General features: G+C 58.4%; 101 protein-coding genes, 2 tRNA genes, 3 rRNA genes, 1 other RNA gene and 4 pseudogenes (2 of these 111 running past the window's edge). 46 read left to right on the top strand and 65 right to left on the bottom strand.

The genetic code is table 11. The annotated features are described in order from the left end of the window. The 4 genes in view from I6I72_RS02925 to I6I72_RS02940 are tightly spaced (at most 51 nt apart) and all read left to right on the top strand, a layout consistent with a single transcriptional unit that may run on beyond the window. Window positions 1-690 carry the 3' portion of a 3'(2'),5'-bisphosphate nucleotidase CysQ gene (locus tag I6I72_RS02925; RefSeq protein ID WP_034657244.1) on the top strand. The gene continues 69 nt to the left of window position 1, outside the view, so 690 of the gene's 759 nt are visible here — the last part of the coding sequence; its start codon lies beyond the left edge, outside the window; the stop codon is at window positions 688-690. A gap of 51 nt (window positions 691-741) precedes the next feature. Then, window positions 742-1,539: a thymidylate synthase gene (locus I6I72_RS02930; RefSeq protein ID WP_005530247.1), complete on the top strand. Its 798-nt coding sequence runs from the start codon at window positions 742-744 to the stop codon at window positions 1,537-1,539. Then, window positions 1,539-2,081 (top strand): dihydrofolate reductase, encoded by a 543-nt coding sequence (locus I6I72_RS02935; protein WP_005530249.1) that lies wholly within the window; start codon window positions 1,539-1,541, stop codon window positions 2,079-2,081. The genes I6I72_RS02930 and I6I72_RS02935 overlap by 1 nt, the downstream gene beginning before the upstream one ends. After that, the gene (locus I6I72_RS02940) at window positions 2,082-2,369 is read left to right on the top strand and encodes a glutaredoxin domain-containing protein (RefSeq protein WP_005530251.1); all 288 of its coding nucleotides are present in this window, start codon (window positions 2,082-2,084) and stop codon (window positions 2,367-2,369) included. Between the two features lie 35 nt (window positions 2,370-2,404). Here I6I72_RS02940 and I6I72_RS02945 read toward each other — a convergent pair whose 3' ends face one another. Beyond that, window positions 2,405-2,689, bottom strand: coding sequence for a hypothetical protein (locus I6I72_RS02945; RefSeq protein WP_049062779.1), 285 nt, complete (start codon window positions 2,687-2,689; stop codon window positions 2,405-2,407). 74 nt (window positions 2,690-2,763) lie between these two features. On the opposite strand from I6I72_RS02945, the gene I6I72_RS02950 reads away from it, so the two are divergent. The 6 genes from I6I72_RS02950 to I6I72_RS02975 all read left to right on the top strand — a co-directional run bounded on the left by I6I72_RS02950 (window position 2,764) and on the right by I6I72_RS02975 (window position 8,127). Further along, window positions 2,764-2,836 (top strand) — tRNA-Arg (locus tag I6I72_RS02950). A gap of 407 nt (window positions 2,837-3,243) precedes the next feature. After that, complete coding sequence (locus I6I72_RS02955) at window positions 3,244-3,450, top strand: hypothetical protein (RefSeq protein ID WP_046645055.1); 207 nt, start codon at window positions 3,244-3,246, stop codon at window positions 3,448-3,450. 1,246 nt (window positions 3,451-4,696) lie between these two features. Continuing rightward, window positions 4,697-4,996, top strand: coding sequence for a type II toxin-antitoxin system RelE/ParE family toxin (locus I6I72_RS02960; RefSeq protein ID WP_065420415.1), 300 nt, complete (start codon window positions 4,697-4,699; stop codon window positions 4,994-4,996). Between the two features lie 14 nt (window positions 4,997-5,010). Next, window positions 5,011-6,105 carry a HigA family addiction module antitoxin gene (locus I6I72_RS02965; RefSeq protein WP_005530258.1) on the top strand — a complete coding sequence of 365 codons (1,095 nt, stop codon included), beginning with the start codon at window positions 5,011-5,013 and terminating at the stop codon, window positions 6,103-6,105. 321 nt (window positions 6,106-6,426) lie between these two features. Then, the gene (locus I6I72_RS02970) at window positions 6,427-6,876 is read left to right on the top strand and encodes an OsmC family protein (RefSeq protein ID WP_049147514.1); all 450 of its coding nucleotides are present in this window, start codon (window positions 6,427-6,429) and stop codon (window positions 6,874-6,876) included. Window positions 6,877-7,146: 270 nt separating this feature from the next. Then, complete coding sequence (locus tag I6I72_RS02975; RefSeq protein ID WP_034657208.1) at window positions 7,147-8,127, top strand: DUF1906 domain-containing protein; 981 nt, start codon at window positions 7,147-7,149, stop codon at window positions 8,125-8,127. Here I6I72_RS02975 and I6I72_RS02980 read toward each other — a convergent pair. The 6 genes from I6I72_RS02980 to I6I72_RS03005 form a co-directional block, all read right to left on the bottom strand. Then, window positions 8,102-9,157, bottom strand: coding sequence for a hypothetical protein (locus I6I72_RS02980; RefSeq protein ID WP_049147511.1), 1,056 nt, complete (start codon window positions 9,155-9,157; stop codon window positions 8,102-8,104). The genes I6I72_RS02975 and I6I72_RS02980 overlap by 26 nt on opposite strands. 68 nt (window positions 9,158-9,225) lie before the next feature. After that, window positions 9,226-10,878, bottom strand: a complete 1,653-nt coding sequence (locus I6I72_RS02985; RefSeq protein ID WP_005530262.1) for a solute symporter family protein — start codon at window positions 10,876-10,878, stop codon at window positions 9,226-9,228. 2 nt (window positions 10,879-10,880) lie between these two features. Next, window positions 10,881-11,225: a DUF485 domain-containing protein gene (locus I6I72_RS02990; protein ID WP_005530263.1), complete on the bottom strand. Its 345-nt coding sequence runs from the start codon at window positions 11,223-11,225 to the stop codon at window positions 10,881-10,883. A 385-nt stretch (window positions 11,226-11,610) separates the two neighbouring features. Continuing rightward, window positions 11,611-12,459: an aldo/keto reductase gene (locus tag I6I72_RS02995; protein ID WP_049063627.1), complete on the bottom strand. Its 849-nt coding sequence runs from the start codon at window positions 12,457-12,459 to the stop codon at window positions 11,611-11,613. Window positions 12,460-12,572: 113 nt separating this feature from the next. After that, window positions 12,573-12,929, bottom strand: a complete 357-nt coding sequence (locus I6I72_RS03000; protein ID WP_005530265.1) for an FKBP-type peptidyl-prolyl cis-trans isomerase — start codon at window positions 12,927-12,929, stop codon at window positions 12,573-12,575. A 246-nt stretch (window positions 12,930-13,175) separates the two neighbouring features. Then, window positions 13,176-14,471, bottom strand: a complete 1,296-nt coding sequence (locus I6I72_RS03005; protein WP_080548627.1) for a citrate synthase — start codon at window positions 14,469-14,471, stop codon at window positions 13,176-13,178. A 152-nt stretch (window positions 14,472-14,623) separates the two neighbouring features. On the opposite strand from I6I72_RS03005, the gene serC reads away from it, so the two are divergent. From serC to I6I72_RS03020, 3 genes are all read left to right on the top strand, one after another. After that, window positions 14,624-15,754, top strand: a complete 1,131-nt coding sequence (gene serC / locus I6I72_RS03010) for a phosphoserine transaminase (protein WP_046645063.1) — start codon at window positions 14,624-14,626, stop codon at window positions 15,752-15,754. A gap of 236 nt (window positions 15,755-15,990) precedes the next feature. Beyond that, window positions 15,991-17,241: a septation protein SepH gene (gene sepH, locus I6I72_RS03015; RefSeq protein WP_049147509.1), complete on the top strand. Its 1,251-nt coding sequence runs from the start codon at window positions 15,991-15,993 to the stop codon at window positions 17,239-17,241. A gap of 58 nt (window positions 17,242-17,299) precedes the next feature. Beyond that, entirely contained in the window at window positions 17,300-18,127 is an 828-nt protein-coding gene (locus I6I72_RS03020) for a DUF6928 family protein (RefSeq protein WP_005530269.1), read from the top strand. Here the strand turns inward: I6I72_RS03020 and I6I72_RS03025 are convergent. From I6I72_RS03025 to I6I72_RS03035, 3 genes are all read right to left on the bottom strand, one after another. Further along, complete coding sequence (locus tag I6I72_RS03025) at window positions 18,088-18,900, bottom strand: TrmH family RNA methyltransferase (RefSeq protein ID WP_049147507.1); 813 nt, start codon at window positions 18,898-18,900, stop codon at window positions 18,088-18,090. The two genes, I6I72_RS03020 and I6I72_RS03025, sit on opposite strands and share 40 nt — an antisense overlap. A gap of 5 nt (window positions 18,901-18,905) precedes the next feature. Continuing rightward, window positions 18,906-20,309, bottom strand: a complete 1,404-nt coding sequence (locus I6I72_RS03030) for an NCS2 family permease (RefSeq protein WP_049147505.1) — start codon at window positions 20,307-20,309, stop codon at window positions 18,906-18,908. 94 nt (window positions 20,310-20,403) lie between these two features. Beyond that, window positions 20,404-21,012 (bottom strand): DUF3027 domain-containing protein, encoded by a 609-nt coding sequence (locus tag I6I72_RS03035; protein WP_049063626.1) that lies wholly within the window; start codon window positions 21,010-21,012, stop codon window positions 20,404-20,406. An 80-nt stretch (window positions 21,013-21,092) separates the two neighbouring features. Between I6I72_RS03035 and I6I72_RS03040 the strand changes: the two genes are divergently transcribed. Together I6I72_RS03040 and I6I72_RS03045 are read left to right on the top strand one after the other, a co-directional pair. Beyond that, window positions 21,093-21,962, top strand: coding sequence for a glutaminyl-peptide cyclotransferase (locus tag I6I72_RS03040; protein ID WP_053085024.1), 870 nt, complete (start codon window positions 21,093-21,095; stop codon window positions 21,960-21,962). Between the two features lie 11 nt (window positions 21,963-21,973). Further along, the gene (locus I6I72_RS03045) at window positions 21,974-22,591 is read left to right on the top strand and encodes a DUF2771 domain-containing protein (RefSeq protein WP_046645069.1); all 618 of its coding nucleotides are present in this window, start codon (window positions 21,974-21,976) and stop codon (window positions 22,589-22,591) included. A gap of 123 nt (window positions 22,592-22,714) precedes the next feature. Here the strand turns inward: I6I72_RS03045 and I6I72_RS03050 are convergent, their stop codons facing one another. Then, on the bottom strand, window positions 22,715-23,095 hold the full coding sequence (locus tag I6I72_RS03050; protein ID WP_005530281.1) for a cold-shock protein: 381 nt from the start codon (window positions 23,093-23,095) through the stop codon (window positions 22,715-22,717). Between the two features lie 375 nt (window positions 23,096-23,470). Between I6I72_RS03050 and I6I72_RS03055 the strand changes: the two genes are divergently transcribed. Then, window positions 23,471-24,094 carry a resuscitation-promoting factor Rpf1 domain-containing protein gene (locus I6I72_RS03055; RefSeq protein WP_005530283.1) on the top strand — a complete coding sequence of 208 codons (624 nt, stop codon included), beginning with the start codon at window positions 23,471-23,473 and terminating at the stop codon, window positions 24,092-24,094. 123 nt (window positions 24,095-24,217) lie between these two features. Here I6I72_RS03055 and I6I72_RS03060 read toward each other — a convergent pair whose 3' ends face one another. Then, the gene (locus I6I72_RS03060) at window positions 24,218-24,403 is read right to left on the bottom strand and encodes a hypothetical protein (protein ID WP_005530285.1); all 186 of its coding nucleotides are present in this window, start codon (window positions 24,401-24,403) and stop codon (window positions 24,218-24,220) included. Window positions 24,404-24,469: 66 nt separating this feature from the next. On the opposite strand from I6I72_RS03060, the gene I6I72_RS03065 reads away from it, so the two are divergent. The 4 genes from I6I72_RS03065 to I6I72_RS03080 are packed head-to-tail and all read left to right on the top strand — an operon-like array spanning window position 24,470 to window position 30,029. Further along, the gene (locus tag I6I72_RS03065) at window positions 24,470-26,569 is read left to right on the top strand and encodes a helicase-associated domain-containing protein (RefSeq protein WP_049152348.1); all 2,100 of its coding nucleotides are present in this window, start codon (window positions 24,470-24,472) and stop codon (window positions 26,567-26,569) included. Window positions 26,570-26,629: 60 nt separating this feature from the next. Then, window positions 26,630-28,261, top strand: coding sequence for a DNA repair helicase XPB (locus I6I72_RS03070; protein ID WP_049152351.1), 1,632 nt, complete (start codon window positions 26,630-26,632; stop codon window positions 28,259-28,261). 5 nt (window positions 28,262-28,266) lie between these two features. Next, window positions 28,267-28,905 carry a DUF3239 domain-containing protein gene (locus I6I72_RS03075; RefSeq protein WP_005530291.1) on the top strand — a complete coding sequence of 213 codons (639 nt, stop codon included), beginning with the start codon at window positions 28,267-28,269 and terminating at the stop codon, window positions 28,903-28,905. Beyond that, window positions 28,905-30,029, top strand: a complete 1,125-nt coding sequence (locus I6I72_RS03080; RefSeq protein WP_201807452.1) for an aminotransferase class I/II-fold pyridoxal phosphate-dependent enzyme — start codon at window positions 28,905-28,907, stop codon at window positions 30,027-30,029. The genes I6I72_RS03075 and I6I72_RS03080 overlap by 1 nt, the downstream gene beginning before the upstream one ends. Here the strand turns inward: I6I72_RS03080 and I6I72_RS03085 are convergent. From I6I72_RS03085 to I6I72_RS03130, 10 genes and pseudogenes are all read right to left on the bottom strand, one after another. Then, window positions 30,010-30,369: a DUF2200 domain-containing protein gene (locus I6I72_RS03085; RefSeq protein WP_201807455.1), complete on the bottom strand. Its 360-nt coding sequence runs from the start codon at window positions 30,367-30,369 to the stop codon at window positions 30,010-30,012. The genes I6I72_RS03080 and I6I72_RS03085 overlap by 20 nt on opposite strands. A 216-nt stretch (window positions 30,370-30,585) precedes the next feature. Further along, window positions 30,586-30,703: ribosomal RNA gene (gene rrf / locus I6I72_RS03090) — 5S ribosomal RNA — on the bottom strand. 116 nt (window positions 30,704-30,819) lie between these two features. Further along, window positions 30,820-33,884, bottom strand: a 23S ribosomal RNA gene (locus I6I72_RS03095). A gap of 452 nt (window positions 33,885-34,336) precedes the next feature. Then, window positions 34,337-35,854: ribosomal RNA gene (locus tag I6I72_RS03100) — 16S ribosomal RNA — on the bottom strand. Together the 16S, 23S and 5S rRNA genes form the textbook arrangement of a ribosomal RNA operon. Before the next feature lie 654 nt (window positions 35,855-36,508). Continuing rightward, complete coding sequence (locus I6I72_RS03105) at window positions 36,509-37,264, bottom strand: iron ABC transporter ATP-binding protein (RefSeq protein ID WP_049062485.1); 756 nt, start codon at window positions 37,262-37,264, stop codon at window positions 36,509-36,511. After that, on the bottom strand, window positions 37,261-38,304 hold the full coding sequence (locus I6I72_RS03110) for an iron chelate uptake ABC transporter family permease subunit (protein WP_049062486.1): 1,044 nt from the start codon (window positions 38,302-38,304) through the stop codon (window positions 37,261-37,263). The genes I6I72_RS03105 and I6I72_RS03110 overlap by 4 nt, the downstream gene beginning before the upstream one ends. Beyond that, on the bottom strand, window positions 38,294-39,298 hold the full coding sequence (locus I6I72_RS03115; protein ID WP_223197962.1) for an ABC transporter permease: 1,005 nt from the start codon (window positions 39,296-39,298) through the stop codon (window positions 38,294-38,296). The genes I6I72_RS03110 and I6I72_RS03115 overlap by 11 nt, the downstream gene beginning before the upstream one ends. A gap of 69 nt (window positions 39,299-39,367) precedes the next feature. Beyond that, on the bottom strand, window positions 39,368-40,381 hold the full coding sequence (locus tag I6I72_RS03120) for a siderophore ABC transporter substrate-binding protein (protein WP_201807461.1): 1,014 nt from the start codon (window positions 40,379-40,381) through the stop codon (window positions 39,368-39,370). Between the two features lie 183 nt (window positions 40,382-40,564). Then, complete coding sequence (locus I6I72_RS03125) at window positions 40,565-41,950, bottom strand: M20 family metallopeptidase (protein WP_049062489.1); 1,386 nt, start codon at window positions 41,948-41,950, stop codon at window positions 40,565-40,567. Between the two features lies 1 nt (window position 41,951). Continuing rightward, a pseudogene (locus I6I72_RS03130) lies at window positions 41,952-42,728 on the bottom strand (AbgT family transporter); the annotation flags it as partial. Between the two features lie 43 nt (window positions 42,729-42,771). Between I6I72_RS03130 and I6I72_RS03135 the strand changes: the two are divergent. Then, window positions 42,772-43,997, top strand: a protein-coding gene (locus I6I72_RS03135) for an IS3 family transposase (protein ID WP_201806497.1) whose coding sequence is annotated in 2 segments (ribosomal slippage) — window positions 42,772-43,051 and window positions 43,051-43,997 — 1,227 coding nt in all. Because the reading frame shifts where the segments join, the coding sequence is not laid out codon by codon here. Window positions 43,998-44,027: 30 nt separating this feature from the next. On the opposite strand, the pseudogene I6I72_RS03140 reads toward I6I72_RS03135, so the two are convergent. After that, window positions 44,028-44,909 (bottom strand): annotated as a pseudogene (locus tag I6I72_RS03140) (AbgT family transporter); the annotation flags it as partial. Window positions 44,910-45,124: 215 nt separating this feature from the next. Here I6I72_RS03140 and I6I72_RS03145 point away from each other — a divergent pair. Further along, window positions 45,125-46,462, top strand: a complete 1,338-nt coding sequence (locus I6I72_RS03145) for a M20/M25/M40 family metallo-hydrolase (protein ID WP_049062491.1) — start codon at window positions 45,125-45,127, stop codon at window positions 46,460-46,462. A gap of 26 nt (window positions 46,463-46,488) precedes the next feature. On the opposite strand, the pseudogene I6I72_RS03150 reads toward I6I72_RS03145, so the two are convergent. The 3 genes and pseudogenes from I6I72_RS03150 to ssrA form a co-directional block, all read right to left on the bottom strand. Continuing rightward, window positions 46,489-46,572: pseudogene (locus I6I72_RS03150) on the bottom strand (organic hydroperoxide resistance protein); the annotation flags it as partial. Window positions 46,573-46,668: 96 nt separating this feature from the next. Beyond that, window positions 46,669-47,811 carry a YihY/virulence factor BrkB family protein gene (locus I6I72_RS03155; protein WP_049062492.1) on the bottom strand — a complete coding sequence of 381 codons (1,143 nt, stop codon included), beginning with the start codon at window positions 47,809-47,811 and terminating at the stop codon, window positions 46,669-46,671. A gap of 185 nt (window positions 47,812-47,996) precedes the next feature. Next, window positions 47,997-48,375, bottom strand: a transfer-messenger RNA (tmRNA) gene (gene ssrA, locus I6I72_RS03160). Between the two features lie 198 nt (window positions 48,376-48,573). Between ssrA and I6I72_RS03165 the strand changes: the two genes are divergently transcribed. Then, window positions 48,574-49,890 carry an SLC5/6 family protein gene (locus I6I72_RS03165; RefSeq protein WP_201807462.1) on the top strand — a complete coding sequence of 439 codons (1,317 nt, stop codon included), beginning with the start codon at window positions 48,574-48,576 and terminating at the stop codon, window positions 49,888-49,890. Window positions 49,891-49,941: 51 nt separating this feature from the next. Here I6I72_RS03165 and I6I72_RS03170 read toward each other — a convergent pair whose 3' ends face one another. Genes I6I72_RS03170 through prfB form a run of 5 tightly spaced genes read right to left on the bottom strand, consistent with a single transcriptional unit; the run spans window position 49,942 to window position 53,624 of the window. After that, a complete protein-coding gene (locus tag I6I72_RS03170) occupies window positions 49,942-50,313 on the bottom strand; it encodes a DUF488 domain-containing protein (RefSeq protein WP_005528261.1) in 372 nt (123 codons plus the stop codon). 35 nt (window positions 50,314-50,348) lie between these two features. Continuing rightward, a complete protein-coding gene (gene smpB, locus I6I72_RS03175; protein WP_005528259.1) occupies window positions 50,349-50,849 on the bottom strand; it encodes an SsrA-binding protein SmpB in 501 nt (166 codons plus the stop codon). A 24-nt stretch (window positions 50,850-50,873) separates the two neighbouring features. Then, entirely contained in the window at window positions 50,874-51,776 is a 903-nt protein-coding gene (gene ftsX / locus I6I72_RS03180; RefSeq protein WP_201807465.1) for a permease-like cell division protein FtsX, read from the bottom strand. Further along, window positions 51,777-52,466 (bottom strand): cell division ATP-binding protein FtsE, encoded by a 690-nt coding sequence (gene ftsE / locus I6I72_RS03185; protein WP_005528255.1) that lies wholly within the window; start codon window positions 52,464-52,466, stop codon window positions 51,777-51,779. 45 nt (window positions 52,467-52,511) lie between these two features. Continuing rightward, window positions 52,512-53,624 carry a peptide chain release factor 2 gene (gene prfB, locus I6I72_RS03190; RefSeq protein ID WP_049062495.1) on the bottom strand — a complete coding sequence of 371 codons (1,113 nt, stop codon included), beginning with the start codon at window positions 53,622-53,624 and terminating at the stop codon, window positions 52,512-52,514. 68 nt (window positions 53,625-53,692) lie between these two features. On the opposite strand from prfB, the gene I6I72_RS03195 reads away from it, so the two are divergent. Together I6I72_RS03195 and hisN are read left to right on the top strand one after the other, a co-directional pair. Next, window positions 53,693-54,520: an inositol monophosphatase family protein gene (locus I6I72_RS03195; protein ID WP_049062496.1), complete on the top strand. Its 828-nt coding sequence runs from the start codon at window positions 53,693-53,695 to the stop codon at window positions 54,518-54,520. Then, complete coding sequence (hisN, locus tag I6I72_RS03200; RefSeq protein WP_049062497.1) at window positions 54,513-55,292, top strand: histidinol-phosphatase; 780 nt, start codon at window positions 54,513-54,515, stop codon at window positions 55,290-55,292. Before I6I72_RS03195 ends, hisN begins: the two co-directional genes overlap by 8 nt. Before the next feature lie 94 nt (window positions 55,293-55,386). Here hisN and I6I72_RS03205 read toward each other — a convergent pair whose 3' ends face one another. Beyond that, a complete protein-coding gene (locus tag I6I72_RS03205) occupies window positions 55,387-56,529 on the bottom strand; it encodes a S1 family peptidase (RefSeq protein ID WP_049151692.1) in 1,143 nt (380 codons plus the stop codon). A 237-nt stretch (window positions 56,530-56,766) separates the two neighbouring features. On the opposite strand from I6I72_RS03205, the gene I6I72_RS03210 reads away from it, so the two are divergent. The 3 genes from I6I72_RS03210 to I6I72_RS03220 all read left to right on the top strand — a co-directional run bounded on the left by I6I72_RS03210 (window position 56,767) and on the right by I6I72_RS03220 (window position 60,712). Then, entirely contained in the window at window positions 56,767-58,371 is a 1,605-nt protein-coding gene (locus tag I6I72_RS03210) for an aspartate:alanine exchanger family transporter (RefSeq protein ID WP_049062499.1), read from the top strand. Window positions 58,372-58,448: 77 nt separating this feature from the next. Continuing rightward, window positions 58,449-59,636: an alpha-amylase family protein gene (locus I6I72_RS03215; RefSeq protein WP_049062500.1), complete on the top strand. Its 1,188-nt coding sequence runs from the start codon at window positions 58,449-58,451 to the stop codon at window positions 59,634-59,636. A 146-nt stretch (window positions 59,637-59,782) separates the two neighbouring features. Further along, on the top strand, window positions 59,783-60,712 hold the full coding sequence (locus I6I72_RS03220) for a type IIL restriction-modification enzyme MmeI (protein ID WP_201807467.1): 930 nt from the start codon (window positions 59,783-59,785) through the stop codon (window positions 60,710-60,712). A gap of 25 nt (window positions 60,713-60,737) precedes the next feature. On the opposite strand, the gene I6I72_RS03225 is transcribed toward I6I72_RS03220, so the two are convergent. Then, window positions 60,738-61,202, bottom strand: coding sequence for a hypothetical protein (locus tag I6I72_RS03225; protein ID WP_005528239.1), 465 nt, complete (start codon window positions 61,200-61,202; stop codon window positions 60,738-60,740). Window positions 61,203-61,585: 383 nt separating this feature from the next. On the opposite strand from I6I72_RS03225, the gene I6I72_RS13955 reads away from it, so the two are divergent. The 3 genes from I6I72_RS13955 to I6I72_RS03235 all read left to right on the top strand — a co-directional run bounded on the left by I6I72_RS13955 (window position 61,586) and on the right by I6I72_RS03235 (window position 62,469). Continuing rightward, window positions 61,586-61,933, top strand: a complete 348-nt coding sequence (locus I6I72_RS13955; RefSeq protein WP_248630680.1) for a DDE-type integrase/transposase/recombinase — start codon at window positions 61,586-61,588, stop codon at window positions 61,931-61,933. 18 nt (window positions 61,934-61,951) lie between these two features. Further along, window positions 61,952-62,068 carry a hypothetical protein gene (locus tag I6I72_RS13960; protein ID WP_366556958.1) on the top strand — a complete coding sequence of 39 codons (117 nt, stop codon included), beginning with the start codon at window positions 61,952-61,954 and terminating at the stop codon, window positions 62,066-62,068. Window positions 62,069-62,265: 197 nt separating this feature from the next. Next, complete coding sequence (locus tag I6I72_RS03235) at window positions 62,266-62,469, top strand: sodium/glutamate symporter (protein ID WP_034656582.1); 204 nt, start codon at window positions 62,266-62,268, stop codon at window positions 62,467-62,469. Between the two features lie 50 nt (window positions 62,470-62,519). Here the strand turns inward: I6I72_RS03235 and I6I72_RS03240 are convergent, their stop codons facing one another. Both I6I72_RS03240 and I6I72_RS03245 read right to left on the bottom strand, forming a co-directional pair. Next, complete coding sequence (locus I6I72_RS03240) at window positions 62,520-64,256, bottom strand: ABC transporter ATP-binding protein (RefSeq protein ID WP_005528232.1); 1,737 nt, start codon at window positions 64,254-64,256, stop codon at window positions 62,520-62,522. Beyond that, window positions 64,256-66,868, bottom strand: coding sequence for an ABC transporter ATP-binding protein/permease (locus I6I72_RS03245; RefSeq protein WP_100619423.1), 2,613 nt, complete (start codon window positions 66,866-66,868; stop codon window positions 64,256-64,258). The genes I6I72_RS03240 and I6I72_RS03245 overlap by 1 nt, the downstream gene beginning before the upstream one ends. 538 nt (window positions 66,869-67,406) lie before the next feature. Here I6I72_RS03245 and I6I72_RS03250 point away from each other — a divergent pair. Beyond that, window positions 67,407-67,967, top strand: a pseudogene (locus I6I72_RS03250) (IS110 family transposase); the annotation flags it as partial. Between the two features lie 359 nt (window positions 67,968-68,326). Here the strand turns inward: I6I72_RS03250 and I6I72_RS03255 are convergent. Both I6I72_RS03255 and I6I72_RS03260 read right to left on the bottom strand, forming a co-directional pair. Beyond that, window positions 68,327-68,403 (bottom strand) — tRNA-Met (locus I6I72_RS03255). A gap of 154 nt (window positions 68,404-68,557) precedes the next feature. Beyond that, a complete protein-coding gene (locus tag I6I72_RS03260) occupies window positions 68,558-71,524 on the bottom strand; it encodes a UPF0182 family protein (protein WP_201807470.1) in 2,967 nt (988 codons plus the stop codon). Between the two features lie 121 nt (window positions 71,525-71,645). On the opposite strand from I6I72_RS03260, the gene I6I72_RS03265 reads away from it, so the two are divergent. Then, window positions 71,646-72,191, top strand: coding sequence for a PPA1309 family protein (locus tag I6I72_RS03265; RefSeq protein ID WP_005528215.1), 546 nt, complete (start codon window positions 71,646-71,648; stop codon window positions 72,189-72,191). Between the two features lie 42 nt (window positions 72,192-72,233). Next, window positions 72,234-72,914, top strand: a complete 681-nt coding sequence (locus tag I6I72_RS03270; protein ID WP_049158711.1) for a hypothetical protein — start codon at window positions 72,234-72,236, stop codon at window positions 72,912-72,914. 18 nt (window positions 72,915-72,932) lie between these two features. On the opposite strand, the gene I6I72_RS03275 is transcribed toward I6I72_RS03270, so the two are convergent. Beyond that, complete coding sequence (locus tag I6I72_RS03275) at window positions 72,933-74,036, bottom strand: YlbL family protein (RefSeq protein WP_236592659.1); 1,104 nt, start codon at window positions 74,034-74,036, stop codon at window positions 72,933-72,935. 67 nt (window positions 74,037-74,103) lie between these two features. Here I6I72_RS03275 and I6I72_RS03280 point away from each other — a divergent pair, with 67 nt between their 5' ends. After that, window positions 74,104-75,504: a zinc-dependent metalloprotease gene (locus tag I6I72_RS03280; RefSeq protein ID WP_049062972.1), complete on the top strand. Its 1,401-nt coding sequence runs from the start codon at window positions 74,104-74,106 to the stop codon at window positions 75,502-75,504. Between the two features lie 32 nt (window positions 75,505-75,536). Here I6I72_RS03280 and I6I72_RS03285 read toward each other — a convergent pair whose 3' ends face one another. Next, window positions 75,537-76,055, bottom strand: a complete 519-nt coding sequence (locus I6I72_RS03285; RefSeq protein WP_049062973.1) for a M48 metallopeptidase family protein — start codon at window positions 76,053-76,055, stop codon at window positions 75,537-75,539. Window positions 76,056-76,143: 88 nt separating this feature from the next. Here I6I72_RS03285 and I6I72_RS03290 point away from each other — a divergent pair, with 88 nt between their 5' ends. Then, on the top strand, window positions 76,144-76,980 hold the full coding sequence (locus I6I72_RS03290; RefSeq protein WP_065429164.1) for a hypothetical protein: 837 nt from the start codon (window positions 76,144-76,146) through the stop codon (window positions 76,978-76,980). Window positions 76,981-77,174: 194 nt separating this feature from the next. On the opposite strand, the gene I6I72_RS03295 is transcribed toward I6I72_RS03290, so the two are convergent. The 8 genes from I6I72_RS03295 to I6I72_RS03330 all read right to left on the bottom strand — a co-directional run bounded on the left by I6I72_RS03295 (window position 77,175) and on the right by I6I72_RS03330 (window position 89,709). Next, window positions 77,175-79,229, bottom strand: a complete 2,055-nt coding sequence (locus I6I72_RS03295; RefSeq protein WP_049062976.1) for an ATP-dependent DNA helicase UvrD2 — start codon at window positions 79,227-79,229, stop codon at window positions 77,175-77,177. Further along, window positions 79,222-79,941 carry an NAD(+) diphosphatase gene (locus tag I6I72_RS03300; RefSeq protein ID WP_049062977.1) on the bottom strand — a complete coding sequence of 240 codons (720 nt, stop codon included), beginning with the start codon at window positions 79,939-79,941 and terminating at the stop codon, window positions 79,222-79,224. The genes I6I72_RS03295 and I6I72_RS03300 overlap by 8 nt, the downstream gene beginning before the upstream one ends. Next, entirely contained in the window at window positions 79,941-81,002 is a 1,062-nt protein-coding gene (locus tag I6I72_RS03305; RefSeq protein WP_005528197.1) for a potassium channel family protein, read from the bottom strand. Before I6I72_RS03305 ends, I6I72_RS03300 begins: the two co-directional genes overlap by 1 nt. Window positions 81,003-81,189: 187 nt before the next feature. Further along, window positions 81,190-84,399, bottom strand: a complete 3,210-nt coding sequence (locus tag I6I72_RS03310) for an ATP-dependent helicase (protein WP_201807472.1) — start codon at window positions 84,397-84,399, stop codon at window positions 81,190-81,192. Next, window positions 84,383-87,586: an ATP-dependent DNA helicase gene (locus tag I6I72_RS03315; RefSeq protein ID WP_236592660.1), complete on the bottom strand. Its 3,204-nt coding sequence runs from the start codon at window positions 87,584-87,586 to the stop codon at window positions 84,383-84,385. The genes I6I72_RS03310 and I6I72_RS03315 overlap by 17 nt, the downstream gene beginning before the upstream one ends. Beyond that, window positions 87,583-88,362 carry a hypothetical protein gene (locus tag I6I72_RS03320; RefSeq protein WP_049062982.1) on the bottom strand — a complete coding sequence of 260 codons (780 nt, stop codon included), beginning with the start codon at window positions 88,360-88,362 and terminating at the stop codon, window positions 87,583-87,585. The genes I6I72_RS03315 and I6I72_RS03320 overlap by 4 nt, the downstream gene beginning before the upstream one ends. Before the next feature lie 9 nt (window positions 88,363-88,371). Next, on the bottom strand, window positions 88,372-89,349 hold the full coding sequence (locus I6I72_RS03325; protein WP_172453834.1) for a DUF3152 domain-containing protein: 978 nt from the start codon (window positions 89,347-89,349) through the stop codon (window positions 88,372-88,374). Between the two features lie 135 nt (window positions 89,350-89,484). Then, window positions 89,485-89,709, bottom strand: coding sequence for a DUF3107 domain-containing protein (locus I6I72_RS03330; protein WP_049062983.1), 225 nt, complete (start codon window positions 89,707-89,709; stop codon window positions 89,485-89,487). 86 nt (window positions 89,710-89,795) lie between these two features. Here I6I72_RS03330 and I6I72_RS03335 point away from each other — a divergent pair, with 86 nt between their 5' ends. Next, the gene (locus I6I72_RS03335) at window positions 89,796-91,124 is read left to right on the top strand and encodes a DEAD/DEAH box helicase (protein WP_005528186.1); all 1,329 of its coding nucleotides are present in this window, start codon (window positions 89,796-89,798) and stop codon (window positions 91,122-91,124) included. Continuing rightward, window positions 91,121-92,359: an Rv3212 family protein gene (locus I6I72_RS03340; protein ID WP_049062985.1), complete on the top strand. Its 1,239-nt coding sequence runs from the start codon at window positions 91,121-91,123 to the stop codon at window positions 92,357-92,359. The genes I6I72_RS03335 and I6I72_RS03340 overlap by 4 nt, the downstream gene beginning before the upstream one ends. Window positions 92,360-92,373: 14 nt before the next feature. Here the strand turns inward: I6I72_RS03340 and I6I72_RS03345 are convergent, their stop codons facing one another. Next, window positions 92,374-92,850 (bottom strand): hypothetical protein, encoded by a 477-nt coding sequence (locus tag I6I72_RS03345; protein WP_005528183.1) that lies wholly within the window; start codon window positions 92,848-92,850, stop codon window positions 92,374-92,376. 572 nt (window positions 92,851-93,422) lie between these two features. On the opposite strand from I6I72_RS03345, the gene I6I72_RS03350 reads away from it, so the two are divergent. Both I6I72_RS03350 and I6I72_RS13965 read left to right on the top strand, forming a co-directional pair. After that, window positions 93,423-93,683, top strand: a complete 261-nt coding sequence (locus I6I72_RS03350) for a WhiB family transcriptional regulator (RefSeq protein ID WP_005528182.1) — start codon at window positions 93,423-93,425, stop codon at window positions 93,681-93,683. A 110-nt stretch (window positions 93,684-93,793) separates the two neighbouring features. Continuing rightward, entirely contained in the window at window positions 93,794-93,868 is a 75-nt protein-coding gene (locus I6I72_RS13965; protein WP_096030696.1) for a 50S ribosomal protein bL37, read from the top strand. Window positions 93,869-93,966: 98 nt separating this feature from the next. On the opposite strand, the gene rsrA is transcribed toward I6I72_RS13965, so the two are convergent. Together rsrA and I6I72_RS03360 are read right to left on the bottom strand one after the other, a co-directional pair. Continuing rightward, on the bottom strand, window positions 93,967-94,239 hold the full coding sequence (gene rsrA / locus I6I72_RS03355) for a mycothiol system anti-sigma-R factor (RefSeq protein WP_005528181.1): 273 nt from the start codon (window positions 94,237-94,239) through the stop codon (window positions 93,967-93,969). Continuing rightward, window positions 94,239-94,850 (bottom strand): sigma-70 family RNA polymerase sigma factor, encoded by a 612-nt coding sequence (locus tag I6I72_RS03360; RefSeq protein WP_005528180.1) that lies wholly within the window; start codon window positions 94,848-94,850, stop codon window positions 94,239-94,241. Before I6I72_RS03360 ends, rsrA begins: the two co-directional genes overlap by 1 nt. A 31-nt stretch (window positions 94,851-94,881) precedes the next feature. Here I6I72_RS03360 and ybaK point away from each other — a divergent pair, with 31 nt between their 5' ends. Next, a complete protein-coding gene (gene ybaK, locus I6I72_RS03365; RefSeq protein WP_005528179.1) occupies window positions 94,882-95,403 on the top strand; it encodes a Cys-tRNA(Pro) deacylase in 522 nt (173 codons plus the stop codon). Here ybaK and I6I72_RS03370 read toward each other — a convergent pair. Next, complete coding sequence (locus I6I72_RS03370) at window positions 95,400-96,083, bottom strand: SOS response-associated peptidase (protein ID WP_005528178.1); 684 nt, start codon at window positions 96,081-96,083, stop codon at window positions 95,400-95,402. The two genes, ybaK and I6I72_RS03370, sit on opposite strands and share 4 nt — an antisense overlap. On the opposite strand from I6I72_RS03370, the gene aroA reads away from it, so the two are divergent. Both aroA and rsgA read left to right on the top strand, forming a co-directional pair. Beyond that, on the top strand, window positions 96,082-97,371 hold the full coding sequence (gene aroA / locus I6I72_RS03375; RefSeq protein WP_049151888.1) for a 3-phosphoshikimate 1-carboxyvinyltransferase: 1,290 nt from the start codon (window positions 96,082-96,084) through the stop codon (window positions 97,369-97,371). The genes I6I72_RS03370 and aroA overlap by 2 nt on opposite strands. Beyond that, the gene (rsgA, locus tag I6I72_RS03380; protein WP_049151889.1) at window positions 97,364-98,383 is read left to right on the top strand and encodes a ribosome small subunit-dependent GTPase A; all 1,020 of its coding nucleotides are present in this window, start codon (window positions 97,364-97,366) and stop codon (window positions 98,381-98,383) included. The genes aroA and rsgA overlap by 8 nt, the downstream gene beginning before the upstream one ends. A 92-nt stretch (window positions 98,384-98,475) precedes the next feature. Here rsgA and I6I72_RS03385 read toward each other — a convergent pair whose 3' ends face one another. The 12 genes from I6I72_RS03385 to I6I72_RS03435 all read right to left on the bottom strand — a co-directional run bounded on the left by I6I72_RS03385 (window position 98,476) and on the right by I6I72_RS03435 (window position 110,092). Further along, complete coding sequence (locus I6I72_RS03385) at window positions 98,476-98,952, bottom strand: DUF6912 family protein (protein ID WP_005528175.1); 477 nt, start codon at window positions 98,950-98,952, stop codon at window positions 98,476-98,478. Between the two features lie 39 nt (window positions 98,953-98,991). Then, on the bottom strand, window positions 98,992-99,402 hold the full coding sequence (locus I6I72_RS03390) for an HAD-IA family hydrolase (protein WP_005528174.1): 411 nt from the start codon (window positions 99,400-99,402) through the stop codon (window positions 98,992-98,994). Window positions 99,403-99,787: 385 nt separating this feature from the next. Beyond that, window positions 99,788-99,910: a hypothetical protein gene (locus I6I72_RS13795; protein WP_265342601.1), complete on the bottom strand. Its 123-nt coding sequence runs from the start codon at window positions 99,908-99,910 to the stop codon at window positions 99,788-99,790. A gap of 78 nt (window positions 99,911-99,988) precedes the next feature. Next, window positions 99,989-100,339 (bottom strand): hypothetical protein, encoded by a 351-nt coding sequence (locus I6I72_RS03395; protein WP_100619417.1) that lies wholly within the window; start codon window positions 100,337-100,339, stop codon window positions 99,989-99,991. A gap of 153 nt (window positions 100,340-100,492) precedes the next feature. After that, window positions 100,493-103,057, bottom strand: coding sequence for a preprotein translocase subunit SecA (gene secA, locus I6I72_RS03400; protein ID WP_049062990.1), 2,565 nt, complete (start codon window positions 103,055-103,057; stop codon window positions 100,493-100,495). Window positions 103,058-103,281: 224 nt separating this feature from the next. Beyond that, the gene (gene hpf, locus I6I72_RS03405; protein ID WP_005528170.1) at window positions 103,282-103,929 is read right to left on the bottom strand and encodes a ribosome hibernation-promoting factor, HPF/YfiA family; all 648 of its coding nucleotides are present in this window, start codon (window positions 103,927-103,929) and stop codon (window positions 103,282-103,284) included. Window positions 103,930-104,131: 202 nt separating this feature from the next. Next, window positions 104,132-104,380 carry a ComF family protein gene (locus tag I6I72_RS13600; RefSeq protein WP_223197292.1) on the bottom strand — a complete coding sequence of 83 codons (249 nt, stop codon included), beginning with the start codon at window positions 104,378-104,380 and terminating at the stop codon, window positions 104,132-104,134. Window positions 104,381-104,873: 493 nt separating this feature from the next. Next, on the bottom strand, window positions 104,874-106,619 hold the full coding sequence (lpqB, locus tag I6I72_RS03415) for an MtrAB system accessory lipoprotein LpqB (protein WP_049151890.1): 1,746 nt from the start codon (window positions 106,617-106,619) through the stop codon (window positions 104,874-104,876). Continuing rightward, on the bottom strand, window positions 106,616-108,289 hold the full coding sequence (gene mtrB, locus I6I72_RS03420) for an MtrAB system histidine kinase MtrB (RefSeq protein WP_046645112.1): 1,674 nt from the start codon (window positions 108,287-108,289) through the stop codon (window positions 106,616-106,618). Before mtrB ends, lpqB begins: the two co-directional genes overlap by 4 nt. A gap of 92 nt (window positions 108,290-108,381) precedes the next feature. Next, window positions 108,382-109,077, bottom strand: a complete 696-nt coding sequence (gene mtrA, locus I6I72_RS03425; protein WP_005528165.1) for an MtrAB system response regulator MtrA — start codon at window positions 109,075-109,077, stop codon at window positions 108,382-108,384. A 4-nt stretch (window positions 109,078-109,081) separates the two neighbouring features. Continuing rightward, entirely contained in the window at window positions 109,082-109,696 is a 615-nt protein-coding gene (locus I6I72_RS03430) for a dTMP kinase (protein WP_049146842.1), read from the bottom strand. Between the two features lie 42 nt (window positions 109,697-109,738). Next, window positions 109,739-110,092 carry a DUF4259 domain-containing protein gene (locus I6I72_RS03435; RefSeq protein ID WP_049062996.1) on the bottom strand — a complete coding sequence of 118 codons (354 nt, stop codon included), beginning with the start codon at window positions 110,090-110,092 and terminating at the stop codon, window positions 109,739-109,741. 522 nt (window positions 110,093-110,614) lie between these two features. Between I6I72_RS03435 and I6I72_RS03440 the strand changes: the two genes are divergently transcribed. Together I6I72_RS03440 and I6I72_RS03445 are read left to right on the top strand one after the other, a co-directional pair. Continuing rightward, on the top strand, window positions 110,615-111,391 hold the full coding sequence (locus tag I6I72_RS03440; protein ID WP_049062997.1) for a hypothetical protein: 777 nt from the start codon (window positions 110,615-110,617) through the stop codon (window positions 111,389-111,391). Window positions 111,392-111,480: 89 nt separating this feature from the next. Then, complete coding sequence (locus I6I72_RS03445; protein WP_049146844.1) at window positions 111,481-112,437, top strand: ornithine cyclodeaminase family protein; 957 nt, start codon at window positions 111,481-111,483, stop codon at window positions 112,435-112,437. A gap of 10 nt (window positions 112,438-112,447) precedes the next feature. Here the strand turns inward: I6I72_RS03445 and manA are convergent, their stop codons facing one another. Continuing rightward, entirely contained in the window at window positions 112,448-113,686 is a 1,239-nt protein-coding gene (gene manA, locus I6I72_RS03450; RefSeq protein ID WP_049146846.1) for a mannose-6-phosphate isomerase, class I, read from the bottom strand. A gap of 15 nt (window positions 113,687-113,701) precedes the next feature. Continuing rightward, window positions 113,702-114,739 (bottom strand): MurR/RpiR family transcriptional regulator, encoded by a 1,038-nt coding sequence (locus I6I72_RS03455; RefSeq protein WP_049146886.1) that lies wholly within the window; start codon window positions 114,737-114,739, stop codon window positions 113,702-113,704. Between the two features lie 135 nt (window positions 114,740-114,874). Here I6I72_RS03455 and cobA point away from each other — a divergent pair, with 135 nt between their 5' ends. Then, a protein-coding gene (cobA, locus tag I6I72_RS03460; protein WP_053093403.1) for a uroporphyrinogen-III C-methyltransferase crosses the window boundary here: on the top strand, window positions 114,875-115,343 show its 5' portion. The gene runs 290 nt beyond the window's last position; the window shows 469 of its 759 coding nt (coding positions 1-469); it begins with the start codon at window positions 114,875-114,877; its stop codon lies off the right edge, out of view.

Here is a 115,343-nt window from a genome sequence, read left to right on the forward strand (position 1 = left end):
GGCGTGCGCAATGGTGGCCTGTTGCGCGGGCTTGCGCTTGGCGACGCCGGCGATGAAGCCGCCCAAGAATGGATCACCCGCGTCATCGCCCAGCACCGTCCGGCTGATGGCGTCCTCTCCGAAGAAGCGGCTGATGACCTCAGCCGCTTGAAGAAGGACCGCGTGTGGATCGTTGACCCACTCGACGGCACCAAGGAGTTCGCCACCGGCCGCCAGGACTGGGCCGTGCACATTGCGCTCGTCATCAACGGCATTCCGGAGCACGCCGCCGTGGCGATGCCGGACTTGGGCGTTACCTTCCGTTCGTCCGACGCCCGCGCGGTGACCGGCCCGCTGGCCAAGAAGTTCGTGGTCTCCCGTAACCGTCCGCCGCAGGTGGCCTCCCACATCGCTGAGAAGATGGGCTTTGAGACCGTCGGCATCGGCTCCGCTGGTGCGAAGGCCATGCACGTCCTTCTTGGCGACTTCGATGGCTACATTCACTCTGGTGGCCAGTACGAGTGGGACCAGGCTGCACCAGTAGGCGTGGCGATGGCAGCAGGCCTGCACTGCTCCCGCCTGGACGGCTCTCCGATCCGCTTCAACAACGAGGACACCTTCATCCCCGACCTTCTCATCTGCCGCCCTGAGCTGGCCGATGAGATCTTGGAGCACGCTAATGCCTACGCGGAGGCAAACGGCAGCTTCTAGCCTGCCAGCAGAAGTTAGAAACTTCGCGCGAGAGTAGCTACACTCGACACCATGATCCAGACCCCATATGAGGACCTCCTCCGCAAAGTTTTGGAAGAAGGCGCAGAAAAAGGTGACCGTACTGGCACCGGCACGCGCTCCATTTTCGGAGCGCAGCTGCGCTATAACCTGGCCGATTCATTCCCGCTGCTGACTACCAAGAAGGTCTACTTCCACGGTGTTATCGGCGAGCTGCTGTGGTTCCTCAAGGGCGACTCCAACGTGAAGTGGCTGCAGGACAACAACGTCCGTATCTGGAATGAGTGGGCTGACGCCGATGGCGAGCTGGGCCCTGTCTACGGCGTCCAGTGGCGCTCGTGGCCTACCCCGGATGGCACGCATGTTGACCAGATCCAGCAGGCTCTGGACACACTGCAGAATAATCCGGATTCTCGTCGCAACTTGGTCTCCGCCTGGAACGTGGCAGAACTAGACAAGATGGCGCTTATGCCCTGCCACCTGCTATTCCAGCTTTACGTGGCAGACGGCAAGCTCTCCCTGCAGGTCTATCAGCGTTCGGCGGACATGTTCCTAGGCGTGCCTTTCAACTTGGCTTCCTATGCCGCGTTGGCCCACATGTTTGCCCAACAGGCTGGTCTGGAGGTCGGCGAGCTCATCTGGACTGGCGGCGACTGCCACATCTACAACGACCACATTGAGCAGGTCAAGGAGCAGCTCTCCCGCGAGCCACGCCCCTACCCGCAGCTCAAGCTGCACAAGGCTGACTCATTGTTCGACTACACCTTCGACGATTTCGAGGTCGTAGGCTACGATCCCCACCCCACCATCAAAGCGCAGGTTTCCGTCTAATGCTGGGGGCTATTTGGGCGCAGTCCTTGGACGGCGTCATCGGCGATGGCGTGGCGATGCCGTGGCATGTTCCGGAGGATCTCAAGCACTTCAAAGAGGTCACCATCGGCTCGCCGGTGGTGATGGGCCGGCGCACGTGGGAGTCGCTGAACCCGAAGTTCCGCCCGTTGCCGGGCCGCGATAACTACGTTTTGTCCCGCAAGGCACCTGGCGCTTGGTCCGCTGGCGCCCAGGTCACCGCTAACATTTCACAACTTACGCACACGCTTGACGACGCCTGGTTCATCGGCGGCGGGCAGATCTATTCCTCCACTATCGATGATGTGGACATCATTGAGATAACCCTCATGGGAGTCAACATTGGGAATATTTACGGCGACGCCGCCGTTTATGCTCCTGAAGTGCCTGATTCTTTTGGATTGTCGGCAAGCACCGACTGGCTGACATCTGAGAAGGGCCACTTGACAATTCCGGGCCAACCGCCGAGTGAGTTGCCTATGAAGTACCGATTCTTAACCTACGAGCGAAAGGACGCCGCTTAAATGACCGTGGCAGCACCTGAGACTACCGAGCACGTCACCATCTTCTACGCCGACTGGTGCCCATTCTGCGCCAAGCTGCTCAAGGGCTTGAACCGCACTGAGACGCCTTATGCGCTTGTCGACGCCGAGGCCGAAGGCACCGAGGACATCAACGAGTGGATCAAGTCGGTTAACGACGGCAACCGCATCGTGCCCACGGTCCTCTACTCTGACGGCACCTACGAGACCAACCCGCCTGCTTCCGCAGTACGCGCCAAGCTCGCTGAGCTCGACGGCTCCACCAAGTAGAAGCCAGCTAGTCGCTATCGGCGAGCGACCCCGGATTAGTCGTCGTCCTCGCCGAAAAGCTCAACCATGTCCGCTGGTGACAACGTGCCACCCATCCCGGAGATTTCCTTCGAGTAGATGGTGTTGAGGTACTCGTCCAACGCTGCTTTAAGCTTCTGCGCATCGTACTTGTTGAGCAGCAGCAAGCGCTTGGAGGCCCCACCCGGGACGGCCTTCTCGATGGCAAGTGTTTCCACCCCGTCTTTGCTAATGGTCTCGGCGAATACCTCGCGTCGCTGCACGTCAGTGAAATGGACGATATTGTCATGATGATTTCCCATGGCTAACAAGTTATCCGATTTAACGCCAACTCGGGCGGTACTGGTAACCTAGTTTCGTTGCGTTAAGCACCCCCGCCCCAGTAGCTCAGGGGATAGAGCACGGCTCTCCTAAAGCCGGTGTCGGAGGTTCGAATCCTCTCTGGGGCACAATGTGAAGTCTCGAGACATCGTTCCTACGGTGTCTCGAGTTTTTCGTTTTGCTACTTAGCCCCCGGCTGATCTGCGTAACTGACGAGGAAGCCGCGTCCAGAGCAGAACCGGTGGGCTTCGTTGTCAGTTGTGCACGTTTCAGCTTCTGCCGTCGGTCCTCGGCGCGATACGCAAGGCCTTGCGTCGTGTTTGTGGTCGGTGCCGGTTCCGCGGCGTCCTGCTTTGCCCGCTGGATCTACGTAACTGACGAGGAAGCCGCGTCCAGAGCGTGTCTGATGGTTTGTGTGTGGGAGGATAGAATCAAATTTTTATGGAGGTTCGAGCATGGGACCCTTTACGGGAGCATCGAAAATTCATCTGTAGACTACTGAACCAGTGATAAATGCATTTCTTCAGCAAGGACTATGCTTTTACAAAACCCCGTCGGCCCATCTCCCGAATCTGAGTACATTGATGCAGATCAGCTTGCAGCCGAATGGAACCCAGACGAGTTTCCGCTGGTTGATTTGAATGACCCAGTTTCCCTAGAGGGCATTCCAGAAACTGTGCTTCTTCAGCTGCAACAAGAACAAGCTAATCGAGATTCATCTACCCCCCTGGAAAACCAGTGATACTAGTAGCCGTTCCCGCCTTGGCGGCAGGACTCATTTGGGGCCTAATTACAGGAATTATTTTCACCATAATAAACCACCGTCGCTACTTTAGAGGAAATGAAAAGACTCTGGACTCCAAAGTGAAGCTTGGCGCTTTTAGTTTATTCTGTTCCATTGTTTTCTTTATATGGATTAGGCCGGGAGGGTTTGAAAACTACCTATTAAGCGCAGCGCTTGTATCCCTCACTTTCGGCGTGGGAACATTCATTTCAGCAAAAACTATAATGTCAATATGGGGCCCGGAAAAATTTCCACGACCAGGCACTGATAAACCCTCCACTTGAGCAAATTAAAAATAAGAAGGACTCTTCCCGAACCCAGTTGATAAATTCAGCATATGATTAGCCAAATTGGCGAGCTTCTCGAAGAGGCACAGAGGTCTGGCTTAGCTACAAGCGAATTAGGGCTATGTACACAATCACGCTTTTCGAAACCAGTCTGCTGAGTTGGCTTGAACAACATAGCTTTTCAGCCGCTGAAAAATCGGTCAAATGAGGGGCCGATTTTTGAACTAACACCTCAAACAGGCGAAATTGCCAGTCCACTCTCACTAAGTATCGCCACCGGCCTTAACCAACAGCCGATGCATGCAGACGGAGCTCATCTGCGGACCACACCAGACTTTGTGCAGCTACTTGCCACGACGCTTCGACGCTTGAGGCAGTGCGCTGCCGGCGGCCTTCTTCGCAGCCGCACTATAACTCTTGCCGCGCAGCACCTTACTGGACGCCTTCGCTGTAGACCTGCTGGTCTGCTTGGGGTTGCGAGCCACTCTCCCCTCCCTCCCTAACAGGCGGATGATTCCCAGGACGAGGCAGCTAGCGACCCAGCTTGTGCAACTTGATCGTAGCGGTCCAGATCTTGACGGTGGTGGTGGCCTTGACGGTCACTGACCCCTTGCGGACCGTGTGCACCTAGCATCGAATGGTTGCCATTCCCTCTCCTTTCGAGTCAATCAGCCCGAGGGGAGAGATACTCCGCTACTACATCAGACGATGCATGGATTCTGACAGCTCTCAGGACTTGCAGGCGGGTCACCTCGCCGCAACGAGGCGCACCCTCTTTCATACCTAGCCCCATCTTGCGGAAACAGAATATCTAAGATAATATACTTCACACGATGGGTGATGAGCACTAGACGAGTAGAGAAGAATGAGTCACGTCAGATGGGCGCGGCGCTAGCGAACTGGACGAGGTGGACTTGGTGCGCATCCCCTTCGAGGACGACGAACTTCAACGAATGGCCGAGGATGCCTCCTACATCCCCAAACGATGGGGTTCGGACATCATTAAGGCATATCGCAAGAAAATCCAGATCCTGAAGGGAGCCGTGGACGAACGTGACCTGCGGGCCATGCGGTCGTTACATCTGGAACAACTGAAAGGCGACCGAGCCGGGTCCTCTTCAATCCGCCTGAACAAGCAGTTTCGGCTCATCCTCAAATTCACAACCAACAGCGATGGCCGCGTGGTCATCGTTATTGAAATGGTGGATTACCACTGAGAGAAGGTGAACTCATGAATACTCCAATTGCGGCGGAGCTATTCCCAGCCGGAGAGATCCTCGCTGACGAGCTAGACGCACGCGGCTGGACCCAAGCCGACTTTGCCGAGGTGCTCGGACGTCCAGCACAGTTTGTCTCGGAGATTATTTCCGGAAAGAAGGAGATCACGCGCGAATCCGCAGCCCAGATCGGCGCCGCCCTGGGCACCTCTGCAGAATTCTGGCTTAACCTCCAGGACTCCTATCTGCTATGGAAGCAGTCCCAGGACGACCGGATACAGGACAACCTCAGCGCCGTGAAAACCCGCGCCCAATTACGAGAGCTGGCCCCCGTCCCCCTGCTCGTCAAGCGGGGATACATCACAGCCACCGACGTGCAGAGTCAGGCATACGAGGTGCTGAATTTATTTGGCAAAAGATCCTTTGAAGATCCCTCGGGAATAAGCTTCGCCGCCCGCCGCAGTAACCACGAGGAAAATGTCACCGTTCTGCAGGAAGCGTGGGCGGCTTGCGTCAGGGCAACTGCCAGCGCCCTCGACGCTGCCCCCTACTCCCGTAAGGCACTAGAAGACCTCGCCCGGACGCTGTCGAGTAGAGCGCGTGACCCGCAGGCGTTTGCTGAGTTCCAGACTCTGTTCGCCGAGGTGGGGGTGAGACTTGTTTATGTGGAGGCTTTTCCGGGAGGAAAACTCGACGGCTGCGCTATGATGGTCGACGGGCACCCCGTGATTGGCATATCAGGACGAGGGAATCGGCTCGATAAGATACTATTTACCATCCTGCATGAAACAGCCCATATATTATTGGGTCACCTTGTCGATAATGGCGAGGTCATCCTCGATGACCTATCAGATGACAGTGCCAATAATGAAGCCGAGGCAGACCAGCTGGCCAGCGAACTCGCAATCTCTAGCCCTTTACCGGCAGTTCCTGATCGTGTGCACTCATCTTGGATTAAAGAACAAGCCAGCAACCTAGGGGTTCATCCCATCACTCTGATTGGAAGGCTTCAAAAAAAGGGTGACCTGTCGTGGAAAACTACTCTCGTACGCAACGCTCCCACCGTCATCGCTCAGCTTGAAAGCTGGAAATCACCCATCCCATCTTAACTGGGAATATTAGCTTCGTTCATCATCAGCAAAATGAAGTGTCCTAGGTTTTGAACCTAGGCATGTGCCTTGTTTTTCCATCTACTCAAACGGAACAAAACCTGGGGCACTTCACTTCAGATTGTTTGCTCGCGGCCAATGTCAATGCCCTGGCGGCGCTCCCATCGCTTGGAACCGCCACGCTCCTGAAAATGCTCCCCTATCGACAAAACGCTCAGACTTGTTAGGAGCCGTCTGAGCATTCCTGTGAGAGCAGACAACCGCAGAGAGCATTCGGGTTACCCACCTTGACCTGCACTAATATGGGCTAAGATTGCGCATATGACTAACGCAGCAAACAACCAAGAAACAAAGATTATTCGCACCTACGGCGTCGATGTCACCCGCATCGGCCCCACCCATTACCGCGCCACCAACGAGGAAGGGGCAAGCCTGGACTTCGGTCGCGGCGAGGGGCTGTTGACCCCGGTCGAACTCCTTCTTGCCGCCGTGGCAGGCTGCTCCGCCGTGGACGTCGACGTGGTCACATCCCGGCGCGCCGAACCTGAGGCGTTTGACGTACACGTCGAGGGAACGCGCGTCGACGAGGGCGGTGCCGCACGGCTTAGCGACGTCGAGGTCGGCTTCACCCTTCGCTTCCCCGACACCCCCGAAGGCCGCCAAGCGCAGTCGATGGTGGACAACCTAATTCGCATCTCCCATGAAAAGGACTGCACGGTATCCCGCACGGTTGAGCACCCGACGAATGTTAGGTTTCTCAATCAGTCCTAATCAGGTCACGCCTTGATTCCACGCCAAATCCTTAAACCCCCTACCCGAACGGCTTCTCGTCGTTTCAGTCGCGGACGACCTCAAGCGGTATTGCTTAATCCTAGATCTCTAATCTGCTGTGCGCTGCGGATCTGCATGCATCCATGCACGAGACACGCCACATACTACGGTACATTTGTTAACTAAAGTGATAAAAGTTAATTAGCTTGCGTAATCTCGCGCTCAACTTCGCTCTCGCTTTCAAAGTTCATGTACAAGGAGTAAGTCACCGTGTCTGCAACCTTCAACCGCCGTTCCCTGTTTAAGGCAGGCGCTGTGGTCCTTACCGCGGGCGTCGTCAGTGCCCAAGCCCCCTCCGCGCTCGCGTTGGGCCCGGTTCTCGGCACCATCATCGACTTCGCCGTGGGTGTTCCTTCCCCACAGGCAATCAAGAACGCCGGCCACCTGGGCGCCATTCGTTACGTGTCCCAGCGCCGCCCTGGCACTGAGACCTGGATGACCGGCAAGCCTGTGACATTGAAGGAAACCAAGGCCAACGCCGCCCTTGGCTTGGCCACGGCCTCCATCTATCAGTTCGGCCGCGCAGAAACCGCCGACTGGAAGCAAGGCGCTGCGGGCGCTGCTGTGCACGCACCGCAGGCAATCGCCATCCACAAAGCTGCGGGCGGCCCAACCAACCGCCCGATCTACATCGCCATCGATGACAACCCCACCCGCGCGCAGTACGACCAGCAGATCAAGCCCTACCTGCAGGCTTTCTCCAAGCTGCTTTCCGCGGCGGGCTACCAGACCGGCGTTTACGGAAACTACAACACCATCGAGTGGTGCGTGCAGGACCGCATCGGCTCCTTCTACTGGATGCACGATTGGGGTTCAGGTGGAAAGATCCACCCACGCACCACCATCCACCAGCTGCCGGGCTCCGCGCAGCGCGTGGTAGATGGCGTGACCGTGGATATCAACCACGTCTACGCACGCGACTGGGGTCAGTGGACGCCCGGCCAGGCAGCGCCAGCACCGGCTGCGCCATCCAAGCCAGGAACTGCTACCCCGGCACCCGCACCGTCGATTCCGGCAGGCTCCTCAGATGCACTAGGTGCGTTAAGCTCCCAGGTGGAGTCGATGGCCCCGGGCGTTACGATGCCGCGCGTTGACGCCAACGGCATCCGCATTGGAGGCTCGTCCGTATCCCAAGAACAGGTCAAGGGAGCCGTTGACCTGATTGCTACTTTGCAGAACGCGATGAAGTAGAAGTCTGCGAGGTTGACGACGTCGCTTTAGCCCGTGCCGATGGCGCGGGCTTTTTCTTATCAACCCCACTTTGCTTTGCAGAGGTTTCCTTCTTCGATTCGGAAGGCTCCTGCTTAGCGCTCGAGGACTTATCCGCTTTGTCAGAGTCCTTCTTCGCGGTGGAGGTTACGGTGATCGTCGTCTTCGATGCCGTGGTCGTCTCCACTTCTTCCCCACTCAGGGACTTATGGAAACGGGTGGTGCCCTCGCGAAGGTTTTCCGCGGTGACCTCAGACTTCACAAACTTGGTGAGATCATCGGCGCTGCCGGTGACAGAGGCCGCCACCACGAAGTTCCTGCCGAAGGAAACTGAGGAGTGCAGAGTCTTATCATTCGACCAGCCCCACTTTGTTCCCACCACGTTCTGCAGCTTGGCGGTGCCGTAGTCTTGCTCGTAACCGTCCTCCGAGACGGGATCGGCGTGGGCCATCGCCACAAGAACAGGGTGTGTAGGGTCGTCTTCCAACAGCTGCACAACAAAGCGCACGACGTCATAGGTCGACGTCACCGAGGTACCCCACTTATCCCCGGCCTTGGTGTTCAAAAGGCCGTATTCCTTGGCAATGGCATCAATGGACTTCGGGTACTTGTTAAAGAGGTCTTCCGCGCTGGTATCGGAAGAGTTCGCAATCATGTCCAGGGCTTCGTACTTGTCATTGAAGGAGCCCTCTTCCAACACATAGGTAGCGATGTAGAGCTTGATGAGGCTGAGGGCAGGACGCGGCTCATGCTCGTTCTTGGTGGCCATCCGCATGCCGTCCCCCACGCGGTAGTAGCTCAGTTGCTGGTGGTCTTCGCCACCTAGGAATTGGCTCACCGAATCAGGCTGCCCATTCAGGTCCGCGTCGCCCTTCTCGTGCTCGGCGGCACGGGCTGCAGCAGCGCTTGACGACGCCCCCTTCTCCTGCGCTGCGCGCTCATCTGCGGGTGTGCAGGCGACGAGCAGCGAGCCGGCGACTGAAAACGCGGCGAGGGCGGCCCCGAACCTCATCGGAGCCGCCTTCGTTTCTAGAAAAGAACTAAGCACGGTCTAGATAGTACTGCAGTCCCTTGTGTGCTTTAGTGGTCGACTGGCGCCTCAACGCCAACGCCGGTCAGGGAGCGAACTTCCATCTCAGCGGAGAGCTCTTCGAAGTTGTCCGGCGGGGTCATCAGGGAGACAATCCAGCCAGCCAGGAAGGACAGCGGGATGGAGACGATGCCTGGCGAGGACAGCGGGAACAGTGCCCAATCTGCGTTCGGGAACATCGAGGTCTCGGTACCGGATACTGCCGGGGAGAAGAAGATGAGGAGCAAGCAGGAGATAACACCGGTGTACATGGAGGCCACAGCACCTGCGGTGTTGAAGCGGCGCCAGTACAGGGAGTACAGGATGGTCGGCAAGTTTGCAGACGCAGCCACTGCGAAGGCAAGGGAGACCAGGAAGGCGACGTTCTGAGTCATGGCGAGGATGCCCAGGATGATAGACACGATGCCGAGGACCACAACGGTGATCTGGGAGACGCGAACCTGCTCAGCCTCGGTGGACTCGCCGTTACGGATGACGGAGTGGTAGACGTCGTGTGCAATGGACGCGGAAGCGGTGATGGCAAGACCTGCAACGACGGCCAGAACGGTAGCGAAGGCCACTGCGGAGATGACTGCCATGAATACAGAGCCACCCAGCTCCAGCGCCAGCAGCGGTGCCGCGGCGTTTGCGCCGCCCGGTGCGGCGAGGATGCGGTCCGGACCAACCAGTGCAGCAGCGCCGTAGCCCAGGATGAGGGTCATCAGGTAGAAAGCACCGATGATGACGATGGCCCAGGTAACGGAACGACGAGCCTCAGTTGCGGTAGGCACGGTGTAGAAGCGCATCAGAACGTGTGGCAGGCCGCCAACGCCGAGGACCAGAGCGATACCCAGGGAGATGAAGTCAAGCTTGGTGGTGAGGGACTTGCCATACTTCAGGCCTGGCTCCATGATCTGGGAGGCCTCGTAGCCCTTCTCCTTGATGTAGTCAGAGCCAGCGTGCATGTCGATAGCGTCAGAGAACAGGGTGCTGAAGCCGCCCTTGATGGCGAAGAAGGTCATGGCGCACATTGCCACGACGCCGGTAACCAGCAGGACAGCCTTGATCATCTGGACGTAGGTGGTGCCCTTCATACCGCCAACGAGAACGTAGACGATCATGAGGATGCCGACGATGCCGACGACGACTGCCTGCCAGGTGAAGTCATGAATGTCCAGCAGAACGGAAACCAGGGAGCCTGCACCGGCCATCTGAGCGATGAGGTAGAACAAAGAAACAAACAGCGTGGAGATAGCCGCAGCCACGCGAACTGGGCGCTGCTTCAGGCGGAAGGACAAAACGTCCGCCATGGTGAAGCGGCCAACGTTACGCATTGGCTCGGCCACGAGCATCAGCGCGACCAGCCAGGCCACGAAGAAGCCTACGGAGTAGAGGAATCCGTCGTAACCGGTCAGCGCCACAGCGCCGACGATGCCGAGGAAGGAAGCCGCGGAGAGGTAGTCACCGGAGATTGCCAGGCCGTTCTGGCGTCCGGAGAAGGAACCACCGCCGGTGTAGAAGTCAGAGGCTTCCTTAGTGGACTTGCCTGCTCGCAGAACCACCCACATGGTGATAACGAGGAAGGCACCGAACACAGCGATGTTGAGTACCGGGTTGCCGGCAGCCGAGTCTGCAGTTTCTGCAGCGAGGTTGTAAGTCAGCATCTTTAGCCCTCCAATGCTTCACGGATAGCGGCCGAACGCGGCTCGATGTTCTTGTTTGCGTATTTAACGTAAATCCAGGTAATCGCGAAGGTGGTCACGAACTGGGCGATACCGAAGACGAGGCCTACGTTCCAGCCGCCGCCGAGCTCGGTGCCCATAAGGTCTGGGGCGAAGACTGCAGCGAGGACGTAGACGACGTACCACACGAAAAAGGCGATGGTCATCGGGAAGGTGAAGTTGCGGTAAGCTCCGCGCAACTCTTTAAACTGCGCACTGTCGCGCATCTCGATGAACTCCTGCGCCGTCGGCTCGCGACGGGTAGGAATCGAGGCAGGTGAGTTACTCATGGCGCTCTCCTTGTGGGTTGTCCTATTTCACAAAATGTCATTCACGAGCGTGACCCTGCCCTCGCGAAACCACCCAGGATTGAAGAGAATCCTTGAATGGACGCGGTGGCATTCATCACGTTTCGTCTGGAAAGTAAGTTACCCAACTCACATTGCAAGGTTGTAAACCTTGCCAAGAAAATTTGAATTCGCAAGACTTAGCCACCCCCTTTAAGCGCCCTTACCTGCAGAGTTAACAATTAGCAAAGTACCCCCAAAATCGAAAGAACTGCACATTGCAAATTTTGTGAATCAAGGTGTGGCAAAGATCGCAGTCCCATAAAAGCAAAAGTGGCAGCGCGAGGCGCTACCACCTCACACTGCCACTGCAGGTCTATCGTGCGCTTTAGCCAGGGAACTCGCGTGGGTCCTTGTACAAGCGTCCGCTACCGTCTCCCCCGACCTCAAGGCCATCGAGGACAGCAATATCATCACGGCTAAGTTCGAGCTCCGCAGCAGCGAGGTTTTCAACCAAACGCTCGCGCTTACGCGACTTAGGGATAACGGAGATTCCCTTGGCCAGCAGGTAGGCAATGGCGACCTGACCTGCCGTTGCCTCATGCTTCGCGGCAACAGCCTTAACGTCAGGGTTGTTGATTACCTCTCCCCTAGCAAGCGGCGACCAAGCCTCGGTGACAATGTCATGTTCGTTGTGGAACTCACGCAGTTCCGGCTGCGTGAAGCCTGGGTGCAGCTCCACCTGGTTGAGGACTGGCACGATGCCAGTCCGGGCGATGAGTTCCTGCAGGGTCTCTTCGTAGAAGTTCGCAACACCAATGGATGCGATCTGCCCCATGCCCTGCAAACGAGCCATCTCTTCGAAGGTCTCTACGTACAGCCCACCTTGCGGCCATGGCCAATGAATAAGGTAGAGGTCCAGGTAATCCAGCTGCAGCTTCTTGAGGGATTCACTGAAGGCCGCATCAACTTTGTTGGCACCGTGGCTATCGTGCCAGACCTTGGAGGTGATGAAGAGCTCGTCGCGCGTGACGTCGCCGGCCCGCATGGCGTCGTTAAGCGCCTGCCCCAGCTCAGCTTCGTTCTCATAGAGGGTCGCGGTGTCAAAGTGACGGTAGCCGAGGTCAATTGCCTCGCGTACGGCGTTGATGCACTCATCGCCGGTCATCTTGTAGGTTCCGAGACCCAGCTGCGGCATCTCGCGGTCATCATTAAAAGGGATAAATGGGACACTCATGTCTCCATTGTGCACGAGATTCCCATGCAATGGGCCAAGAAGGCTTAGGTGATTAGAAAACCCCGCAAGCTATCATCTTGCGATGATGACAGACGGGGTAAAAGAGAACTGTCTTAGGCGCGAATAAGGTCAATAACGAAGACCAAGGTGCGACCAGCGAGTGGGTGCGCACCGCCGGCTGGGCCATAAGCCTTCTCCGGCGGGATGATGAGCTTGCGGCGACCGCCGACCTTCATCCCGGGGATACCTTCCTGCCAGCCGGCGATGAGACCGGTCAGCGGGAACTCGATGGACTGGCCACGACCCCAGGAAGAGTCGAACTCCTGGTTATCCTCGTACGAGACGCCCACGTAGTGAACCTCTACGAAGCCACCCGGCTGTGCCTCTGCGCCATCGCCAACAACGATGTCCTCGATAACCAGCTCAGTCGGGGCCGGCTCAGTATGAGCCTCAATTACGGGCTTATCCATTGGGGAAAATCCTCCTTGGGAAACGTTTGTTTTATAGGTTCGACACCCAACCTTCTTCCCGCCTCACGGTGAGAATCGGGTTAGTCAGAACGATAAAAGCCGAACCACAGTGTTCCCAGTATACGGGTTCAACTGCAATTCGGCTTCATTTGTGCACCCTAGGACGATTTACGGGCCTCGTCGTCTAGCTCAAGCTAGACAGCGCAAGCTCTCAATCGCACTACTAGCGTGCAGAAAGTGGAGTGCTTATGCACGCTCCGCGCGCGGGGTAACCTTGCGCAGGGTCTCACCGGTGTAGATCTGACGCGGACGGTTGATCTTGGTGTTGAATTCCAGCTGCTCACGGTACTGCGCAATCCAGCCTGGGAGACGGCCGATTGCGAACAGTACGGTGAAGAAGTCGGTTGGGAAGCCCATCGCACGGTAGATAAGACCGGTGTAGAAGTCGACGTTCGGGTACAGCTTGCGGGACACGAAGTAATCGTCCTCGAGAGCGATCTTCTCGAGGTCCATTGCCAGATCCAGCATTGGGTCGCCACCGAGGTGCTCGAGAATCTCGTGTGCAGTCTCCTTGACGATGGCAGCACGTGGGTCGTAGTTCTTGTACACGCGGTGGCCGAAGCCCATCAGGCGAACGCCCTTTTCCTTGTTCTTCACGCGGTTCATGAAGTCAGTTGCGTCGCCACCGTTGTTCTTCTGGATATCATCCAGCATCTCCAGAACGGCCTGGTTTGCACCACCGTGCAGAGGGCCGGACAGAGCGTTGATGCCACCAGCAATGGCAACGAAGAGGTTTGCCTGAGCAGAACCAATCATGCGGACGGTGGAAGTGGAGCAGTTCTGCTCGTGGTCAGCGTGCAGGATGAGCAGCTTATCGAGGGCCTTGGAGACAACTGGGTCAACCTCGTACTCCTCAGTTGGGTAACCAAACATCATGCGCAGGAAGTTCTCGCGAGCGTTCAGCTTGTTATCCGGGTACATGTAAGGCTTACCCTGCGATGCACGGTATGCGTATGCAGCCAGCATTGGCACCTTAGCCAGGAGGCGAACGGTAGCCTTATCGAGCTGCTCCTCATCCAGCGGATCGAGCTGGTCCTGGTAGTAGGTGGAAAGAATGTTAACCGAGGAAGCCAGAACGGCCATCGGGTGCGCGTTACGCGGGAAGATGTTGAACTGTGCCTTAAAGTCCTCATCCAGCAAGGTGTGGTGACGGATCTCGTTATTAAACTCGGCCAGCTGCTCCTGGTTTGGCAGCTCACCCTTGATCAAGAGGTAAGAGACCTCGTTGAAGGTGGCGTTGTTTGCCAGGTCAGCGATGTCATAACCGCGGTGGCGAAGAATGCCCTCCTCACCATTGATGAAGGTGATCTTGGACTCGGTGGAACCGGTGGCTGCGTAGCCCGGGTCAAAGGTAACGAGACCCGTCTCATTGCGAAGCTTGCCAATATCAAAACCAGAGTCGCCTTCGGTGGACTGCTTAATGTCCATCTCGTACTCGCCACCTGGGTAGTGGAGAACAACCTTGTTGTCTTCAGAAGCCACTTGTTGATCCTTTCTCAACATTTAACGCCGGATTCATGCCGGCAAGATCCTTTAAATCTCTTCACACTTTATCAAAAGTTGTGACGCTGCCAACATCAGGTATTTTCAACTTCCACCAATAGGCCAATCGAAATTGGGCTACACTATCCCGCATGACCAACACAGAACTCGTCCTGCCTGCAGATCTACTCCCCTCCGACGGCCGTTTTGGATGCGGACCGTCCAAGGTTCGCCCCGCCCAAATTGAGGCAATTTCCAATGCCGCGGAGACCATTATCGGCACTTCTCACCGCCAGCCCGCCGTTAAAAATGTGGTCGGTTCCATCCGCGAGGGCTTGAGCAATTTCTACTCTTTGCCTGACGGTTACGAGATCATTTTATCCCTCGGTGGCGCCACTGCTTTTTGGGACGCAGCAACATTTGGTCTAATCGAGAAGAAGTCCGCCCACCTGACTTATGGCGAGTTCTCTTCAAAGTTTGCCAAGGCAAGTTCCAAAGCCCCATGGCTCGATGAGCCCATCATTAACGATTACCTGGCTGGCACCGCCCCAGATCCTCGTGAGGCCAACTCTGAAGGCGCCGACGTTTTCGCTTGGGCTCACAACGAGACTTCTACCGGCGCCATGGTCAACGTCGTGCGCCCCAATCCGGACAACGCCGATCAGCTGGTCGTCATCGACGCCACCTCCGGTGCAGGCGGCCTGCCAGTGAACATGGCCGATGCTGACGTCTACTACTTCTCCCCTCAGAAATGCTTCGCTTCGGACGGCGGCATCTGGCTCGCTGCAGTCTCCCCTGTCGCACTGGAGCGTATCGAGAAGATCAACGCCTCCGATCGTTTCATCCCGGCCTTCCTCAACCTGCAGACCGCCGTGGATAACTCCCGCAAGAACCAGACCTACAACACCCCGGCAGTCTCTACCTTGCTGATGCTGGAGAACCAGGTTCAGTGGATGAACGAGCAGGGCGGCTTGGACGCGATGGTTGCCCGCACCACGCAATCCTCGAGCATCCTCTACAACTGGGCCGAAGGCCGCAGCGAAGCAACCCCATTCGTTGCTGATCCTGCAGGTCGCTCGCTGGTAGTTGGCACCATCGACTTCGATGATTCGGTCGATGCAGCAGCCGTGGCAAAGACGCTGCGTGCGAATGGAATCTTGGACGTTGAACCGTACCGCAAGTTGGGCCGCAACCAGCTGCGCATCGGAATGTTCCCGGCGATCGACCCGGCGGACGTCGCCAAGCTCACTCAGGCCATCGACTACGTGCTGGACAACCGCTAAATACAGCCTGCACTAGAGCCAACATGCCCCGCGTTCCTCCCCGAGCACGGGGCATTTCTGGGTTAAAGTGGATTCCATCACACGTACTCTTTGGGGTACGCCTGACTGCCTTAATAACAATGCATTGGCCATTGATGTCCGTCCCACAAACCGCTAAGGCTTATGCTTCGGCTTCAATCTAATAACTGTTATGAGGTATCGATCGAATCCGTCGACAAGCAAAAGGAGCGCCCTCAATGCGCGAGCTCTTCCTCGCAAAAAGCGACTCAACCACTACTTCTTTGGTCATGCAGACTGAGGAAGGCGAAGAGTTCTTCCTCGCAGTAACGGATGACCTCCGCGAGATTCTGCACGCTCCACAGCCCGAAGAAGATTCCTGGGGCAGCATTTCCAGCCTTCCTTCCTCCTCTTCCGTAGCCGCAGAGTCGCATCCCGACGACACCGCGGATACCGCTGAGACCGAGTCCGCGGATTCTGCTGATGCAGACTCCACTGCAGGAAGCGCAGCTGGTTCTTCCGATTCCCAGCCCGCTGTTGACATGGGTCGCCCGTCGCTTTCCGCGGCTTCGTCGCACACTTCTGGCGGCTCCTCTCGCGACCACAACGAGTCGCGTCCGCACGCAATTAGCCTGCGCCCCGCAGAGATTCAGACCCGTATCCGCGCTGGTGCCTCCGCAGCCGAGATCGCTGAGGAAATCGGTGCTCCGGAATCCCGCATCGAGCCTTTTGCACACCCTGTCCTATTGGAGCGCGCACGCATCGCCGAGATTGCCAAGCAGGCTCACCCAGTACGCGAAGATGGCCCAGCCAAGCTCACTTTGTGGGAGATTCTGGCCACCGCCTTCGCAGCCCGCGGCCACTCACTTTCTGAAGCTACTTGGGATGCCTACCGCCACCAGGGCGAACCCTGGGTAGTTCGCATCACCTGGAAAGCTGGCTTGTCTGAGAACGAGGCAGAGTGGACCTTCAAGCAGACTATGTCTTCCCCTGCCACAGTTGAGGCACGCAACTCTGTCGCCGCAGATCTCACCGACCCGGACTTCGTGCAGCCGGTTCGCTCCTTGACGTCCGTGGGACGCGGCGAGCGCTACGACAAGGCGATCGACGGCGACACCCCAATCGGAGTCACCAACATCACCAACATCACCGACTTCACCGCGCCGACCGTAGTCTCCACCGCATCTACACCTGACCTAGATTCAGCAGCCGACGCAGACGAAGACACAGCTTCCGAGATCACGCGCGACGACATCCCGGCAGTACCGGATAGCAACAAGGACGCTGGCACCACCGCTGGTTCCGATGCCGATACCAACGCTTCCCATAGCACCGCAAAGTCCGACGATGCCGATGCCGCTGACGAGGATTTCCTACAGAACCCATCAGCCGAGCCCAAGCCAAAGAGCCGTCGCCGCCGCGCTGTGACGCCGCGTTGGGAGGACGTCCTGCTGGGAGTGCGTTCCAACGCCAAGCGCCCGCGCGAGTAAGCCGCACGGGAATCGAGTGCTTAAACCTCATCGTTAGAAGTTAAGCGAGTAGTTTGTCGTGAACCATAAACCTGTTCTCACTCTCTGGTACGTCACCGCGGAAGACCCTGCCGCAATCTTGCGCACCGAACCCAAAGCTGACCGCGGCTTTGGGCGAAAGTTTTTGGCACAGCTCAACCCCAAGCTGCCCGTGACCCCCATCGGCCAGTTCCCGCTAAACCGCTCTGCCCAAGCTGGCGATAGCGAGTATTACATCGGCGGATACCCTGGCGTGACTGTGGTGCAGACCGTAATCGAAGAGGACCAGCTGGTGCTCTCCCAGCTTCCGGACAGCCTCCTCAACGCGGTACCTGCCCTGGAAATCTATGCCTTCGCTACTCAAGAAGGCACCGGCTACGCCGGCTTCGCCCACTGGACCGCCGGCAGCCTAAAGCGCTGCCTGTGCGGCACTCGCTTCAACGTCATGGAAGATACGGGCCTACCCGAGCCTTTCGAGGCGCCGTACTGGGCTGGCGAGAAATACGAGCCCGTGGGCGGCATCTCCTTGCCATTTGAGCCACGCGGCATCATGGAGGCAGCGCAATCTTATTGGCTCGGCATCGACGTCAACACCGATGGCCCTGACCTGGACGTGGTGGGCTATGCCACCGACGGGCGCCCAGAACCCAAAGTAGCCAAGCCGCAACACAAGCGCAGCCTTGGCGACCTAGCATCGGCTTCCGTGTCGAAGCTTGGGTTCAATGACTACGACGATTACGAAGACCACGACCTCGAGCCGGAATCCACCGGCGAGGAGATCCTCAAGACTGCCAAGCGTTTGGGTCGCCTCGTGAGCGACTACGTCCGTCAGACCTCGAAGTCGATTCGGGACCGCTGGCGTTCGTAGAACGCAATGGCCGCAGAGGTGGCCACATTCAAAGAATCGGTTCCAGGGGCCATCGGTATGCGGGCACGCACATCGGTGGCCTTCATTGCATGTTCGGTAAGGCCCGGGCCCTCCGCACCGACCAGGAGAGCCACCTTCTCAGCGCCGTGCAGCGCCTGCGCCAGGTGCACCGCCTCCGGGTGAGGGGTCAGCGAAACAAGGCGAAAATTGGCGTCTCGAAGCACCTGCAAGGATCGCTGCCACGTGGTGTAACCGCCATCCAGGTGAGCGAAGGGGAGACGCAGAACATGCCCCATGGACACGCGCACGGAACGGCGGTATAGCGGGTCCGCAGCGCCCGATCCTAAGAGCACGGCGTCGACGTCCATTCCCGCCGCATTGCGGAAAATGGCACCGATATTCTCGTGGTCTCCCACCCCTTCGAGCACCACCACTGTCTTCGCAGTGCGCAGGATTTCCTCCAGAGTCGGCTCCGCCGCGCGGTCAGCTGCCGCTACCAAGCCACGGTGCATGTCAAAGCCCGCCACCTGCGCGAGCGTCTCCCTAGTCACCTCGTACATAGGGCAGCCTGGATCGCCGTACTCCTCGACGTAAGCGTCGAGCTTGGAACCAAACCCTACGATGCAGCGCAGAGGGAAACGAGACTCCGCGAGACGGGAGACCACGAGGTGACCCTCGGCAATGACTAGACCCTCGCCTGACTTGTCCGACTTATTTAAGTCGCGGACGTCGTCAAGACGAGGGTCTAAAGGGCCAGAAATTACTTCACGCATGCACGCTAGCTTAGCGCGTTAGTAATTGGAGTCATTCCGAAGTAGACAACAAAGAGCGCGGCAATCAGCCACATAATCCAGTGCACCTGCTTTGCCTTACCGGCAAAAGCGGACATCAAAGCGAAGGCGATGAAGCCTACACCGATGCCGTTAGCGATGGAGTAGGTAAACGGCATGACCACGATGGTCAGGAATGCCGGGATGGCGACCTCCATCTTGGTCCACTCGATGTCTTTGAGCTGGCTGGCCATCATCACACCGACGATAACCAGAACCGGGGCGGCAGCCTCGATTGGGACGATCTCGTAGAGCGGGGTCAGGAACATGGCAAGCAAGAAGATGACGCCCGTGGTGATGTTGGCAAGACCGGTCTTGGCACCATCACCGATGCCCGCCGCGGAGTCGGCAAAGACTGTGTTCGAGGAAACCGAACCCAAACCACCGGCAACTGCACCGGCACCCTCCACGACCAGCGCGGTGCGCATGTCCGGAAGATTATCGTTCTCATCGACCAAACCAGCCTGCTTGCCCAGACCGTTCATGGTGCCCATGGCGTCGAAGAAGTTGGTCAGCAACAGGGTAAAGATAAGCAGCACAGTCGCCACAACGCCCAGCTTGGTAAAGGCACCCACCAGGCTGACTTCTCCAACAATGGATAGGTCTGGTGCGCCGCCCAAGGAGCCGGGCATCTCAGGCGTTGCCATGCCCCAATCCTCAGAACCAAAAATAGCCTGCAGAATCATGGCGATGATGGTGGTGATCACGATGCCCAAGAACAGTCCTCCGCGGACCTTGCGGATAACCATGAAGGCACAGATGATAAGACCTACTACGAAGACAAATGCAGGCCAGGTAGCAATCGAGCCGTTAATGCCCAAGCCCACCGGAACGGTGGTGTGCGCTGCGTCAGGAACACGGGTGACAAAGCCACCGTCCACAAAGCCGATGATGGCGATGAACATGCCGATACCCACGCCCATGGCAGCCTTCATCGAAGCCGGGATGGCATCGAAGACAGCCTGGCGGAAGCCGGAGATGGCCAGCAAGACGATGATGATACCCTCGATGACCACGAGGCCCATGGCTTCTTTCCACTCCAGGCCCTTGGTAGAGACCATGGTGACGGCCACGAAGGTGTTCATGCCCAAGCCCGCAGCCATGCCGAACGGGTAGCGAGCGATGGCACCAAAAGCGATGGTCATGATACCCGCGATCAGCGCGGTAGCTGCGGCCACCTGTGGGACGCCGAGCGTGTGTCCGGCGGAGTCCGGTGCGGTGCCCAGAATCAGCGGGTTGAGGAGGATGATGTAGGCCATCGCGAAGAAGGAGACCACGCCAGCGCGGATCTCAGTCCCCACGGTGGAACCGCGTTCAGAGATTTTGAAATATCGATCGAGAGCTGCGTTCATCGCTTAAGAGAGCCCCTTTACCTAGTGCCAGGAGGATTAAATTTTACTGGCCTAGTCTTACCTTTAGAGCTAAAGAAAGCAAACCATGAATGCGCTAGTAAATAGGTCTTTCGTCATCGAAAGCAATTTCCGTGATGGATCCCTCTTCCCGAACTTTCGTTTCTGAGTGCGCACCACATCCATAGGTGGCGTGCACCACACGACCATCGGCAGAGTATTCATTGGCACACACGCCAAAATTCGGCATCAATTCGAGATAAAACGCGCACGTTTTACACTGCAGCGGAGCCTGCGAAGCCATATCCGTATTAGGGCCAAAGGCTCCGGTGCGCCACCTATTCTTAGCGCGCTCCAGGCCCGTAGCGGAGAGCTTTCCATCAGCTAGGCGGTCGTCGTCAAGCGCGGGCGGCATGAGGTCACCCGGCCCTAGGTCGCCTGGCCGCACGCGGTCGGTGTAAGGAACCCATTCCGGCGCCTGCAGGGCCTGTTGTCCAGGCACCAGCGCAACCTCATTGACCGTGACAAATCGAGATCCCTCTGCACACGCCACGACGGCCTGCCACTCCCACCCTGGGTAGCCGGGCATGTCAGCCTCGAAGCGGTGGGTAGCAACGTTGCGGCCGACTCCGGCGACGCCACGGTGCTTTCCGACGCCGCCCTCGCCTACCTCGTCCACGGCTGCGCGGGCGATGCGTACTGCCATATCGGTGAGAAGAGGGTTCGTTGGCTGATTTTGCTTAGTCACGCACTACATTATCCACGACATCAGGCACAATAACGTGCATGGGTTCTTTCATTACGTCTTTTCCATCCCGCATTACGGCCCTCACAGCAGCGCTCGGCACCGTGGGGGCTCTGGCCGCTTGCTCAAACGATGCACCCGCAAACCCCGATGAAGCAACCAGCGCCTCCCCTGCCTCCAGTGAAAAAGGTGAGGAGGCTGGTGAGGCCGTAGAGCACCTCAAGGTCTCCGTGAAAGAACACACCAAGATGATCCCGAACACGTTTACCCAAGGACTCGAAGTCGACCCAGACGGCAACCTCTTGGTGGGCACTGGACTATACGGCCAGTCCCGATTGATGCGTGTGAAACCCGGCGCGGAAGAAGCCACACAAGAGGTTTCGCTGCCCGCCGAATACTTTGGTGAAGGCATCGCGCAGACTTCCGATGCCATCTGGCAATTGACCTGGAAGGCTGGCCAGGCGGTCAAGCGCGACCCGGTAACTCTCGAGGAGGTCGGCCGCGCGACCTACGAAGGTGAGGGCTGGGGACTATGTGCTTTGGGCGCAGACAAGACGCAGCTCATCATGTCCGATGGCTCCTCGCAGCTGCGCCACCTCGATCCGGAGACCTTCGAGGAAGTAGCACCACGCACCGACGTGACGCTGGAAGGCCAGCCGGTGGAGAAGATCAACGAGCTGGAATGCGTGGACGGCAATGTCTACGCCAACGTCTGGATGAGCGAGGATATTCTGCGCATCGACCCACAGTCTGGCGCGGTTACGGCAGTGATTGATGCCTCCGGGCTCAACGAAAATGGCCCCACATCCATCAATGATGTGCTCAACGGAATCGCCCATATACCTGGGACGAATGAGTACTGGATCACCGGCAAGCGGTGGGTTGATCTGTATCGCGTGACGTTCGAGTAGGATTTTTTGCCATGGCAACCCGTAAGGAAGCAAGGAAGAAGTCACTGCTGCAGCTGTTGGCGCTCATCATCGCGGTGGCAGTAATTGTGGTGTCCGTAGTTCTGTTCCAGAACTGGTGGAACAGCCGCCCCGGCCCGGATCCCAAGGACGTGAAGATTAAGGCCAGCGTGGGCGATCAATCCCTCGAGGTGGCGCCGTACATGGTCTGCGAGATTGGCACGGACTGCCCGGAGGGCGAGACCCCTAACCTCACCGTCGGTGAAAACGACACCCTTCACCTGGAGATCCCCGAAGCGGTCTCAGCAAACGAGTGGCGCATTCTGACAATTTATGATGATCCTGCCGCGAACGATGAGACCATCCACGGCGCTAATGAGACGAGCACTGTCGACGTCATGGGTTCCGTCGACCCAATTGCCGCTTCCAAGGGCAAACGCCCACGCCTGATGGTCGTTGAAATCTCTGCACTGATGCTGGGCACCGACGCCAAGGGCGAAGAAGCACCGTTTAGCACGGTGTGGTCCCTGTCCACGATGTCCGAGGAAGACCTCGCGGAAGCCACCAAGACCGCTGCTCCTGCAAGCGAATCCACCGCTCCCACAAGCAAGCCCACTGCTGCCAAAAAGTAGCGCCACATAACGCCCCAGCGCACAAAAAAGTGCGGGCCCTTCCTACCCTCAACTATCTCGTCGAGGGGTTTAAGGGAGGGCCCGCACTCTTTGTTGCTGACGTCCTTAGTGTTCCTTATACGCTTAGCTATCGAGGTCCTTGGCAATAGCACGCAGGATCTCTGCGACCTGGCGGCCGGTCTTGCGCTCCGGGTAACGGCCCTGAGCCAGCACTGGCTGGACCTGGGTCTCCAGGAGAGTCATAACATCAGAGAGCATGCTGGATAGTTCTTCTGGCTTGCGGGAAGGAGTACGGCGACGCGGGGAATCCAGAACCTTGACGCGCAAGGCTTGGGGGCCGCGACGGCCGGCTGCGAAGTCGAACTCGATGCGCTGGCCCTGGACCAGTTCATCGACGCCTTCGGGCAGTACGTTACGACCGACGTAGACGTCCTCATCGCCAGGGTTGCTCACAAAGCCGAAGCCCTTGTCAGCATCAAACCACTTAACTTTGCCGATTGGCACGTGCCCTACTCGCTTTCTTTCTCGGGGGCAATAAAGAGATATATATTAACCCTTTCGACACAACTTTTGAAGTTGCTGCCACATAAACAACACACGTTACACGGGTGATCTAATTCACATTTTCGCCGCGACCTGCGAAAATAGAGCGATATTTCTGCACCTGCCCGCCATTCCGGGCTGATTACGTGACTATTTCGTTATAAACCGTTACTGTTTGACGCAGGCACTTGGTCGCCAGCGAGGAAGTCTCGCCCCACACACAGTCCGGGCTTACTCGCGGCGGCCGATATTTGTGCACAACGCTTTCAAAAACATTTTATTTGCCGGACTGGGCACAACGTGGGCGCGAGAAATCTAGAGAAGAGGAATACTTTCATGGGACGCCACTCCGCTAAGAACAACTCGTTCGCTACCAAGTTCGCAGCTTCCACCGTCGCTTTCGGTGCAGCTGCCGCCATCATGGCACCGACCGCATCCGCAGCGCCGGATTCTGACTGGGACCGCCTCGCAGGTTGCGAGTCCGGCGGTAACTGGGCAATCAACACCGGCAACGGCTACTACGGCGGCCTGCAGTTCTCCGGCCAGACCTGGTCCGCATTCGGTGGCGGCCAGTACGCACCGACCGCAAACCAGGCAACCCGCGAGCAGCAGATCGCAATTGCAGAGAAGGTCCTCGCATCCCAGGGTTGGGGCGCATGGCCAGCTTGCTCCGCTTCCCTCGGCCTGAACTCCGCTGCTACCCCGCGTAACCTAGACGCAGCTCCTGCTGCTCCGGCAGCCGCACCGGCTGCAGTAAAGCAGGCTGCAGCACAGCCATCCGACGAGCTCGCTGTTGATGCTCTCTACGCATTTGTTGAGGACACCGCCGCTAAGTACGGACTGTCCATCCCGGTTGAGTTCGCTAACCAGTACAAGGCAAACCGCCACGACTTCAACGCGTTCTACTCCGCAAACCGCAACTTTATTGACCCGATTGCCCAGCTGGTCGGCAACCTCTAAGGAGTAACACGAAGCGCCAACACACCGCGTTTCATACAAAGACTCCCTGCCAGTCCTCGTCATTCGAGGTGGCAGGGAGTCTTTTGCGTTTTAGCCTTGTTAGGCACGCGGCTAGTGCTTTGTTTAGCGGTTGATGCGGGTGTATGGGTGCACGTAGTTGAGCTTCTCCGCCGGCATCGGCAGGACAAGATCGTCACCGTATGGGCTGGATGCACCAGCGAACGGCGCGTAGATTTCAGTGATTGCGTGCTCGCGATTTTCGTTCTTCGGCCAAGCCGGGGACACGAAGCCATTCTTCTGATTCGACATAGCCCTTATTATTCCAAACCCCGGCGCAAAAAGTAACTCAATTACCCACTAAACTTGTGTGCCACCATGACCCCTCCTCAGCAGCATCCATCAGCAGCGCTCAATTTCCGCACCTGGCTGGCAGATCTTGACCAAACACAGCTCGCCACGTTGCTCGCCCACCGCAGCGATGTTCTGCATCCACTACCCCCGACTATTGCCCCGTTGGCCACGCGTTTGACTCTGCGCACCTCCCTCGCGCTCGCGTTATCGCACTGCGACGCTGCGCTGCTGGCAGCCGCTGAGGACATCGCCGAGCGCGGCGGTGAGCTCGAGGAAGTCGCTGTCACCAAGCCCGCAGCTACGTCCCAGCTGCTCGAGCGGGGTCTTGCCTTCACAACCAGTGCAGACGCCACCAATCCAGATACTGTGGGCCTTGCACCAGGTCTCATGCAGGCCCTTCCCACTGAATGGTCCCTGCTGCACCAAAGCACCACTGCACCCGAGGAAATTGCTGCGCTTCCTGAGGACGAGGCACGCATCCTCCAAACGCTTGTCACTTCCGGCGGAGTGGGCACTACTCGCGACGCCGCTCCTGACGCCGACCCCGCGCGGCCCATCCCGCGCCTGCTCGCCAAAGGAATCCTCACGCGTGTGGACTCCCGTACGGTGCGTCTTCCCCGCGCCGCACGCCGTGCCCTCGAGGGCCGCACCCCCGAACTCATTCCGCTGGAACCCAGCGGCCGAGCCGGCACGCCAAATCCGAATTCTAAGACTAACGACGCCGGTACCGCAGCAGGACTCCAAGTTGTTCGCGAACTAGAGCAGCTTATCGATGCCCTCGGCGCGCACCCCATCGAACTCCTCAAGGACAAAACCGTCGGTGTGCGTCCCCAAGCACACCTGGCCAAGGAGTTGTCCATCACCGAGACCGAGTTACGCCGCTTGGTCTGCCTCGGCTTTGCGGCGCGACTGCTGAGCCGCGGTGAGCCCAAAGGTTTGGAAGGAAACTTCCTCGCGCCAACCCAAGGCGCCCAAGAGTGGCTGGATGCCATGCTTGCGGACAAGTGGAGCGTGCTTATCGACGCCTGGCAGCACTCCACCTGGCAGCCCTGGGAGGAAGGCCGACTGCTCGATCCCGAGTCCTCAAAAGACCGCCTCCCCCGCCATCGCGCAACCGTCATGGATATCTACGCGCACTCCGCCACGCCTCTAAGCAAAGAGGAATTCTGGGAGGATCTGCGTTTCCGCTTCCCGTTGTTTGCCACCCACACCAAGTCCGTCACCATCGACGCCTTGGTCGACGAAGCCGAATGGCTCGGCCTCATCGCGCTCGGACAAGCCACCCAAGCGCTGTTAGACCCAGCAGCCACCCATTCGCTCACGCCTGACACCGTGGATTACTTCATCATCCAAGGCGACCTCACGGTCTTGGTCCCCGGACCGCTCGAGGCCGCCTCCCATCACCGGCTAAGTGATCTAGCGGACCTCGAATCACCGGGGCTGGCCAGCCTGTACCGCATCACGGAGTCAACTCTTCGTCGCGGCCTCGACGTCGGCATGACGGCGGAGGACATCACTGCCTTCTTCGCCGCCCACTCGGAGGTGCCACAAGCCCTCGAGTTCCTCATCAATGATGTCTCCCGCCGACACGGCACGCTGCGCTCCGGCCCCGCACTGGCGTATCTACGCAGCGAGGATCCTGCTTTGCTAGAGATGGCAGTGCGCGTCGTCCCCGAGCTGCGCCTAATCGCTCCCACGGTCGCCATCTCTCAGCTGCGCGTAGGACCTTTGCTAGAAAAGCTACGCGAGCATGGCATGGCGCCTGCCGCCGAGGACGAGAACGGGGCGTCGCTCAGCGTGGCCCTCGAGCCCTACGCCCTGCCCACGCCTGCAGCTCGCAAAGCCGCGAAGCCAAGCGCCGATCCTGTTTCCGTCGCCGCGGCGCTTCTCGCAAGTGGTGAGACAGCACCCGCAGCCGCGGATGAGACCAGCCTGGACATCCTGCATGCCGCGGCCCGTAGCGGCCGCCGGGTCACCATCGTCTATGCGGATAAGAACGGCAACCCAAAGAACAGAACAGTCAAACCTTTGTCCGTGGCAGGCGGCCAGGTGGACGCGGCAGGTTCCGATGGTTCAATGATTCGTTTCCCGCTACACCGCATCACCTCAGTGCACCTTGTCTAAGTTCCCTTCCAAAGTCAGCAAAATATTTTCGAGTCTTAAGTCAAAAAGTAAGGATCCCGTATGCCAGGCCCACTCATCGTGCAGTCAGATAAGACCGTGCTTCTCGAGGTCGATCACGCGGACGCCGCGGCCGCTCGCATCGCGCTCGCTCCCTTCGCGGAGCTCGAGCGCGCGCCTGAGCACGTGCACACCTACCGCATCACTCCCCTGGCTCTCTGGAACGCCCGCGCGGCCGGCCACGATGCCGAGCAGGTTGTCGACGTCCTCGAGCGTTACTCCCGGTTCCCGGTGCCGCAGGCGCTGCTTATTGACGTCGCGGAGACCATGTCACGCTACGGCCGCGTGCGTCTCCACGCCCACCCGGCCCACGGCCTCATCCTGGAATCCGAAGAAGTCCCCATCCTCGAGGAGCTCTCCCGCCACAAGAAGGTCAGCGCACTACTCGGCGCCCGCATCGACGATCACACTTTTGCCGTACCGCCCTCCGAGCGCGGACGCCTGAAACAAGAACTGCTCAAGGCCAATTGGCCGGTCGAAGATCTCGCGGGCTACGTCGATGGCGAGTCGCACCCGGTCTCCCTCGTGGAGGAAGGCTGGGCGTTGCGCGACTACCAGTCCTACGCCGCAGATTCTTTCTGGTCCGGCGGTTCCGGCGTCGTCGTCCTACCCTGTGGCGCAGGCAAGACCATCGTGGGCGCGGCCGCCATGGCCAAGACCCAGGCCACCACGCTCATCCTCGTGACCAACACCGTGGCCGGCCGCCAGTGGCGTGACGAGCTGTTGCGGCGAACCTCGCTCACCGAGTCCGAGATCGGCGAGTACTCCGGCGAGAAGAAAGAGATCAAGCCGATTACTATCGCCACCTACCAGGTGGTCACCCGCAAGACCAAGGGCGAATACCGCGCCTTGGAGCTCTTCGACTCCCGCGACTGGGGGCTCATCATCTACGACGAAGTCCACCTGCTGCCTGCCCCGGTGTTCCGTATGACCTCGGACCTCCAGTCCCGCCGTCGCCTCGGGCTCACGGCCACGCTTATCCGCGAGGACGGCATGGAAGGAGACGTCTTCTCGCTCATCGGGCCCAAGCGTTACGACGCCCCTTGGAAGGAGCTGGAGGCAGCCGGCTACATCGCCACCGCAGACTGCATTGAGGTCCGCGTAGACATGGACCCCGAAGAGCGGATGCTCTACGCCACGGCGCAGCCGCGCGAGCGCTACAGAATCGCGGCGTCGTCAAGCACAAAGCACCGGGCGGTAGACAAGATCCTGGCCCAGCACGCGGGCCAGCAAGCCCTCATCATCGGTGGCTACGTGGATCAGCTCGAGGAGCTGGGCAAGCATCTCAACGCCCCTGTGATTGATGGCAAGACCTCGAACGCCAAGCGCGAGAAACTCTTCCAGCAATTCCGCGAAGGCGCGCTGCAGATCCTCGTGGTATCCAAGGTGGCTAACTTCTCCATCGATCTGCCAGAGGCCGCCCTTGCCATTCAGGTCTCGGGTACCTTTGGCTCCCGACAGGAAGAGGCCCAGCGCCTCGGACGCCTACTACGCCCCAAGGCTGACGGCAAGGAAGCAACGTTCTATACCCTCGTGACCCGCGATTCCATCGATGCGGAATATGCGCTGCACCGTCAACGATTTTTGGCGGAGCAAGGTTACGCATATCGCCTCGTTGACGAAGTAGACTTGTGATTCTTATGAAGATTTTTAGATTCGAGGTCGATGAGACCTACGCCAAGAAGAACAACGAACTCCTCCGCGATTCTTCGCGCCTGCGCAACTCGGGCCTCATCATGGGCCTGCTGCTCATCGTCGGCGCCGTAGCGGTCTACCTCGGTGTCGCGGCCGCCTGGGGCTTTACCGTGGCTTTGGGCCTTGCGCTGTTTGGAATCCTCGTCGCTGTCGTGGGCGTTGCTGCCGCTAGCAAGGTAGGAAGCGCCCAAAAGCTTTATGATTCCTATCCTTTAGCACCGGCTGTGGTGGCTGAGGTTAACGAGCGCGACATGGTGCTCATGGCCCTGGTGAACACCAACGTCGATCCAAAGCTGCCGCCGCGCTGGGGGGCATGCCTGCGCACCGTGACATCGGTGCCGGGTGTCAAGCGCACGGTAGGCACCAAGATTCCAGTCGCCGCCGTCTCTGGTCAGCGCACCAGCAGCGACAAGGACCACTGGCAGCAGATCACCCCAATGCCTATTGCGTGGGGTACTCCTGATGCTGAGGTAGTTACCATGGCACGCAAGTCCATCCCGGAAGACCAGTGGCAACGCCTTGACCGCGCTCGCAAGCGCCTCAACGACGTAAAGGCCACCCGTTACGACCTCTTGGTGCTGTAATGACTGTTCAACGTCTTCAACAGTTCGGCGAGACTATCTTCGCCACCATGACGCAGCTCGCTGTGGACAATGATGCCGTCAACTTGGGTCAAGGCTTCCCTGACTCCGACGGGCCGGCACGCATGCTGGAGATCGCGCAAGAACAGATTGCCTCGGGCAACAATCAGTACGCACCGTTGCGGGGACGCCCTGAGCTTATCGACGCCTTGGCATACCACTACAGCGTTGCACGCAAAGCCATCGCGGTCACCGCGGGCGCAACGGAAGCCATCACGGCGACCGTGCTGGGACTCGTTGAGCCAGGCCAAGAGGTCATTGTGCTGGAGCCTTACTACGACGCATATGCCGCCGCCATTGCGCTTGCCGACGCCACCCGTGTCCCCGTCCCGCTCAAGCCTTCCGGAGGAAGCTGGGACCTCGACGTCGATGCTGTGCGCGCCGCTGTGACGGATAAGACCGCGATGGTGATCGTCAATTCTCCGCATAACCCCACCGGTTCAGTATTTAGCCGCGCAGCACTAGAAGGCCTGCGCGATATCTGCGTGGAGCATGACCTGCTCGTGCTTTCCGACGAGGTCTACGAGGACCTCACCTTCGATGATGCCGAGCACGTTGAGGTACTACGTATTCCCGGTATGGAGACCCGTACCGTGAAGGTTGGTTCTGCTGCCAAATCCTATAATGCGACTGGGTGGAAGACCGGCTGGGCCATTGCCCACCCAGACCTCCTCGATGGCGTCATCAAGGCAAAGCAGTTCATGACCTTTGTATCCACCACTCCGTTCCAGCCGGCCGTGGCTCACGCATTGGTGGAAGAGCGCGAGTGGTTGAGCAATATGGTCGACGAGCTCTCCGAATGCCGCGGCATTCTTGCGCAAGGTTTAAAGGATGCGGGCTTTAAGCTCCACGCCACCCGCGGCACCTACTACTTGGTAGCTGATATCTCTCACACGGGGATGGACGGGATCGAGTTCTGCAAACAACTCCCGGTAACCAAGGGCATTGCGGCTATTCCGCTCGCGGCTTTCACGGACAACCCTGAGCCGTGGCGCTACAAGGTACGCTTCGCATTCTGCAAGCGCCCCGAAGTCATTCGTGAGGCAGTTAAGCGCCTGAACGCTTAATCTTCTCCAAGGCCTTGCCCTTCGCCAGCTCCTCAATCAAATTGTCGAGCTGGCGAATCTTTTGCATCAAAGGGTCCTCTACTTCTTGCACCTTAACACCGCACACGCTGCCGGTAATCAAGAAACGGTCGGGGTTAAGCGCTGGTGCTTCATCAAAGAACTCACGCACACTTCGCTCTCCCGCCGAGATAATACCCTCTGCATCGTAACCAGTAAGCCACGAAATAAGCTCATCTACTTCTTCCCTAGTACGGGACTTCCGCTCCGCCTTAGCGATGTAGGCATTATGAATCTCTTTCCACTCCATGCGGAAGATGCGTGGTTCCTTGGGTTGAGTCATAGGAACTACCGTACAGGCAAACAAGCAGAGAACAGGCACGAAGCGGTTCCAACCACATCGCCTACATGAACCACACCACCTACATGAACTACACGAACTACAGAGACCACACTGCCAAACGCTATAGGGGAAAACGAAGAGTAGCGCATGTGCTGTTCCGTTGTTTCGGATAGCTCAGGCGCTACTTTCTGTATTGAGTTGTTGTTTGTTGTTTTATGTCGGCGGTAACTTACTCTCCCACAACCTCCCGGTTGCAGTACCATCAGCGCGGGCAGGCTTAGCTTCCGGGTTCGGAATGGGTCCGGGCGTTTCCCTGTCGCTATTGACCACCGACAAACTTTCGGGGCAGCAGAACTTTTGTGTTCTGGTGTACTCCGGTGTTGTGTCAGATACTGCATAGTGGACGCGAACACGTGTGTGTGTTTTCTTGTTTGTGCACGGTAGTGTCGTGTGTGTTTGTTTTGGTCTATTAGTACCAGTAGACTCCACACCTTGCGGTGCTTCCATGTCTGGCCTATCAACCCCATAGTCTTTAGGGGACCTCAAATGAAACCTCATCTTAAAACAGGCTTCCCGCTTAGATGCTTTCAGCGGTTATCCCTTCCGTACGTAGCCAACCAGCGATGCCCCTGGCGGAACAACTGGCACACTAGAGGTACGTCCGTCCCGGTCCTCTCGTACTAGGGACAGCCTTCTTCAAGTTTCAACGCGCGCGGCGGATAGAGACCGAACTGTCTCACGACGTTCTGAACCCAGCTCGCGTGCCGCTTTAATGGGCGAACAGCCCAACCCTTGGGACCTACTCCAGCCCCAGGATGCGACGAGCCGACATCGAGGTGCCAAACCATCCCGTCGATATGGACTCTTGGGGAAGATCAGCCTGTTATCCCCGGGGTACCTTTTATCCGTTGAGCGACACCACATCCACAAGTAGGTGCCGGATCACTAGTCCCGACTTTCGTCCCTGTTCGAGCTGTCACTCTCACAGTCAAGCTCCCTTGTGCACTTACACTCACCACCTGATTGCCAACCAGGCTGAGGGAACCTTTGGGCGCCTCCGTTACATTTTGGGAGGCAACCGCCCCAGTTAAACTACCCACCAGGCACTGTCCCCAACCCAGATCATGGGCCAAGGTTAAGGTATCCAATCCGATCAGAGTGGTATTTCAACAACGACTCCACGCGTGCTGGCGCACACGCCTCATAGTCTCCCACCTATCCTACACAAACCGAACCGAACACCAATACCAAGCTATAGTGAAGGTCCCGGGGTCTTTTCGTCCTGCCGCGCGTAACGAGCATCTTTACTCGTAGTGCAATTTCACCGGGCCTGTGGTTGAGACAGCAGGGAAGTCGTTACGCCATTCGTGCAGGTCGGAACTTACCCGACAAGGAATTTCGCTACCTTAGGATGGTTATAGTTACCACCGCCGTTTACTGGGGCTTAAATTCTCAGCTTCACCAAGCAAAGCTTGATTAACCGGTCCTCTTAACCTTCCAGCACCGGGCAGGCGTCAGTCCATATACATCAACTTAACGTCTTCGCATGGACCTGTGTTTTTGATAAACAGTCGCTTCCCTCTATTCTCTGCGACCCCACAACGCTTCCCACCGCAAAGAGTGTTCACGCCATAGGGTCCCCCTTCTCCCGAAGTTACGGGGGCATTTTGCCGAGTTCCTTAACCACAGTTCACCCGAACGCCTTAGTATTTTCAACCTGACTACCTGTGTCGGTTTGGGGTACGGGCCGAGTATATACATCGCTAGAGGCTTTTCTCGACAGTACGGGATCACCAACTTCACCAATTAAGGCTACGCATCACGTCTGAGCTAACAAGTGCGGATTTACCTACACCATCACCTACACGCTTACACCAACAATCCACTAAGCGGCATGGCTACCCCACTGTGTCACCCCATCGCTTGAACCACACATCAGGCCCCACGGCTTGCCACCATGTTAACCCCAAAGGGTCAACCACAGTAACGCACGGTGGTTAGTATCAGTGCTTTATCAGGGGCGCATATACTCGGGTACCAGAATATCAACTGGTTATCCATCGACTACGCCTGTCGGCCTCGCCTTAGGTCCCGACTCACCCTGGGAAGACGAACTTGACCCAGGAACCCTTAGTCATCCGGCGGGAAGGATTCTCACCTTCCAATTCGTTACTCATGCCTGCATTCTCACTCGCACACACTCCACGCCTCCTCACGGTAACGCTTCAACACGTGCACGACGCTCCCCTACCCAATAACAAAATATTATTGCCGCGGCTTCGGCGGTGTGCTTGAGCCCCACTACATTGTCGGCGCAGAACCACTCGACCAGTGAGCTATTACGCACTCTTTCAAGGATGGCTGCTTCTAAGCCAACCTCCTGGCTGTCTTCGCGATCCCACATCCTTTTCCACTTAGCACACCCTTAGGGGCCTTAACCGGCGATCTGGGCTGTTTCCCTCTCGACTATGAAGCTTATCCCCCACAGTCTCACTGCCGCACAACACATTAATGGCATTCGGAGTTTGGCTGACATTGCTAAGATTGTAGTCCCGCTCAACCAACCAGTAGCTCTACCTCCACCAAGCTAATGCGACGCTGCACCTAAATGCATTTCGGGGAGAACCAGCTATCACGGAGTTTGATTGGCCTTTCACCCCTACCCACAGCTCATCCCCGCAGTTTTCAACCTACGTGGGTTCGCGCCTCCACAGCATCTTACTGCTGCTTCACACTGGCCATGGGTAGATCACCCCGCTTCGGGTCCAGGACATGCCACTAAACACCCCATTAGGATTCGGTTTCCCTACGGCTACCCCACACGGGTTAACCTCGCGACATGCCGCTGACTCGCAGGCTCATTCTTCAAAAGGCACGCCATCACACACAAAAAGTGCTCTGACGGATTGTAAGCACATGGTTTCAGGAACTATTTCACTCCCCTCCCGGGGTACTTTTCACCATTCCCTCACGGTACTATCCACTATCGGTCACACTGAGTATTTAGGCTTACCGGGTGGTCCCGGCAGATTCACAGCAGATTCCACGAGCCCGCTGCTACTCGGGCAACCCAACAACCCACACACCATCATCTTCAGCTACAGGACTATCACCTTCTACGGCAGGCGTTTCCACACCACTTCACCTAACAACAATGCGCGGGCAGGACGTCAGTAGCCATCCTCATCAGGGCCCACAACACCGCACACACAACCCCTACCAGGTATCACATGCACACGGTTTAGCCTCATCCACGTTCGTTCGCCACTACTAGCAGAATCATTATTATTTTCTTCTCCTACGGGTACTGAGATGTTTCACTTCCCCGCGTAACCCCCACAACAGCTATGAATTCACTGCAAGGTAACACCCCATAACAGGTGCCAGGTTTCCCCATTCGGACATCCTCGGATCAACGCTCAATTGACAACTCCCCGAGGCTTAACGCAGCCTTTCACGTCCTTCATCGGCTCAGCATGCCAAGGCATCCACCATGCGCCCTAAATAACGAACACACAACCAACACAACAAACAAACAACATAGGGCACAAACCCCAACGCTGCTACCCATCGTGCCGGCGTGAACTACACAAAACACAAAGAATATAAGAAATTACACATCCCAAACAACAACACACAAAGCATCATTGCTTGGGGATGCTCGCGTCCACTATACAGTTCTCACACAACACCCCAACCACCAACAACAACCACACATCAAAGAATCCATGACCGTATCAATGACTGGGCAACACCAGGACAATAATGCCCCAGACACCCAACAATGCACCAACATACACACCACCACACAACACACACAGTGCCATGCGGCTGGCCTACCACTTTGAAAATAACCAGACTGTTTAAGGTATGTCTCCACCCGATTAAAAAAAATTGCTGGCAGTACAACACGCGTGTACTCAACCAACACACCCACAACTGTGGGCACAAAAATAATGCTCCTTAGAAAGGAGGTGATCCAGCCGCACCTTCCGGTACGGCTACCTTGTTACGACTTCGTCCCAATCGCCGATCCCACCTTCGACAGCTCCCTAACGAGTTTGAGCCACTGGCTTCGGGTGTTACCAACTTTCATGACGTGACGGGCGGTGTGTACAAGGCCCGGGAACGTATTCACCGCAGCGTTGCTGATCTGCGATTACTAGCGACTCCGACTTCATGGGGTCGAGTTGCAGACCCCAATCCGAACTAAGGCCGGCTTTCAGCGATTCGCTCCACCTCACAGTGTCGCTGCGCGTTGTACCGACCATTGTAGCATGTGTGAAGCCCTGGACATAAGGGGCATGATGATTTGACGTCATCCCCACCTTCCTCCGAGTTGACCCCGGCAGTCTCTCATGAGTCCCCAACCAAATGCTGGCAACATAAGACAAGGGTTGCGCTCGTTGCGGGACTTAACCCAACATCTCACGACACGAGCTGACGACAACCATGCACCACCTGTATACAAACCACAAGGGAGGACGTATCTCTACGCCTGTCTTGTATATGTCAAGCCCAGGTAAGGTTCTTCGCGTTGCATCGAATTAATCCACATGCTCCGCCGCTTGTGCGGGCCCCCGTCAATTCCTTTGAGTTTTAGCCTTGCGGCCGTACTCCCCAGGCGGGGCGCTTAATGCGTTAGCTACGGCACAGAAGACGTGGAAGCCCCCTACACCTAGCGCCCACCGTTTACGGCATGGACTACCAGGGTATCTAATCCTGTTCGCTACCCATGCTTTCGCTCCTCAGCGTCAGTTACTGCCCAGAGACCTGCCTTCGCCATCGGTGTTCCTCCTGATATCTGCGCATTTCACCGCTACACCAGGAATTCCAGTCTCCCCTACAGCACTCAAGTCAGCCCGTATCGCCTGCACGCCCGGAGTTAAGCCCCGGAATTTCACAGACGACGCGACAAACCACCTACGAGCTCTTTACGCCCAGTAATTCCGGACAACGCTCGCACCCTACGTATTACCGCGGCTGCTGGCACGTAGTTAGCCGGTGCTTCTTATACAGGTACCGTCACTTACGCTTCGTCCCTGTCGAAAGGAGTTTACAACCCGAAGGCCTTCATCCCCCACGCGGCGTCGCTGCATCAGGCTTCCGCCCATTGTGCAATATTCCCCACTGCTGCCTCCCGTAGGAGTCTGGGCCGTATCTCAGTCCCAATGTGGCCGTACACCCTCTCAGGCCGGCTACCCGTCGACGCCTTGGTAGGCCATTACCCCACCAACAAGCTGATAGGCCGCGAGCTCATCTTGCACCGAAAAAACTTTCCACAACTGACACTAAACAGCTGTCCTATCCGGTATTAGACCCAGTTTCCCAAGCTTATCCCGAAGTGCAAGGCAGATCACCCACGTGTTACTCACCCGTTCGCCACTCGAGTACCCGCAGCAAGCTGCAGGCCTTTCCGTTCGACTTGCATGTGTTAAGCACGCCGCCAGCGTTCGTCCTGAGCCAGGATCAAACTCTCCACAAAAAAATTTCAGCACAAAAGCCAAAAAATCAGGCCGTGAAAAGCCCAAACCTAACAAAAAGACAAACCAACCAAAAACCAACACCATCGAAAAAACAACAACATTGATCCTTAATAAGGCTGGCAAATCCAAAAATTACTATACAAAGAAAAACCACAACCACCCCCAACCCGACGGGGCAAAATAAAGGGGGCAGTCAAACCACAAAAAATGATTCACGCAATCTCAATGCATACCAAATAAACAAACTTAATTATTTACAATCGCGCCCTCATCAAAAAAGGCCCGATCCGGCACACACCACACCAACCAAACACCTAGCCCGGTCAGCACAATCACGATCACCACAAAGTAGTAAAAAGTACATTGGCACACTATTGAGTTCTCAGACATCATCGCGACTTCGTTTGCTCGGAATTTCAGTTCCTAACTCTTGAAGCGACTCGGATTAACTTACTCACTTATTTGATTTGTGTCAAATCCGTGAAGAAGAATTCATCCTCATCTCAACTTGTTAACCTTGCGGCCACCTCGTTGCGACTCGGAATAATTTAGCGCGCACTAGTGTAAGTACACAAATCGCCAGGTAAATCCCCATTTCGGAGACAAACCTGGCGTATCAAGCAGCGCCCAGAAGGCGCGACGTCGTCAAGCAGCTAGTGATAGCACGCCAACAGACCGTCGGGGCCGTCGATAACCGTGATGGGCGTATTGAAGATTGGGGTCAGCACCTCGTCGCGCATGACCTCCTCCGGATTACCGAAGGCCACCACTTCCCCATTCTTCACCGCACAAATGTGATCGGCATAGCGGGCAGCGAAGTTGATGTCATGCAAAACAATGATGATCGTGCGCCCGAAGTTCTGCGCGGCCTCCTTGAGGTGCTTCATCATTTCCACGGAGTGCGCGATATCAAGGTTGTTGAGAGGCTCGTCCAGCAAAACGTAATCAGTCTCCTGGCACAGGACCATCGCCACATACGCGCGCTGACGCTGGCCGCCCGAGAGCTGATCCAGGTAGCGGTTCTCCAAATCGCTGAGGTGAAGGAAGTCAATGTACTTGGAGATGATCTCCTCGTCCTCAGCCGTCAGGCGGCCATGCGAGTACGGGAAGCGGCCAAACCCCACGAGCTGACGCACCGTCAGCTTCGTGATGAAGTGGTTCTCCTGCCGCAGGATGGACAAAATCTTGGCCAAGTCCTGGGATTTGGTAGAGGCGATATCCAATCCAGCGACCTCAATGGTGCCTTCGTCGATATCGAGCAAACGCCCCACCATCGTCAACAGCGTGGACTTGCCGGCACCGTTGGGACCCACAAGCGCGGTGATACCGCCGGCCGGAATGTCGAGAGACACTGGGCCAATGTTCGTCTCGTGGGAATAGGTCTTCGCAACGTTATTGAGTGTGATCACAGTCTGCCCTTTCGCAAAATGACGATGAGGAATACCGAGCCGCCGACGAGCTCAATGATGATGGATACAACGCCCTGTGCGTAGAAGACGTGCTGCATGAGGAAGTACGCACCCGTCAGCACAGCAAAGGCGGTGGCGATGGCCATGGGGAACAAGTATCGGTGATCGTAGGTTTCCGCGAACTGGTAGGCCAAGGTTGCCACCAAGAATCCGAGGAAAGTCATGGGACCTACGAGCGAGGTCGTGGTGGCCATGAGAACTGATACCAGGATCAGAGTAAAGATCGCGTTGAACTTGTGATTCACGCCGAGGTTGGTGGCAGCGTCGCGACCAAGCGAGAGCACGTTGAGGCGGCGGGAATTAAAGAAGAGCAACGCCGTCGCCGCAATCACCAGCGGAATTGCGATGGGATAATACTCAGTCTCAGCATTGTTGACCGAGCCAAACAGTCGTGCCGTCAGCACGTCGAACTCGCTGGGTGTCAGCATGCGCTGCATCAGAGTGGACAGCGATCCAAGTCCGCCACCAATGACCACGCCGACCAATAGCATCGCATGCATGTTGTTGCTGCGGTTGGTCAGCAGCCACGAGTACAGGATGAGCGAGAGCACAATCATCACTGCCATCTGGAACAGGAAGGTGCCTATATTGCGGGCTTCCGTCAGGCCCGTGGCGCCTAGGAAGAAGACGGTCGCAGTATTAATCGCCACGTAGAGCGATTCAAAGCCCATGATGGACGGGGTCAGGATGCGGTTGTTGGTGACTGTATGAAAGGCCACGGTCGCAACGGCTTGGCACACAGCCACGATAGCCATGGCGGTCACGGCGTCGGCGCGGCGTTGCGCGATGAGCCACCACTTACGCGTTCCGAAGTCCATGGGATTGCCATACGCCAGCAGGCCAAACGCGAAGAGTGCGCCCGCCACGATGAGCGCCACCAAGATGATCCAATACTTGCGCGCTGCTTTGGCCGACTGGAAGGAGCCTACATAGCGCTGCTTGGCGACGTCGCCTGTGCGCTGCTCTGTCTTAACGCTCACGGGTGGACCTCACAATCAGGAATACGAAGACGGCCGCGCCAATCACGCCCAGGATGACGGATACGGGCAGCTCAAACGGCGAAATGACGGTTCGGCCGATGAGGTCACACAAGGTGACCGTGGCAATACCGAGCAGGCATACCCAAGGAAGGTTTGAGCGCAGGTCATCGCCGCGGAACATGCTCACCACGTTGGGAACGATAAGTCCCAAGAAAGGCAGGGAGCCCACGACCACGGTGACCACGCCAGTGGCCACAGCGATGAGCCCGGTGCCGATGAGGATCATTCGGTTGTAATTCAGGCCCACGTTGGTGGCGATTTCTTGGCCCAAGCCGGCGACTGTGAGTTTGTCCGCGTAGAAGAACACCGCGAGCAGCACCAGCAACACGATCCACAGTACCTCGTACTGGCCCTCGTACACGGAGGTGAACGAGCCCATGAACCAGATACCCAGCTGCTGCAGTTTGTCGGTGGTCAGTGCCACGAAAGAGGACACCGCGCTGACGACGGCGCCCAGCATGATGCCGATGATCGGCACGATGAGCGAGGAGCGCAACGTGACTCGGCGCAAGAAAGCGAAGAAGACCATCGTGCCGATGAAAGAAAACACAACAGAGATGACCATGCGGCCAAGCACCGACGCGTGCGGGAGCACGATCATCGAAAAGAGAAGGCCGAGGCCTGCCCATTCCGTGGTACCCGTGGTCGTGGGTTCAACGAAGCGATTCTGGGTGAGCAGCTGCATCACCAATCCACTCATCGCCATCGCCGCGCCCGCGAGCACCAGGGCGATGGTGCGCGGAATGCGCGTGGTCATAAACATGTCGCGGCCGTCGTCGTGCTCAAGGATCGAATACTCCCCCACCATGAGCGAAAGGAGGAGCAACGCCGCTACAGCCACGACGCCGAGCAACAGCTTCCAAGTGAAAAGCTTGCCGCGGGAACGGCGCGCGGGTGGTGCTTCTTGAACCGCGGTTATCTCTGCTGAAGTCAAAATCTATCTCTTTCACACCAAAAACCGGAAAGCCTTTCGGCGTTCCGGTTTCGGTTCTATTGGTGCAGGTTAGGACTGTTTCTCAAAGGCATCGGCCAGAGCGTTGAGAATCTCAGTGTAGGTAATGATGCTCTCGTTGACGTAGGTATCAGCCGGGGCAACGTAGACGTTGCCTTCCTTGACTGCGGTCACGTTCTTCAGCGCAGCATTCTCGTTAACGAGTTTGTCGCCTGGAACGTGCTCTTTGCCTTCCTTACTGATGGCTGCGTCGCGGTCCATAACGAGGATCCAGTCCGGGTTGGACTCAGCGATTGCCTCGACGGAGATGTCGTCGCCCTCGTGGTCATCGGTTCCTTCCGGAACCTCAAGAGCCGGGGTCATACCGATGAGGTCGAAAACCGGGCCGTAGGTGCGGCCGATCTTCGGCGCGATATAGCCGATCTCGCCACCGGAGGTGTTCACTGCCATGACCTTCTTGGAAGGATCATAAGCTTCCTTGGCGCGCTTTGCGGCTGCGTCGAAGTCCTTGATGAGCTTGGCTGCGTCCTCTTCGTGTCCGAAGGTCTGGCCCAGCGCCTTGGTGTGGCGCTTGAGTTCTTCGAAGAAGTCCTTGTCATCGCGCGGCTCAAAGTCAACGACCGGAACGTCCTCGACCAGCTTCTCAATGTCTTCCTGGTACTGCTCGAAGCGCTGGCCGTTCCAGATCACGTCTGGCTCAGCGGCAACGAGTGCCTCGAGGTCCGGCTCGCGGTGGGAACCGAGGTCAGCTGCAACGGTGTCCTTGTTGTAGACATCGCGCACGGCGGAAGGAACCAGCTTCAGCGGTGCGGCGGCGATCTTGACATCCCAGTTAGCAAGAATCTCGAAAGCGCGGTTATCCGTAACGGCCGGGACGGTAACCGGGGTAGCAATCTTCTTCTCACCAAAGTTGTCCTCGAGAGTGATCTCCGTGGTCTCGGAGGAGGAAGCTGCGGAGGTGTCAGAAGAACCGGAGGTGGACTCTTCTGCAGAAGAGCAAGCGGCCAGAGCCATCGACAGGGCTGCGACGGACGCGACGAGAGAACGACGAATCTTGGCGGTCATGATGTCCTTTTCGAGAGGTTTTCAATTACTCGCCTAGCCTAACTGACGTAAGCCTTACCTTTCAACCAACTTTTTGCTAGGCAAGCCTACAAATGCAATATATTGTAGGTTGCACTGCACAAAGAGGTGGTTGCCCCCACCCTTGCACAATGCAAGAAAACCTACTCCGCGGCTACTCGGCACCTAGTCCGCGGCCGACTTGGCCAAGAGATCCGCCACCGAAACAGCGCCCTGTTCAGCAAACTCCGCGTTCGCTGCCGCGCGCATTTTCATGTCCGCCAAGTAGTCGATTGCTACTTGGGCCAAGCCTGCTGCCGAGTCCACTGCGGCGTCGACAGCCGCATCCGTTGCGGCCCAGCGAGCGAAGTCCTCGGTATGCAAGGCAACGTCGGACGGAGAGACCTTGACCATCGGGTGAATGCCCGGCACAAGGTGCGAGACGTTACCGAAGTCCGTGGACGCGGCAAGGGTCTCCGGCACGGTTCCCGCGGGAAGCGCCGTCCTTCCGCGCAGCGTTTGCGTGCGCGTCCACCGCTCCACCAGCGCCTCGTTGTTGCGTACCGGCAGCGTCATCGGGTGCTCGTCCCATTCGACATCGACCTGGACGCCGGCCATTAGCGCAGCCCCCTCAACGATTTCGTTAACGCGTTGGGACAAATCCATGAGGGTCTGGTTGCCCAAGGAACGCACATAGATGAGCATCGAGGCTTCACGCGGAATCACCGAAGGTCGCGCTCCCCCGCCCATGATGGCGTGGACGCGATCACTCGGAGGCATCTGCTGACGCATCAGGCCAATGCCCTGGTAGGCCAAGGATGCTGCGTCGAGGGCGTTGCGCCCCATGAAAGGTTGCGAACTCGCGTGCGCCGCCACGCCGCGGAAGCTCACGTTGACGCTGCGGCGCCCGACCCACGCGTGCGAGCCAATGTCATAGCCAAAGCCGTGGATCATCATCGCTGCATCCACAGAGTCAAGGCTGCCGCCACGGATCATGTACTCCTTGCCCGAATGCCCCTCCTCGGCCGGGGTACCCTGCAGCAGCAGGCGCCCCTCGACGCCGCCGTTCTTACGCAGCGCCTCGACCGCGGATAGGAATCCGCCCACGCCCGCGGCAGCGATGACGTTATGACCACAGCCGTGTCCGATGCCGGGCAGCGCGTCATACTCGGCCATGATTGCCACGGTGGGATGAGATGACGCATCGAAATTCGGGCTCCTCCACTCCGCCTCGAAAGCGGTTTCCACCCCGTAAACACCGCACCGGACGGGGAAACCGCGTTGCTCCACGACGCCGGCAAGCATGCCCATCGAGCGGTGTTCCTCGAAGGCCGTCTCTGGGTGAGCATGCAAATCCTGCACGATGTGGGCGGCAAGCTCGCGGTGGGCGTCAGCACTTTCCGACGCCGCCTTCCACAGCACGTCCTGCCCCGCATAAGCCTCCGCCAAGGATGCTTGCGCTCCCGCGTTGGCCGTTTGGACGGCCGCCACGCGCTGCGCAATGAGCTGCTCCGTGGCCTCCAGATATGCCGTTGATGGATTGTTTCTTGCGTGATTGTCGCTATCGCACACGTTATCCCTCGATGAAAATGTTGTTGCCCGGACCCAGCGGCAGGTCTGCGTAGAACCAGATGGCCAGCAGGATTGCCCACGCGGTGAAGAACGGAACCACGTATGGCATCAGGCGCGACATCAGGGTGCCCAGGCCTGCCTTCGGCTCGTAGCGCTGCAGGAATCCCAGCATCACAATCATGTACGGGTTCAGCGGAGTGATGATCTGAGTTGCAGAGTCACCCACGCGGAAGGCGCCCTGAATGAAGGCCGGCTCATAGCCCAGCAATGCGAACATCGGAACGAACACTGCCGCCATCAGGGTCCACATCGAAGAACCGGAGATGATGAGCAGGTTCAGGCACGAGGCCAGGACGATGAACGCGAGGACCGCGCCGAAGCCGGTGAGACCGATGGATTCCAGGAACGCCGCGCCCTTGACCGCAGTAAAAGTACCGATGCCGGTCCACGCAAACAGCGCCACGAACTGGCCCAAGATGAAGGCCAAGATGAGGAAGCTCATCATGTCTTTCAGCGAGCCAATCATCATGTCGACGACGTCCTTGATGCCATTGACGGTGCCCACGACCTTGCCATAGACCACACCGAGCACAAGGAAGTACAGGAAGACGATGAAGACGATGGAGCTCATCAGCGGCGACTTCGGCAGGAAGCCGCCGGTCTCGTTACGCCACGGGGATTCTGGCAGAAGAATGGCGAACAACAGTGCCGCGGTAACGATGACGGTGGCAACTGCAGACCACACCAGGCCTTTGCTTTCAGTCGGGGAAAGTGAAGCGTCCTGGGTTTAGTTCCTACCTCAGCTAAGGAAGGATTGAACTATGCCTAGAAAGTATTCCGTCGAGTTCAAGGACAAGGCGGTCCATCAGATCATCGAAATGGTCCGCCTGGAATCTTGCTCACTGCAACGCGCCTACACGGAGGTCGGCGAGCTCCTTGGAGTATCTCACCACACGTTGCGGGCTTGGTACCGTGACAGCGCTTCAGTACGCGATAATTCTGACGCTTCAGGCGGCGAAACAATGGAAGAAGAGCTCAAGCGTCTGCGCCGCGAAAACCGCGAACTGAAACGAGCAAACGGGATTCTTAAGACAGCTTCGGCTTTTTTCGCAGCGGAACTCGACCGACCCACGACCAAATGATCTCCTACATCGACACGTATAAAGATCAGTTTGGGGTCGAGGCCATCTGTCGAGTCCTTAAACAAGCAGATCGTGGATTCATTACTTCACGCGGCTACCGCAAAGCTACCACACGTGTTCCCAGTGCAAGAGCCTTAAGCGATAGCCTGCTCATCCCAGAGATACAGCGTGTGCATGCGGAGAATTTCTCGGTCTACGGTATCCGCAAAATGTGGCACGCGATGAACCGTGAAGGCTTTCATATTGGTCGCGACAAGACTGCACGACTAATGAAACTTGCAGGTGTTTCTGGCCGCAGACGTGGGCGAACCCCTGTGACAACGATTAGCCCGAAGACACCGGATCATCGCCCGGACCTAGTGCGCCGAAACTTCCGTGCGCAGGCACCAGGCAGGCTTTGGGTTGCCGACATTACCTACGTTCGCACCCTGTCAGGATTCGCCTACACCGCGTTTGTCGTGGATGTCTTCAGCCGAAAAATTGTTGGTGTTGCTACACGCTCGACAATGCGCACCGATGCGCTGCCCATGGAGGCATTGGAACATGCGTTAACGACTGCAGGACGAATCCATGGAAACCAACTAATTCACCACAGCGATCGGGGCAGCCAGTACGTGTCACTGAAGTATTCCACCGCGCTAGCTGAGTCAGGAATCCGCCCGAGTGTGGGAACAATCGGCGATTCTTATGACAATGCTCTAGCCGAAACAGTCAACGGTCTCTACAAGGCGGAACTGATTCATGCCCAGGGCCCGTGGACGTCGGTCGGAGAAGTCGAACTGGCCACCTTGCGGTGGGTGCATTGGTGGAACACTAAGCGACTTCACGAAGCATTGGACTACGCCACCCCACAGGAAGTAGAAACCGAGTACTATCTCACCCAGCCCATCAACACAGGGCCGTAAAAGAAGCGGAACTAAACCCAGGACGCTTCAAAGCTCTGCGGAGAGCTCCTCGCCGTTCTCGTCGCGGTCGCCACGGTGCGCGGCCTCTTCCGGATCGATGTCCTCTTCAGTAGGCACTTCCTGCTTCCACATGCGCGGCTCGATGACGCGATCAGTGATGAAACCAGCCAAGACACCGAGAACAATGGAAGATGCCACATTGAAGAAGTAGTTGGACATTGCGTTCACGTCAGTGAACTCCATGCCCGGGAGGGTCTCCATAACCGCGGTGGTAATACCTGCGAACAGCGCATCCAGGGAGGTCGGGACCAGCGCGGTGGAGTAGCCGGCGCCAACGGCAGCGAAGCCACCGATGAGGCCTGCGACAGGGTGACGGCCGGCTGCCTTGAACACCATCGCCGCCAGTGGCGGAACGATAACGAAGGCAGCGTCAGCCATGACCGATGCGGTCACGCCAATGACGCCGACTGCGTAAGGCAAAAGCCATGGCTTCGCAGAGCCGAAGAGCTTGCGAATGAGGGCGGAGAGCATTCCGGAGCGCTCGGCCACGCCGACTGCCAGCATGATGGGCAGCACCGTAACCAGCGGCGGGAAGTTGATGTAATTCTCGCCCATCGTGGTGGTAAACCACGACATGCCTTCGCCGGTGAATAAGCCTTTGACGGGCTGGATTTCATCAGATCCAGGTACCTGCACCTTGATGCCCATCCACGCCATGATGGAAGAAGCAACGCCGGTGATGAGGAACAGGATCAGAAAGATGGTGAACGGCTCTGGCAGCTTGTTGCCTACGTATTCAACGCCGTTGAGAAACTTATCGAGCCAACCGTTACTGGCTGGCTGAGTTTTCGCATCCTTTGCAGGACCTGCGCTCCCCTGCGGGTCACTCGTGGTCTCTTTTGTGATGGCCATGGTGGTTCTCCTCGTGCTTTAAGGGGATTGGTCTTTTATTTTTGGTCATCTTGCCCATTTGCCGAGGGGTTATCCCCGCAATACTTTCTAGACAATGTAACTTACATTACATGCAACGGTGATGCACATCTCAAGTTTTTATTTATCGGTTGAGATATAGAAACCTTGGAACGTGGGACACTCAACGGCAAAACCAGAAAGGCGACTTCCTCAGAATGGGTTTATTCAACGACACTCTTGAACTCTTGCAGGGGTTAATTCGCAATCGTTGCATCAACGACGGCACCCCGGGAAGTGGCCACGAGTACCGCAACGCGGACCTGTTGGAGGAGTTCTTCGAGGGCTCGGGAGCCCAGGTGGAGCGCTTCGAGCCAGAACCCGGCCGCGTGTCGATCGCGTTTACAGTGCCCGGCAGCAACCCCACAGCGGAACCACTGACGATGCTCGGCCACCTTGACGTAGTCCCCGTTGACGAAGACAAATGGACTCACGATCCCTTCGGCGCCGAGGTAGTAGACGGCGTTTTGTACGGCCGCGGAGTATTCGACATGCTCTTCATCACGGCGTCGCAAGCCGCAGTCACGCGCGAAACAGCCCGGCGCGCACAGGCAGGCAACCCGCCAAAGGGAACAGTGGCCTTCGTGGGGCTCGCCGACGAAGAATCCGGCGGAAGGTTGGGCGCGCGCTGGATTTCTGAGAACCGCCCCGACGCATTTTCCTGGAAGAACTGCCTCTCCGAGACTGGCGGCTCGCATCTGCCGGTGCGTGATGGCAGCGATGCTCTGGTTATCAACGTCGGTGAGAAGGGCATCTTCCAGCGTCGCCTCCATGCCACGGGGGATACGGGGCACGGCTCCCTTCCCTATGGAAAGTCTTCATCCATCCTCACACTGGCGGAGGCCGCCCGGCGCGTGGGAGCATTGGCGATGCCGCCCGCCTATGACCACGTGTGGTCTTGGTTCGTGGAGGCGTTCCACTTCGATCCGGATACCACCGCCGCGCTTGTCGACGGATCCGCAGGGGACGCTACTTATGAGACTTTCGGTGAGCTAGCGGCGTTCGCACACTCGTTTAGTCACACCAACATCGCTTTCACGGGGATTCATGGCGGTAGCGCCATCAATGTCATCCCTTCGAAGGCTTATCTCAACCTCGACATCCGGGCGCATCCGACGGATACCGCGGATTCTGTCGACGCCGCCCTCATTGCGGCGCTGGGTGACATGGCTGATGAGATAAGGATCGAGCATCTCAACAATGAGACCCCCTCGGCATCGCCTGCAGAGGGTCCGCTCTGGGATGCGATGGCTGCGACATTTGGCGAGTTCTTCCCAGAGGCATCAGTTGTGCCCATCTACGCCTCGGGCGGCTCAGATCTGCGATTCGCCCGCCGCATGGGTGGTGTGGGCTATGGTTTCGCCCTGCATGCTCGCGCACGGGACTTAGCGAGCGCCAACAACGAGCTACATTCCCATGACGAATGCCTCCACCTGGAAGACCTAGATCTCACGGTGAAGGCATACGATGCGCTGGTTCAGCGCTTTTGTGGTTAAGAAACGGTGCTCCAGCACCGCGCCGATTAATCCTCGACGACAGAAACCTTGACGTCAATGTTGCCGCGGGTGGCGTTGCTATAAGGGCAGACCTCATGCGCCTTGTCGGCGGGGCCTGCGGAATCGGGGCCCGAGAGAAAGTGACGGGGCAGTTTTGTTTCCGCATGCCATCCGGGTGTACCGATATGCCACACTCTCATTCATGCTCAATCTTCAAGTCGGATCTCCTTGCCCAACCCCTCCAGTTCTCTCACAGCGGCGGACTGCGCCACCGCCGAGCCCGTCGCGCGCGGCGGCGCCTGGATAACGCGCTCCGACTCGAGCCCCCGCTCCAACTCCATCGCGCGCGTAATCTCCGCGTCGATCTTCACGCCGAGGATAAACAGTGTGTTCATGATCCACAACACAAACAGCGCGATGATGACCGTACCCAGCGCGCCGTACGCGCTGCGCGCACCCACCACCGTGAGATAGACCCGCACCAGTCCCCACGCCACGACAGCGCCCAGTAACGCGATAGTTGAGCCCACCGTGAGCCACTGGAATTTCCGCGTCCGCACATTCGGCGCGAAGCGATACAACAACGCCAACAGTGTCACGCTCATCACCGCCACGACCGGCCAGCGCAGCCATTGCCACACCGGCAGGAAGGAATCGACGAGGAAAGAACGCACCGAAGAAACACCCGCGACCCCACCAAAAGGCCGCAACAGCCCCACTACGATGTCGCGCTGCAGCATGAGCGCCACAAAGATCACCACGGCGCCCAGCACCATTGCGATGGTAAGAAGCCACATCACTGTCCACGTGCGCACGAGCCCGCGGCCTTCCACTCGCCCATACATCGCATTGGCACTGCGCGCGAACGCCCGCACATACGCCGAGGATGAAGACAGTGCAAGGACCACCGATAACACCAGCATGAGCGTCGACTGTTGCGTCGACCCCACCACCGCATCCACGATCCGCTGTGCGGCATCCGCCCATTCCGGCGGCAGGTACGTCCCGATGAAATCAGCCGTGAGTTTCTGCACCTGTTCCTCATTGCGCGCGAGCACCAGCGTCGCAATGGAGTACACGCCCAACACCATGGGCAGCGCCGTGAGCACCGTAAAGAACGTGAGCGTCGCCGCGCGGTCCATCATCGCGTTCATGAAGAACTCATAGCGCACCCGGCGCACAACTAACCCCCACGCCCGGCGCGACAAATGCCACGCGCCCTCCCCCGCCGAGCCATACGCCCAGGGCACCGACGTGCGCACGAGCTCCCCACTATTGGGCGCAGCGACGGCAGGGCTTGCCGATGCCCCCTTCTTCTCACCTTCGTCCGGCGTAGCGTTGCGTGTCATACCTGCAGCTTACCGGGCCTTGCCGTTCCCAACGCAGAAACTACGACGGCAAGGATCGTGCCAACAATGAAAAGAACGACCGCGGTTATTGCAGTCCCTTTCTTTTTGTTCTTAACAACCAGGCTCACGCGATTCGTCTAAAAATTGAAAAGCCCCAGCTAGGACGTAATCTAGCTGGGACTTTGCGGTGGAGCCGCCGGGAATTGAACCCGGGTCCTTCGTCACCTCGCCAGGGCTTCTCCGTGCGCAGTCTGCACAGGATCTCTACTCGGCCCTCCGGCACGGGCAAACACGTTCCGGATGATGGGCCCAGTCGCTCTGAAAGTCCCCCACCGACCGAACGACAAGCCGGTGGAGCAAGTTCCTTAGTCGATGCCAGGAACCAGGTCAGGAACTAAACCTGGGCTGACAGACACGCGTCGCTGAAATTAGGCAGCGAGGGCGTAGTCACGCTGAGAGTTCTTCTCTGCGTTTATTGGTTGCTGCGACGCTTACGGTGGTCTCCAGCCTGCACCGGCACGCTTCCCCTGGCTCAATGTACGAAGTCGAAACCAAGTCGACCCCTTACATCCGTAGAGCGGGCATGTGCTTTCTCTACAGTTCGTACAACACTACTCCACCCAAGACTATTCCCTCAAGTCTCAAATTCCAGACATACGGGAGACTATTAATTAGCTGGAACGCATTCGTGACGTGCACTACAGCTGCTAGCCTATTTTCACACTGCTCTCAAAAATGTAAACCGATAACCAAAGGCAAACAGTGACTTCATCATCAGCAGAGAACGTGAACAACGCCAGCGCCAGCGAAGCTGCCGCACTTTCGGATGCCCACCCCGCATCAGATAACGCCCACCACGCAACCAACACGGAATGGGCCATCTCACTCTTCGGCACCGCAGTCGGTGCAGGAATCTTGTTCCTGCCCATCAACGCCGGCAGCTTCGGCTTCTGGCCGCTCGTCATCGCCACCCTCCTCATTGGCCCCATGACGTACTTCTCACACCGCGGCCTCGCGCGCATGATCTGTGCATCCCCACGTCAAGGCGATGACATCACCGAAGTCGTGACCGACTACTTCGGTAAGACCGCAGGTTTTGTCATCTCTATCCTGTACTTCCTGGCCATCTTCCCGATCGTCTTGATCTACGGTGTCTCCATCACCAACACGGTTAATAGCTTCATCGTCAACCAGCTCAACGGCCCGGAAATCCCCCGTCCGCTCCTATCATTCCTGCTCGTCGGAATCATGACCGTAGTCTTCGGCTTCGGCCAGAAGATGGTCCTGAAGGTCACCCAGTTCTTGGTTTACCCGCTAATCTTCTGTCTCGGCGCGCTCTCCCTCTACCTCATTCCCCGTTGGGACTTCGACTCTTTCGCAAGCACAGGAAATGCTGACTGGAGCATCGTCGGCAGCGTCGCGCTCATCATCCCCGTCCTTGTCTTCGCTTTCAACCACTCCCCCGCCATTTCCCAGTTCTCCTTGGCTATGGTCGCAGCGCACGGCAAGGAGAAGAGCTCTGGGAACGCCTCCCGTGCACTCGCGCTTACCGCGATCTTGCTGACTGTATTCACAATGTTCTTCGTGTGGTCGTGCACCCTCGCGCTGGGTGCAGATGGCCTCGCGGAGGCACGCGAGCAAAACCTGCCAGTCCTGTCCTACCTCGCTAACGTGACGGGCGTTCCAGTGCTTGCTTTCGTGTCCCCATTCATCGCCATCGTGGCCATCGTTTCTTCCTACTTCGGCCACGTCCTCGGTGCCACCGAAGGCGGCAACTACCTGCTGCGCCGTATCGCACCAGGTGCCACGCAGAATCTCTCGCAGGCCAAGCTCAACGGAATCATGCATTTCTTCATCTTCGTGTGCGCGTGGATTGTCGCCATCATCGACCCGTCCATCCTCGGGCTCATCGAGGCCATCGGCGGCCCCTTCATCGCAGCAATCCTCTACCTACTGCCGATGTACGCCATCCACAAGATTCCGGGCCTGGCCCGCTTCCGCAACCGCTTCAGCAACTACTTCGTTGTCATCACCGGCCTGGTGGCCGTGGGCGCGGCAATCTGGGGCATCTTTAACTAACAGCTGAGCTGGCCTCACCCACCCCAGCTCAACCACCCCAGCCCAGAGGGCTTAGTTCTTCTTGTTTAACTGGGATTCCAGCCAGTCTTTTAGCACGACGGCATGGTTGACCTCCCGGTCCTTAGCGGCAAAGAGCAGCGTGACAGCTCCTTTGTCCGCAAGGGATCGCAAGGTCTCCATGTCGTCGCTGTCGTTTTCCTCAAGCTCCGCGCGATAGCGCTTCGCGAACTCATCAAAGGAATCCGGATCGTGGTTCCACCACTTGCGCAGCTGCGGCGTGGGTGCCACGTCCTTGAGCCACTCGTCCGCGCGCAGGTCCTCTTTGCTGATGCCGCGGGGCCAGAGCCTGTCCACCAACACCGTGGTGCCCTTGGTTGAGGTCTTCCCCTTGGCCATATCATGCGCCTTCGCCGTATGAATCATGCACCCAGGCTACGCCCCCGGGCGTCGCCAAGCACTTAAGCGTTGATGCCTTTCACGCGGCGTCCCAGCTCGCGAGTGATTTCGCGATCCTGATCGCGGCGCTTGATAGCCTCACGCTTGTCGTAATCCTGCTTACCTTGCGCAAGCCCCAGCTCGCACTTGGCACGGCCATCCTTGAGGTAGACCTTGAGCGGAATCAAGGTCTTGTTTCCGTCGCGCACCTGGCCCATGAGCTTGTCGATTTCGCGGCGGTGCAAAAGCAGTTTGCGGGTGCGCTTTGGCGAGTGGTTCGTCCACGTTCCCTGCGAGTACTCGGGGATGTGGAGATTGCGGATGTAGACCTCACCGTCGTCGATGGTTGCGAACGCATCGACGAGGGAAATCTTGCCCTCACGCATAGATTTGATTTCGGTTCCCACCAGGACCATGCCGCATTCAAGGGTATCGAGAATCTTGTAATCGTGACGGGCACGGCGATTGGTGGCTAGGGTCGTGTTGTTGTCGACCGCTGCTTTCTTCTTTGCCTTCTTCGCCATAATTTCTACAACTATACGCGGTGCTTACTTGCGCACATAAGCGCGCAGCGTAATTTGCGCGGTAAGCGCCGCGAAGAAGAGCGCGAGGACGCCCACGATCGGTAGAGCCACCCAGATGTCGCTGGTCTTGATTGGGGTCAAGAGCTGGGACTCGTAGAGGTTTTTCAGCGAAGGATCCAGCACGGCAGACTTGCCCACGACCACGCCAATACCGGCAAGGACAACGCCGATGAACGTACCAAGGAGTGCCTCCAACACGAACGGCGCCTGGGTAATCCAGCGGGAGGCGCCCACCATACGCATGATAGACATCTCGCGGGAGCGGTTAAAGGCGGCAATCTGGACCATGTTGGCGATAAGGAAGATCGCTGCAATGGCCATCACCGCTGCCAACAGGAAGGTGGCGTTACGGATGGAGTCGAGGTTGTTCGCAGCACCGCGCACCTCCTCCTGCTGGTCGATGACCTCACTGACCGCAGAGCTGTCCTTAATTGCGTCGATAGGCGCGGTGTTCGTCGGATCAACGAGGCGGAGGTGGAACGCCGCCGGCAGCGCATCTGGAGAGGTCTCCTCCACCATAACCGGATCGGTTTCCTGGAAAAGCTCCACGAAGCGGTCGTAGGAAGCCTGACGGTCGCGGTAGGTCACCGACTCAATGCCATCATCTTCCTCGAGCTGCTTTTTCAGGTCGGCACAGGCTGGCGAGGTACAGCTCGGGTCATTAGCGGAGATGTCCTCGTTGAGCTGGATCATTACCTCAACGCGCTCCAAGTAGAGGTCCTTGGTGTCGTTGGTCATGTTAGTCACCAGCACGCCGGCCACCACGAGGGCTACAGAAATGGCGGTGGTGATGACCATAGCGATGGTCATAGTCAGGTTTCGGCCCAGTCCTTTGAAGGCCTCGCGCGTTACTAGTCCCAGTTGCATTTAGAGCGCCTCCCCGTACAGTGCGTTGGCTTCGTCGCGCACGAGCTTGCCGTTGTGAAGCTCGAGGACCCTTTGGCGGGCGTCGTTAACCGCGCGGGCGTTGTGCGTCGACATAACCACGGTGGTACCACGGCGATTGATCTGAGTGAGCAGGCTCAAAATTTCAGTGGCCGTACCCGGATCCAGGTTGCCGGTGGGCTCGTCGGCCAGCACCAGCTTCGGACGGTTGACGAACGCACGGGCCACAGCCACGCGCTGCTGCTCACCACCGGACAGCTCGTGCGGCATGCGGTGCTGCTTCGAACCCAGCCCCACCATCTCGAGGACCTCCGGCACGGCCTTGTCGATCTTCGACTTCTTCTTGCCAATTACCTCGAGCGCAAAGGCTACGTTTTGATAGACGTTGAGCTTCGGCAGCAGGCGGAAGTCTTGGAAGACGTAACCGATGGACTGGCGCAGCTGATTGATCTGGCGCCCCTTCAAGGCATTGACGTGGAAGTTGTCAAAGTGAATGTCGCCAGAGCTGACGTTCGTTTCACGCACCATCAGCTGAAGGAACGTGGACTTACCGGAGCCAGAAGGGCCGATAAGGAACACGAACTCGCCGTCTTCGATTTCAAAGGAGACATCGTCAAGCGCTGGCCTGGTCGACGTCTTATAGACCTTGGACACATTTTCAAAGGTGATCACTCAAGCCACATTAGCAACACGAGTTAACAACAGAAAGTATAAAAACTAACTTTCCTTCTCTTCCTTCTGTGCCTCGGCCATTCGCCACCGAATGCCGGCCTCCAGGAATCCGTCCAAGTCACCGTCCAGAACCTTCGAGGGATCGCCTACCTCATAGTTAGTGCGCAGGTCCTTGACCATCTGATACGGGTGCAAAACATAGGAACGCATCTGATTACCCCACGAGGCGTTTCCGCCCGCACCCAGCGCATCAAGCTCGGCGCGCTCCTCTTGACGCTTGCGCTCCAAAAGCTTGGCCTGCAGGACGCGCATTGCTGACGCCTTATTCTGAATCTGGGACTTCTCGTTCTGACACGTCACCACGATGCCGGTTGGGATGTGTGTCAGACGCACCGCGGAGTCGGTGGTGTTGACGGACTGTCCGCCAGGACCCGAGGAACGGTAGACGTCCACGCGCACATCCCCATCCGGGACGTCGATATGGTCGGTCTGCTCAACCACCGGCAACACTTCCACTTCAGCAAAGGAGGTCTGGCGGCGGCCTTGGTTATCAAAGGGCGAGATGCGCACCAAGCGATGCGCGCCCTGCTCCACGGAAAGCTGGCCATACATGTACTCGCCGTGCACCACGAAGGTCGCGGACTTAATGCCAGCCTCTTCCGCATAAGAGATGTCATAGACGTCCACCTTGTGGCCGTGCTTTTCGGCCCAGCGGGTGTACATGCGCATGAGCATCTCCGCCCAGTCCGCGGCATCGACGCCGCCGGCGCCCGAGCGAATGTTGATGACAGCCTCACGCGGGTCATACTCGCCAGAGAGCATCGTGGTCACCTCCAACGCCTCGATGGCAGCACCCAGGTCCTCCAGCTCGTCGTCGGCAAGCGCGGTGTCCCCCTCTTCCTCCGCCAACTCGAACATGACGGGCATATCGTCCACACGCGAACGCAGGCTCTCCAGCTTGCGAATCTTGGCCTGCGCGGCTGAAAGAGCGGAAGTTACCTGCTGAGCGTGAGCGGGATCATCCCACAAAGAGGGGTCCCCAGCCTGTGCCTCCAGCTCACGAACCTGCTCAGCTAAAGCCGCAGGATCCATCACCTTTTCAATGGTGGCGAGGGTGGAATCCAGTTCTGCAAGACGGGCTGATTGTTCGGGACGCATAGGGCCCAAGTCTACCTGCGCAGCAACCGCAATTAGCCATCGGCCGCATTTAGCGCGACAATATCCGCATGACTCAACAGCCGAGCTTGAATGAGATGATCGATGCGATCACCAAGACCTTTCTGGTAGCTCACGTCGACGACACCGATGCGCACCTTGCGCAGGCGCTCGTCTACAACGCAGGACGCCTCGCCTGGCGCATGCGTGAGCAGGGCGTCGACATTAACCAGAAGACCTCTGTTTCTGACGTCGTCACGGATGCGGACCGCGCCGCCGAACGCTTCGTCGCCGGCGTCCTCGAGGTCGTCCGCCCCGAGGACGGAATCCTCGGTGAGGAAGGCGCCACACGCCCCTCCACCTCCGGCCGCACGTGGGTCATCGACCCAGTAGACGGCACCTACAACTTCAGCTCCGGCTCTGACTACTGGTGCTCCGCGCTCGCACTAGCCGACGCCGAGGGCGTCATCTTCGGCGCAGTCCACCGCCCTGCCATGGGATACACCTGGTTCGGCGGCCGCGACTTCCCTACCTCCCGGGACGGAAAGGACGTGGCGAAACTGCAGAATCAATCTGCCAAAGAGATCAGCATGGCCACCTACCTCCACCCCACCTCCATCCAAGACGCAGATATCCGCGCCGCTTGGCAGAGAGTCGGCGAAAAGTTTGCTACAGTCCGTATGCTTGGCGCGGGCTCAGTTGATCTCTCTTCTGTGGCTGACGGCACCTGGGGTGCCTGGATGCAGCACAGTGTGGCCGACTGGGACTGGTTCCCCGGCAAGGCCTTGGTTGAAGCAGCCGGCGGCGCTGCCCGCAAGTTAGAAGCAGGCGGTGTGGAATGGTGCATCGCCGGTAATAAACAAGTAGTTGACGAGATGGAGGAATGGCTCCGTGGGTAAGTGCAAAGAAGACCTCGGACTCGCGTTGGAACTCGCGGGCCACGCGGATGTCATCACGATGAATCGCTTTGAGGCATCCGACCTTTCGGTTAAGGACAAGCCGGACATGACCCCGGTTTCCGACGCCGACTTGGCTTGTGAAAAGCAGATTCGCGAGGCCCTCAAGCGCTCGCGTCCACGCGACGAGGTCCTGGGCGAGGAGTTCGGCGGCACCCCGACGTTTAAGGGACGCCAGTGGGTCATCGACCCCATCGACGGCACCAAGAACTTCGTGCGCAGCGTCCCGGTGTGGGCAACGCTCATCGCTTTGCTGGAGGACGGCGAGCCTGTGGTCTCTGTGATCTCCGCACCTGCTTTGCGACGTCGCTGGTACGCCGCCAAGGGCGGCGGCGCCTACCGCGTCTTCGGCGGAGAGCCCAAGCGCCTGCACGTCTCCCAGGTCGAAAAACTCGAGCATGCTTCGGTGGCCATGAGCTCCCTGGCAGGCTGGGCTGAGCGCGGCCTGCAGGATCGCTTCATCGAACTCACGGAAAAGACCTGGCGCCTGCGCGGCTACGGTGATTTCTGGAACTACTGCCTCGTTGCCGAAGGCGCCGTGGACATCGCCGCTGAGCCAGAGGTGTCCCTGTGGGACCTCGCGGCCCCTGCCCTACTGGTCACCGAGGCCGGCGGTAAGTTCACCTGTCTCACCGGCGAGGAAGGCCCACACAACGGCTCGGCAGTGGCCAGCAACGGACTGCTTCACGACTCCGTCCTCGGCATCCTGAACTAGGCCAAAGAGAAAGCGGCGGTGGGGGAAGTCTCATAAACTTCCCCCACCGCCGCTTTTGGTGTTTCGCTTTTAGAAAAGCAATTAGCCTTTGCTTTTAGTGCTGTGGCAGCACAAAACCTGCGCCAACTCCGCCGCGACGGTTCATGTCTGCGAGGATTGCATCCATGTTCATAGCCACGGTTGGGTTGTGCAACGGGCCCTGCAATGGGCTGCGGCACTCCGGCAGGCCTGGGATAAGTCCGCGGGAGACCGTGCCGATGATCCGACCGTTGCTCATGACCGGTGCACCCGAATCGCCCACCATGGCGCAGATCTGATTGATTTGCACCTCGCGCGATTGCTGGTAGGTCACGCCACAGGTGGTACCGGTGGCAACACCAGTCTTGCAGGTCAGCTCGCCCGGCTTGGCAGTGCCGCCCAACTGCGTTGCGGTAACGCCATTGTAGGAACGAGAGATCTCTGCTTTGGAACCGAACTCGATCACGGTGTAGTCGAGGTACTCATTCTTTGCGGCGATGGTGCCCGTGGTTCCTACCTGCCAGGAATCGGCAGAAGAGACCGAGTCGCCCACATTGCCACAGTGGCCAGCGGTCAGGCCCACCTTGCGACCCGCCGCGTCAGTGCCGGCTGCGGTCAGGGTGCACATGGTGTCCTGGTTGACGTAGAGCGGCGTGCCCGGGCCATACAAGGACTTGCCGCGAGTCATGGCAGCGTTGGATTCCTCCGGAATGCGGGGGGCATCGAAGTAGGATGCTGGCACGCGGTGCAACACGTAGTCGTCGAATGGCTTAGCAGCCGCTACTTTGGAAAGAGCGTCATTTTTCCACACGTAGTTTGGGTCAGTGCCCTGTGGCTTAAACTCCGGCTGTGTTGCATTCTCGATCATCCCGATGGGATTTGGATTAGTCAACGGCTGCGCGTACTGCTGCGTGTTGTGTTCACGCGCAACAAACTGCTCTGTGGCGGGTTGCCACTTCGCAATTTCTGACTGCGCCTGCACGATCGCAGTGTTCACGTCACTGACCGCTTGGTTGACTGCGGCGGTCACGCCAGAGGCCGCACCAAAACGTGCGATTTCGCTGTTGAACTGGTTTAAAACGGCAGTGGTGACTGCGTCGGAACCCGTTGGAGCAGAAGCTGGAAGCTCTTGGGCGCCGGCCGTGGGGCTCGCAAAGAAAAACGCACCTACGAAAGCCGAGCCCACGATGACTTTCTTAAGATGCGGAATACGAATCATGAACAATTCCCTCAATCTATCTTGCTATTGGTCTAGCCTCCCACATACTGTCACGTGCCACCCCTACGTGACGCGCTCTGAGCGTTCTGTGTCCAAGCCGTTACCTTTTACACAGCCAGCGGGTGTACCCGCATCTTCAGACCCGAATCTCGCGCCAGAAATCAGTTTCCTCGCTATGATGTTGAGGCCCAATCTTGGCCTCGTTCACTGCCCCCAACCGTTCTCAAGGAACTCGACGTGACTCAGCTTCTCGCCTTCCTGGCTGATCAGCCTATCCTCCTTGTCTTTGCCCTCATCGGCGTAGGAATGGCGCTCGGCAACATCAAACTAAAAGGCGTCAGCCTGGGGGCTGCGGCCGTGCTATTCCTCGGCATTGCTTTTGCCGCGGCGTCGGCAAGCACAGGCAGCGCCGTGAGCGTGCCGCCCGTCATTGGCACGTTCGGCCTAGTTATCTTCGCCTTCGGCATCGGCAATAATTCCGGCATCGTCTTCTTCCAGTCCTTGCGCACCGCCACCGCGCCCGTACTATCCATGATTGCGGTGTTCATCATCGCAGCCATCGCGGCGCACACCGTGGGCACATACGTATTTGGGCTAGACATCTCAGTGATCGCCGGAACCTTCGCTGGGGCCATCACCAACACGCCCTCGCTTGCCGCGGCGGCGGAAGCCACCGGGGACGGTGCCGCCGCCACGGTGGGCTACGCGGTGTCCTACCTGTTCGGCGTAATCGGCATGATGATCGTGGCAACGCTCTTGCTTCGCGACGCCCCCAATGACACCGACAAGGCTGCGCCCGTCACTCGCGTGCACATGCAGATTACGCGCAAAGAAGGCATCAGCATCGCAGATCTCCTCGCGGCCGGGAACAACGAGGTTCAGGTCACCCGTTTGCGCCGGGTGGGAAGCAACCTCATCATCATTCCGGGCTATCTCGACGAGCTCAAGCCCGGTGACGTGGTGACGGTGGTTGGAACACCGAAGGACCTCGACGCCGTGTTATTGGCTGGTGGACGCGAATCTCCACAGATTTTGGACGATGACCGCCACGACCTAGATTTCCGCCGCATTACCATTTCTCAGCACCAGCTAGCGGGCAAGACCATCGCGCAAGTCAACAACGCGCTCAATGACCGGTGGGGAGCACGCATCTCCCGCATCCGCCGTGGCGACGAGGACCAGGTGGCCAACCCCGAGTTCCTCGTGGAGTTGGGTGACCGTGTCCGCGTGGTCGGACCCGCTGGCCACTTGAAGGCCATCTCCAAGTACCTGGGTGATTCCTCGCATGGCCTGACCGACATCAACCCGGTCGCGCTGGGTCTGGGCTTGGCTTTGGGTATCCTCCTGGGCCATATCGACATTCCGCTGCCGGGAGAGGCCACGCTCAACCTCGGCGCTGCCGCGGGTGTTCTCTTGGTGGCGCTCGTTATGGGCCGCATCGGTCGAATCGGCAAGATGATCACCGCTTTGCCGCATTCGGCAAACACCGTCTTGGCGGATTTGGGCCTCCTGCTTTTCCTTGCGCAAGCCGGCACCAACGCCGGCGGGCAGATTGCCGGTGCGTTCTCCAGCGGCGCTTGGTGGAAGATCCTGTTGCTCGGAATGCTTGTCACCACCATCGTCGCGGTGGGCATCGCGCTCGTGATGCACAGGATGTTGGGCAATGGCGCCACGAAGACTGCGGGCATCTTGGCCGGTGCGCAGACCCAGCCGGCAATCCTCGCTTTTGTGAACAACCGCACCGCCGCCGATACTCGCGTGGCGTTGGGCTACACGCTGGTCTATCCGGCGGCAATGATTTCGAAGATCCTTATCACCCACGGCCTTGCGCTTTTGGGCTAACTCGGCCGCTTGCAGCGGGTATCGTGGGGGCCACGATTATTCGGCCCCGGTTTTGCCTTTAAGGAGCGTTTTTAACGATGTCTGCTTTTGACCACGCCGTGTGGTGGCACGTTTACCCGCTGACTGCTTGCGGGGCACCCATCCGCGAGGAACACACCTCAGCCCCACGCCTTAAGCGCTTGGAGGCATGGATGGACTACGTGGTGGAGTTGGGCTGCAACGGCTTGTTGTTGGGTCCGATTTTTGCCTCCATGAGTCATGGGTATGACACCGTGGACTACTACCGTTTGGACCCGCGTCTAGGCACGGATGACGAGTGGGACGCGTTTGTCGACGCCGCCCATTCCCGCGGCCTGCGCATCATGCTGGACGGTGTGTTCAACCATGTGGGCGCGCAGCACCCGTTGGCCGCACACCCGACTGAAGACAACGCGGGAATGGTGCAGGAGTCCGGCTGGGAGGGCCACGAGCAGCTGCGTGAGCTCAACCATGCGGACCCGCGTGTAGCTGACATGGTCGTGGACATCATGTACCACTGGCTGGGCAAGGGCGCTGACGCTTGGCGTCTGGATGTGGCCTATGCCGTGCCCTCGGAGTTCTGGGCCACGGTCACTGAGCGCGTACGTGAGCGCTTCCCCAACGTTGCTTTTCTGGGTGAGGTCCTCCACGGTGACTTCGCGGCGATTGGGCGCGCGGGTCACCTCGACGCGGTCACAGCATATGAGTTGTGGAAAGGAACGTGGAGCTCCATTCATGACGTGAACTTCTGGGAGCTCGCCCACGCACTGGAGCGCCATGCCGAGTTCTCCTCCACGATGACGATGCAAACCTTCGTGGGCAATCACGACGTCAACCGCATCGCCAGCCAGGTGGGCGACGCCGGCGCGGTGCTGGCCGCCACGGTCTTGTTCACCGTCCCCGGCATGCCAAGCGTCTACTACGGCGACGAGCAAGCATTCCGCGGCGAGAAGGCCGAGGGATTCGCCGCCGACGATCCAATCCGCCCTCCCCTGCCGGAGAACCCCGCCGAACTCGCTGAGTTGGGCTGGTGGCTCTATCACCTCTACCAGGAGCTCATTGCTTTGCGACGCCGCAACGACTGGCTCACGCACGCCTTACTTGAGGTCCGCGACAAGGCCAACGAATCCATCACCTATGCCGTCACAACGCCTGAGCACGAGTGCTTGGTGTCCTTACACGCCGGCGATCACCATGCAGCCACGGTGACTATTGATGGCTACACCGAGTTTGAGTGGCGAGGTTAAAACAACAGGGCAGTGACGGCGAAAGGCCCGCCTACAGTTCCAGCGACTCGGGGGTTGATTCAGCTGGGCGGGCGGGGCTTTACTGCCCGGTACCCTATCCGGCGTTTCGGCCCTGCGTATGTCGAGCACATGAGACAATTACTCTCATGGCTGAGATGACACACGCGCAGCGTGTAAGTGCTGCTAGAGACTTCGCTGAGCGCTGGAAAGACCGAGGCGCTGAAAAATCAGATACCCAACAGTTCTGGATTGACCTGTGCTCCAACGTGCTTGGCATGGAAGACCAGACCACAGCGCTGCACTTCGAATCTCGCACCACCGGCGCTGGCTGGATTGACGTTGCTGTCCCCGATGCGAAGACGTTCCTCGAGCAGAAGGCATCGTTGCAGGCTGGCGAACTTATCGGCAAGCTGTACAAGCTACTGCACGAACAGAACGTTGGCCCAGACTCTGCCGCGTCGCAGCACGCGCTCAATGTCCTCTGTGTGCGCCTGATGTTCTGTCTGTTTGCCGAGGATGCAGGTATCTTCCTGAAGAACGCAGTACTGAACTACTTAGCCCCAGTCAACGCGCCCGCAATGCGTCTCGCGCTCAAGCGCCTGTTCAAACAGCTAGATACTCCCATGGATCTGCGTGACCCGTATGATGAACAGGCACTTGCGGTAATACCCTACGTCAACGGTGGCCTGTTCACTGATGCAAATGTCGAGATTCCCAACTTCGCAGATGAAATTCGTGAGCTACTGATCACCGAGTTGTCGGCGGATACTGAGTGGTCACAAATAAGCCCGACCATCTTCGGCGGTGTCTTCGAGTCCACGCTGAACCCCGAGACTCGTCACGCGGGCGGTATGCACTACACGAGTCCCGAAAACATCCATAAGGTCATCGACCCATTATTCCTGAACGCGCTGACTGACGAGCTGGCAAGCATCATCAACGAACCGGGCGTTGGTGCAGTCAAGCGGCGCAACAACTTGAAGCGCTACCACGACAAGTTGGCCGGTCTGACCTTCTTCGAAGCTTTCAACCCGACTTGGGTACAAAATGGCGGCGCACTCGCGCTCGCGACGTGAGTGGTCCAAATCCAGGTTCAGTGGTTCAACTGGATATTCGTTCAGAGATAAACAGTTTCCGGTAGTGGATATCTCCGTCCTTGCGTGGATAGTAGATCCAGCCGATGCTTTCCCAGAACTCATCAGCGCCTTCAGAGAAAGCAATCAGCGGCGTGCTCGCGTAGTGTTCGCGAAGCAAGGAAGCGAATTCAGCGCCAAGCCCGCGACATCTGGCCGTAGATCGAATTTCGAAGAACCAGATTTCCTTGGTAGGAACGTCTGCGTCAATACCGATGTAGCTGTCTGATAGTTGCCAGTCGGTGAGTGACGCGCGTCCCGTTTCGATTCCGTCGAGCAAAAGCTGCACGTAGTCAGTGCCGCCCAGAGTGTCGTCTCCTACTCGATCAACGTTGCTGTGCCACCAGTCATCTCGAAATCCTTCATCACCAAACGGGAAGGGAGACTGAAAGTCCACTTCCTGCACGAGGAACCGTAACTCAGCATTCTCCATAACCACAGAATAATGCCAACGCTCGTCGGTCGCCTGCTGGTGGCTTCCTTGAGGACGTCCAGCGCCGCCAAGAGGAACTGGTAAATCTGTGGGGTGTATCAAGCTTCTTGAACACTTCCTGTTGAGGGGAGAAGAACAAGGACATGGCATCAAGTAAGCGTCGAAGGTTCAGTGCCCAGCTCAACTAGAAAGGCCAAGCCTGTTCGGTAGGGCTGGTGGCCCATCTGATGCGGGAACTCGGGCTGGCAGCCATCCAGCCGCGCAGCTACCGTCGCCCCACGATCACCGACGTGGAAGCGGAGGTCTTCGACGGCCTCATCGCACGCGACTTCGCCCCCTAGCACCACACCCCCGGGGCAGCGCTGGTCGGTGACATCACCTACCTGCGCACCGGTGAAGGATGGCTCCACCTCGCCACCGTGATCGATCTGGCCGCACGCATGGTGATCGACTGGCAGATCGCCGGGCATATGCGCACCAGCCTCGTCAGCGACGCCCTCGAGATGGCGCGCATCCACGGCGGCGCCCTGCCCGGGGAGATCTTCCACTCCGGCCACGGAGCCCAATACAGTGCTGGAGCGTTCACCGGCTACTGCCAAGCGCATGGGTTTCGCCAGTCGATGGACCGCACTGGGGTGTGCTGGGACAACGCCGCCGCTGAATCGTTCTTCGCGGGCCTGAAGAACGAGGTGTATCACCAGCAGGTGTTCCCCACCCGCGCCCGAGCATGACTCGCGGTCGCGGACTACATCGAGGTCTTCTACAACCGACGCCGTCGTCACTCAACGCTCGGCTACCGCACCCCGAGCCAAGCATGGACCGACCACCACACCGTCACCGGCGAGACCCTCGCCGCAGCGGCCTGACCAGAGAAAGAACACTAGGAACTGTCCACAATCCTTGACCCAGCCCACACTTCGACGATGCCGAGTTTACCGAGGACCCCGAACGCGGCGCCCCTGTACCGCCCGCTGCTGAATGCGGTGGTAACGATCGGCATCATCATGCTGCAGTCGGCCTCATCCCGAAGTTCACGCTCGGCTTCTTCTTGACAATGGCGATGATGAGTCTCAAGATTTGGGGTCGCGCATCGCTCGGTCATGGTCTTGGCGGCACTCCCAACGCAATGGCAAATATGGATGCTCTCAACCAGCGATTTGGGGTGCGTTCCGAACGTGCGTTCCTGATCGTGCCGTTGGCCGGCGCAGTGCTCATTGACATCGTGGCGCTGCCGTGGATTGTGTTCTGTATGAACTGGGTTGAGTAACGCCAGCAACCGCCCGCGCGGATCGCGCCCCGGTGAACTCAGCGGAATACCTAGCTCCCCCGGCCGAGTCGCCACCCGGTTGCCGCTTCCTGATGCTGCCAGAACGCTGCGAATCGGCCACCCGCCTGCGCCAGCTCAGCGGGTGCACCATCTTCCACCACTCGACCGCCGTCCAGAACAATCACTCGATCAACGTGCTTCAGACTGCTGAGCCGGTGGGTCACGATGACACTCGTTTGTGACCGTTCGTCTTCGGCGAAGGCGTCATTGATCGCGGCTTCATTGTCGTTATCGAGGGCACTGGTTGCCTCATCAATCAGCAGCACTGGCGCGGGTTTCAGCAGCGCCCGCGCAATCGATACGCGCTGTCGTTCACCACCAGAAAGCGCGGTGCCACCCTCCCCCACTCGCCCAGTGTGGGTCTCCACCCGATCAGCAAGCAGTCCATCGATTCGGGCCGCCCGCGCTGCGTGTGCCACCTGAGCGTCATTCGCTTCGGGATCACCGGCGAGGACGTTCTCGCGAATGGTGCCGTCGAACAGGTACGGCTGTTGGAACACAACGCTGACCAGTTCCCGTTTCGATTCCGAGTCGAGCTCACCCACTGCGACGCCATCAAAGAGCACGTCGCCGCTTGTTGGTTGTTTTAGCCCGGCGATCACCGAAAGCAGCGTGCTTTTCCCCGATCCCGAAGGGCCGATTATCGCGGTGGTTGTACCCGCCGCAAACTCCAGATTGATGCCGCTGAGCACGGGCTGATCGGCAGCGACACTGACGCACACATCGCGCAGTTCGATCGTGGGAGCGTGCTGGCACCGATGCGACAGCCTGCCGCTATCGGCAATGGGCGCTTCAAACACCGAGCGGATCTGTTGCAGAGTGTTCACCACCGATTCCACACCCGACGAAAGCTCCGCGAGCACGGTGAACGGTTCGAGGTAGCGGACAATAACCACGATCACCGCGATGGCTTCAGCAGGTGATAGCTGACCGTGAATGGCGAGCACCACCGCGGTTGCGGCCAGCAAGATCAGGGCGAGTTGGCTGGCCACGCCGAACACGATCTGGCCGGGTAGCTGGAACACGAGTTGCCGGAGCATGGAGCGGCGCTGCGCCGCGAGCGCCTGCCCGGCGCGTCCCTGTTCAGCGTCGACGCGACGTGCCGAGCGCAGTACCTGTTGCGTTCGCGCGAATTCGATGATGCGTTCTGAGAGCGTGGTGTTGGCTTCCGCTGCCACCGCATCCGACCGTTCGCCAAGTCTGCGCGATGCAACAAACGCTCCCAGCAGTAGTGGCACGCCTGCGAGCGCTGCCAACCCGAGCTGCCATTTCACGAACAAGAGGGCGAGCGCGATCATCAACGGCATGATTGCGGCGCTGATGAATGGCCCGATGAAATAGAGCACGAGCCCCACGAGCGTGGGCCCGGTGGCGGCGATTGCCTGTCGCGCCGTGGCGGTGTTAGTGGCGGTGAACCAGTCGAGTTCCACCGCTGCCAAACGTTTCGAGACGGTTTCCTGACCGGTGTCGAGCAGCGCAAACCCAGTGCCAAGGCCGATACGCGAGGCGACGGTGGCGATCACATAATCGCCGCAGACTACCAGTAGCAGCATCCCCACCCACGGCCAGGCTGTGGCGGGATCGGCACCAAGCAGCGACCCCAGGACAGGGATCAGCAACACCACCGCGAGCGCGCGGGCGATGACGCTCAGCAGCGTGAACCCGATAAACCCGAAGAACGCGCGGCGGCGATCGATCGGGATGAGGGCTAATAGTGTGCGGATCATTACCGACTCCCTTCCACGATTGGGTCTGTTGTGGGGTGACCAGCGAGCCACAGCCCGTGATAGTGTCCCCGCAGCGCGAGCAGTTCGTCGTGGGTGCCGGTCTCAACGATTTGCCCGTCGTTCAGCACCACGATTTGGTCGACCCCGGTAATCGTGTGCAGTCGGTGTGCGATCACCAGTACGGTGCGGTCGGCGGTGAGTTCGTCGATCGCCGCTTGCACCAGGTGTTCCGACTCTGGATCGGCGAATGATGTGGCTTCGTCAAGCACCAGCACCTCGGTGTCGGCAAGGATGACACGAGCAATCGTTACGCGCTGCTGTTCGCCGCCCGAAAGCGATACCTGTTCGCCGTTGCGGGTGGCGTATCCGTCGGGCAGTGCGCTGATGCGATCGTGAATCTGTGCTGCCCTGGCCGCCGACTCGATCTGTGCATCGTTTGCGTCCGGCACCGCAAGCGCAATGTTTTCGCGCAGGGTGCCGTCAACAAGTTGCACATCCTGCAGCACGAAGCCGATCTGTCGGTACAGCTCGTCGGGTGAGAGCCGGCGCAGGTCGCGGCCACCGATAGTGATGCTGCCGGTGTCGACATCGTAGAAGCGCGCCAGTAGCGCGGCCAGCGTCGATTTACCCGACCCGGATGACCCGACCAGTGCGGTCACCGTCCCCGGTTCGAGCGTGAGCGACACGTTCTTGATCACCGGCAGCCCGGGGAGGTATCCGAATGTGACGTCGTCGAATACCACTCGGCCGGGGGTATCGACAGCTTCGTTTTCGGGCGCGGGCAGGGTGTCGAGTTCGGCTTCTTCGAGTGTGGTGTTGATGTGGCGGGCGGCAAGCAAACCGGTGCGCAGGTCGCCCAGTCCGTAGCCGATGCCGAGCAGTCGGGTGCCGAAGGTGGGTGCGAGGATGAGGAACGGCAGAATCGCGAGCGGTTCCATGATGCCGATGCTGATGAATAGGGCACCAAAGACCACAGTCAGCAACAGGAACGTTGTGGGCCGAGTGACCAGGTCGAGGAAGGTGCGGTATTTCGCGAGTGGTCGCTGCCAGTCGGAGAGGAAGGCAATGTATTCGTGCAGCCGTTTCTGGAAGTGTGATGCCGTGGCACCACCGAACACTCGAATGACTGGCTGCCCTTCCAGATAGGAGTTGGCGGCTGTGTTCATCCGTTCTACCCAGCGCATCGATTCGGCGGCCTTCGGCCCCGATTTCACGACCATCACTGCCATCACTGCCAGGTAAGCAACAACCGGTAGCAGCAATAGCAGCGCTAGCCGCCAGTCGACAATGAAGAGGTAGATGAATACGGCAATGGGGGCGGTGATGGCGGCTGCCGCGTCGGGCACCGCGTGGGTCACCAGGTAGTGCATTGCGAGCGTGTCGTCTTGCACGAGTTGCTTGACCTGGCCTGAACCTCGGGCGGTGAACCAGCCCAGTGGCAGGCGTGCGAGTTTATCGAGCAGTCGCCGGCGCAATGTGTATCCGTATCGCGCATCAACCCAGTGCAGCCAGGTAGTGAGTGCAAGGTTGAGGAATACGCCTGCACCCAACAGCACCGCGGCCCAGATGCCGAGTGCGGTGAGTGTGTCTGTGGATGCGCCAATGAGCAGTTGCCGGGCCAGTTCGGTGAGGAGCACAAAGGGTGCGAGCTCGATGAGCGTTACCAGCACCTGAATAATGGCGGCGGCGATGATCGTGGGTTTGAGAGGCGCGAGGAGTTTACGGCCGCCCGTTGAGTGCCAGTTCCCGCGGGGCACCTCCGCTGTCGTGGTCGGCTCGGGTGCCGGCGCTGATTCTACTTTCGGAGCCGATTCGGTGGTTGCGGCCTCCGCGGTAGTGGTGTCGAGCGGCATCGGCTGAGTTTTGGAGCGGTTTTTGCCGAATGCGCGTCCCCAGTACCAGTAGGCCTGCGCGGTGATCTCTTGTTTTGGGAATCCAAAATCATCCCGTAGCCGCTTACGCAGGTGTTTGAGGCTTCCCGATTCGGTGGCCAGCCAGGCCGCCCAGTTCGACCAGTCTTGAGCCGCAATCGAGTCGGCGAGTGAGGTCTCGTCGGTGCGCTGCACCCAGTGAATCTCCGCGCGTGGATGCTGCGCCAGGGGAATATCGCGGTCGGTTTCGCGGGCTTGTTCCAGATACACCTCGGCTGGAAGCTGCGGTGGCAGTTCGCTAAGGATGGCGTTGATGGCGGGGATGGATGCGGCGTCGCCGACGATGAGGTAGCCGGCGGGGAGTTCTTCAGGAACCACGAACTCTTTTGCCCCCAGCGAGGTGACTGAAATTGTCTGCCCCGCTGTCGCGTTCTTTGCCCATGCTGAGCCGGGACCCGCGGGGGTGTGGAGCAGCACGTCAATCGCGAAGGTGCCGGTTGCGGGGTCTGCCTCACTGACGGTGTAGGAACGCTGTTGTTCGACGTCCGGTTGTTCCGGGTTGGGGAACCAGAATCGTAGATAGGCGGTGGGCCCGATGGCTGCGTCCTGCAGGAGGGTTTCGGAAACGAACCAGATGCGCAGAAAGTCTTCCGTTAGGTTTTCCACGCGGGTCACGGTCGCTTCATGGTCTGTGGCTCCGTAGGCACGCATGAGCACCCCGGAGAAGCCGCGTTTTGCCATGCAGAGTCTTCTCTCTTTGGATTTCAGGCGGGTGCTTATCGGCTATTCGCGGGGCAGCCATCGAGCCGCTCAGCGCATCCCCAGCACCCAGCATCCGACTTAGGTAAGGCTACCTTATATTTTCTGCGTGTAGAAAGCAACATCACCTCGCACCTGCCAGCTACACCTAACAAACCGCATCCGGCAAGCGCACTTCCCCCATTACGTTCTAAGTAGTTCCACCGGAGGGCTCCGAGGATTCATTTCGTAGTCCTCTAATCGGGGCGGGTTATGTTTACACCGTTACCTCATTCCCTTCGGGACTGGAGGAACTAGTCGCCGGCTTCGGCATGGCGCTTATTCGCCCTGTTAAGAAAATGATCCGGGGGGGGTGATGCCGCCGAAGACAGTGACATACTCCAACAGCTCAATAGGAACCTGATCCACGCCACTAGTTGATGTGAGATCTCAAAGTAATGTGGATGCCAGCACGAAGTATGTCCGACCAACCCCCAGCGACGAAGCAGATTACCGCCTTTCTATCGCTAGGAGTACCACCATGACATACCGCTATCTCATCGGCATGGACATCATGCAAATACTTCCACCACGCCTGCGTCCTAGATGAACACGGCACCCAAGTCCTGTCCAAGCAAGTCAACCAACACGAAACATCTCTACGAGACCTCTTTGCTCATTCATCGGCAAAGTCGACCAGCCCCACTACGTGCTAGTTGTCCTTGACCAGCCCAACAACAACGGCCAACTCACCGTCGCTATCGCCCATGCCGGGCTGAGCCTGCCGGAATCACCGCGCATGGTTGACCGTGTCGATGAAGTCTTCCTCAAACTCAAGATCCTTAACGGTATTGATGAAGATCTCGCCAGGGCATACACCCGACTGATTAACCAAATACGCTCAGCACTGGTCGGAACCTACCCTGAGTTCGAACGAGTTCTGCGCGGGCAGGTCATCCACCGCACATGGATACTTCACCTACTCGCCAAGTATGGCGGACCCACCAAGATCCGCAGACTCGGCAATGCCAGAGTCAACGTCTTCGCTAGACGCCATTGGGCACGGAATCCAGAAACCATCGTTGATGCCATGTGCGCAGCGTTCTAGAGCCACTGCAGTTTTGGGCCGCGGAACGGTGGGGTCGGCGGCCAAACGTGCACAACTGCCAACGAAGCCCACCGGCTCTGCTCTGGACGCGGCTTCCTCGTCAGTTACGCAGATCCAGCGGGCAAAGCAGGACGCCGCGGAGCCGGCACCTGCCACAAACACGACGCAAGGCCCTGCGCATCGCGCCGAGGGCCGACGACAGAAGCTGAAACATGCACAACTGCCAACGAAGCCCACCGGCTCTGCTCTGGACGCGGCTTCCTCGTCAGTTACGCAGATCAAGGCTTAGGGGACATTTGGGCATGCAGACAAAATTACCCTAGCAACGATTTCGCTGCTAGGGCATTAGAAGTTGGTAGCGGGGGCAGGATTCGAACCTACGACCTCTGGGTTATGAGCCCAGCGAGCTACCGAGCTGCTCCACCCCGCGTCGAGATGTACTTCTAAACATCTTGCGCTTAACGTTTACGGCTAAAGCTTTTGCTAACCGCTCTCGTTGGCGACTCATGTAACTATACACACCAAAGGCCACACACCCAAATCCGCTGGGCAGGTGGCCTTTAGTATGTTTTCGCTATGGCGCGCTACTTGGACTGCAGCTGCTTGTAGGATGCAACGGCCTTGTCGAGCTCGTCGAGGGCCTTGCCGTACTCCTCGAAGGAGCCGTTGCGGGCCTTCTCCACGTTATCGAGTGCGGTGTTGATTTCGTCGATTGCTTCAGCCTCGTTGGACGCAGCAGGTGCAGATGCAGGTGCGGAAGCCTTGCCATCCTCGCCAGACTTCTTGTCATCCTTCGAGTCGCTCGGCGAGTTCTTCACAGTGCCGTCGCCGTCGATCTCCGTGATGTCTTGGGCTGCCTTCGGATCAATGCCCACTTGGTCGAGAGCCTCACCAATGGTCGGCGCATAGCCCACGCGGCCCTTGTAGGAAACAAGTACACGCAGCAGCTTCGGGAACGCAGACTCTTGGTCCTTGCGCTGCGAGTAGATCGGCTCTAGGTAGAGAATCTCACCATCGCCCACCGGCAGTGCCAGCAGGTTGCCGTTGGTCAGGTCGTTCGAACCCTCCCACAGCGTGCGGTCACGAGCGACCTGGTCAGAAGACATCATGGCGTCTTGTGCCTGCTTCGGACCCTGGGTTTGAGTGTCCGTCGGCAGCACCTTGACGGTGATCTTGCCGTAGTTCTCCGGATCCGAGGACACAGCCATGTGCGCGGACAAGAACTGACGGTTCAGGCCACGGTAAGACGTGATGAGCTGGAAGCTTGGCTTACCGGTCTTCGGGTCAGAGGCCATGACGTAGTACGGCGGCTGGTTCAGACCTCGGGCTTCGCCAGCGGTCGGGTCTTCCGGCACGGACCAGAATGCGTCGTTGTTGAAGAACACGCCTGGGTCAGAAACGTGGTACTTAGCCAGCAGGTTTCGCTGCACCTTGAACATGTCCTCCGGGTAGCGGAAGTGGTTGCGCAGCTCGTCGGAGATTTCAGCCTCCGGCTTCACCACGTTCGGGAACACACCCTCCCATGCCTTCAAGACTGGGTCCTCGGTGTCAAACTCGTAGAGATCAACGGTGCCGTCGTAGGCGTCGACAGTGGCCTTGACCGAGTTGCGGATGTAGCCCACCTGCTCGTTGATGAGACGCTGGTTGGTGCCATTCGGGTTCTGGGTGTCCTGGGTGGTCTCAGTCAGCGAGGTGCGCTGAGAATAAGGCAGGGAATCCAGGGTGGTGTATCCGTCGACAATCCACTTGATGCGGCCGTCGATAACAGCCGGGTAGGTAGCGGAGTCAGTAGTCAGCCATGGAGCAACCTTCTCCACGCGCTCGCGCGGGTCACGGTCATAGAGAATCTTCGACTCGGAACCAACGCGGTCAGAAAGCAGCAGATTCATCTCCTGGTACTTCAACGCATATGCGGTGCGGTCGAAGAAATTACCGATGTGCACGCCGCCCTTACCGTCATAGGTGTAGGTCGTGGAATCGGTGTCATACTCAACCGAGTCGTTGCCGGTCTTGCCCACGATGGCGTAATCGCGGCCATCCTGTGCGCTAGCGATGACCGGGCCGAAGTAGATACGCGGCTGGTCAACCTTGATGCCCAAGGACTTCTCTGCGTCCTGGGTCTCGCCCTCGCCCTCGTTCTCCTTGCCCTGCTGGGTCTGTAGATCGGAGACCGTGAAGATGGGGAAACCACCACGCGCGGAACCTGCATCTCGGGCAACCTCATCCACGGTGTTCGCCTGCGCAGCCACGAAGCCGTTGCCGTGCGTGTACACGGTGTGGCGGTTCAACCAGTTCTGCTGGTTGTCCTGCAACTCGTTCGGGTCGAGTTCGCGGGCTGCGACCACAAAGTCACGGACCTGGCCGTCAATGGTGTAACGGTCCATGGCCAGTGTCTCTGGGAAGCCATAGAAGTTCTTCAGCTGCTGCATCTGGGTAAAGGTCGGGGCAATGATGTCCGGATCCAGAAGACGCAGGTTAGAAATCGTCGAGGTGTCCGCCGCGACCTTGGAGTCGGAGACATCGCCTGCGCCCCAGTTCTCCTCGTAAGTCACGTTCTCGTCGGTGAGCCCATAGGCGTAACGGGTGGACTCGATGTTGCGAGAAATGTACTCCGCTTCCTTGGCCTGGCGGTTCGGGGTGACGGAGAAACGCTCCATCATCAACGGCCAAGCCTGGCCAATGATAAGCGAGGACAGCAGCATGAGGACCACAGCAAGCGCGGGGATGCGCAGGTCCTTAATAACCACTGCCGCAAAGATGGCCACGGCCACGAACACGCCGATGACCATCAAGATGATCTTGGCCGGCAGGTACGCGTTGATGTCGGTGTAGGAGCCACCGGTAAACAGCGAGTGCTGGTTATACAGCAGCTGGTAGCGGTCGAACCAGTAGCCCACAACCTGCAGGATCATCCACAGGCCGGCGGTGACAGCAAGCTGCAAGCGAGCCGGGCGCGAGATAGAACCGCGCACACCAGCTGCGCGATTGCCAATGCGGATGCCGCCGAGAATGTAGTGGCTAAACAGCGCCAACAGGAAGCACACCATGAGCAGCATGGAGAACGCGCTGACCACGATGTTCCATACCGGCAGCTGGAACGCGTAGAAGCCCAAGTCACGCTGGAACTGTGGATCCTTGACGCCAAAGTCCTGGCCGTTGAGGAAGAGCATGAACTCGCGCCAGGAAGCCTGGCCCAGCAGGCCAGCGACCGCACCCACCAAGATCGGGATGACCTTGAGGAATAGGCCCATGGTCTTTTCAATCGAGCGGCGGTATTGGTACACCGGCGAGTTCAGGTCGCTGAAGTCAATGCTGTCTGGACGGCCCCGCCACGCCACGAAGCCGGCGGCGAAAACCACGCCCCCGGCAACCACCGCAAAGAGGATAAACAGAACAATGCGCGCTACGAGGGTCGTGGTGAAAACACCACGGTAATCAATTGCGCCGAACCACTTCCAATCGGTATAGAAGCCCACCAACATGGGGCCTACAAATAGAAGAACAGCAATGATAGCGACAGCCCAAGAGAGAAGCCGGGGCGGGCGCTTCATTGGGGCAGCGGGTTGGGAAAGTCCAGAGGCCAACGCCAGCTCCAATCAAAGTCGTGCGAATATAAGCGGTATAGTCTTCCAGCTTAGGGAAGCAATACACAGTTAACGAATAAGGAGTCCTATGAGTTCCCCCGAGGTTTCTCAGCCAGCATTAAACAAAGCCATGCGTGAGGCGGTCGAATTCGTGCACGCCGAGGGCTGGGATGCACCCCCAACTTTGTTTGCTTTGGTTCCCACCTCACTGGTTGCTGACCAACTAGCCGAACTCAACGAAGAGGATGCCTCTCCCCTAACGCTCATTGTCCAGGACAACATTCCAGACAACATCGAACCAGGCTCCGAGCAACTCGCTGACTACGTGGCGCGCCTAGCGTGGCCGCACGAGGTCGCGGGGGTCGTCTTGGCACAGGAGATCAAGTTCCGCGATACCTCCGCATCTGTGCTTGGCGACGCCGCTCCTCGTCCCGCTCGCCTCTTCTCCGGCGTTCTTCGCGAGGAAGGCGTGGAGCTTACCCTGCTGCAGCTGCGTCCCACCGAGGAAGAGCTGGAGGCAGCTGGCCCATTTGCGGAAGATGACATCCAGCTGCGGGGCGGCCCTGAGGTTGCCCCAGGCGTCATCGCTGCTTTGCGCTACGGACTGGAACAAGATCCGGATGAACTGGACTAAACTGTACTTTTAAGTATTTCGAAAAACTAAAGGAGTCTCCTCGTGCGATTTGCCTCGCTAACCCGCTCAGCCCGAGTCGCGGCAGCCTGTGTGGCTGTGACGTGCGTGTTAACGGCCTGCGGCGACAAAGAGGAGGCGCCTGCTCCGCAGGCCCCCGAGACCACCGCCCCGGCGAAGGTAACCCCGGCGAAGGAGACGTCGTCAAGCGCAGCTCCCACCACCGAAGAAAGCGCGGAGTCCAGCACCGAATCCGCCACCAGCAAAGCCGCAGAATCAGAATCTGCTGATTCTTCCGCCAGCGCAACCGCGAGCGAATCCGCCAACGAGAGCGGAAGCGCAAAGACGGACAAGAAGCTGGCAAAGCCAGTGGAAGAGGCCTACAAGACTTTCGGTGAGCTCATCCCAGTGGAGATCTTCCAGCAGTTTGACCGCTGCGACCCCAACGGTGTGGAGGACTCCTATAACTGCTCGGGTTCCAAGGTGGGCCAGTTCCAGTTCTTCAAGAACAAGTCGAAGGCCGCGCAAACCACACAGGTACTCACTGAGCTGCGCTCTTCCCGCGTCATCAAGGATGAGGGCGACCGCGTCGTCGGCTGGTCCATGCTGGGCAACACCGCTATCTTGACCGTGGTGGACAACAAAGAGGGCCTAGTGATGCAGCAGATGATCTCCACCGATCAAGATGATCCTGAGGACCGCCTCAAGGAGCTTGGCCTTATCTAGTCTGCGGCCTGGCTTAATCTAGCCGCAGGTTTCGACCTTTTTGCCGTGGGCAAAGTTGTCCATGGCCACGATGGCGTCGTCGATGGATTCGACCTTGGCCACCACCATGTCGCCAGTGTCGCGGCTCGTGGCCTCCGCGCAGTTATCCGCCGGGGCTAGGAAGAGCTCCGCACCGGCTTGTTTGGAAGCTTCTACTTTGTGAACGATGCCGCCAATGGGGCCCACCGTGCCGTCCTCGTTGATCGTTCCGGTACCAGCCACGAACTTTCCGCCGTTGAGCTCGCCTTCGGAAAGCTTGTCGATTACGGCGAGCGTGAACATCATGCCAGCGGAAGGACCACCTATGTCCTGGAGGTTGTACTGGACCTTGATGTCCTCCTTCGGTTGCGATGTCATGGATATGCCGAGCAAAGCGACGCTGTCATCATCCGGATGGGAACCAAGGGTGATTTCCTCGGTGAGCTTTTTGCCCTTGCGCTCGATGCCGAGCTCCATCCTGTCGCCAGGTTTCTTGGCACGCACGAGCTCTTGGACCTGGCCCGGCTCGCTGACGTCCTTGCCATCGACGGAGGTAATGATGTCTTCGGCTTTAACCACCCCGGTGGCCGGCGCGTCCTTGAGCACCTGCGCCACGACGATCTTGACCGGGACCTTGAGGTAGTTCATCGCAGCGACCGTTGCCGCGGCCTCCGACTGGGTAAAAGCCTGCTTGTTGGACTGGTTGACTTCCTCATCCGTTTTTCCTTGGGGGATGACGGTATCAATGGGCACGAGGGTGTCATCAGTCATGATCCACCGACCCAGGGCCTGCGCCAGCGTCATGTTGGTACGCACCGAGACAGTAGTCATGTTGAGCTGTCCCGAGGTCTCATAAGTCTTGGGAGCAGTCACATCCACGACCTTAGTACCGTCGACCTCGCTCAAAGTGTCCACGGTGGGTCCGGGCCCTTCCGCGGCATAAGGAACGGTCAGAGCAACATCCGTGCCGGGGATGTGGTCGATGCTCAATGCAGCACCGAGCACTACGACGGGGATGGCGCCCCAGGCAAGGGTGCGAAGTCGACGATTTTCAGGTGAATTCACGATGAAACAGCCTACAACGTTTTTCGTTATGGTTTTCATTCGTGTTCGCTGTCAGCGTTGCGTTGTTCATGGAATCCAGCCGCCGCCTGCCGGTAGATTAGAGCCCATGAGCAACGGATTCGGCTTTTCTTTCCCCAATAACGACGACGGCGATGATGAAAACTCACGCCGCGACCAGAACCCGTTTGGCGCCTTCGGCTTCGGTGGAAGCGCCGCAGGCGGTGGTTTAGGAGATCTCCTGAACCAATTTGGTCAGATGCTCTCCGGCATGGGTTCCTCAATGAACTCCGCGGAAGGTGCCGGCCCAGTCAACTACGAGATGGCAAAGCGCATCGCACTGCAGCAGATTTCGACTGACAAAGAAGTAAGCGACGCTGACATCAACGCTGTCACAGAGGCCGTCCGCTTGGCGGAGCTATGGCTTGACGACGCCACCGATCTCCCCACCGCCTCCGGTGCAGTGAAGGCATGGAACTCCACCGAGTGGCTGGAGACAACCATTCCAATGTGGCAGCGCCTGGTCACCCCGGTGGCGCAGCACATGAACAACGCGCAGCTGGAGTCCATGCCTGAAGAAGCCCGCGAGATGATGGGCCCGATGGCAAACATGATGAACCAGATGTCAGGCATGAACTTCGGTATGCAGATAGGCCGCGCGCTTGGTGACCTTGCCGCTCAGGCACTGACCGGCTCTGACTTCGGTCTGCCAGTCTCCCCTGCCGGCACCACGGCTCTGCTGCCGCACAACATCCAGAAGATCGCCCGCGACCTCAACGTTCCAGGCCAGGAGATTCTGGTCTACATCGGCGCGCGTGAGGCCGCCCGCCAGCGCCTGTTTAAACACGTTCCATGGCTGGTGGAGCGCTTGGTCTCCTCTGTCGAGGAATACGCCATCGGCCTGGTCATTGACACTTCCCACATCGAGGAAGCCACCCGCGAGCTCAACCTGGAGTCCGGCGACCCACAAGCTATCCAGGACGCGATGAGCAAGCTGCAGGGGATGGACCTCACCCCGCGCATCACCTCCCGCAACGCAGGTGCGGTCTCCCGCCTAGAAACGCTGCTTGCTCTGGTCGAGGGCTGGGTTGACCACGTGGTCAATGAAGCGCTGGGCGAGCGTATCCCGTCCACCTCTACCATGAATGAGGCATGGGCACACCGCCGCGCTACGGGCGGTTCCGCGGAGCAGGCCATCTCCAAGGTCGTGGGCATTGAGCTCTCCGCCCCAAAGGTCGACGCCGCTGCGGAGCTGTGGCGCCGCACCACCGTCGCGGTTGGCGCCGAAAAGCGCGACAAGGCCTGGGACCACCCAGACTTCCTGCCTACCGCAGAGCAAATCGACAACCCTGCTTCGTTCATCGATAGCCTGCTTGACGACGCCCCCGATTCCGGCTTCGAAGAAGAGTTTGCCAAGCTGGAAGAAATGCTTCGCGAGCAAGACGGCAAGGATACGCAGGACGGAAGCGACGAGACCGACGGTCCTAACGGCCCCGAATCCGAGAAGTAATCTCGCCGCACCGCTGCTCTTTTAGAGGCCTATCAGCCAAAGCGCTGGTAGGCCTCTAAGTATCCCTTGGCCCGTTCCGCCTTTGGCGCGCGATCTGCCCACTCCCAAAAGCGCGGCCCGTGCCCGGGGATAAATGTGTGCGTGAGCTCATGGATGATGACGGAATCGAGGACATACTCCGGCACGTCCTTGAGCCGATCCGTGATCCGGATGTCTCCAGTGGACGTCGTACAGCTGCCCCAGCGCGAGTTCTGATTGCTGACCCACCGGATGGAACCCACCTTGGCCTGGCCACCTAGGTAAAGCTTGTTGAGTTCCGCGGCGCGTTCTTCCAGATCTGCATCGGAACGCCGCGACGAGGTGTGCTTGCGTTCAACACGGGCGAGCATATCCGTGACCGCTTTATGTTCTTCCTTGGCAGACATCCAGGCCGGAATGCGAACTTCCAATACCCCGTCTACCATGCGTGCTTGGATTGTGCGCTTGCGCTTGGCGGAGCGAATCACGCGCATTTCTGGGGCGGACTCGCGGGCGGGCTGTTGATTCGACATGACAGGTGATTGTACTTGTGTTGGAATATTCTCACGCGCACAGCTTTAGGGGGAAAGCATGGCAGGGAAATCGCACGCTGTCTCAACGATGACAACTTATTCACTCGCGCCGGGAGTTGCCGTGGTGGAACGCGAGCCTGGGGTGATCCAGTTCGGGATGGATGCCACGCGAGTGGGAGTCGTCGAGGTAGAAATGCAGATTGTTGAGGCCTTAAACCTCCTAAGTAAGCCGATGACTCGAGAGAGCGTTGAGCGGCTTCTGGTCCGCGCGGGTATGGACGATGCGGCTGCGCGCACGCTCATTGAAGACCTCATCTGTTACAACATCCTCTGGCCGGAGCAACCGCGTCAAAGCGTGGTGGTGTTGGGTTCCAGTGCACTGGCGCAAACTCTGCGCACGGTATTTCATAATGCTGGATTCATCCTGCGCAATCCGCTGGAATCAGAGAATATGTATTCCTACATCGCAAGCGTCAGTGAGCACTTCCCTGTTGTCGCGGCTGACATGCTGCATGAACCCGTGAACCTCGCTGCTGCACTCAGCAAGTGCAAAGGCACATTCCTGCCGGTCTCGCTGGTCGATTCGCGCGGAGTCATTGGGCCTGTGCACGTCGACGGCCGCGGCCCCTGCCCCATGTGCACGCATCTACACCGCATCGACGTGGATGGGCAATGGCACCAAGTGGTCAGCCAGCTGGCTGATGCAGACAGAAACACCGATGACCTTGTGGCGCAGGCAGTGGCGGTACAGTCCGCGGTGTTGGTCAGGCGTCTTGCTGGCTGGCCGTCGCCACCTGGTGCGAAAAGCTCGCGAGTGATGCCGGGCGAGCAGCTTGAGGTGGACCTCTACGGGCATCACCAATACCGGCTAGTTATCGAGCACCCGAAGTGCCCCTATTGCTTTGAAACGAAACGCAATCGGTAGCGCTATGCGCCGGTCCAAGCCGCGCTCGCACTGGGACCACGTGCGGACTTTCCTAAATCCCCAGGCCTGGGCACCCAGTCCTGCTGGTCGCGATCGCTTGGGCGCTTGGCACGCTTTTCCGCGACCTTGGGTTCTGGGTTCCCAGGTCTGGGTATTTGCGGTGGACGGCAGCACAGGCTCCCGTGCGGCCGCGATTAGGAACGCAACGCAGCGATGATTTGCAGGACCTCCGCGCCATAACGCTCCAGCTTCGAGGGCCCCACGCCCGAGATGTCGAGCAGCTCGGCCTCACTTGCTGGCAGGGCTTCTGAAATCGCCTGCAGCGTGGCGTCGGAGAAAATCACGTAGGCCGGAACCTTCGCTTCGCGAGCGGTCTTCGCGCGCCAGGCGCGCAGCGCGGAGAAGACCTCTTCATCGCCCTCATACTCGCAATACTCGTGTCGGCCCAGAACTTTCTCAGCAGGGCTCGTCAACTCAGCCGAGCAAATTCGGCACTTGCGCTGGCGGTACCGGCGCCCGCTGCCTGGCGTTTCCTCGATCCCCGGCACCAATCCATCCAAGAAGCGGGTGCGCTCGCGCGAGGCACGCGAGCCCGTCGTCTTAGCCAAGGCCCACGACAATGCAAGGTGCTCACGTGCACGGGTAATGCCCACGTAGAACAGGCGGCGTTCTTCTTCCACCTGCTCGTCGCCCGCCTTGATGGCGTAGTTGATGGGCATGAGCTTCTCAGTGAGCCCAACCAGAAAGACCGCATCCCATTCCAGGCCCTTAGCTGCGTGGATGGTGGCGAGGGTGACACCTTCCATCGTGGGATTCTGTTTGTTTTCGGAGCGACGATGCAGCTCGCCGAGGACCCCGTTGAGATCGATTCCTTCGTGGTCGTTCACGATCTGCGCAATGAGATCCACCAACGCATTGAGAGACTGCCAGCGCTCACGCGCCTGCGCACCCTGCGGCTCGGTAGGAGTAAGTCCCAACTCGACGAACGCGGCGCGCGCGATCGCCACCGGGTCTGCTGGCAGGTCATCACGGCGAGTAGCCGCGATGAGGACGCGAATGGCTTCGAGGATCTCCGGCCTACGGAAGAACCCTTCACCACCGCGGACCTGGTAGACAATGCCGGCGTCGGCAAGCGCTTGCTCAAACTGCTCCGACTGCGCGTTAATGCGGTAGAGCACGGCGATCTCTGATGCTTTCACACCTTTGTTGAGGAGCGTCAGGATCTGGCCTGCTACTTCCTTCGCCTCGATCTCTTCCGACTCATAGGCCTTGAACGTGGGTTCAGGACCGGGATCGCGCATACCCTGCAGCTCCAGGCGGGTTCCCGCCGCGCGACCCGTAGCTTTAGCGATGACGTGGTTAGCCAAATCCGTGACCTGTGGCGTGGAACGGTAGTCTCGCTGAAGCTTCACGATGGTCGCATTGGGATACGTGCGAGAGAAGTTGAGCAGGTAGTCCGGCGAAGCGCCGTTGAAGGAGTAAATCGTCTGGTTGGCGTCACCGACCACTGTGAGATCGTCTCGGTCTCCCAACCACGCATTGAGGACCCGCTGCTGCAAGGGCGTGACGTCCTGGTACTCGTCAACGACGAAGGTGCGGTACTGCTCGCGGAAGACCTCGGCTACCGAGGGCACGTTCTCGATTGCCCCGGCGATATGCATGAGGAGGTCGTCGAAGTCCAGGAGCATGCGGTCCTGCGTGGACTTGAGCTGCTCGTAACGCCGAAAGACCTCCGCCACTTTCGCAGGATCTGTGGGTGCTTCACGGTCGGTGGTGGCGATGACCTCCGGATAAGAATCGGCACCAATGAGAGAAGACTTGGCCCACTCGATCTCGCTCAAGTAGTCACGAATCGAGTCCTTGGAATTGTCCAAGTTCAGTGAACGCACAGCCCGCGCGACCACGGAAAACTTGTTATCCAACAGCTCCCATGGAAGGTCGCCTGCGACCTGTGGCCAGAAGTAGCGCAGCTGGCGACGCGCCGCCGCGTGAAAGGTCTGGGCTTGCACGCCACCGACGCCCATCTGGTTGAGGCGATCGCGCATCTCCCCCGCCGCACGCGTGGTGAAAGTGACGGCGAGGATGCGCTGCGGACTAACGAAGCCCTGGTCCACCATGTTGGCGATGCGGTAGGTCACGGTACGCGTCTTACCTGTACCGGCACCCGCCAAGATGCATACCGGTCCGCGTGGGGCGGTCGCGGCAGCGCGTTGGTCCTCATCCAACAGGGACAAATCCGGCCTATTCACCGTGGTACCACTCCATAATCATCGTGTGTGCAATCGAGCCCTTCCGGGCAATGGTCAGCTCAGGCAACTCAGCCCGGCTAACCCAACGGGTCTCTTCCAATTCCCCATCAGTATCGCAAACGGCCCGGACATCGTCCGTGACCGCGGAAAAGCCCACCATAAGCGAGCCGCTTGGGGGCCAGGGTTGTGAGCCCCAGTAGCGCACCTCGCGCACGCGCATTCCGGTCTCCTCAAGGGCCTCCCGGGTGAAAGCCTCCTCGAGGTTCTCTCCAGCATCGACGTAGCCGGCGATGAGCGAATAAAAGCTATTACGCATCCGATTCTTGGCCAACAGAATCTTGTCCGTGCCGGCTAGGTGGATGATTCCAATCACTGCGGGGTCAAGGCGGGGAAACACAATTCGGTGCTCGTTGTGGGCATCGCGCCCGACGACGCCCGGGGCAGGATACTCCAGTTCCCGTCCGGTTCGTGGGTCGAAGCGCAGCTCTCGACGATTGCGCACCAAGTGTCTGGCTTTGAGGATCTCAGGGTGGTCGGCGAAGAATGTGGCATCACGCAGCGTTCCTAACACTTTGGCCTGTTCCTCGGGCATCGAAAAAGCCTGAAAGGCCCCTACCTCAACGAGGATGGGGCCGGTTGGTCCTGCGACCAAGACCGGGGCGCCTTGGGAATCAACTGGTACGCGGTTGGTCTCGGTGATAGGCAGAAACACTATTCTTCTTCGTCCTCTTCTTCGTTGGCTTGCTCCATCTCGTGCTTGATGTAGAGCAGGCGGTCGCCAGGCTTAAGCGAGTAAGCATCGGCGGTATCGACGCGGTGTAGCTCGTTGTTTCGCAGCACAGCGAGCACGATGTCAGCGAGGTGGCGTGGGTTGGAGCCAACCTCAAATTCGCGCACGGGGCGCTCGGCAACGGAGAAGCCCTCGTTCGGGGAGAGCAGGTCTTCCATCATCTCCACCACGGTCGGCGTCACGGTGGCAAGACCAAGCAGGCGGCCGGCGGTCTCGGCGGAGGTAACCACGGAATCGGCACCGGACTGGCGCAGCAGGTGGCGGTTCTCGGACTCACGCACGGAGGCCACGATCTTCGCCTTCGAGTTCAGCTCGCGGACCGACAGCGTACACAGCACAGCGGTATCGTCTGTGGACGGTGTGACCACCACAGAGGAGGCATTTTCGACGCCCGCGATGCGGAGGACGTCCTGCTTGGTGCCGGAGCCATAGATGGTGACCAGGCCGTGGTGCTCTGCGTTGGCCAGGGAGGCTCGATTGGTATCGATGACCACGATCTGGGAAGCCGGGACATCATCAGCCAGCAAAGCAGCGACCGCTCCCGCACCCTTGGTGCCGTAACCGATGACAACTGTGTGGTTGCGCAATTGCTTTCTCCAATTCTGGATTTCAAATGTACGGCGTGCTTTGTCTGTCAGCACTGACAACGTTGCGCCGACCAACAAAACAAGGAAGACCAGGCGGGCTGGCGTGACAATCAGAAGGTTAATGAAGCGAGCTTGCGGCGTGACCGGGACGATGTCACCATAGCCCACTGTGGTCAGGGAGACCGCTGCGTAATAGGAAGCATCGAGCAGCGACAGGTCCTCGCTATATCCGTCGCCATCGAAGTAGACCACGACGGTGACAAAAACCAGAAGCGCTAGAGCCCACAGCACGCGGCTGCCCAGCTGCCTCCACGGGCTGTCGCTGACCGCACGCGGAACAGTGATCACGTCAATGAGTGCGTGGTCGGGCTGTGAAGTCAGCTCAATCTGCGGCATAAAGCGCGCTTTGAAGCGGCGTCTAATGCGCTTCGCACTTTGTTTCGGCACTGAAGTTCTGTCTTCCTTTTATTACTTACCTCGTTGAGCGATCCGGGGTTCTCCGAGTCTAAACGATTTTGCACAGCGGACAGAATGCATAGACCGCGATGACCCGATGACTCGGTTTCCGGACCGGCTCAATACCTTAGCCCGCCTGACCTGAAACTGACGATTCAAGGAGTTCTACTAGCTCCTTTCCAGTGGGCAAATTACGCGGTTCGAAGAAATAACCATCACGGACATAGAAGAAAGCAGCGCGTACATTCTCCGCCTTATGTACTCGCCGCCAAGCCTCTGCATAGACGGCGAGCTGGATCTCGGCGGCGCGCATCGCTGCACCGGCAGGCGGACGGCCAGTCTTCCAGTCCACGATGAGCCAGGTTCCATCGGCTTCACGGAATACGGCATCCATTCGGCCGCGGACGACCGACTCACCGACGGTGATTTCAAAGGGTGCTTCGACATATTCTGGTGTGCGCTGCGCCCACGGCGAGTTCAAGAATGCATCCTTTAGTGATTCCAGGTCTTGCTCTGGCTGCTCATCAGAACCAGGCAGCTCGTTTTCAGACAGCAAGGCTGGCGAACCGAACCGCTCCTCCAGCCACGCGTGGAAGGCGGTACCGCGCTTCGCGTAGGCGTTCGGCTTGAAGGGCACTGGGCGGCGTTGGCGGCGCGCGAACTGAATGGGATCGGAGCTCAAAGACACCATGTCGGAGGCGGTCAGCTCAGTCGGCAGCTCCACATCAACCACAGGGGCCTTAAGCGCGGCGTATTCCTCGATGAGGGCTCCGGCTTCTTGCTCCCACAACTCGAAGGTCTCCCCCGCCCGCAATGTCGGCAGCTCCTCCATTGCGTCCAGCACGAGATCAGCACCGCGCAGCGCATCCGGGTTAGCGCGCAGCGACGGGAACGTGCCCTCACGAAGGGTGGTGAGCGCCTCGGCCTCCTCAGGAGTCGCTGGAACGTCCCAGTGGCTGACCAGGTCCGAGTGTTTCTCGCGCAACAGCTCCAGGTATTCATAAGGTCCTTTTTGTGCCTTGCCACCTTTGCGGTTGGTGCCTGAACCAGTAACGGTCAGGGTGGACTCGGTACGCGTCATCGCAACATAGAACAGGCGAGCAGCCTCTTCCCGCTGGTTCTGGCGGACCGATTCTTTATAGGCTTCGCAGGCCTTTCCAAATGCCGAGCGCTTGACAGCATCGGGCTCAAGCTCAATGACGTCCGCATCAGTGGGCGCCTTTTCCACGAGCGTGAGGAAGGTCTCCGCCTGGGCCTTGTAACTGCTGGAGTCAGCGTGTAGCACGCACACGTGCTTCCACTCCAGGCCCTTGGACTTGTGCACGGTCATGATTTGCACGCGACCGTCAACAGCTGGAACCTCGCCCGGGGTCAGTCCGTCTTCGTGCTCACGCGCCATGGAGAGGTAGTCCAGAAGTGCGCCCAAGGAGTCCCCATGGAATCCGGCGACAATGTCGGCGAATGTATCAAGGTGCGTCGTCCCGCCCTGCTGTCCGTTTGCCAGCACCTCGGTGCGAATATTAAACATCGCCTCGATGTCTGCAAAGAGATCGCTCAGTGACTTGCTCAGCGAGTAGGTACGCAGATGACGCAGCTTCGCTGAAAGCTCTTCCATGCGAGCAAGGCCAGCCGCGCTGTAGCGCTCCCGCTCTCCCAAATCTGCGAGGGCGTCGGCAAGGCCCAAGACCTGGCTCGTGTCCTCCTTGGTGAGTTCAGCCAGCTGCGCGGCAAGGTGCTCGACAGGATCGCCGCCTTCCCAGCGAAGACGGCCTGCGGATTCATCACTTGCCCCCGCCAGATTGCGTTGGCGAGCCAGCAGCTCCTTGAGATCCTTCACACCCAGCCCACACATCGGGCAGGTGAGAACGCGCAAGGCAGCATTGGTGTCCTGCGGGCGCAGGAGAATGGTCGCTACAGCAATGAGGTCTTGGATCTCAGGCTGCCAAAGCAGTCCGCCCAAACCAACGATTTCATTGGGCACGCCGACTGCATCCAAGGCTTGAGAAATGAGCGGCGATTGTTTGTTGGTGCGCACTAGAACCGCCGCGCTAAAGCGGCTCGGATCCTCGCACGCATCCAGCTGCGCCTTGAGGTGATTCGCTACGAACTCACGTTCCTCGTTTTCGCTGGCGAAGTAGGCCAACTTCACCTCGCCTTCTGGGGCGTTATCGCGCGGCGACAATTCATCAACTGGGCGCGGCCCGCCGGTTTCCGCAAACAGGTGCCCGGCGACGTCGTTAGCCAGCGTCAGCGTTTGCTGCGGGTTACGCCACGAAATGGTGAGCTGATCCTTCGGCGCCGGCGAACCGTCTGATTGAGGGAAGTCCTCAACGAAGGCAGCAAGGTTTTCTGCCGTGGCACCGCGCCAGCCATAAATGGACTGCATAGGGTCGCCCACTGCGGTCACCGAAACATCGGGGCGGACCCCGCCGAACAAGGAGCGCAGCAACACGCGCTGAGCATGGGAGGTGTCCTGGTACTCGTCCAGCATGACGACGTTGAATCGCTGGCTCTGCTGCTCGCCCACCTGCGGATGGCTCTCCGCTAAGGCCGCGGCAATAGCCATTTGCTCACCGAACGTAATCACGCCACGAGCGGCCTGCTCTTCCTTGAGGGCCTCCACCAGTGGCAGATACTCCACGCGCAACTGCTGCTTATTGAGGAAATTTTGGACTTCTTTGGCAAACTCCGGACCATTCTTGCTAGTTTTTTCTAGGTCATAAGCGGTGGCTGTGAAAATCCGTGCATGTTCGCGGATCTCGTCTGGGTCCAACAAGCCGTTGTCCATGGCCTGCGCCAGTTTGAGCAAGGTATCCGTCACGTGGCCCAACGATTGCGAGGCCGACAGCTTGCCGCCGTAATTGACCACCACGTCGTGTGCGATGGCGTAGCGCTCAGCATCGGTAATGATGCGCGCTGTCGGCTCCACAGGCATGAGCAAACCGTATTCACGCACCAAGTCACCCGCGTAGGAGTCATAGGTGGCAACCTTTGGCGCGATGTTTTCCAATGCCTCGGCCGCGGCCGTACCAGGCTGCACGATTCCCGAGTCACGCAACTTGATGAGCTGCTTGCGAATACGTTGCTCGAGTTGCTGCGCGGCCTTGCGGGTAAACGTCAGACCCAAGACCTTTTCCGGCGCCACCATGCCGTTGGCCACCAAATAGACCACGCGCGAAGCCATCGTCTCGGTCTTGCCCGCACCGGCACCCGCCACCACGAGCTTTGGTCCGAGCTCGCCCTCGATTACCCTGGCTTGCTCCGGCGTCGGCGGAAACGCCTTGCCCAGGGCCGTGGCAAGCTCTGCCGGGCTGAGAAGATTAGACTGCGAATTCATCAGAGACCTGCTTTCCCTCGGCTTGTACTGGGCAAATAGAGCGAATAGCGCAGCGATCACAAGAATCATTCTCGCGCGCGGTCAAGCGCTCACTATGTAATTCAGCAACGAGCGCCGGCAGCTTTTCGGCGAAGGCCGCAAGCTCTTCCGGCGGCACCGCTGCTTGGTCGCGCGTTGTGATCTTGACGCTGTCATAGGCGGGATAGACCAAGACACCGCCACCACGCGGCAAGCCTTCACCAGTACGGATGACCGGCGAAGAGCCGGGCTTCTCCCCTGCTTCCGCGTCGTCTGCGTCCACAACACCGACAAGTTCACCGCGTTCCATAGCCAACTGATACGTCATCAGCTGTGGATTTTCCTTGGCCTGCTTTGCGGTCACAGCGCTGTTGCCCGTCTTGAGGTCAACCACCATGTAGTCATCCCCAGCCTTGACTAGGCGATCCATGTAACCAGCAACGGTAATGCCAGGCAGGACTTCCACGGAGACGGGAACCTCAACGCCAATGAGCTCAAAGGAGGACTCGGAGTTCATAGCCCACTGGTGGGTGCGGTCGATAAGCCGCTCGAAGGCAGCCATATCGCTGTGCATCTTCCATCCGGGCCCATCCACGATGGAAGCAAAAGCCTCCATAACCATTTTCTTACCCAGTTCAGGTTCGATTCCCCTGCCCAACGCTTCTAGGTAGGCATGCGCCATGGTGCCGCGAATGAGGTGCATCGGCGTGGACTCCTCTTCCGCGAGGTTGCCCAAGATGGCGCTGAGCGGACAATTCAGCAAGGCCTCGACACGAGACGGCGAAACGCGCCCCACCGCCACGGCCTCTTCCATGTCTGCAAGGACATCCGTGGCCACCGAACGCGCAGCCCACCAGCTCTCTGGATGGGCACCGGGTACTCCTGCCTTAGCCAAGCGCGCCAACTGGCGGGCTGCCTGACTGCGCTCTGCCTCACCGCTGGAAGCGCTCACCACAACCCGACGCAACTGCGCCACAAAGGACGGCACCGAAAGCACAGCCACATCGAGTGGGTCGATCTCGCGTTCCGCACGCACCGACACCGGCGCAGGTTCGGGGACTGCAAGGCCGAGCTCCCGCGGCAACTGTGCCGCACGCAGGCGCTTGGTTGCCTCCCGGCGCGTCTGCGCACCAGGAACGTCGACAGAGCCGCTCAGCGCAAACTCCCCCACAAAGCGGGATGGTTCCTCAGGCACAGCGGCCTCGGGGGCGTCGACAGCTGCGATGAGCAGGCGCCTGCGGTGACGGGTGGTAGCGACGTGGAACAAGCGGCGCTCCTCCCTCAAGCGGCTGGCCACATGACTCACCGGTGTGCCCGGCGCGATGCCTTTATCCAGCAAGTCGATGAGATCCTCCTGCCCAAAGACGGAACCGGTCTCGCCCAACGAGGGCCAGGTTCCTTCCTGCGCACCTGCAATAACCACGGTGTCCCACTCGCGTCCCACTGCACCGTGCGCGGTAATTACCTCTACCGCCTGCGGAATTGCGGTTCGGCGATCACGCACGCCCGTAGGTAGCTCCTGTTCCTCGATATGCCGTAGGAAAGCCTCCAGGGACGCACCAGGACGGCGCTCCGAATAGTCACCGGCCGCGTCGAAGAGCGACATCATCGCGTCCAAGTCGCGGTCTGCCTGCGAGCCCGTGGCACCACCGCGCAAGGCCGCGGCCTGCAAACGCGCGTCGAGGCCAGTGGCGTTCCACACATCCCACAGGGTTTCCTCGATAGAGACCTGCGCGCGCAGTGCTGCACGGCCTGCATCCAGGATCGAGCGGATACGCTCCAGGATGGTCTGTTCGCGTTCGGTAAGCAGACCTCTAAAGTCCGGCAGTTCGCCTTCCAACAGCGCCCGCAAGGAATCGATACCGCGGGACTGCGGCGCCCACCTACGCAGTCCACGAATGAGGCGCCGCAACGTCACCGGGTCCGCACCACCGACAGGTCCCGTGACAAGCTCCTCCAACTCGGTGTTGCTCAACTCATGGTCCAATGCGCGCAGCGCCAGCAAAATAGACTTGACTAGGCGCTGCTCTGCCAAGATAACGTCCGTGGGGTTGATGTGCACCGGCACGCCGGCCGCCAGGAGGGTCCTGCGCACCTGGCCAATGTCACCAGTAGAACGCACAATCACCGCGATTTCCCGCCACGGCACCTCATCTTCCAAATGGCGGCGCCGGACAGCATCCGCAACAACGTCGCGCAGGGTCGAGCGCGAATCCACGATGCTGATGCATGCAGGCGCTGGACGACGCCGCGGTTCCTCCAACACCAGCTCATGTTCCGCTGGGAAGGAGGTCAAGAACTCCGAGTTGGCGCCTCGGAAAGCAAAGACGGCTTGGTCAGGGTCCCCCGCCACCACAGTCAGCTCTGTGCTGCGAGAGAGCCCCTCGATGAGCTTGCCCGAGGTCGGGTCCAGCAGCTGCGCATCATCCACGATGATGGTGTGCCACGGATGCTTCTCCACCAACTCCGAGTGCAACAAGACCTCGTTGACGAGCTCTGCTGCCGAGTAAGAATGCAGACCAGCCAGCTGCTGCGTGCGTTCGTACTCGAGTAGGAACTCGCCTGCCGCGGTCCACATAGGCTGCTGGTACTTTTGCCCCAACTCCATGAGCTCATGCGGGCCCTTGCCACGCTCGATGGCGCGCAGCAGCAAGTCACGCAACTGCCGGGCAAACCCCACGAAGGTCATGGCTGGGCGGACCTCCGCGGGCCAGCTACCACGATTCTCTTCTGCTTGGCCCTCCAGCAGTTCACGGATGACCGCATCCTGCTCAGCGCCGGTGATGAGACGAATCTCTTCTTCTGAGATTGTCCGCAGCAGTGCAAAGGCCAAGGAATGCACCGAGCGCACCATCGATGCCTGCGCCGCGTAATCTTCCAAGTGCTGCGCCAGCTCGCGCCGCAGGATCGAACCAGATTCCTTCGAGGTGGAGACCACCAAGATCCCCGAGGGGTCAGCGCCGGAGCTCAGCTTGTTCAAGACAACGTCGACAAGCAGGCTCGAGACACCGGAACCCGCCGTACCCGTCACGCGCCATCTGCCTGTTTCAGGCAGCGGAAAATCCCAGGAACGCGAGCTGCGCTGGGAAGTACGCGGGACTAGACGGACTTGAGGGGAAGGCGGCAAGACGACGCCTGCGCGGGCGGTAGAACGGGGATCGTAACTCACCCGTTCAGTATTTCAGATGACCTGGACACGAGCAGAGCTTCAACCCTTTCAATGTTCGAACGCGTGGTCGTCTTCGACTGCGGGTGCAGGTTATTGACGTAACGGCGATAAGCCGAGGCACGCAGCAGAAGCTGGGACATTCCTGGAACGTGCCCAAAGCGGTTGCAGATGCCGTCATCCACAACGTCCGCGATGAGGCCATCGACGATGACCAGCGCGGCGCTCCAGCCAACTGGACGGGGCGCCGCGGATGGCACGACGTCGACAAGCGCAGGCGGATTTGTATCCGCAAAAATGGTGGTTCCGAGAACATCGACGTGCGCAATACCTACCGGAATTCCTGCGAGGTCAACATCAGAATAGGCCTCCCCCGTCTCATCCCACGCGGCACGCTCAGCACGTGCGAATACGTCGTCGCGCTGCCCCACGTTGGGCAGAGGCACGGTTGACATCGCTTCGTCCAAACGCAACGCCATTTGCGCAGTCTCATCAACGCGTCCGCGCAGCTGGCCAGGAACGTACTGATTGGCCTTCCACCCAGCAGCGGTATAGCGTGCGTCAGTCGTAAGCACCGGACGCACGACTCGTGCACCCGCTAAGGACATCTTCTCCCGGACCTTGGCGGACCACCCCGACCATTCATTGGCACGGGCATAGACGACGTCGCCTACCTTGATACCGTGGTCCCATTCCGGACCCAAGACCTCGCTGTGAATCTGGCGGAGATTCGCCTCCGCGTGGAAGGCGGACAACACGTGTTCTGGGGGAAGCAACATTGGGTTCTCCTATTCCGGATTGTGCGGATCCTTGATGCGTGGATTCGGATAAGGCCACGGGTTGGGCTCGCAGGTCACATCCTCATCAGGGTAGATCTCTTTGGAGTCCTTTTCGTGCAACTCGGCGTTATTTAAGCTCAGCGTCTGCTGCATCATGACGGGAGCGAGCTTGCCTTCGCCGCCGCAGGCCTGGTGGGAAGCGTAACCGATTGCATGGCCAAATTCGTGGTTAATGAGGTACTGGCGGTAATTGCCAAGGTCGCCTTCAAAAGGAACGGCGCCGCGTACCCAGCGGGACTCGTTGAGGTTCACCGTGGACTCTCCAGTGATGCCGGTATGACACGACGTTTCGGTGTTGAGCTGCGCGCCACACAGCTTCGCAGTCGTGGCCAAAGAAGTCAGCCGAATCCGCGTGTCAGGCTTATCGTCGGCCGCAACGTGAATGAATTCGAAATCCCCGGTTGAGGTCCAACCGCGTGGATCACCGAGGGTGGCATCGACCATAGCCGCAAAGGCGGAGTCGCCGCCATAGGCAATAGTGTTAACGCCGTTTTCGATCTCCACGGAGTAGCGAACTACGGTTTTGCCGCCTTTGCCTGCGTGTGCGCCGGCTGGACCCGCATCACGGTAGGTGTCATCGCCAGCTTCGGTGAAGTCACCGCCTGCGGGAAGTTGGTCCTTGGCTGCCTTTATGTCACCGGCATCTGCTGGGTCGGGGCCCAGCTTCTCGGAAGGCTCGGGCTGCGGCGACTGACTGGTCTGCGCGACCTGAGTGCCGTCCGTGCCTGTGGTCGCGTCAATCACGTCTGCGATAACCCAGATAGTCAGCACTATCATCACGGGGATCGCAACAACGCGCCACCAGCCGTATTCGTGAGCAAACCTTACTAACCAATTGCTTTGTTCGGGTTTACGATGCGGATGACGTGGGGCGCGTTGCGAGTTATCCACAGGTAATTCCATAAGGAAATAGATTACCTTCTGCATCCCACTCGAGCGGAATTACTCTGCTGTGGGATGCGCCTTCTCTAATTCATGCTCTAACTCACGCAGCTAGAAGCCAGAAGTCTTAGTGAAGTCGATGCGGCACTATGAACGCGAACGCATCATGAGTATCGAGGTTTAGGCACCTGCAAAACCGACGGCGTGTGCCTTGGCGACGCCGATCTCTGCGTAAACCACACGGTCAGTGCGGACGATGAACTTGCGTCCCTTGGAATCTTCCAGCTCCAGGGTGGAGTTGTCAGCAAGTGCACCATTAATCTTTGCGGCCAGTTCTTCCTGAGTACCATCCGCGCGGATGACGAGCTCACGAGCGGTGTCTGCGAATCCGATCTTAATATCCATGTTTCTTGTCTTCTCCTTGCGAGAGGTAGTTGTGCTCGAATTGGTTCTAATGGCCCCACTATAGCCCCACCCGCTACTATCGAGGTGTGTCATTTCAACAGTCTGAGACCACGCAACCACCTACTTTCGCCGCCCTTGGAGTGGCAGCAGAGATCGTAGATGCCCTGGCCAGCCGCGGTATTGTGCGCACGTTTGCGATTCAAGAGCTCACTCTTCCGATCGCGCTGGGCGGACAAGACCTCATTGGCCAAGCACGCACCGGCATGGGTAAGACGCTGGGATTCGGCGTCCCTGTGCTCGATCGCGTTTTTGATGACGCTGATATTGAAGAACTCGACGGCACCCCGCGCGCCCTCATTGTGGTCCCTACTCGTGAGCTAGCCGTCCAGGTCGGCGAAGACCTCACCCTGGCCTCTCAGAACCTCCCGCTGCGCCTGGCTACCATTTATGGCGGCCGGCCGTATGAGGAGCAAATCAAGCTCTTGGAAAAGGGCGTCGACGTCATCGTCGGCACTCCCGGCCGTCTTTTGGACTTGGCACAGCAGGGCCATCTCCAGCTCGACCACGTGGCCATCTTGGTTTTGGATGAAGCCGACGAGATGCTCGATCTAGGCTTCTTGCCGGACATCGAGAAAATCCTCGAACTGCTGCATGGCAACAAACACCAAACCATGCTCTTCTCCGCCACGATGCCCGGCCCTATCCTGACGCTCGCACGCACTTTCATGAACCGGCCTATTCACATCCGGGCGGAATCTGGTGACGAGAACCAAACGCACGAGTCCACCCGCAAAGTCACGTTCCAGGCACACCGCATGGACAAGCTCGCCATCATCTCCCGCGCGCTACAAGCTAAAGGCCGCGGCAAGACCATCATCTTCGCCCGCACCAAGCGCTCCGCTGCCGAGGTAGCGGATGAGCTCGCACGCCGTGGTTTCCGGGTCGGCGCAGTGCACGGTGACCTGGGTCAGGCCGCCCGCGAAAAGTCCCTCAATGCTTTCCGCGAGGGCAAGGTGGAAATCCTAGTCGCGACCGACGTGGCAGCGCGCGGTATCGACGTCGACGACGTCACCCACGTCATCAACTACCAGGTTCCAGATGATCCTATGACCTTCGTGCACCGAATCGGACGCACTGGCCGCGCAGGGCACACCGGCACCGCTGTTACGCTCGTAGGCTATGACGAGCTCGGCAAGTGGCAAGTAATCAATGACGAGCTTGGCCTCGGCGAACCTGAGCCACCTCAGTGGTTTAGCACCTCCCCGGAACTCTCCGCAGCTTTAGGCTTCCCGGAGGGAGCTAAAGAATCAGTTGGCCCTGCGACAAAGGTTATCGGGACAGCTAAGTTGCGGGATACCCCAAAGACCCACGCCACAACAACCCGAACTCGCCGTTCAAGGAGCCACCGCCGATGAGCAAGACCCCCATCCTTCGCGCCAGCGCGACTGACTGGAAGATAACCGGCGCTATCGCCGCCGTTTGCGCTATCGCTGTGGGAGGTGCATATTTCACCGCCGATATTCGCGACTCCGAACTCGCTCCCGCGGCTACCGCTGCGCCTGACCAGGTAGAAGTCCTTGCGCAAGCTCCTAAAAATTTCAAAATTGCCTTCGAGCTACCCAACCAGACGGTTCCCGGACAGCATCGCGCACTCGCCTCCCAGGGGCTTCTGATCACCCACGAAGGCGATACGATCATTGCTTCTGATGTAAACGGCAAGGAGAAATGGCACTACACCCGCAAAAACGCAGAGCTGTGTTCCTTGGGTAGCGCGTGGGACAAGGTTGTAGCAACGTACCGCAACAATGCTGGATGCGGTGACACCGTAGCTATCAATGCCGCAACGGGCCAATACTCCGATACCCGCAGCGCGATTAACTCTGAAGAGGTCATTCCGATCTCCTCCAACGACCGTGTGGGCACGGTGTCTACAGAACGCATTGATCTGTGGCGCTCAGACATGGTGCGCACCATCGAATACGGTGACGTGCAGGCAAAGCAGGAGCCCGACATGCAGGAGCATGAGGACTGCAGCATCAATTCGGCCCTCACTCGAACCGAAAACCTCGCCTTAACTGAAACCTGCCCCGATGACTCCTCAGTTACGTGGCTGCGCCTGGTAGGCGCCACCCCAGAGGATTCGCGCAAACCTGAGGTCACCGCCAACATTGGAATAGCCAACGAGGGTTCCCGTTTGGTCGCAGTAGGCCAGGAGTCCGCCGCGGTTTATCAGCCAGGCGAAAAGCCGCGTATTGAGTCTTATGACAAGTCCGGCAATACAATCGCCTCTACTGAAGTCGCCGCATCACCAGATGTGACTAACGCTTCCACGCCTTATGCTCCAGCGACAGCTGACCTGCCACACCACATGTCTTGGTTCGATGGAGAGCGTTTGTACCTGTTTACTCCTTCGGAATTGAAGGTTGACCATGTTCTAGAGGATGCCATCGGCACCGGTGTTGCTCTCGGCGAGCGCTTGCTCATGCCTACTGAAAAGGGCATCGCTGTAGTTGATTGGTCCACAGGTAAGACCGAGCGGACCATCAAGATTGATCGTGGCGGCTACACCGGCCCTGTCTTTTTGACGATCGCAGGAACCACCATCGTTGAACAACGGGGCGAAACCGCTGTTGGGCTCACCGCACTCTAGTAGCGTCTGCTAAATCAGAAGTTGGCTTCTGCCCACTGGGACGAAGCCGGGACGAACATCAGGAAGTACAAGGCAGCAATAGCGCTCAACAGCGTTATTGTGCCAAGTACTGACGAGCCGCCACTAAACATCTGAAATGCGCTGGCCGCCAGGATAAATTCAACGAGGACTACGGCTCCCCTTCCCCATCGCTTTCCCTTGACAAAGGCGAGAGAACCGATGATAACGAAGCCGAAAACGATGAAGATAAAGATGGCTGTTCCGAGTCCAACGAACTTCAGCGCGCCCGCCTCAGAAACCATCGAAGCATTCTCGGCGCCGCTGAGTTCGCGCACGATAAGAAAAATGCCAAAAGCCATTACAGCTACAGACTGCACAATTGCGATTCCGGCGGCCACAAGGACGGAAAGCGGAGCGCCTACCGGATTGTTCTTTGCTGCCGTTTGGGCTTGCGCGCGTGCAGATGACTTCTTCTTATTCTCTTCACTCACGGGCCACAGTTTACCTAAGCCGAACGATTCCTAAGGCTTTGGCTCGTTCTAATTTGAATACCGAAACCCAACACCAGACCTTCGCCCACCGACGCTCAGGAAACACTTAATTAAGGCTAAAACTCATCCCCGCTTCGCTTCGGGGGCAAACCCACCTACCCGGATTTGACGCGATCCAAGTCACCACACTCACCAAAAACATGCTAAAGATCCTGCTTATCGAAGTTCTGACAGATTTCTTACAGGAAAACTATCGCCCCTTTTTGCGTCTCACTCGCCCTAAGCATAGTGAGCTTTGCCACAATTTACCCCCGAACCCTAGCGGGATCGAGGTAAACATGTCATGATTTTCAAGTAGCAAAACAACGAGCCGTTTAAGCGGTCCGTAACTTGGAGAAAACTTCGAGTAAACACCAAGTAAATCATGGCGGCGTCGACGCTGGCTCTACCTCGAGACAGAGCCCCACTGAACGCAGACCGATTTACTTTCTTCCCCGACATTTGCTGTGCCCCATTCCCATGGGCTGCAAGGATATGTCATGCTGTCTAAATTTTGTTAGGAGATTTCAATCATGGATTGGCGCCACGAAGCCGTTTGCCGCGACGAAGACCCAGAGCTGTTCTTCCCAGTCGGCAACTCCGGCCCTGCACTTACCCAAATCGCAAAGGCCAAGCTGGTCTGCAATCGCTGCCCAGTTGCCACTTCCTGCCTGAAGTGGGCACTTGAGTCCGGCCAGGACGCTGGTGTCTGGGGCGGTATGTCCGAAGAGGAGCGCCGCGCTCTCAAGCGTCGTCGCAACCGCGGTCGCGGCCGCGCACGAGTCACCGTCTAAGACTCAAGAAAATTCAATAAACCTAGCCCGATTTCCCCACCGGTGTATCCAAACACTAAAGTCAGTGGGTAAGTAAATTATCCGCTCACCTATTAGCAAGGAGGCCGCCCATGTCTAAGCGTGGTCGTAAGCGCAAGGATCGCCGTAAGAAGAGTGCAAACCACGGCAAGCGTCCTAGCGCATAAATAAGCAGCACATAAAGGCTCGCTCCCCTCGTGGGAGCGAGCCTTTTGCTTTACGCCCCGGTCTTCTGCGGCTTGGGCTGCGCCCGGAGTTGACGCTTCTAGCCCCAGGTCACCTCAGTGTGAGTAATTTCCACGGTGATGCGTCGGCGCAGCGATTGCGGCGCTTTAGTACCAGAGCAACATTTCCGCACCAGGGCGCGCACCACTTCTTCGCTTTCTAGACGGGACTGGCACTCGTCGCACCTAGCAATGTGCTCGCGAATCTCAAGGGCTCGCGCATAACTCGTGCGCTCATCCAAGAGCTCGCAGAATAGTGCCTGGACCTCGGGAGAATTACACGCACCGCAGTTGTTTCCTGTCGCGTTGCTCATTACTTCTCCTCCATGTCTGGGTGATTGAGACCGATGCCTACTTCTCTTGCTACGTCCTTCAACGCAACGCGTAGCAATTTTCTTCCACGGTGGAGTCGACTCATCACCGTTCCGAGGGGCGTATCCATGATTTCGGCGATCTCTTTGTACGCCAATCCCACAACATCGGCGTAGTAAACCACCATGCGATAGTCCTCAGGCAAGTCATTCATTGCCTCAGAAATCGTCGAGTCCGGCATGAGTTTGAGCGCCTCAACTTCTGCTGACTCAAGGCCCGTTGAATCATGTCCTGAGGTCGTGTAAAGCTGAAAATCGCTGAGCTCATCTGCAGAAGACTCCGCCGGACGGCGCTTAGCCTTGCGATAGGAGTTGATGTAGGTATTGGTCATGATGCGGTAAAGCCATGCCTTCAAATTGGTGCCCTGTTTAAAGGAACCAAAATTGTTATAGGCCTTAAGGTAGGTCTCTTGGATGAGATCCTCGGCATCCTGCGGATTACGGGTCAGCCGCATGGCGCCACCGTAGAGCTGGTCGAGCAAAGGTAGCGCCTGCTCCTCAAAGAGGCGCTGGCGCTCCTTGGCACTTATCGTTTCTGTAGCCACGCCTACCATCCTAACTGCTTGGTTTAAGCCGCCTACTAATATGCCGTTTATGTCCAAGTCGAAGAAAACACCGCACTCTGCTACCCCGGCTCTCAAGCTTCTGGAAGAAGCAGGTATCCCGCACGAGGTGTCTACTTTTGAAGGTGGCTCCGATCACTTCGGTGATCACGCGGCAGAAGCACTAGGAATTGATCCCGAACGTATCTTCAAGACCTTGGTCATCGATCTCACCGCAGGCAAGGGACCAAAGCGGGAACTCGCAGTCTGTGTCCTGCCCGTCTCCCATCAGTTGAGTCTCAAGAAGGCCGCAGCGGTGTTTGGGGCTTCAAAGGCCACCATGGCCGATCCCAAGGACGCTTCCAAGTCTTCCGGCTACATCCCCGGCGGCATCTCCCCGTTGGGCCAAAAGAACGTGCTCCCCACCGCAATGGATGAGACGGCCATCCTCTTCGACACCATCTTCTTCTCCGGCGGGCGCCGTGGCCTCGATATTGAAATGAACGCCGAGGCTCTCCCTCAAGTCCTCGACGTCACCTTTGCCGACCTCGTGGCCGACTCCTAGAACAACGACGTCGGCGGCTGCTCAGCGATGAGTTCCGCGTAATCGTTGCGCACGTTACCCACCGCAGGGTCTGCGGGACGCGCCTCAAACCCAGTCACGTTGGATGGCTCTAGCAGCGGCTCACCTGCCAGCCACGCGCCGATCTCCTCCGCAGTCAGAAACTTAGGCAGGCGCCCATGCAGCCACGCCATCTCTTCGGTGGCTTCCGTGGTGATCATTGTGGCCGAAAGCCGCTCCATGCCAGTCGCCCACAGCCCAGCGGCAAACAACATGCCTTCCGGCCCGGTCACGTAGTACGGAGTCTTCTTCCCCTTCACCTTTACCCCTCCGCCGGGGCTTGGCTTCTCAGCCTTCCACTCGTAATAACCATCGAGCGGAATGATGCAGCGATTGTGCTTGAAGGCCTCACGGAAGGAAGGCTTGGTAGCCACGGTCTCAGCGCGCGCGTTAAACAGGGGTGAGCCATCCAAGTCCTTCTTCCAATGCGGAAGCAGGCCCCAGCGTGCAGGCTCCACACGCGCAGCGCGCTCTTGGACGCGCACGATGGCTACCGGCTGGGTAGGCGCAATGTTATAGCGCGCAGGGGGCAGCCCTTCGGGAGCGTGAACTTCCTCGATTCCCTCCCACTTGCCTACTTCATCGAGCAGAGACTCGGTAAACAAAACAAATCTTCCGCACATGCCCTTTATTATGGACTACATGTCTTTGTATTGGTCCGCCCCGCTCGCATCCGCTCCCCTGGACTGGGAACAGCCCGTGCCGGGTTCTAAGTCAATTACCAACCGCGCCTACATTCTGGCGGCGTTGGCAGACGGGCCGTCCATCCTGCGCTATCCTCTGCAATCACGCGATACCCGCCTCATGGAGGCGGCATTGACCAACATGGGCGTCGCCTTTGAACACGTAGGCAACGATGTGCACGTCACCCCTGGGCCACTGCATGGTGCAAACATCGATTGCGGCCTAGCCGGCACAGTCATGCGTTTCCTGCCACCTGTAGCAGCACTTGCGAACGGACCCGTTCATGTCGACGGTGACCCACAGGCCCGCCAGCGCCCCATGTCCACCATTTTGAATGCGCTGCGCGATCTCGGCGTCGAGGTAGAAGGCGATAGCTTGCCATTTACCATCACGTCCTTGGCCGTCCCTGAAGGCGGCGCAGTTACTGTCGACGCCTCCGGCTCCTCCCAGTTCGTCTCCGGACTCCTACTTTCCGGTGCGCGCTTTGAAAAGGGCATCACCGTAAAGCACGAGGGCGGTCCCCTTCCGTCCCTGCCGCACATCGAGATGACGTGCGCGATGCTGCGCGAGGCCGGCATCGAGGTCGAAGAAGGCCAGAACAAATGGACGGTTCACCCAGGGCCAATCGCGGGGCGAGACTGGCGCATCGAGCCTGACCTATCTAACGCCACCCCATTTATGGCCGCGGCAGCAGTCGCTGGTGGCCGCATCACCATCCCCCAATGGCCAGAGGAAACCACGCAGCCGGGCGATGCCATCCGCGACATCCTCACCACCATGGGCGCGCACATCGAGCAAACCGCGGACGCCGTGACGGTGATTGGCGCATCTGATGGCCAGATCCACGGCGTTGAGCTCAACATGGGCCACATCGGCGAACTCACGCCTACTGTCGCCGCCCTATGCGCTCTGGCGGACACTCCTTCCCGGCTTACTGGTATTGCACACCTGCGCGGGCATGAGACCGATAGGCTTGCTGCACTCGCTGCGGAAATCAACGGCTTAGGCGGCAACGTCACTGAGCTTAACGACGGCCTGCTTATCGAACCCGCACCCCTCCACGGCGGAAAGTGGCATTCCTACGCCGACCACCGCATGGCTACCGCTGGCGCCATCATCGGTCTGCGCGTGCCAGACGTGGAGGTCGAGGACATCGAGACCACGTCCAAGACCTTGCCAGGCTTTAGCGGCATGTGGGAGCAGATGCTGGAGGGAAACCGTGGCTAGGAACGCTCGCTCCTATGACGAGTCCGATGTCCGAATCCGTCCTGGCAAAGGCTCCCGCCCGCGTACGAAGGACCGCCCCAAGCACAAGGACGCCAGGTTCGGCATGGTGGTGACCAAGGATCGCGGACGGTGGGGCGTAGCGCTTGACGACGGCCCGCTAGTCACCGCTATGCGCGCCCGCGAGCTAGGCCGCACCGCTGTCGAGGTGGGTGACCGTGTAGGCGTCGTCGGCGATACCACCGGCCGCAAGGACACGCTGGCCCGCATCGTAAAGCTAGAAGATCGCACGTCGGTGCTGCGCCGCACCGCGGATGACACCGACCCTTATGAGCGCATCGTCGTAGCCAATGCGGACCGCATGCTCATCGTTACCGCAGTCGCTGATCCCCCACCGCGGTCGGGCTTTGTCGAACGAGCACTCATCGCCGCCTTCGTCGGCAACGTGCACCCGGTCCTGTGCCTGACCAAAACGGATCTCACCGATCCTTCCCCGTTTGCGGCTGAATTCGCGGACCTAGACGTCACGGTGGTGGAAGCCGGCGTCGATGATTGCCTGGATGCCGTCCACAACGTCATCGATGGACACGTCACCGCGCTGATCGGCCATTCGGGCGTGGGCAAGTCAACCCTTGTTAACCGTCTTGTGCCAGACGCCCAGCGCGAGACCGGTGAGGTCTCAGCTGTGGGCAAGGGCCGTCACACCTCAACGCAGTCTGTTGCCCTGCCGTTACCCAAGGAGACGTGTCCGCACGGCGGATGGATCATCGATACACCGGGCATTCGTTCCTTCGGCTTAGCGCACGTCGACGCCGACACCATCCTCGGTGTCTTCGACGACCTAGCAGCCGCAATTGAAGATTGCCCCCGTGGCTGCACACACGTTGGCCCACCAGCCGACCCCGAGTGCGGCTTGGACCTCAACATCAACGAGGATTCAGCGTCGGCTCGTCGTCGTGACGCGGTCCGCAAGCTCCTAGCGGCCCTGCGCACCAACGTGGAGTGGGAGAACTAGCCAACTTTTAAGCCAACTTTTAAGCCAGAGCCTTTTGCCCGGCTTTTCCGCTGGGCTCCTTCGACCGAGCTGAAGAAATATGTAGTCCTGTGTTAGAGCAGCTCTACAAGGAATGGAAGCTCTGAGGGATCATAGAAAGCCATGAAGTTGTCCAGCGCGTCTCCTACTGCAAGCTCCGCGTCTTCGTCGCCCAAGTCAGCGTTGTCGATGACCTCGATCGCCTTTGCGGTGGCCTCTTCCGATTCCTCGACGTCCACATGGATCGCCTGTACATGGGATTCAGTAATGACTGCCGGGTCGAGCTTCACAACTGGGTCTCCCATGTCTGGATGCGGGGTGACCACGGAATCATCAACATCGACAGAAATAACTACACGGCGATGCGGGAAGCTTTCCTCATCACCGATAGCCAATAGACGCAACGAGGCCATGGAGGCTTCCAGAAAAGCGGAGTACGCAATCTCTTCTTCGTCGCCCTCAGTGTAGAACTCACGCAAAGCCGGAGTAACGGTGAATCCCCAACCAGATCGCGCAGCGAGCTGACCGGTTTCCTTCAGCTCACTTAGCATCGCAAAAGTTGCGGGCAAGTAGACGCGAACTTTGGACACTTAGAACTCACCTTCAATATCGAACACGGCTTGTACCTCAACGCTGGTGCGCTCAAAAACGGTGTAGAGCATGCCCACCATGCCAAAATCAACGGCTGCGCGAACATTCAAAATGGAATCATCCACCATGACGCAGTCATTGATCGGCAGCTCAATGGCATCCGCCGCCGCTTGGAAGGCTGCGAGCTCCGGCTTTTCAGCGCCGACCTCACCAGAAAGAACCACGGCATCGACGATTCCGCGGTACTCCCACTCGCGGATGTGCTCTGCACCTGGGCCGCCTGGATCATTAGACAAAATTGCGGTTGCTACGCCGTTGGCCTTCGCTGCCGCAAACAGAGAACGCCACCTTTTGACGTCTTCCTCGGTGCCATCAAGCACACCAACGAAATCTACGATTAGACCGCGCATCTAGAAAGTCCTTTTGCTGTTGAGTAGGAGTTAGTTTTTAACGCCCAAAAGTATATCTAAAACACAAAAATATCGCGCCCACCCCTCACAGAAAACTCACAGCTAGGCGCTCGGCCGCTTCTCATGGCACAATGATGGTGCGTTCGCCTCCTGTCCCCCTTGCAGGAAGGCTTTTTGAATGTACGCCCCAATTCCCGGCTTCAGCTACCTGAAGCTCTACACTGCGCCTGACCGGATACGCTACGCACATCAGCCAAGCGCGGAGGCTCTCTCCAAGCGTGAAGAGATTCTGGAACTTGTAGCCATCGCTCTGGAAGCCACAGGCGGCCTTCGCCCTTTGCACCAGCTCGAGGGTACGAAGTACAACCGTGACATCAAAGTTCACCTACGTGCTTGGGCGCTCAACCATCGCCCACAGGATCAAGTTGTACCCGTGCGTATGCGCAGCCTGCATGCACGAGCCAATGGTGAATTCTTTGGGTCCGTCGACTTTGGAGAAAACCGCCATGGTTTCACTGGCTCATACCAGCACAACCGGCTAACGGCTTTCAGAATGCTTACTCTCGGACACAATTTCCGAGGGTAGTTACAAGGAACCCAGCCGAATTAGGATGTCGGTCCAATCCAATGAGGTCCAAACGCCGATGCCCGCCGTCAGTATCGAAGCGATACCACTAAAAAGCACGCCAATTCGACCAGCCGGAGGAATTTTTGACCCTTCTTCTGACTGTCCCTCTTCGATGCGTTTCAGGCAATCTTCAACAGTGAGCTTTTCTTGCTCCTCAGAGGGGAAGAGCTCATCGCTTCCAGCCGCCGCTAGGTACTGGTGGCACGTGCGTGGCTCTTGATCCACAACCGCGTAGGCATGCGCCGTACCGCCTAACAAAGTAGCCGACAAAAATGCCGACAAACCTAGGCGCAATGAACGACGTCGCACGACAGTCTCCTCAGGGGTAAAAGGCGATCGAAAATGAATTTCTAAATATCTTTGTCCCAGATTATAGGAATCTGTCTAAAACTTAAAAGTGCCTGACCACAAATGTGGCCAGGCACTCAGTTAAATAAGTCGCACGTGCGTCTTATCTTCGCACTATGCCTCAGCAGTGTCCGAGGTCGGAGCAGCTGCCTGTGCTTCCTCCTGCGCCTTAAACTGCTTGCGGAGCATGAACAGCTGGCGCACAGTCTCTTCCTTGACGCCTTCGTTCATGGCGTTAAACATATCGCCGCCCTCCTTCTGGTACTCCACCAGGGGGTCACGCTGCGCCATCGCGCGCAGGCCGATGCCCTCCTTGAGGTAGTCCATCTCGTAAAGGTGCTCGCGCCACTTCTGATCGATGATCGGAAGGATGACCATGCGCTCAGTGCTGCGCATCTGGGACTCGCCGCCAATCGCGGTGACAGCTTCCTCAAGCTTGTCGTACTCAGAGTTAGCGTCAGCAACCAGGGCCTCGCGCAGCTGCTCAGCGGTGAGCTCGCCGGCGGAACCGTACTCGGTTCCCTCAACGAGGGACTCGTGGCTCATGGTCGGGCCGTACAGAGACTCGAGCGCGTTCCACAGCTCGTCCAGGTTCCAGTCCTCGACGTAGCCGGTGGCCGTAGCGCCCGCGACGTATGCCGAGACGGTGTCATCGATCATGTCGCGGATATTGTCCTTGATGTCACCCGCATCGAGGATGTCGTGGCGGGTAGCGTAAACAACCTTGCGCTGCTCATTGAGGACTTCGTCGTACTTCAGGACGTTCTTACGCATTTCGAAGTTCTGGTTCTCCACCTGTGCCTGCGCGCCCTTAATGGAGTTAGAGACCATCTTGGCCTCGATTGGGACGTCGTCAGGCACGTTCAGGCGATTCATCATGTTCTCCATGGACTGACCCACGAAGCGAACCATCAACTCATCACGCATGGACAGGTAGAAGCGGGTCTCACCTGGGTCACCCTGGCGGCCGGTACGGCCACGCAGCTGGTTATCGATACGGCGGGACTCGTGACGCTCGGTACCCAGGACGTAGAGGCCGCCAGCCTCGCGGACTTCGTCACCGAGGCGCTTGGAACGCTCCTTCTCCTCTTCAATCTCTGCATCCCATGCCTCCTGGTAACGCTCTTCATCCTCGAATGGGTCGAGGCCGCGCTCACGCAGCTTCTCATCGAGGATGACCTCTGGGTTACCACCCAGCACGATATCGGTACCACGGCCTGCCATGTTGGTCGCAACCGTTACCGTTCCTGGACGGCCGGCACGAGCAACAATTTGGCCCTCTTCCTCGTGGTGCTTAGCGTTCAGCACGGAGTGCTTCACACCGCGCTTGGTCAGCAGCTGGGAGAGGTACTCGGAACGCTCAACGGAGGTGGTACCAACCAGAACTGGCTGGCCCGCCGCAACGTGCTCAGCGATGTCATCGACAACCGCAGCGAACTTAGCTTCCTGAGTCTTGTAGATGCGGTCGGAGTGATCCGCACGCTGGTTCGGCTTGTTGGTCGGAATCGGCACCACGTCGAGGCCGTAGATGGAGTGCAGCTCGGCTGCCTCGGTCTCTGCGGTACCGGTCATGCCGGAAATCTTTTCATACAAACGGAAGTAGTTCTGCAGAGTAACGGTAGCCAGAGTCTGGTTCTCGTTCTTGATCTCCACATTTTCCTTGGCCTCAATGGCCTGGTGCATGCCCTCGTTGTAGCGACGGCCTGCCAGCACGCGGCCGGTGAAAGAGTCAACGATCATGACCTCGCCGTTACGCACGATGTAGTCCTTGTCGCGGGTGAAGAGCTCTTCCGCCTTCAGAGCGTTGTTCAGGTAGGACACCAGCTGGGAATGCTCTGGTGCGTACAGGTTATCGATGCCGAGCTGATCCTCGACATACTCAACGCCCTCCTCGAGCACGCCGATGGTCCGCTTCTTGTGGTCAACCTCGTAGTGGATCCCCTCACGCATCTTGGGCGCCAGCTGCGCGAAGACGCTGTAGAACTGGGAAGAGCCGTCGACCGGACCGGAAATGATGAGCGGGGTACGTGCCTCGTCGATAAGGATGGAGTCCACCTCGTCGACGATGCAGTAGTTGTGGCCGCGCTGGACGACGTCGTCAAGCGAGCGCACCATGTTGTCACGCAGGTAGTCGAAGCCCAGCTCGTTATTGGTGCCGTAAGTGATGTCGCAGGCATAAGCTTCCTTACGCTCTGCAGGGCGCATCTCGGAGAGGATAACACCAACGCTAAGACCCAACCAACGGTGCACACGGCCCATCATCTCGGCGTCACGCTTAGCCAGGTAATCGTTGACCGTAACGATGTGAACGCCCTTACCTTCGAGTGCGTTGAGGTAAGCGGGCAGCAGCGAGGTCAGCGTCTTGCCCTCACCGGTACGCATCTCGGCAACGTTGCCGAAGTGGAGGGCAGCACCACCCATGATCTGAACCTTGTAGTGCTTCTGGTCCAGAACGCGCCAAGCCGCTTCACGCACAGTGGCGAAAGCTTCGAGAAGGATGTCATTCATCTCTTCACCGTTGCCCAGACGGTCTTTAAATTCCTGGGTCTTTGCCTTTAATTCTGCATCAGTCAGCGCGGCGTACTCGGATTCGAGAGCAATAACATCATCAGCCATCTTTGCAAGGCGCTTGACGGTACGTCCTTCGCCTGCACGGAGCAGCTTGGAAAGTCCAAACACTTCTAGATAGTCCTTCTTGTCGCGACAAAATAGTTAACTTCAGGTCATTGTACCCACTCGCTCCACAAAGCCTTATTCTGACCCTAATTCTGGGCGGCACAGCTAAAACTGGCGAGACCGTTGCGCAAAAACGAATTCACCCCCTGCCACTTCATCGCTTGTGCAATGAGCGGCAGGGGGCGAGGGAAGCTCTAGGAGCTTAAACCCGCGTTGGGGCGTGCCGTTTAAGCTTCGCCAGCATCCTCAGAAAGGGAGATGATGCCGTAGTCGAATGCATGACGGCGATAAACCACAGACGGCTTGTTGTTCTCTTCGTTGATGAAGAGGTAGAAGTCGTGGCCGACCAGCTCCATTTCACTGAGGGCCTCATCGACGCTCATCGGAGTAGCTGGGTGCTCCTTGGAACGAACAATCTGGCCTGGGCGTACGTCCTCGACGGTCTCTGCATAAGGATCGATGTAGCGCTCTTCCTTGGCGCGCTCGTTCTCAGCTGCAGCAACCATCTCAGCAGCAAGTTCACCGGTGCCCTTCTGTGCACGGTGTCCGGACTTGACGTTCTCGCGGCGAACCTTGACCTTACGCAAAGAACGCTCCATCTTTGCCAGAGCGGTCTCCAGAGCAGCATAGAAGGAATCTTCCTTAGCCTCGGCACGAGCGATGTGGCCCTTACCGGTAGCGGTGATCTGGATGCGGTCGGACTCTGCCTCACGACGTGGGTTAGGCTCGTGCTGGAGCTCCACGTGGAAGAAGGTCAGAGTCGGGTCAAGGCGTTCAATCTTGGCCAGCTTTTCAGTTACGCGCTCCTGGAAGTGATCTGGGACCTCGACGTTACGGCCGGTGATTGTAACCTGAGCGTTGGTGGGCTGGGACATTGAGTTGCCTCCCTTATCTCGTGGGGACTGAATGACTGCACATTCCGCAGTTTGAAGGACTCTAGACATTTCCTCGCTTGGACTTGAATCTCCAGCAATTGCCTGAGCCACTTCACTGCTTCCCTGTGACACCCTTCATGCTACCAGTGGTCATAACCAAGGGATCCTTTAGGTCGCAAATTTACCCCTGAACCTCACATAACTACGCCTCTGCCAGTACGATTGCACCGTCTACTACTCCCCCTGCACCGCGTAGCCGCGCGGCGCTAGCGCTAAGCGTCGCACCGGTGGTCACCACATCATCGACAAGCACTATGCGCGTTCCCGCCACCTGGCTCGCTGCCCGCGTCAGATGCACCGCAGTACGCATGTTCTCCCACCGCTGACCTGCGTTAAGATCAGACTGGTCCGCTGCCAGCTCCCTCACCTTTAAAGCAGTACACGTGCGCATGTGAGGCAGCCTCGCCGCTACTTTTTCACAGATTTGCTCCACGGGATCCCCACCACGCGCGCGGGCGGAGTTCAGCCTCGTCGGGGCCGGCACCAAGACAATTTCTTCTGGTATCTCCCCTCGCGCCCGCAAATACTCAATACCAGCTGTGTACACAGCCGCCACATGGGAACGCACCGCACGATTTCCCCGCTCCTTCATCGAGACAATGAGATGGCGGCGCACATCTGAATACGGCCCCATTGCCCAGACAGGCAAGCCCAAGGGAACCGGACGAGAGATCTGGCGCGGTGGCAGTCGCAAATGCTTCTGACACCGCTCACAAATGAGCGCAGGCGCAACAATCACACCGCCACACCCCGCGCACTCACGCGGGACAACCACGTCAAGTAATTCCAAAGCCCGCGCTGCTAGCCTTCGCTTGCGCATACCTACGCCCTCCCCTTATCGCACCGTGGCCTGTCCTCCCCCGCCCCGGCTTTTCTTGCGCTTACTATTTGGCCACGATAGGCGAAGAACGAAGCCCCTGCAGACCAGAGACTTCACGCCAGAAGGAATTGTCAGTGCTCTCCGCAGGCAACTGCAACAACGCGTGCGAATCGGTGATGTAGAGCGTCGTCGGTGAAGCTGCCACGGCAACTACCGGAGCTGTGATGTTTCCCGAAGCCAACGTGGTGGCAGAAGAGCCATCTTGCTCAATTCGCCACACTGGGGAATTCGTATTGTTCGTACCCACAAGCAGAGATCCATCACTCATCCAGTCGAGCGACAGAGCCGTATTCTGCATTTCCAAGCCCACCTGGTGGGCGTTGACGATATGGTAGTCGCTATTCTTACCACGAGCGACGATACCGATGTAAACGTTGCCGCCGATGAGCATCGCAACGCGAGCACCGGTGGCAGACAAGCGAATGACGGAGATCTCGCCATTGATATTATCCATACCAGAGGTATCAACCTCAGACTGGGAAATCTCACCGGACGCGGCGGAACGCGCGACCCGCACTACCTTCTCACCGTTGACGACGGTCCAGATGGCTTGGCCACTAGGTTCAAAGGTGGGGCGAGCAATCGTCTTTGCCTTCAAATGGTCGCTTAGATTCTCACCCATCTTGCCCAACTTGAGCTGATACTCAGTCTGGGAATTCTTCTGCACCGCCGCAACGATTGATTCTGCGGAAATATCTGCCGATTGGAGGTTATTCGCACGGCCCAAAGATGTGCTAGAAGGCGCTGCCGTGCCGCCGCTTACCTCGAGCAAAGCACCGTTATTGATGGCATAAAGCTTAGCATCAGAGCTGGCGAGGTTGCCCGGGTTGTACTCCGCAAAGTCATCGATCGTCATCTCATCCAAGCCGTCGATAAGCGGGCTGCCATCAGCGGTGGCCTTGATCTTGCCGCCGACGTTAGCGTTGTTCAACGTCCACACCAAAGAGGCGGCAAAGCGCAACCGTTGTTCTTGGCTCATCGAATTCATTCCGCTAAATCGATAAGTTCCGTCTTCTTTACCGAGGAAGGTTGCAGAGACGGGGACCAAATCGGAGATTGCAGGACGCAAGTCATTGTTGGGCCCTTCCAACAATAACGTGACCAGCTCAGTGTCCACCGACTGCTGGCCGGTGTAGAGCCACCGACGGTCAGAAACCAAAGACTGTTCCGACTGCCCAAAGAAATACAGCGACAAAGGACGATAGTTATTGCGCAGGTCATTGCGCTCAATAACCAGGCCAGCGGGCAGATCGACGATGCGCCATTGATCGTTAATCTTTTCCATCTTGATGGTGGCCTCGTACTTAATGCTGCGCGGAACATATGCGCCGCCATCGACGAGGGAGCCAATCACATTTCCGCGCACGTCAAAGGTCCTGCGATCAGCGCCATTGTCCACGGTCAAAATGTCAATCGAATCCACGACGAGCATGGAGCCGGTTGGGTCCCAAGTTTCAGCAATGGAGTCCGCCAAGAAGTTGCGGGAAGACTCGTAGTTGCTGGCGGGTTTACCAGAGGCTGTATAGAACTCACGCAGGACCAGATCGGCGTCTGCGCCTGCCTTCGGCCCCATGATTTCTACTTGTGGATCGATACGCTTCTGAAAGGTTCCAATAACCTGCGGTGAAGTATTATGCGGCAGTGTCGAACAACCTGCCACGGCAAAAACACAGGCGGCGCTAGTTACTGCCAGCACGCTGCGCGAGGAACGCACAAAGCGCAGCTTCTGGGAGGTACGGCTGCTACTCATCGCTGCTCCTTTTCTGCTTCACTAGCGCTGCTTGACGACGCCGCGTTCGGCGTCTTCCCCGCATGGGTTTCAGATTCGGGGGCGTCGTCAAGCACTGCGGATTCAACCTCTACGAAATCCCGGGACATGCGCTCCGACGGCCAAATGATGCCAACGTCCTGCTGTTCCAAGACTTCTGTGTTGTCAGGTTCAGGGCACGGGGCATGCGGAACTTCCAAAACGATTGGCTCGGATTCGATTGGAGTGTTCGGAACGCGCGGGACAATAAGCCTGAAACGCGAGCCCACGCCAAGATAACCGATGGCGTCGAGTGTACCGCCATGCAGCACGGCGTCCTCGCGGGCAATCGCCAAGCCCAAGCCCGTGCCGCCGGAATGGCGCTTACGCGAGGCATCGGCGCGCCAGAAGCGGTTGAACACCAACTCCTCTTGCCCCTCCTTGAGCCCCACGCCGGAGTCGGTGACCGCAATGCCCACCGCTTCTTCGTTGGCAACCATGTCCACCACAACTGGCTTTCCCTCGGAGTGGTCGATGGCGTTGGCCAAGAGATTGCGCAGAATGCGCTCGATGCGGCGGGAGTCGGCTTCGATGGTCACCGGCTCAGCAGGCATATTAATCTGCACGTCAACGTCAAGTTCTTCAGCCAAATGCACAACCTGCGCCATCGCAGAATCGACGCACGAACGCACGTCGAGGGATGCGGCAGACAGGTCCGCCACGCCGGCGTCGTGCCGCGAGATTTCCAGCAGGTCGGCGAGCAATTCCTCGAACCTGTCAAGCTCGCGAATCATCAGCTCCGAGGCGCGTCGGGTATGCAGTTCCATGGAGTCCGAGTCGGCGGCGATCAGATCTGCGGCCATGCGCACTGTCGTCAACGGAGTTCGCAGCTCGTGCGAAACATCGGAAGTGAACTGCCGCTGCAGGTCGCCGTACTCCTCCAACTGGGTAATCTGCTTCGATAGCTTGTCAGCCATGTCGTTGAAGGACGCTGCTAGGCGGCCCATCTCATCATCGGAATTGACCACCATTCGCTCGCGCAGATGGCCTGCAGCCAAACGCTGCGCAATGCGTGAAGCGGAACGAATTGGGACGATAACTTGCTGCGTTGCCAGCCATGCGATGCCTACCAGGAGGACCACGACCACCACACCAGCAGCGGAGAGCAGACCACGCATCAACGCCATGGTGGCTTCCTCGGATTCCATGGATAGCACCAGATAAACCTGGGTATCAGGGATGTCAGAATCGATGGGGGTGCCAACCAACAGGGCGTTATATGTCTCCCCCTCGATGCGGTCGATGCTTGTATATTGCTGCGCAATATTCCCATTGGAAACCAGTGTCCGCATCTCTTCCGGAATACGGAAACCTTCGGGAGAGGTGGTGAAGGTTCCGTCGTCATTATCTACGACGACAACAGCTTCATAGGTTTCCTGATGATCGTTTAGCTCCGAGGACAACTGCCCCAATGACGCCCGTGCGGAGTTGATGCGCACCTGGACCGAGTTCGCTGTTCCGGTGGCGTCGATTTGCTGCTCCACCGTTGCGCGTGCGCGATCAAGTTCTTGAAAGGCTGCGTCTTCCTTCTGGCTCACCAAACGCTGAGTAAGCACTGATACCAGCGCGTAGCCGAGCAAAAGCATGACCACCGTAGAGGCTACGAGAATCATGCCGATGACTCGAGTCTGCAGCGACGTGCGCCACTTGTCTACAAGACGATCCCGAAAACGTCTAAACCATTCAAAAATAGCGAAAGCCCTCTTTATTCCCCGGAGCCGGTCTTGCCGGTCTTATATCCCACACCGCGGACGGTGAGGACAATTTGTGGATCTTCGGGGTCGTGCTCGATCTTGGCGCGCAGGCGCTGGACGTGCACGTTGACCAAACGGGTATCAGAGGCGTGGCGGTAGCCCCACACGGATTCGAGGAGGGCTTCGCGGGTGTGAACCTGGCCCGGCTTGCGCGCCATCTCGAGAAGAAGGTCAAACTCCAAAGGAGTCAGCGAAATCTCTTCGCCGCCCGCACGGGTTACTGTGTGCTCGGGAACGTCAATGACGAGGTCGCCGACCTCGATGAGCTCACCAGAGGAAGCGGAATCGGTGCGGCGCAGGCGGGCACGGATGCGCGCAATGAGTTCCTTTGGTTTGAAAGGCTTGGTGATGTAGTCATCGGCTCCCGATTCGAGGCCGAGGACCACGTCCACAGTGTCGGTCTTAGCCGTCAGCATGACAATCGGGACCGAGGACTCGGTGCGAATAGCACGGCAGATGTCAACGCCGTTCATGCCAGGAAGCATGAGATCGAGCAGGATGAGGTCTGGGTCGTTTTCTTGAAAAGCCGGAACCGCTTCATTTCCATCGGTTACCGCAATAGGCTCAAAGCCTTCTGCCTCAAGAACGATGGTCAACATCTCCGAGATCGCAGGATCATCGTCAACCACCAGAATCTTCGGCGCCATATTCCTACTCCTCCACGAGTTTCTTCACAGATTGCACAATCATATCGGTATCAGCGGTGGCGATCCACTGTCCGCCCCACTTACGCTCTGCTAATCGACGATACGCCGCCGCAGTGTTCGCCTGCAGAGTACTGTCCTTTTCGTATCGATCACGGGCGCGGGTCGAGTCCTCCTCGGCACGGGAAGTCGCTCGTGCGGCGGCAAGCTCGACGTCGGTGTCAAGGAAAATTTGCAGCTGCGGCTTTGGCAAGCCGAAGCGACCAAACTCCAGATCAAAGACCCAATCAATGACCTCGTCGGTGCCTAGACGCGCAGCCGAGTACGCAGCATTCGACGCCACATAGCGGTCAAGAATGAGCAAGTCGTTGCTCTCCTGGGCTGCAAGCAGGCGTTCCTTTGCACCCAAGCGATCGAGGGCGAATAGGGTTGCCATCGCAAAAGCAGAGTCAGTCAGATCGCCCATCCTGCCGTAGAGAGCATCCTGCGCAAGCTGCGCATGAACCGACTCTTCATAACGGGGGAAGCCAAGAACGTTAACCTCAACGGAAAGTTCTTTCTTAATGCGCTGCACTAGCGTGTTCTTGCCTGCTCCATCGATTCCCTCGATGCTGATTAACATTTCTGGTTTAGCCCTTCGCTGCTTGGCGATGCGTCCGGTGACTTAAGACAGCGCTTCGATGAACGCCTCTAGGTCATAGTCTTCTTCGACTGCCTCGAGAATCTCCAAGGCATGCTCATTGAGGGCCTCGTCCCCGGAGCCGGCCAATCCGCGGATAAATGGGTAGGAAGAAACTACCTCGCCCGCACTGAAAGGCGCTCCGGCCCAGATAGCGGCGATTGTCGCCGCCGCCTGTGCGTTCCGTTCCTCATCTGCAGAGATCGCATCACCGGACGTTGCCAGTGCACAGGCATCAGAGACTGCCTCCACAATGTCTTCGTCATCCAAGTTCGCAAGTTCATCCAGAAAATCTACGTTTACGTCGTCTGAGAAGATGTTCTCGTCCCAAGTGCTCATTGCATTTCCCTTTCTTAGAGCCGCTAGACAATCAACGATTCCGAAATCTAGCAATCCCGAGTAATCAAAAGTGGAGTGTCCACCGCAGAAATTAAGAATGTGGAGCAACTTCTGGCGGTGTTTACTTCTATATCTAGCCGTTACTTCTCGGTTTGTCAGTGCATTTCCTCTGTCAATTTATAGGGCAAAGGCCACACTGGCGCATAACATACAGGTCAGTGCCGACAAATCTGCTTCTCACTGCATCCGCCTAGCATAGGTGCCCGATGCTACGGCTTAAACTGGCACAATCTTCCGCCTTCAGACTGGCCACAGCTGCATCTAGGCATTCCCTTATCAAGGATTACATGATAGTGTCGTTACCGAGTTGTTACACACCCTGCACCCTTACAGCATTTCCGCTGCATGAGTGCTATTTTTAAACAACCAAGACGCCAAGTTGTCTAAACAGCTGCTTTGTTGTTGTGTCGTAGCGACACCAAAAAAAATTAATACCCTCTTATCTTAAGAAAGGAAGCCATCATGAAGACCGATGCACGCCGCGTGTATGTCTTTATCACCATCGGCCTCCTTTCTGCTGTCTTCGTCGGCCTTGGCGTGTGGAAAATCTCCGCGCCTGGACCATTCACGGCGAAGAGCCAAAGCGAATCAATGACCCCAGTGGGCCACACCGAATCACCCCAAGCGGAGACTACGCAGACCACAACGAGCAGCCACACTTCCAAGCGCGCTCCCAAGAAGAGCTCTGTTGCTCTTCAGAATGACCCATATCTAGCTCCCAACGCCATCACTGGCACCGGTGCTAATTTCGGCCCTACGGAGGTTTATCGCCCAGAAAATCTCTCTTCGCAAAGCCGCGCCACCGCGCAGCAATATGGCGGCAACAGCCACTACGGCACGGGACAAGAGCCTTCCAATAGCGCACAGCTCGGAACCAGCAGTTCATCTGAATCCGCAGCTACTGCACCCGAATCGCCAACGCAATCTGCTGTACCGAGCCCGGCTCCTCCCCATACAGCAACCCCTACCGAAACCTCACCGAATCGCACGGTGCCCAACGAGAACAAGCGCAAGAGGGGTAGCAACTCTGAGCCGCCCGCCGTCAAGCCTATTGAGCCTTCAGAGCCCGCGGATGATCCCACCAAACAGAATGGAACAGCGGCTCCTGAATCTGAGCCAGCACCTACTACTGACGCAAACGGCAGAACCGTTGACGCGCCACAACCCAGCGTGGAACCGGTTAACCCCAATGCCCCGAAAGAACCTACCGATTACTCACCGGCGGAGGGCTCTGAGTAGGAACCCAATGAACTTGCCGAGCAGCCTGCGAACGTAGAAGCACCCGCGCAGTCCGCTTCTTAAACCTGCCTTTCAAAATGAGAACTCGCATGCCTCTCACCGTACTGACCGCCGAAGACATTCAAAGCCGCTTTCCCCCTGCCAAAGCTGTGCACGCGTTGCGCTCAACGCTGCAGTCTGGTTTGCAACTAGGAAACGATCCACAACGCAGCTCAATCCCAGTTGAGCACGGTAACTTCCTTCTTATGCCCGCGACTGCACCGGAATTGGGATTCGGAATCAAGCTGTTATCCCTTTCGGATCCCGGATACCGCCCCGAGCTACCGAGCATTCAAGGCACATATGTCCTCTTCGATCCCAAGACCCTCTCCCCCTCCCACCTCTTAGAGGGTGAGGCCATTACAAATCTCCGCACGCCGGCTGTTTCTGTAGCTACGGTTCTCAATCTATTAGAAGGCCCCGGAAGTAATGCGACTTCGGCCGATGCCCCACTCAAGGTAGTCATCTTTGGCACCGGCCCGCAGGGCCGTCACCATGCGGCAACGCTTATTGATACATTGCGAGAAAGGCCCGTTGAGTTTAGCTTTGTCAGCAGGAACCGTCCCGCCCAGCTTGCCCACGCCGCAACGTGGCTAGCTGCTGGCAGCCCCGAAGCCGCCGCAGCACTAGCCGCCGCAGAACTTGTTATCACCGCGACCAACTCCCCCGAGCCGCTCTTTGGGCTGGGCGACGTGCGCGGGGACGCGATAATAATCGCGTTGGGTTCCCACACGCCGCAAGCCCGTGAGATTTCGGGTGAGCTTATGGGGTCGGCAACGACTATCGTCGAGGACGTCGAGACCACCTTTGCAGAAGGCGGCGATGTCGTTCAAGCAGAGGCCGAGGGCTTTATCGACCGCGGCGCCGTCTTGACCATGGCGCAGGTCATTCGCGGCGAAGCAGAAATCTCTCGTGAGCGACCAGTCGTGTTCAAGTTCACTGGCATGGCATGGGAAGACCTAGTGGTCGCCCGCGCCATTGCCGACGAGTTCGCCGCAGCGGGCTAAGCGCACGCGCCTAGACGCGAGCGACGAAGAGCTGGCCGGCTCCGCTTTGGGCGGCGCGCGCCTTTACGACACCCTCTACAGCGGGGAGCCACTCGGCACCGCCAGGAGTAAGAGTTTGGGTATTTCCTTCTGCGTCTTCAAGCTCAACGCTTCCGCCGGTGCACAGTGCAATGGCAGGACCGTCAAACTCGAGTTCAACTTCATCATTGGCCCCTAGCTCCACACGGTCAAGAGCGAACTCGTCGATCGGTACCGGATAGGACCAGGCTTCGGCTCCCTTAACGTTGGGCGCTCCAGCCTTGTCCACCTGCTGCACGCGTGGGTCCGCAACAGATTCGTAGGTCAAGACCTTCACGAGCTCTGGCACATCCACGAACTTCGGGGTGAGGCCACCACGCAGAACGTTGTCAGAGTTCGCCATGATTTCCACGCCCAATCCCGAAACGTAAGCATGGAGCGAACCCGCATTCAGGTACAGTGCTTCCCCCGGCGCGAGAACAATGTGGTTGAGCAGCAGCGCGCCGAGCACACCGATATCGCCGGAGTATTGCTCGTTGAGGTTAATCACCGTACGCATATCGCGCGCCATCCATGCCTCAGCGCCATCCTCAGCAGTGCGGGCGATGAGAGCCTCGCCAGCTTCGACGATGGCAGCGATGAGTTCCTTGCGCTTTGCAGTTGGGATAGTAATCCACGTAGTAAACAGCGCACGCAGGTTCTCAGATTCGGCGGCCGGATCTGGCAGCAACATGCTCAAGTAATGGTCGAGCTGCTTGCAGTCCAGCGCTTTGAACAGCTCCAGCGTGCGCTCAAGTGGGCGGAAGCCTGCCATAGCGTAGAACTCGGTCAAGGCCACGATGAGTTCAGGCTTGTGGTTGTCATCTTTGTAGTTGCGATTCGCAGCGTTCAATGCGATTCCTGCAGCGTTCTCGCGGGCAAAGCCTTCTTCTGCTTGAGCCTTAGAAGGGTGAGCCTGCAATGACAATGGTTCCTCTGCGGCGAGGATCTTCAACAAGAACGGAAGGCGTTGCCCATAAGTCTGTTCGACACGCGCACCTAGCTGCTCGCGGGGTGCTGCGGCGATTACTTCATCAAGACGCTGGCCATCTACTGTCGAAGGATCACCCGAGTGAGCGCCGAACCATAACTCAGCAATAGGCGCTTCTGCCGCTGGTTCGCCTTTGAGCTCCGGAATCATGGTGCGGGAGCCCCAAGAATAGTTTCGAGTTGCGCTGTTGAGCAGCTGCATAAGTGTTTCCTTCTTTTAAGAAATCTCGTAGGCGGTCGCGGCATAGCTCCGCGTAATGAGCTGAAGCGCACGGGCGAGATCACCCAGCGCGGGTTCAGGATCATTGCTTGCTTGGGCAATGGAGTGGGGAAGGTTCGCCTCTTCCTTGCCCCATAAGACAATTTTCAAGGGTACCAAAGGACCCGTTTCCTCTCCCCCGTCGAGTTCGGGGTCATAGAAGATGTCACGAATCGCATTTGCACCAGAATGCTGATTTCGTTCAATCACCATCGGCAGCTCTTGCGCATCGACGTACGTGCCCCCTAGTCCATGGGCAGCCCAAATAGCTGCCGCCATCCGAGCAACCAAGGAGCCCAAATCAACCCGGACTCGTTCTTCGGAGAAAGCATATGGATCAGAGCCGCAGCTATGAACGACTCGCGCCCCTTCAACGAATTCTCGGAGTGCGCGCCCCGGATTGGTAGCAGAATCGTGCTCAGGGCTAAGCGTTTCGAGTTCACGGTCGATTGCGTCAGCCACCTCTTCGAGGCGCCGTGCGACAAGCTCACCTTCTTCTTCGAGGACCGCTTGAATGGCATGAAGGGCAGCAATGCTGCGTGCAGGCGACGCCCCCTCTGCCGTAGGTAGCGTCGGTGCGACCAGGGTAGCCGCAGGCGCATCCTCCAACAAGGGACCACGCGCGGGGCCGACCAAGACCGTAGCGGCTCCTCTCTTATCCGCAGCAATCAGAGCACGCGAGGCCCAATCACACTCGCCGCGCTCACCGATAACGACGACAACGTCCAGCGCACCTACAAATTGCGGCAGGGACTCAGCCACAACGACTGGCACGCGCGAAGGCTCCGCCAAACCCGCAGCTGTATAGGCCGCAGCGCGTGCCACCTGTTCGGTGGGAAGGATGACCAGCGAGCGCGGCTGAGTTCCGCCGAGGTGCTGTGCGAGCTGTTGGATCTCACCCGCCAAAACACGAACCTGGCCGCCCTCGTGCGCGACGTCGAAAAAGCGCACGGTCTCTGGGTCATAGGCCGCGCCGTCAAAATAGCCACTATCCATGGCCCCGAGCATAGCCCGCGACGCCGACATCGATAGCGCAAAAGAGGCTTTCACGCCACTCAGACAGGAAGTTGGGAGAAAAAGTCCAGCCAACAGCCCCGGACTCAGCCGCCGGACCTGCAGCGATTAGTATTAATGACCATGAGCACAGCGAACACCCCGCAGATTCACCCGGTGGTCCTGGTAGGCGGCGGCCCCGGCGCATGGGACCTCATCACGGTCCGCGGCATGTACGCCTTGCAGAACGCCGATGTCATCTTGGCAGATCATCTCGGCCCCACCCAGGATCTGCACAAACTGTGCGATGTCGACGCAAAAGAGGTCATCGACGTTTCCAAGCTGCCCTACCAGCGCCAGACTTCACAGGAAAAGATCAACGAACTGCTCATCGAGCACGCCCGTGCGGGCCGCAAGGTCGCCCGCCTCAAGGGCGGTGACCCCTATGTCTTCGGCCGTGGCTTCGAGGAAGTTCAGGCGCTCGCTGCCGCCTCGCTGCCTGTGGAAGTGATCCCTGGCGTTACATCTGCCGTATCCGTGCCCGCCCTTGCCGGCGTGCCTGTCACGCACCGCGGCGTCGTCCACGCTTTCACCGTTGTCTCTGGGC

The sequence above is a fragment of the Corynebacterium striatum genome (assembly GCF_016728105.1).
GTDB classification, from domain to species: Bacteria; Actinomycetota; Actinomycetes; order Mycobacteriales; family Mycobacteriaceae; genus Corynebacterium; species Corynebacterium striatum.

What these genes read in the sequence shown, in the direction of transcription:
- I6I72_RS02930 (WP_005530247.1), top strand. Translation starts at nt 742, where the DNA reads ATGATCCAGACCCCATATGAGGACCTCCTCCGCAAAGTTTTGGAAGAA.
- I6I72_RS02935 (WP_005530249.1), top strand. Translation starts at nt 1,539, where the DNA reads ATGCTGGGGGCTATTTGGGCGCAGTCCTTGGACGGCGTCATCGGCGAT.
- I6I72_RS02940 (WP_005530251.1), top strand. Translation starts at nt 2,082, where the DNA reads ATGACCGTGGCAGCACCTGAGACTACCGAGCACGTCACCATCTTCTAC.
- I6I72_RS02945 (WP_049062779.1), bottom strand. Translation starts at nt 2,689, where the DNA reads ATGGGAAATCATCATGACAATATCGTCCATTTCACTGACGTGCAGCGA.
- I6I72_RS02955 (WP_046645055.1), top strand. Translation starts at nt 3,244, where the DNA reads ATGCTTTTACAAAACCCCGTCGGCCCATCTCCCGAATCTGAGTACATT.
- I6I72_RS02965 (WP_005530258.1), top strand. Translation starts at nt 5,011, where the DNA reads ATGAATACTCCAATTGCGGCGGAGCTATTCCCAGCCGGAGAGATCCTC.
- I6I72_RS02970 (WP_049147514.1), top strand. Translation starts at nt 6,427, where the DNA reads ATGACTAACGCAGCAAACAACCAAGAAACAAAGATTATTCGCACCTAC.
- I6I72_RS02980 (WP_049147511.1), bottom strand. Translation starts at nt 9,157, where the DNA reads ATGAGGTTCGGGGCCGCCCTCGCCGCGTTTTCAGTCGCCGGCTCGCTG.
- I6I72_RS02985 (WP_005530262.1), bottom strand. Translation starts at nt 10,878, where the DNA reads ATGCTGACTTACAACCTCGCTGCAGAAACTGCAGACTCGGCTGCCGGC.
- I6I72_RS02990 (WP_005530263.1), bottom strand. Translation starts at nt 11,225, where the DNA reads ATGAGTAACTCACCTGCCTCGATTCCTACCCGTCGCGAGCCGACGGCG.
- I6I72_RS02995 (WP_049063627.1), bottom strand. Translation starts at nt 12,459, where the DNA reads ATGAGTGTCCCATTTATCCCTTTTAATGATGACCGCGAGATGCCGCAG.
- I6I72_RS03000 (WP_005530265.1), bottom strand. Translation starts at nt 12,929, where the DNA reads ATGGATAAGCCCGTAATTGAGGCTCATACTGAGCCGGCCCCGACTGAG.
- serC (WP_046645063.1), top strand. Translation starts at nt 14,624, where the DNA reads ATGACCAACACAGAACTCGTCCTGCCTGCAGATCTACTCCCCTCCGAC.
- sepH (WP_049147509.1), top strand. Translation starts at nt 15,991, where the DNA reads ATGCGCGAGCTCTTCCTCGCAAAAAGCGACTCAACCACTACTTCTTTG.
- I6I72_RS03025 (WP_049147507.1), bottom strand. Translation starts at nt 18,900, where the DNA reads ATGCGTGAAGTAATTTCTGGCCCTTTAGACCCTCGTCTTGACGACGTC.
- I6I72_RS03030 (WP_049147505.1), bottom strand. Translation starts at nt 20,309, where the DNA reads ATGAACGCAGCTCTCGATCGATATTTCAAAATCTCTGAACGCGGTTCC.
- I6I72_RS03035 (WP_049063626.1), bottom strand. Translation starts at nt 21,012, where the DNA reads ATGGCAGTACGCATCGCCCGCGCAGCCGTGGACGAGGTAGGCGAGGGC.
- I6I72_RS03040 (WP_053085024.1), top strand. Translation starts at nt 21,093, where the DNA reads ATGGGTTCTTTCATTACGTCTTTTCCATCCCGCATTACGGCCCTCACA.
- I6I72_RS03045 (WP_046645069.1), top strand. Translation starts at nt 21,974, where the DNA reads ATGGCAACCCGTAAGGAAGCAAGGAAGAAGTCACTGCTGCAGCTGTTG.
- I6I72_RS03055 (WP_005530283.1), top strand. Translation starts at nt 23,471, where the DNA reads ATGGGACGCCACTCCGCTAAGAACAACTCGTTCGCTACCAAGTTCGCA.
- I6I72_RS03060 (WP_005530285.1), bottom strand. Translation starts at nt 24,403, where the DNA reads ATGTCGAATCAGAAGAATGGCTTCGTGTCCCCGGCTTGGCCGAAGAAC.
- I6I72_RS03065 (WP_049152348.1), top strand. Translation starts at nt 24,470, where the DNA reads ATGACCCCTCCTCAGCAGCATCCATCAGCAGCGCTCAATTTCCGCACC.
- I6I72_RS03070 (WP_049152351.1), top strand. Translation starts at nt 26,630, where the DNA reads ATGCCAGGCCCACTCATCGTGCAGTCAGATAAGACCGTGCTTCTCGAG.
- I6I72_RS03075 (WP_005530291.1), top strand. Translation starts at nt 28,267, where the DNA reads ATGAAGATTTTTAGATTCGAGGTCGATGAGACCTACGCCAAGAAGAAC.
- I6I72_RS03080 (WP_201807452.1), top strand. Translation starts at nt 28,905, where the DNA reads ATGACTGTTCAACGTCTTCAACAGTTCGGCGAGACTATCTTCGCCACC.
- I6I72_RS03085 (WP_201807455.1), bottom strand. Translation starts at nt 30,369, where the DNA reads ATGACTCAACCCAAGGAACCACGCATCTTCCGCATGGAGTGGAAAGAG.
- I6I72_RS03120 (WP_201807461.1), bottom strand. Translation starts at nt 40,381, where the DNA reads ATGACCGCCAAGATTCGTCGTTCTCTCGTCGCGTCCGTCGCAGCCCTG.
- I6I72_RS03145 (WP_049062491.1), top strand. Translation starts at nt 45,125, where the DNA reads ATGGGTTTATTCAACGACACTCTTGAACTCTTGCAGGGGTTAATTCGC.
- I6I72_RS03155 (WP_049062492.1), bottom strand. Translation starts at nt 47,811, where the DNA reads ATGACACGCAACGCTACGCCGGACGAAGGTGAGAAGAAGGGGGCATCG.
- I6I72_RS03170 (WP_005528261.1), bottom strand. Translation starts at nt 50,313, where the DNA reads ATGATTCATACGGCGAAGGCGCATGATATGGCCAAGGGGAAGACCTCA.
- smpB (WP_005528259.1), bottom strand. Translation starts at nt 50,849, where the DNA reads ATGGCGAAGAAGGCAAAGAAGAAAGCAGCGGTCGACAACAACACGACC.
- ftsX (WP_201807465.1), bottom strand. Translation starts at nt 51,776, where the DNA reads ATGCAACTGGGACTAGTAACGCGCGAGGCCTTCAAAGGACTGGGCCGA.
- prfB (WP_049062495.1), bottom strand. Translation starts at nt 53,624, where the DNA reads ATGCGTCCCGAACAATCAGCCCGTCTTGCAGAACTGGATTCCACCCTC.
- I6I72_RS03195 (WP_049062496.1), top strand. Translation starts at nt 53,693, where the DNA reads ATGACTCAACAGCCGAGCTTGAATGAGATGATCGATGCGATCACCAAG.
- I6I72_RS03205 (WP_049151692.1), bottom strand. Translation starts at nt 56,529, where the DNA reads ATGATTCGTATTCCGCATCTTAAGAAAGTCATCGTGGGCTCGGCTTTC.
- I6I72_RS03215 (WP_049062500.1), top strand. Translation starts at nt 58,449, where the DNA reads ATGTCTGCTTTTGACCACGCCGTGTGGTGGCACGTTTACCCGCTGACT.
- I6I72_RS03220 (WP_201807467.1), top strand. Translation starts at nt 59,783, where the DNA reads ATGGCTGAGATGACACACGCGCAGCGTGTAAGTGCTGCTAGAGACTTC.
- I6I72_RS03225 (WP_005528239.1), bottom strand. Translation starts at nt 61,202, where the DNA reads ATGGAGAATGCTGAGTTACGGTTCCTCGTGCAGGAAGTGGACTTTCAG.
- I6I72_RS03235 (WP_034656582.1), top strand. Translation starts at nt 62,266, where the DNA reads ATGAGTCTCAAGATTTGGGGTCGCGCATCGCTCGGTCATGGTCTTGGC.
- I6I72_RS03240 (WP_005528232.1), bottom strand. Translation starts at nt 64,256, where the DNA reads ATGATCCGCACACTATTAGCCCTCATCCCGATCGATCGCCGCCGCGCG.
- I6I72_RS03245 (WP_100619423.1), bottom strand. Translation starts at nt 66,868, where the DNA reads ATGGCAAAACGCGGCTTCTCCGGGGTGCTCATGCGTGCCTACGGAGCC.
- I6I72_RS03260 (WP_201807470.1), bottom strand. Translation starts at nt 71,524, where the DNA reads ATGAAGCGCCCGCCCCGGCTTCTCTCTTGGGCTGTCGCTATCATTGCT.
- I6I72_RS03265 (WP_005528215.1), top strand. Translation starts at nt 71,646, where the DNA reads ATGAGTTCCCCCGAGGTTTCTCAGCCAGCATTAAACAAAGCCATGCGT.
- I6I72_RS03275 (WP_236592659.1), bottom strand. Translation starts at nt 74,036, where the DNA reads ATGAAAACCATAACGAAAAACGTTGTAGGCTGTTTCATCGTGAATTCA.
- I6I72_RS03280 (WP_049062972.1), top strand. Translation starts at nt 74,104, where the DNA reads ATGAGCAACGGATTCGGCTTTTCTTTCCCCAATAACGACGACGGCGAT.
- I6I72_RS03285 (WP_049062973.1), bottom strand. Translation starts at nt 76,055, where the DNA reads ATGTCGAATCAACAGCCCGCCCGCGAGTCCGCCCCAGAAATGCGCGTG.
- I6I72_RS03290 (WP_065429164.1), top strand. Translation starts at nt 76,144, where the DNA reads ATGACAACTTATTCACTCGCGCCGGGAGTTGCCGTGGTGGAACGCGAG.
- I6I72_RS03305 (WP_005528197.1), bottom strand. Translation starts at nt 81,002, where the DNA reads ATGCCGCAGATTGAGCTGACTTCACAGCCCGACCACGCACTCATTGAC.
- I6I72_RS03310 (WP_201807472.1), bottom strand. Translation starts at nt 84,399, where the DNA reads ATGAATTCGCAGTCTAATCTTCTCAGCCCGGCAGAGCTTGCCACGGCC.
- I6I72_RS03320 (WP_049062982.1), bottom strand. Translation starts at nt 88,362, where the DNA reads ATGTTGCTTCCCCCAGAACACGTGTTGTCCGCCTTCCACGCGGAGGCG.
- I6I72_RS03325 (WP_172453834.1), bottom strand. Translation starts at nt 89,349, where the DNA reads ATGCAGAAGGTAATCTATTTCCTTATGGAATTACCTGTGGATAACTCG.
- I6I72_RS03330 (WP_049062983.1), bottom strand. Translation starts at nt 89,709, where the DNA reads ATGGATATTAAGATCGGATTCGCAGACACCGCTCGTGAGCTCGTCATC.
- I6I72_RS03340 (WP_049062985.1), top strand. Translation starts at nt 91,121, where the DNA reads ATGAGCAAGACCCCCATCCTTCGCGCCAGCGCGACTGACTGGAAGATA.
- I6I72_RS03350 (WP_005528182.1), top strand. Translation starts at nt 93,423, where the DNA reads ATGGATTGGCGCCACGAAGCCGTTTGCCGCGACGAAGACCCAGAGCTG.
- rsrA (WP_005528181.1), bottom strand. Translation starts at nt 94,239, where the DNA reads ATGAGCAACGCGACAGGAAACAACTGCGGTGCGTGTAATTCTCCCGAG.
- I6I72_RS03360 (WP_005528180.1), bottom strand. Translation starts at nt 94,850, where the DNA reads ATGGTAGGCGTGGCTACAGAAACGATAAGTGCCAAGGAGCGCCAGCGC.
- ybaK (WP_005528179.1), top strand. Translation starts at nt 94,882, where the DNA reads ATGCCGTTTATGTCCAAGTCGAAGAAAACACCGCACTCTGCTACCCCG.
- aroA (WP_049151888.1), top strand. Translation starts at nt 96,082, where the DNA reads ATGCCCTTTATTATGGACTACATGTCTTTGTATTGGTCCGCCCCGCTC.
- I6I72_RS03370 (WP_005528178.1), bottom strand. Translation starts at nt 96,083, where the DNA reads ATGTGCGGAAGATTTGTTTTGTTTACCGAGTCTCTGCTCGATGAAGTA.
- I6I72_RS03385 (WP_005528175.1), bottom strand. Translation starts at nt 98,952, where the DNA reads ATGCTAAGTGAGCTGAAGGAAACCGGTCAGCTCGCTGCGCGATCTGGT.
- I6I72_RS03390 (WP_005528174.1), bottom strand. Translation starts at nt 99,402, where the DNA reads ATGCGCGGTCTAATCGTAGATTTCGTTGGTGTGCTTGATGGCACCGAG.
- I6I72_RS13795 (WP_265342601.1), bottom strand. Translation starts at nt 99,910, where the DNA reads ATGGCGGTTTTCTCCAAAGTCGACGGACCCAAAGAATTCACCATTGGC.
- hpf (WP_005528170.1), bottom strand. Translation starts at nt 103,929, where the DNA reads ATGTCCCAGCCCACCAACGCTCAGGTTACAATCACCGGCCGTAACGTC.
- I6I72_RS13600 (WP_223197292.1), bottom strand. Translation starts at nt 104,380, where the DNA reads ATGCGCACGTGTACTGCTTTAAAGGTGAGGGAGCTGGCAGCGGACCAG.
- lpqB (WP_049151890.1), bottom strand. Translation starts at nt 106,619, where the DNA reads ATGAGTAGCAGCCGTACCTCCCAGAAGCTGCGCTTTGTGCGTTCCTCG.
- mtrB (WP_046645112.1), bottom strand. Translation starts at nt 108,289, where the DNA reads ATGATTCTCGTAGCCTCTACGGTGGTCATGCTTTTGCTCGGCTACGCG.
- mtrA (WP_005528165.1), bottom strand. Translation starts at nt 109,077, where the DNA reads ATGGCGCCGAAGATTCTGGTGGTTGACGATGATCCTGCGATCTCGGAG.
- I6I72_RS03430 (WP_049146842.1), bottom strand. Translation starts at nt 109,696, where the DNA reads ATGTTAATCAGCATCGAGGGAATCGATGGAGCAGGCAAGAACACGCTA.
- I6I72_RS03435 (WP_049062996.1), bottom strand. Translation starts at nt 110,092, where the DNA reads ATGAGCACTTGGGACGAGAACATCTTCTCAGACGACGTAAACGTAGAT.
- I6I72_RS03440 (WP_049062997.1), top strand. Translation starts at nt 110,615, where the DNA reads ATGAAGACCGATGCACGCCGCGTGTATGTCTTTATCACCATCGGCCTC.
- I6I72_RS03445 (WP_049146844.1), top strand. Translation starts at nt 111,481, where the DNA reads ATGCCTCTCACCGTACTGACCGCCGAAGACATTCAAAGCCGCTTTCCC.
- manA (WP_049146846.1), bottom strand. Translation starts at nt 113,686, where the DNA reads ATGCAGCTGCTCAACAGCGCAACTCGAAACTATTCTTGGGGCTCCCGC.
- I6I72_RS03455 (WP_049146886.1), bottom strand. Translation starts at nt 114,739, where the DNA reads ATGGATAGTGGCTATTTTGACGGCGCGGCCTATGACCCAGAGACCGTG.